Annotated in this window: 83 protein-coding genes, 2 tRNA genes, 2 riboswitches and 1 other annotated feature; of the genes, 34 read left to right on the top strand and 51 right to left on the bottom strand. The window is 37.7% G+C overall.

Going from position 1 to position 101,428, the window contains the following annotated elements; translation table 11 throughout:
- Positions 1-84 precede the first annotated feature (84 nt).
- Positions 85-444, top strand: coding sequence for a Lin0512 family protein (locus D1839_RS10200; protein ID WP_120379800.1), 360 nt, complete (start codon positions 85-87; stop codon positions 442-444).
- Positions 445-963: 519 nt separating this feature from the next.
- Here the strand turns inward: D1839_RS10200 and D1839_RS10195 are convergent.
- Together D1839_RS10195 and D1839_RS10190 are read right to left on the bottom strand one after the other, a co-directional pair.
- The gene (locus D1839_RS10195; RefSeq protein WP_166554448.1) at positions 964-6,972 is read right to left on the bottom strand and encodes a SpaA isopeptide-forming pilin-related protein; all 6,009 of its coding nucleotides are present in this window, start codon (positions 6,970-6,972) and stop codon (positions 964-966) included.
- A gap of 1,287 nt (positions 6,973-8,259) precedes the next feature.
- Positions 8,260-9,129: an SDR family oxidoreductase gene (locus tag D1839_RS10190; RefSeq protein WP_166554447.1), complete on the bottom strand. Its 870-nt coding sequence runs from the start codon at positions 9,127-9,129 to the stop codon at positions 8,260-8,262.
- A 313-nt stretch (positions 9,130-9,442) separates the two neighbouring features.
- On the opposite strand from D1839_RS10190, the gene D1839_RS10185 reads away from it, so the two are divergent.
- Positions 9,443-10,033 (top strand): histidine phosphatase family protein, encoded by a 591-nt coding sequence (locus D1839_RS10185; RefSeq protein ID WP_207710041.1) that lies wholly within the window; start codon positions 9,443-9,445, stop codon positions 10,031-10,033.
- 154 nt (positions 10,034-10,187) lie between these two features.
- The gene (locus tag D1839_RS10180) at positions 10,188-10,535 is read left to right on the top strand and encodes a VOC family protein (RefSeq protein WP_158589639.1); all 348 of its coding nucleotides are present in this window, start codon (positions 10,188-10,190) and stop codon (positions 10,533-10,535) included.
- A 244-nt stretch (positions 10,536-10,779) separates the two neighbouring features.
- Here D1839_RS10180 and cysC read toward each other — a convergent pair whose 3' ends face one another.
- The 12 genes from cysC to D1839_RS10120 all read right to left on the bottom strand — a co-directional run bounded on the left by cysC (position 10,780) and on the right by D1839_RS10120 (position 22,993).
- Complete coding sequence (gene cysC / locus D1839_RS10175; RefSeq protein WP_120379789.1) at positions 10,780-11,385, bottom strand: adenylyl-sulfate kinase; 606 nt, start codon at positions 11,383-11,385, stop codon at positions 10,780-10,782.
- 12 nt (positions 11,386-11,397) lie between these two features.
- Positions 11,398-13,176, bottom strand: a complete 1,779-nt coding sequence (locus tag D1839_RS10170; RefSeq protein ID WP_120379788.1) for an SLC13 family permease — start codon at positions 13,174-13,176, stop codon at positions 11,398-11,400.
- Positions 13,177-13,194: 18 nt separating this feature from the next.
- Positions 13,195-14,364, bottom strand: coding sequence for a sulfate adenylyltransferase (gene sat / locus D1839_RS10165; RefSeq protein ID WP_286164774.1), 1,170 nt, complete (start codon positions 14,362-14,364; stop codon positions 13,195-13,197).
- Positions 14,365-14,469: 105 nt separating this feature from the next.
- A complete protein-coding gene (locus D1839_RS10160; protein WP_120379787.1) occupies positions 14,470-15,114 on the bottom strand; it encodes an NAD(P)-binding protein in 645 nt (214 codons plus the stop codon).
- Between the two features lie 30 nt (positions 15,115-15,144).
- Entirely contained in the window at positions 15,145-15,876 is a 732-nt protein-coding gene (locus D1839_RS10155) for a sirohydrochlorin chelatase (protein ID WP_120379786.1), read from the bottom strand.
- Positions 15,877-15,895: 19 nt separating this feature from the next.
- On the bottom strand, positions 15,896-16,693 hold the full coding sequence (gene cobA, locus D1839_RS10150; RefSeq protein WP_199690060.1) for a uroporphyrinogen-III C-methyltransferase: 798 nt from the start codon (positions 16,691-16,693) through the stop codon (positions 15,896-15,898).
- A 15-nt stretch (positions 16,694-16,708) separates the two neighbouring features.
- Positions 16,709-18,418, bottom strand: a complete 1,710-nt coding sequence (gene cysI, locus D1839_RS10145; protein WP_120379785.1) for an assimilatory sulfite reductase (NADPH) hemoprotein subunit — start codon at positions 18,416-18,418, stop codon at positions 16,709-16,711.
- A 63-nt stretch (positions 18,419-18,481) separates the two neighbouring features.
- A complete protein-coding gene (locus D1839_RS10140; RefSeq protein ID WP_120379784.1) occupies positions 18,482-20,320 on the bottom strand; it encodes an assimilatory sulfite reductase (NADPH) flavoprotein subunit in 1,839 nt (612 codons plus the stop codon).
- A 103-nt stretch (positions 20,321-20,423) separates the two neighbouring features.
- On the bottom strand, positions 20,424-21,161 hold the full coding sequence (locus D1839_RS10135; RefSeq protein WP_120379783.1) for a phosphoadenylyl-sulfate reductase: 738 nt from the start codon (positions 21,159-21,161) through the stop codon (positions 20,424-20,426).
- Between the two features lie 398 nt (positions 21,162-21,559).
- Positions 21,560-21,874: a DMT family transporter gene (locus tag D1839_RS10130; RefSeq protein WP_120379782.1), complete on the bottom strand. Its 315-nt coding sequence runs from the start codon at positions 21,872-21,874 to the stop codon at positions 21,560-21,562.
- Complete coding sequence (locus tag D1839_RS10125; RefSeq protein ID WP_120379781.1) at positions 21,874-22,221, bottom strand: DMT family transporter; 348 nt, start codon at positions 22,219-22,221, stop codon at positions 21,874-21,876. The genes D1839_RS10130 and D1839_RS10125 overlap by 1 nt, the downstream gene beginning before the upstream one ends.
- A 199-nt stretch (positions 22,222-22,420) precedes the next feature.
- Complete coding sequence (locus D1839_RS10120; protein WP_120379780.1) at positions 22,421-22,993, bottom strand: TetR family transcriptional regulator; 573 nt, start codon at positions 22,991-22,993, stop codon at positions 22,421-22,423.
- Between the two features lie 150 nt (positions 22,994-23,143).
- Between D1839_RS10120 and D1839_RS10115 the strand changes: the two genes are divergently transcribed.
- The gene (locus tag D1839_RS10115; protein WP_120379779.1) at positions 23,144-23,353 is read left to right on the top strand and encodes a helix-turn-helix transcriptional regulator; all 210 of its coding nucleotides are present in this window, start codon (positions 23,144-23,146) and stop codon (positions 23,351-23,353) included.
- A 5-nt stretch (positions 23,354-23,358) separates the two neighbouring features.
- Complete coding sequence (locus D1839_RS10110; RefSeq protein WP_120379778.1) at positions 23,359-23,688, top strand: hypothetical protein; 330 nt, start codon at positions 23,359-23,361, stop codon at positions 23,686-23,688.
- 168 nt (positions 23,689-23,856) lie between these two features.
- Here D1839_RS10110 and D1839_RS10105 read toward each other — a convergent pair whose 3' ends face one another.
- The 3 genes from D1839_RS10105 to D1839_RS10095 form a co-directional block, all read right to left on the bottom strand.
- A complete protein-coding gene (locus D1839_RS10105) occupies positions 23,857-25,263 on the bottom strand; it encodes an MBL fold metallo-hydrolase (protein ID WP_120379777.1) in 1,407 nt (468 codons plus the stop codon).
- A gap of 82 nt (positions 25,264-25,345) precedes the next feature.
- A complete protein-coding gene (locus D1839_RS10100; protein WP_120379776.1) occupies positions 25,346-26,008 on the bottom strand; it encodes a peroxiredoxin in 663 nt (220 codons plus the stop codon).
- A 566-nt stretch (positions 26,009-26,574) separates the two neighbouring features.
- Positions 26,575-28,290, bottom strand: coding sequence for an ABC transporter ATP-binding protein (locus tag D1839_RS10095; RefSeq protein WP_120379775.1), 1,716 nt, complete (start codon positions 28,288-28,290; stop codon positions 26,575-26,577).
- Positions 28,291-28,507: 217 nt separating this feature from the next.
- Between D1839_RS10095 and D1839_RS10090 the strand changes: the two genes are divergently transcribed.
- Entirely contained in the window at positions 28,508-28,882 is a 375-nt protein-coding gene (locus D1839_RS10090) for a DoxX family protein (RefSeq protein ID WP_120379774.1), read from the top strand.
- An 820-nt stretch (positions 28,883-29,702) separates the two neighbouring features.
- Here the strand turns inward: D1839_RS10090 and D1839_RS10085 are convergent.
- The 6 genes from D1839_RS10085 to yycF all read right to left on the bottom strand — a co-directional run bounded on the left by D1839_RS10085 (position 29,703) and on the right by yycF (position 36,649).
- The gene (locus D1839_RS10085; RefSeq protein ID WP_120379773.1) at positions 29,703-30,914 is read right to left on the bottom strand and encodes a S1C family serine protease; all 1,212 of its coding nucleotides are present in this window, start codon (positions 30,912-30,914) and stop codon (positions 29,703-29,705) included.
- A 109-nt stretch (positions 30,915-31,023) separates the two neighbouring features.
- Positions 31,024-31,809 carry an MBL fold metallo-hydrolase gene (locus tag D1839_RS10080; RefSeq protein WP_120379772.1) on the bottom strand — a complete coding sequence of 262 codons (786 nt, stop codon included), beginning with the start codon at positions 31,807-31,809 and terminating at the stop codon, positions 31,024-31,026.
- The gene (locus D1839_RS10075) at positions 31,806-32,750 is read right to left on the bottom strand and encodes a two-component system regulatory protein YycI (protein WP_120379771.1); all 945 of its coding nucleotides are present in this window, start codon (positions 32,748-32,750) and stop codon (positions 31,806-31,808) included. The genes D1839_RS10080 and D1839_RS10075 overlap by 4 nt, the downstream gene beginning before the upstream one ends.
- A 3-nt stretch (positions 32,751-32,753) precedes the next feature.
- Positions 32,754-34,097, bottom strand: a complete 1,344-nt coding sequence (locus D1839_RS10070) for a YycH family regulatory protein (RefSeq protein WP_120379770.1) — start codon at positions 34,095-34,097, stop codon at positions 32,754-32,756.
- Positions 34,098-34,102: 5 nt separating this feature from the next.
- A complete protein-coding gene (walK, locus tag D1839_RS10065; RefSeq protein WP_120379769.1) occupies positions 34,103-35,935 on the bottom strand; it encodes a cell wall metabolism sensor histidine kinase WalK in 1,833 nt (610 codons plus the stop codon).
- 9 nt (positions 35,936-35,944) lie between these two features.
- The gene (gene yycF / locus D1839_RS10060; RefSeq protein WP_120379768.1) at positions 35,945-36,649 is read right to left on the bottom strand and encodes a response regulator YycF; all 705 of its coding nucleotides are present in this window, start codon (positions 36,647-36,649) and stop codon (positions 35,945-35,947) included.
- A 512-nt stretch (positions 36,650-37,161) separates the two neighbouring features.
- Between yycF and D1839_RS10055 the strand changes: the two genes are divergently transcribed.
- Both D1839_RS10055 and D1839_RS10050 read left to right on the top strand, forming a co-directional pair.
- A complete protein-coding gene (locus tag D1839_RS10055; protein ID WP_199690059.1) occupies positions 37,162-37,461 on the top strand; it encodes a hypothetical protein in 300 nt (99 codons plus the stop codon).
- 312 nt (positions 37,462-37,773) lie between these two features.
- The gene (locus D1839_RS10050; protein WP_120379767.1) at positions 37,774-37,986 is read left to right on the top strand and encodes a spore germination protein; all 213 of its coding nucleotides are present in this window, start codon (positions 37,774-37,776) and stop codon (positions 37,984-37,986) included.
- 170 nt (positions 37,987-38,156) lie between these two features.
- Here D1839_RS10050 and D1839_RS10045 read toward each other — a convergent pair whose 3' ends face one another.
- From D1839_RS10045 to D1839_RS10020, 6 genes are all read right to left on the bottom strand, one after another.
- Entirely contained in the window at positions 38,157-39,989 is a 1,833-nt protein-coding gene (locus D1839_RS10045) for a pyruvate kinase (protein WP_158589638.1), read from the bottom strand.
- A gap of 266 nt (positions 39,990-40,255) precedes the next feature.
- The gene (locus tag D1839_RS10040) at positions 40,256-41,542 is read right to left on the bottom strand and encodes an adenylosuccinate synthase (RefSeq protein ID WP_120379765.1); all 1,287 of its coding nucleotides are present in this window, start codon (positions 41,540-41,542) and stop codon (positions 40,256-40,258) included.
- Positions 41,543-42,039: 497 nt separating this feature from the next.
- Positions 42,040-43,398, bottom strand: coding sequence for a replicative DNA helicase (gene dnaB, locus D1839_RS10035; RefSeq protein WP_120379764.1), 1,359 nt, complete (start codon positions 43,396-43,398; stop codon positions 42,040-42,042).
- Between the two features lie 113 nt (positions 43,399-43,511).
- Positions 43,512-43,958 carry a 50S ribosomal protein L9 gene (rplI, locus tag D1839_RS10030; protein ID WP_120379763.1) on the bottom strand — a complete coding sequence of 149 codons (447 nt, stop codon included), beginning with the start codon at positions 43,956-43,958 and terminating at the stop codon, positions 43,512-43,514.
- A complete protein-coding gene (locus D1839_RS10025) occupies positions 43,955-45,925 on the bottom strand; it encodes a DHH family phosphoesterase (protein WP_120379762.1) in 1,971 nt (656 codons plus the stop codon). Before D1839_RS10025 ends, rplI begins: the two co-directional genes overlap by 4 nt.
- A gap of 108 nt (positions 45,926-46,033) precedes the next feature.
- Positions 46,034-46,975 (bottom strand): YybS family protein, encoded by a 942-nt coding sequence (locus tag D1839_RS10020; protein ID WP_120379761.1) that lies wholly within the window; start codon positions 46,973-46,975, stop codon positions 46,034-46,036.
- A 433-nt stretch (positions 46,976-47,408) separates the two neighbouring features.
- Here D1839_RS10020 and D1839_RS10015 point away from each other — a divergent pair, with 433 nt between their 5' ends.
- Both D1839_RS10015 and modA read left to right on the top strand, forming a co-directional pair.
- Entirely contained in the window at positions 47,409-47,894 is a 486-nt protein-coding gene (locus D1839_RS10015; RefSeq protein ID WP_120379760.1) for a DUF1189 family protein, read from the top strand.
- 75 nt (positions 47,895-47,969) lie between these two features.
- Entirely contained in the window at positions 47,970-48,758 is a 789-nt protein-coding gene (gene modA, locus D1839_RS10010; RefSeq protein ID WP_158589637.1) for a molybdate ABC transporter substrate-binding protein, read from the top strand.
- A 1,350-nt stretch (positions 48,759-50,108) separates the two neighbouring features.
- On the opposite strand, the gene rpsR is transcribed toward modA, so the two are convergent.
- The 7 genes from rpsR to D1839_RS09975 form a co-directional block, all read right to left on the bottom strand.
- Positions 50,109-50,339, bottom strand: coding sequence for a 30S ribosomal protein S18 (rpsR, locus tag D1839_RS10005; protein ID WP_050350602.1), 231 nt, complete (start codon positions 50,337-50,339; stop codon positions 50,109-50,111).
- A 19-nt stretch (positions 50,340-50,358) separates the two neighbouring features.
- On the bottom strand, positions 50,359-50,847 hold the full coding sequence (ssb, locus tag D1839_RS10000; protein ID WP_050350601.1) for a single-stranded DNA-binding protein: 489 nt from the start codon (positions 50,845-50,847) through the stop codon (positions 50,359-50,361).
- A gap of 15 nt (positions 50,848-50,862) precedes the next feature.
- Complete coding sequence (gene rpsF, locus D1839_RS09995) at positions 50,863-51,153, bottom strand: 30S ribosomal protein S6 (RefSeq protein ID WP_120379758.1); 291 nt, start codon at positions 51,151-51,153, stop codon at positions 50,863-50,865.
- 169 nt (positions 51,154-51,322) lie between these two features.
- Positions 51,323-52,423: a redox-regulated ATPase YchF gene (ychF, locus tag D1839_RS09990; protein WP_120379757.1), complete on the bottom strand. Its 1,101-nt coding sequence runs from the start codon at positions 52,421-52,423 to the stop codon at positions 51,323-51,325.
- 244 nt (positions 52,424-52,667) lie between these two features.
- Positions 52,668-52,865, bottom strand: a complete 198-nt coding sequence (locus D1839_RS09985) for a DUF951 domain-containing protein (protein WP_120379756.1) — start codon at positions 52,863-52,865, stop codon at positions 52,668-52,670.
- Positions 52,866-53,025: 160 nt separating this feature from the next.
- A complete protein-coding gene (locus tag D1839_RS09980) occupies positions 53,026-54,045 on the bottom strand; it encodes a mechanosensitive ion channel family protein (RefSeq protein WP_120379755.1) in 1,020 nt (339 codons plus the stop codon).
- A gap of 27 nt (positions 54,046-54,072) precedes the next feature.
- Positions 54,073-55,098 carry a YkvI family membrane protein gene (locus D1839_RS09975; protein WP_120379754.1) on the bottom strand — a complete coding sequence of 342 codons (1,026 nt, stop codon included), beginning with the start codon at positions 55,096-55,098 and terminating at the stop codon, positions 54,073-54,075.
- A gap of 88 nt (positions 55,099-55,186) precedes the next feature.
- Between D1839_RS09975 and yyaC the strand changes: the two genes are divergently transcribed.
- Positions 55,187-55,807, top strand: a complete 621-nt coding sequence (yyaC, locus tag D1839_RS09970) for a spore protease YyaC (protein ID WP_120379753.1) — start codon at positions 55,187-55,189, stop codon at positions 55,805-55,807.
- 416 nt (positions 55,808-56,223) lie between these two features.
- On the opposite strand, the gene D1839_RS09965 is transcribed toward yyaC, so the two are convergent.
- The 11 genes from D1839_RS09965 to rpmH form a co-directional block, all read right to left on the bottom strand.
- Complete coding sequence (locus D1839_RS09965; protein ID WP_286164776.1) at positions 56,224-56,910, bottom strand: DUF554 domain-containing protein; 687 nt, start codon at positions 56,908-56,910, stop codon at positions 56,224-56,226.
- Between the two features lie 706 nt (positions 56,911-57,616).
- The gene (locus tag D1839_RS09960) at positions 57,617-58,453 is read right to left on the bottom strand and encodes a ParB/RepB/Spo0J family partition protein (RefSeq protein ID WP_120379751.1); all 837 of its coding nucleotides are present in this window, start codon (positions 58,451-58,453) and stop codon (positions 57,617-57,619) included.
- Positions 58,434-59,207, bottom strand: a complete 774-nt coding sequence (locus tag D1839_RS09955) for a ParA family protein (protein ID WP_050350593.1) — start codon at positions 59,205-59,207, stop codon at positions 58,434-58,436. The genes D1839_RS09960 and D1839_RS09955 overlap by 20 nt, the downstream gene beginning before the upstream one ends.
- A gap of 237 nt (positions 59,208-59,444) precedes the next feature.
- Positions 59,445-60,329, bottom strand: a complete 885-nt coding sequence (gene noc / locus D1839_RS09950; RefSeq protein WP_120379750.1) for a nucleoid occlusion protein — start codon at positions 60,327-60,329, stop codon at positions 59,445-59,447.
- Positions 60,330-61,342: 1,013 nt separating this feature from the next.
- The gene (gene rsmG / locus D1839_RS09945; RefSeq protein ID WP_120379749.1) at positions 61,343-62,059 is read right to left on the bottom strand and encodes a 16S rRNA (guanine(527)-N(7))-methyltransferase RsmG; all 717 of its coding nucleotides are present in this window, start codon (positions 62,057-62,059) and stop codon (positions 61,343-61,345) included.
- A gap of 63 nt (positions 62,060-62,122) precedes the next feature.
- Entirely contained in the window at positions 62,123-64,009 is a 1,887-nt protein-coding gene (mnmG, locus tag D1839_RS09940; RefSeq protein ID WP_120379748.1) for a tRNA uridine-5-carboxymethylaminomethyl(34) synthesis enzyme MnmG, read from the bottom strand.
- Between the two features lie 30 nt (positions 64,010-64,039).
- The gene (gene mnmE / locus D1839_RS09935) at positions 64,040-65,416 is read right to left on the bottom strand and encodes a tRNA uridine-5-carboxymethylaminomethyl(34) synthesis GTPase MnmE (RefSeq protein ID WP_120379747.1); all 1,377 of its coding nucleotides are present in this window, start codon (positions 65,414-65,416) and stop codon (positions 64,040-64,042) included.
- A 1,098-nt stretch (positions 65,417-66,514) separates the two neighbouring features.
- Positions 66,515-67,129 (bottom strand): RNA-binding cell elongation regulator Jag/EloR, encoded by a 615-nt coding sequence (jag, locus tag D1839_RS09930; protein WP_120379746.1) that lies wholly within the window; start codon positions 67,127-67,129, stop codon positions 66,515-66,517.
- A complete protein-coding gene (gene spoIIIJ / locus D1839_RS09925) occupies positions 67,126-67,893 on the bottom strand; it encodes a YidC family membrane integrase SpoIIIJ (protein ID WP_183030224.1) in 768 nt (255 codons plus the stop codon). The genes jag and spoIIIJ overlap by 4 nt, the downstream gene beginning before the upstream one ends.
- Positions 67,894-67,981: 88 nt before the next feature.
- On the bottom strand, positions 67,982-68,326 hold the full coding sequence (gene rnpA / locus D1839_RS09920; RefSeq protein ID WP_120379744.1) for a ribonuclease P protein component: 345 nt from the start codon (positions 68,324-68,326) through the stop codon (positions 67,982-67,984).
- A gap of 523 nt (positions 68,327-68,849) precedes the next feature.
- The gene (gene rpmH / locus D1839_RS09915) at positions 68,850-68,984 is read right to left on the bottom strand and encodes a 50S ribosomal protein L34 (protein WP_050350585.1); all 135 of its coding nucleotides are present in this window, start codon (positions 68,982-68,984) and stop codon (positions 68,850-68,852) included.
- 1,109 nt (positions 68,985-70,093) lie between these two features.
- On the opposite strand from rpmH, the gene dnaA reads away from it, so the two are divergent.
- The 8 genes from dnaA (at position 70,094) to D1839_RS09875 (ending at position 81,764) form a co-directional block, all read left to right on the top strand.
- The gene (gene dnaA, locus D1839_RS09910; protein WP_120379743.1) at positions 70,094-71,425 is read left to right on the top strand and encodes a chromosomal replication initiator protein DnaA; all 1,332 of its coding nucleotides are present in this window, start codon (positions 70,094-70,096) and stop codon (positions 71,423-71,425) included.
- Between the two features lie 308 nt (positions 71,426-71,733).
- Positions 71,734-72,870, top strand: a complete 1,137-nt coding sequence (gene dnaN, locus D1839_RS09905) for a DNA polymerase III subunit beta (protein WP_120379742.1) — start codon at positions 71,734-71,736, stop codon at positions 72,868-72,870.
- Positions 72,871-73,950: 1,080 nt separating this feature from the next.
- A complete protein-coding gene (gene yaaA / locus D1839_RS09900; RefSeq protein ID WP_120379741.1) occupies positions 73,951-74,178 on the top strand; it encodes a S4 domain-containing protein YaaA in 228 nt (75 codons plus the stop codon).
- Between the two features lie 187 nt (positions 74,179-74,365).
- On the top strand, positions 74,366-75,478 hold the full coding sequence (gene recF / locus D1839_RS09895; RefSeq protein ID WP_120379740.1) for a DNA replication/repair protein RecF: 1,113 nt from the start codon (positions 74,366-74,368) through the stop codon (positions 75,476-75,478).
- 16 nt (positions 75,479-75,494) lie between these two features.
- Positions 75,495-75,794 carry an extracellular matrix regulator RemB gene (gene remB / locus D1839_RS09890; protein WP_120379739.1) on the top strand — a complete coding sequence of 100 codons (300 nt, stop codon included), beginning with the start codon at positions 75,495-75,497 and terminating at the stop codon, positions 75,792-75,794.
- A 37-nt stretch (positions 75,795-75,831) separates the two neighbouring features.
- Positions 75,832-77,736 carry a DNA topoisomerase (ATP-hydrolyzing) subunit B gene (gene gyrB, locus D1839_RS09885; RefSeq protein WP_207667422.1) on the top strand — a complete coding sequence of 635 codons (1,905 nt, stop codon included), beginning with the start codon at positions 75,832-75,834 and terminating at the stop codon, positions 77,734-77,736.
- A 123-nt stretch (positions 77,737-77,859) separates the two neighbouring features.
- Positions 77,860-80,364, top strand: a complete 2,505-nt coding sequence (gene gyrA, locus D1839_RS09880; protein ID WP_120379737.1) for a DNA gyrase subunit A — start codon at positions 77,860-77,862, stop codon at positions 80,362-80,364.
- A gap of 332 nt (positions 80,365-80,696) precedes the next feature.
- Entirely contained in the window at positions 80,697-81,764 is a 1,068-nt protein-coding gene (locus D1839_RS09875; RefSeq protein WP_120379736.1) for an HD-GYP domain-containing protein, read from the top strand.
- A 542-nt stretch (positions 81,765-82,306) separates the two neighbouring features.
- On the opposite strand, the gene D1839_RS09870 is transcribed toward D1839_RS09875, so the two are convergent.
- Positions 82,307-83,260, bottom strand: a complete 954-nt coding sequence (locus D1839_RS09870) for a YaaC family protein (protein WP_120379735.1) — start codon at positions 83,258-83,260, stop codon at positions 82,307-82,309.
- A 221-nt stretch (positions 83,261-83,481) separates the two neighbouring features.
- On the opposite strand from D1839_RS09870, the gene guaB reads away from it, so the two are divergent.
- From guaB to serS, 5 genes are all read left to right on the top strand, one after another.
- Complete coding sequence (guaB, locus tag D1839_RS09865) at positions 83,482-84,951, top strand: IMP dehydrogenase (protein ID WP_120379734.1); 1,470 nt, start codon at positions 83,482-83,484, stop codon at positions 84,949-84,951.
- Between the two features lie 955 nt (positions 84,952-85,906).
- Positions 85,907-87,238, top strand: coding sequence for a serine hydrolase (locus D1839_RS09860; protein ID WP_199690058.1), 1,332 nt, complete (start codon positions 85,907-85,909; stop codon positions 87,236-87,238).
- 37 nt (positions 87,239-87,275) lie between these two features.
- Entirely contained in the window at positions 87,276-88,160 is an 885-nt protein-coding gene (gene pdxS, locus D1839_RS09855) for a pyridoxal 5'-phosphate synthase lyase subunit PdxS (RefSeq protein WP_072741520.1), read from the top strand.
- Between the two features lie 18 nt (positions 88,161-88,178).
- Entirely contained in the window at positions 88,179-88,757 is a 579-nt protein-coding gene (gene pdxT, locus D1839_RS09850) for a pyridoxal 5'-phosphate synthase glutaminase subunit PdxT (RefSeq protein ID WP_120379733.1), read from the top strand.
- A gap of 63 nt (positions 88,758-88,820) precedes the next feature.
- Positions 88,821-89,045: a binding site (T-box leader), on the top strand.
- 102 nt (positions 89,046-89,147) lie between these two features.
- Positions 89,148-90,422, top strand: a complete 1,275-nt coding sequence (gene serS, locus D1839_RS09845) for a serine--tRNA ligase (RefSeq protein ID WP_120379732.1) — start codon at positions 89,148-89,150, stop codon at positions 90,420-90,422.
- A gap of 231 nt (positions 90,423-90,653) precedes the next feature.
- Here serS and D1839_RS09840 read toward each other — a convergent pair whose 3' ends face one another.
- On the bottom strand, positions 90,654-90,923 hold the full coding sequence (locus D1839_RS09840) for an amphi-Trp domain-containing protein (protein WP_120379731.1): 270 nt from the start codon (positions 90,921-90,923) through the stop codon (positions 90,654-90,656).
- 385 nt (positions 90,924-91,308) lie between these two features.
- On the opposite strand from D1839_RS09840, the gene D1839_RS09835 reads away from it, so the two are divergent.
- The 9 genes from D1839_RS09835 (at position 91,309) to proC (ending at position 99,093) form a co-directional block, all read left to right on the top strand.
- A complete protein-coding gene (locus tag D1839_RS09835) occupies positions 91,309-91,659 on the top strand; it encodes a DMT family transporter (protein ID WP_120379730.1) in 351 nt (116 codons plus the stop codon).
- A 10-nt stretch (positions 91,660-91,669) separates the two neighbouring features.
- Positions 91,670-91,975 carry a DMT family transporter gene (locus D1839_RS09830; RefSeq protein WP_286164775.1) on the top strand — a complete coding sequence of 102 codons (306 nt, stop codon included), beginning with the start codon at positions 91,670-91,672 and terminating at the stop codon, positions 91,973-91,975.
- 224 nt (positions 91,976-92,199) lie between these two features.
- Positions 92,200-92,305: riboswitch (SAM riboswitch) on the top strand.
- A gap of 353 nt (positions 92,306-92,658) precedes the next feature.
- A riboswitch (SAM riboswitch) is annotated at positions 92,659-92,763 on the top strand.
- Positions 92,764-92,939: 176 nt separating this feature from the next.
- Complete coding sequence (locus tag D1839_RS09825) at positions 92,940-93,971, top strand: methionine ABC transporter ATP-binding protein (protein WP_120379728.1); 1,032 nt, start codon at positions 92,940-92,942, stop codon at positions 93,969-93,971.
- A complete protein-coding gene (locus tag D1839_RS09820; protein ID WP_050350567.1) occupies positions 93,961-94,611 on the top strand; it encodes a methionine ABC transporter permease in 651 nt (216 codons plus the stop codon). The genes D1839_RS09825 and D1839_RS09820 overlap by 11 nt, the downstream gene beginning before the upstream one ends.
- A gap of 19 nt (positions 94,612-94,630) precedes the next feature.
- Complete coding sequence (locus tag D1839_RS09815; RefSeq protein WP_120379727.1) at positions 94,631-95,449, top strand: MetQ/NlpA family ABC transporter substrate-binding protein; 819 nt, start codon at positions 94,631-94,633, stop codon at positions 95,447-95,449.
- 19 nt (positions 95,450-95,468) lie between these two features.
- A complete protein-coding gene (locus D1839_RS09810) occupies positions 95,469-96,674 on the top strand; it encodes a M20 family metallopeptidase (RefSeq protein WP_120379726.1) in 1,206 nt (401 codons plus the stop codon).
- A gap of 440 nt (positions 96,675-97,114) precedes the next feature.
- Complete coding sequence (locus D1839_RS09805) at positions 97,115-97,504, top strand: RDD family protein (protein ID WP_120379725.1); 390 nt, start codon at positions 97,115-97,117, stop codon at positions 97,502-97,504.
- A 168-nt stretch (positions 97,505-97,672) separates the two neighbouring features.
- Positions 97,673-97,765: transfer RNA gene (locus D1839_RS09800), tRNA-Ser, on the top strand.
- A 518-nt stretch (positions 97,766-98,283) separates the two neighbouring features.
- A complete protein-coding gene (proC, locus tag D1839_RS09795) occupies positions 98,284-99,093 on the top strand; it encodes a pyrroline-5-carboxylate reductase (protein WP_120379724.1) in 810 nt (269 codons plus the stop codon).
- A 306-nt stretch (positions 99,094-99,399) separates the two neighbouring features.
- On the opposite strand, the gene D1839_RS09790 is transcribed toward proC, so the two are convergent.
- Together D1839_RS09790 and D1839_RS09785 are read right to left on the bottom strand one after the other, a co-directional pair.
- Positions 99,400-100,080, bottom strand: a complete 681-nt coding sequence (locus D1839_RS09790; protein WP_120379723.1) for a deoxynucleoside kinase — start codon at positions 100,078-100,080, stop codon at positions 99,400-99,402.
- Between the two features lie 27 nt (positions 100,081-100,107).
- Positions 100,108-100,746, bottom strand: a complete 639-nt coding sequence (locus D1839_RS09785; protein ID WP_120379722.1) for a deoxynucleoside kinase — start codon at positions 100,744-100,746, stop codon at positions 100,108-100,110.
- Positions 100,747-100,950: 204 nt separating this feature from the next.
- Between D1839_RS09785 and D1839_RS09780 the strand changes: the two genes are divergently transcribed.
- Positions 100,951-101,023, top strand: a tRNA-Arg gene (locus tag D1839_RS09780).
- The last annotated feature ends 405 nt before the right edge of the window (positions 101,024-101,428 follow it).

Raw genomic sequence — 101,428 nt, 5'->3', positions numbered from 1 at the left:
GAAATTGACATATTTACAAGCAAATTAGTAAGGAATAATAGGCGGAAAAATAATGCCTAAACATAATATACGAGGAGTTTTATCATGAAGCAAATTCTATTTATTCAAGCTGGTACAGGCATTGATGTTCATGGACAAGATATTACAAAAGCAGCTGTTCGGGCAGTGGAAAACGCCATCTGGTTTAACTCCATGCCTGGAATTGAGCAGAGCCTTCCTGACCAAAAACTAGAAAATATGAAAGTAAACGTTAAATTAGCTGTTCCTTTAGACCGTAAATTGCTTGATACGGAAAAAGTAAAAGATGCTGTTCCTTATGGATCGGTTACTGTTGATGTGACAGACGGTGGCATGGCAACTTCAAGTGGGGTTATTTTAGAAGATAAAGATGATGAAAATGACTTAATGTATATGGTAAATGCTGCTGTTGAAGTGGGCTATTAATAATAAAAAGTGAAGCGGCTGGAGAAAGTTATTTTAGCCAAGAACAAGCGCCAACACCCGATTAGTATTGTAGCGACTGAAACGAAGCAACCGATATAAAGGAATCATGCGACTAAAACCGGGCATGCCGACGCCTGAGCGGCATGCCCGGTTTTAGTCGGCGTTCCTTTTAGGTACGAACCAATGATGCTTATCGGAGGGCATTCGGGAAGTCGCCTCGTTGCTGGGTGCATGCGCCTGAATTAGCTAGTCAATTGGTTCCTTAGACACAAGCACCTCATTTTATACTTTCGTATGAAAAAACCACCTTCAAGAGCTTTTCATAATAGATAGTGGCTAAAAATGCGAAACCCGAACTTAATTTAGAATGCTTCCAATAAAATTCTAATTAGTTCGGATGTTTCCTATTTATATGTTTGTACAGAGCTTAAGCGTTGTTTTAAAGTTACATTTGATTATGTACAAGCACTTTTTATCTATAAATGCATAACCCCGATGTGATATCATCGGGGTTAATTGTTAATTCGCTTTTCTGCGTCTGGAAATCAGTAATAATCCACCTAGGATAAATAATGAAATTCCTAAGATCATCATGTAACGCAGCCATTCTTCACCAGTTTGAGGAAGTTTTTCTCCTGCTTGCTGTCCAGTTTGATCTGACTGCTCTTTACTATTTTCAGGATCTTTTTGAGTCGGTTGACTATCATCATTTCCAGAATCAGTTACTGGAGCCTTTTGAATGATACTATTTCCAACTATCAATTCGAGAGTTTTCTCTTGGCTAAAGTCAATCATAAACGGTTTTGGCGTTTCGTTTAGTTGATAACCCTTTGGTGCTTGCGTTTCTACAAATTGATACTTGCCTGGCTTCAAGTCTTCTACAACAATTTTCCCGTCTTTATTTGTTGTCAAGCCTTCTTGTAGCGTTTTGCCTGCTTCATCTTGCAGTTCAAATACCGCTCCTGCTAGTGTCTTATCCTGGTTGTCTTCGTCAACTTTTACTAATTCAACTGCTCCACGGATAAGCTCATTCGTTGCCTGAACTGAAACTACTTCCACATCCGCTTCTGTTTTGCTTTTATCAATTGTAAACGGTATTGGCGTTTCATCTAGTTGATAACCCTTTGGTGCTTGCGTTTCTACAAATTGATACTTGCCTGGCTTCAAGTTTTCTACAACAATTTTCCCGTCTTTATTCGTTGTTAAGCCTTTTTGAAGCATTTTTCCGGTTTCGTCTTGTAACATAAACTCAGCTTCTGCCAATGGTGCATTGTCATTATCTTTATCAACCTTCGTAAGTTCCACTTTGCCAGTAAGTAATTTATTTGTTGCGGTCACACTTCCTATTTCTTTCTGGCTCTTTTCAATCTCAAATGTGATTGGCTTATTATCTGTTTGATAATATGCGGGTGCCTGCGTTTCTACAAACTGATACTTGCCTGGTCGTAAGTCTTCTACGACGATTTTGCCTTCTGTATTCGTTGTTAGACCTTCTTGTAGGACTTTACCATCTGCGTCTTGGAGTTCAAATACCGCCCCTGCTAGTTTCTTATCCTGGTTGTCTTCGTCGACTTTTTCTAGCTCCACTGATCCTGGGATAAGCTTATTCATTGCTTGAACGGATACTACTTCGACATCTGCTTCTGTTTTACTTTTATCGATCGTAAACGGAATTGGCGTTTCATCTAATTGGTAGTGCGCTGGTGCTTTTGTCTCTACAAACTGATACTTACCTGGCTTCAAGTCTTCTACAACAATTTTCCCGTCTTTATTCGTTGTCAAGCCTTTTTGAAGCATTTTTCCTGCTTCGTTTTGCAATTCAAATACTGCTCCTTCAAGAAATTGCTTCTTGTTATCTTTATCAATCTTCGTAAGTTCCACTTTGCCAGTAAGTAATTTATTTGTTGCGGTCACACTTCCTATTTCTTTCTGGCTCTTTTCAATCTCGAATATGATTGGCTCCGTACCTAGTTTGTAATAATCTGGTGCCTGCGTTTCTACAAACTGATACTTGCCTGGTCGTAAGTCTTCTACGACGATTTTGCCTTCTGTATTCGTTGTTAGACCTTCTTGTAGGACTTTGCCATCTGCATCTTGCAGTTCAAATACCGCCCCTGCTAGTTTCTTATCCTGGTTATCTTCGTCGACTTTTTCTAGCTCCACGGATCCTGGGATAAGCTTATTCGTTGCTTGAACGGATATTACTTCGACATCTGCTTCTGTTTTACTTTTATCGATCGTAAACGAAATTGGCGTTTCATCTAATTGGTAGTGCGCTGGTGCTTTTGTTTCAACAAACTGATACTTACCTGGCTTCAAGTCTTCTACAACAATTTTCCCGTCTTTATTCGTTGTTAAGTCTTCTTGCAAGATGTTTCCTGCTTCATCCTGCAATTCAAATTTAGCACCTTCTAGCTTTAGCGCTTTGTTATCCTTATCTACTTTTGTCAGCTCGGCTTTGCCGAGAATTAGTTCATTTATTGCTGTTACCATTACTGTACTTGAATCGCCATATTGTACAGTAAATGGAATTGGTTCCTCGTTAAGCTGATAGTACGCGGGTGCTTTTGTTTCGATAAATTGGTATTTGCCTGGTTCCAAGTTAGGAACTAAAATCTTGCCACTTTCATCTGTTCGTAGCAATGGATAAACAACCGTTCCATCTTCTCGTTCTAATCGAAACTCCGCATCTTTTAAGACCTGATTCTCACCTTCTTTGGCAAGCTTTGTTAATTCCGCAGAACCCAGCTTTATATTTTCTGCTGTTAATGTAAGAATTTCTGTTTGCTTTTCGCTGATCGTAAATGGAATTGGTTCTGTATTAAGCTGATAACCATTCGGTGACTTTGTTTCCACAAATCGATATTTGCCAGGTTCTAAATTAGCTTTATAAATCATTCCAGCTACATCTGTTGTTAGGTAATCCACCACTTTATAGGAATCACCAGCTTTTTTCTCTAGTACAAACGTTGCTCCAGCTAAAATATCTCCAGTTTCTTGGTCCATCTTCTGCAATTGGACGTCTCGAATGATTTTAGAGTTGGTTACAGTGACCTGATTTCCTATTTTCTCTTCACTATTTTCTTCATACGGTTTATCGATAGTAATGTCATACTGTTTCTTATCAATGAGATAACCGTCTGGTGCGCTATCTTCAATTAATGTATATGTTCCATAAAGCAATCGGTCGAAGACAATCTTACCATCTTCATTTGTTGTTTTTGTACCAATCGTTATACCACTTTCCGGATCTTTAAGGGTAAAAGTAGCTTCCGAAAGCGGGTTACCACTATTGCGATCCGTTTTATAAACGGTGAGTCTACCGATTTCACCTTTTCCTTCGCCCATACCGGCGGTTCTCTTTACTGATACCGAACTTTGAGACTCATTGACTACCTCTTTAATGTTTTCACCACTAAAGGAAATCTCATTATTTACAGTCTCCCCTGGCTTTGCAAGAATTAAGGACTGGTATTCTAAAATGTACGGCTCATTAATTTCTTCTTTAAACTTCAGTGTAAAAGTATCAGGGTTTTGCTTTAAATCTAAGGTGTAATCCTTATTCAGCTCTAATAGTTCTCCTTTAGAAACTTCACCTGCTTCATCGATAGATGTTGCATATAAACGAAAAGAGCCTTCCAATAGTGCTTGGTTATTACTTGGATTGTCAACAATCGTGGCATTACTAACTTGGGATTGAGCAAAGTTTATATGAACCTGCCAATCAATAGCCTTACCATTTTGACTTCCTGACTTTGTTGTATACTTGCCGCCATGCGGAATAGATACAGAAGCATCTAAGTCGGTTTCTTTCTGGTCTCCATTATAGAGTGTCGCTGTATTATTGTAGTTAGCTGCAACTAGATCGAGATTTTCCAGACTCGTTTTATATTCAATTACATACGGTTCATGAATCTCTTTTTCAAAATTGATTTGAAAACCTGGATCGCCTTGTTCATTTTTAATAAATTTTGTGGAGTAATCTTCTCCTGGTATTGCTTCTCTTAACTTTGTGCCATTTTCTTCGCCTGTGAGTTCCATCAAGTATACCGTAATCGAATCACGTATTAGCTGCTGATTGCCTTGAATATAATCTTCCACAGATGCATTTTCTAACTTTTTTAAATTGTAATTAACACCTATATTCCATGTAATCTCTTTTGTTACTGCATTATAGGAACCATGTTTAAACCCATTATGTTGTGTAAACTCATCCGGTGTAAATGTAGCATCAGTTTCTTTTTCCCTATCGTTTCCATCTTCATCTGTCCAAGTCAGATGTGCATGGTTAATAAAATGCTTATCCTTATCTTCGCGTTGATCATAGTCAAATTCTGTCATATAACTTATCGTATGCGGTTCTGTTATTGTTTTTTTAAATTCAATTACAAATTCATCTGCTTCATTTTTAACCAGTTCATAATCTGTTCCTTTTTCCATACCTGAAATTTTAATCGTTTCCGGTAAAAGTGTAAGACCTTTATTGGTGAAGGTGTCTTTCAGGACCACATGATTCATCTTATGTTTATCGTGGTTAAAAGTAATCGTCCATTCCATTGTTTTATCCTTATAGTTTGGTTTCCCATGGTTCTTGAATAAGATCACCTGACCGATATTTTCTTTTCCAGTGGCGCTATGGTCACCAGCATCCACCTTATTCGTAATCTCTTGCTCGTCAAACACTCGTTCCGAAGCCTTCGTTTTATATACAATTTTGTAAGCGGAAGAAATATCTTCGGTAAACTGTAAATGAAAGCCGTTTTGATCGCCTTGTTGTTTAGGGTCAATTGTATAATTAGTAACGACTTCTCCTTCGCCTACTTCATGACCATTTTCATCCAGCGTAATTTTTTTCACGACAAATGAGTCTTCAATCAGATCTTGACTTCTGTTAAAAAAGTCCTTTAATAACGCATCTTCTTTAGCGATGTTTTTCTCATTGTAGTTATAACGGATTTCCCAAGTGATCATTTGGTTTGCGCGATCATAATCAGTAGCCTTTTTCTTCAAAGGCTTACCTCTTCCAACTGTTACAGTAGCTTCAGCAGTTTTATCCTGCGTTCCCTCACCTGTTAACGTTACGTTATTTTTGAATACAGCCTGATCTGCATCTGTAATATCTGTTTCATATACGAGTCGGAAAGCTGAATGGATATCTTCACTAAAATGGACCGTAAAATCTTCCCCGTCCTCCGTCTTACCTACTGTATATGAATTAGGGTCAACTTCCTGACCTTGTGACACTTCACCACTTAATTTTGTCTCCAAATGATACAGCTTAATAGAGCCTTCTTTGAGCGCTTGCCCTTTTTGAATCGGATCGTTTATGGTAGCGTTTCTTATCGTGTCTAACGTTTTATTAAAGTCAACTGTCCATTCAATTTCTTCGGCATTGTAGGAACGATTTGGAATGCCTTGCTTCTCTACAGCCGGTCCCGCTGGATTAAAATCTATCGGAATAGTGATCGAGTCTTTCCCTTCAATTGGGGTTATAATAACTTCCTTCTCTTCGTTAATAATAATTTCTTCGCTTAATTGCGTTAAAATCTCGAAGTTTCCATTGATATTAGAATATCCTTCAATGAACTTGGTAAATTCAATCGTTGCTGTTCCATCTTTGGTTACAGATAAATAGCCGATCGTTTCTCCATTAAACTTCATTTCCAAACGATCAATTTGATTATAAATGTCTAACTCTGGCGGTACCTGAAATGTAAAGGTGTCGCCCTCTTTATAGTTATGCCCGTTCGGTAATTCCCACCAATATTTTATAGCAATTATCGAACCCAAGCCTGGTTTGTCTATGGGTTCTCCTTCGCTATTTTCATAGATAACTTCAGCACGAGTTAAAATATTTTCTTTAATCGCTTTTAACGGATCCATTTCTTCCGTTTTTTGTGCCACTTTTTCAAGCTGTTCTCCCTCAGCAGATTTTAAAGCTTTTTCTTCAGAATTTGCATTTTCAGTATGGTTTACTTCCTCTTTTCGATCTTCGGCAATTTCTTCCGCATCATCCGTTGATCCCACATCTTTTTGCTCTGACGTAGTTTCATTTTGCTCTGGTGTAGTTTCATCAGCTTTCTCTTCTTGCTCCTTTTCTTCTGCACGTGGAACTATTTCTGCTGTAAACGACCCGCTCGCTTCTGGAAATTGGCTTATTCCTTCGTTAAAGCGAATCGTTAGTGTGCTGTCTGTATTTACGATATAAGTACCCACTTCAGCTTCTTCGACCCATAATTTACCTGCCTGTTTCTTATCCATTTTAATATTAGCAGGGAGCTGTTGGGTATAATCCTTATCAGGTTCAACTGTTATCCCTTTAATAGACCAGTCTACCTTTACATGTGTTGCTTTTTGTTTATCTTCTTGTTGAATGGATTCGCCTGATTCATTCAACAGCTCCATATTCTTTACAATTTCATCTTTACTTAAGTCTTGAGCTTTAACCTGCATAGGAAATGCTAGACTGCTAGAAATTGTTTGCATTAGAAGGAAAATAATAAAAAGCACACTTAACTGCTTCTTCAATGTGCTACCCCTTTCCATATAGTTGTTGTATCTTTTAGAGGAATAGTAGAGCCCTTTACATAGAATGTTAAAAAGCATGGAAAACCTTGTGGTTTACATGGTGCTTTCCTCATTTCCTCTTATAACAAGATCATCTTGGTACCAATATCGGGAAAAAGAATCCGATGATATTTCGATTTTTTTATCTGTTCAACAATAGCGAATCTTTCATTAATAAGCCTTTTTCAATTCAATACGATTAAACCTTTCATATGAAATGATGTGTTGTTGTGTGAAACATGATATTTGACAAGCAAAAAAGGAGTGAAATTTTTACAGCTTTTGTACGTGACGAATAATAAACGAGTTCATACACACAAATAGTCCCTTGAAGCTGAACATACAGAAGTCTTAAATCTATTGATCAACTAAGAGATATACGATCTTACATCTACAATTAGCAATTCGCTGCAATGTATATAAACCATCACTACACGTTTATAACATATGCGAATTAGTTAGATTTCCTGTTTTTTTGCTCATCCCCCCTTATTCGATCGTTTTTCTTCATCGTTCATTGAATTTACTGAAGCTCTTTTGGCTATTGTTGTTTTCTATTTCTTATGGATCATCTGCAGAGAGTCTACTTCAGTACGATAAAGTGAAGCTTCAATCAGTGAGTGGTTCCCATCCCACACGAATTGTTAGTACCGCAAGGATATGACCTAAAAGCCTCCATCCGAATTGGTCATTTAGGTGTTCTTATCTCCCACTTAGCCTGTTATGGTATGGTTCTCCAACTCTTCAGTGGGAGTCTTACAGCACCTTATCTTCGGGATAAACACAAACTGCGCACATATTTCCGATAAATAGTCTTGCCGATGCTGGTGACGCCCCTTTTAAAGACAGCAAACATCAAATACGCAGAGTGGGCTTTTCTATCATAACTTTGCGTCTAGATTATACTAAATACAACTTTACAAAAACTATACAAACAGTATGTAGAGAGTTGCCAACATAGCCTCGATATCTTATCTGCATGTGAGGGGAAATTTACCTATTCGGATACATTTAGTTTGAGGAACAAAGAGGCAGGGCGATTTTGCAACGTAATGAATGGAAGAAATCAGATGATGTCTTATCGTAGAGCAATGGGTGAAGTCGCCTAGTTGCTGGGCGATGAAGACGGACGTGGCTATTCTGTTATTCTGTTATCTCCAAGCATCAAATTTTATACTTTCTTGTCTTTGCACATAAAAAGCTCCGCTGTTAACGGAGCTTTTCTTTCCATTGATTAAAACAACACAGTTAAGACGACGTCCACGTTCCACCGTTAATATGAATTGCTTGCCCTGTCATATAAGAAGCTTCGTCTGAAGCTAACATGACATACGGCCATGCGTGTTCAGATGGCTGACCAGGTCGATTCATTAACGTATCTTGCCCAAAGTTTTCTACACCATCTTCATCAAAAGATGCTGGTATGAGTGGTGTCCAAACAGGGCCAGGAGCTACCGAGTTTGCGCGAATACCTTTTTTAGCCAGACTTTGAGCAATACTACGAGTGAATGCAGTAATCGCTCCTTTTGTGGCAGAGTAGTCCATTAAAATCGGATTTCCTCGATAGGCATTAATGGATGATGTATTAATAATCGAATCACCAGCACCCATATGACGAACTGCTGCTTTTGTTAAATAAAATTGGGAGAAGAAGTTAACTCGAAATACATCTTCCATTTGTTCATCGGATATATCTAATACGTCTTCTTGTATAAATTGAATGGCAGCATTGTTAACTAAAATATTAATTTTCCCAAATGCTTCTACCGTTTTTTCCACGAGAGTCTGACAGTGCGCAGCACTCTTAATATCGCCAGGAAGCAGAATACATTTTCCTCCTTCAGCTTCAACGAGTTCTTTTGTTTTTTCAGCATCTGCATGCTCATCAAGATAAGAGATAGCTACTTGAGCTCCTTCTTTTGCATACAGAATAGCTACTGCGCGGCCGATCCCGCTATCTCCTCCTGTTATTAATGCCACCTTATCAGCTAATTTTTCGGAACCTTTATAATCTAGCGGCTGGTGCGGTAATGGATTCATTTCGTATTCAAATCCTGGTTGTCGATTTTGGTGTTGTCGTGGTGTGCTCCCTTTTTGCATATCTTCAGGTTTCATCATCTTATTACCTCCTATTCATAACGCATAGTGTTCGATACCACGACGAACCATTAAACAAACATAATCTAAATCATTTTTCGCCATTAGCGTAATAGCAGTGGACCTTCTACTTTTCCACAAGTTTCTCTTGCAGGAGGAATGTGGAGAACCTACTGTTAAAATACATACGAAGTAAAGCTTATTTTTCTCATCCCTGTTAAAAATATACGTGTACATGTATGTATACATAGCTTGTATTTTCGCTCGAAGGAAGAAGACTTGTATAGGTTTAGAGCGAATTATTTAGTACCATTTGATATAATAAAAATAGATCATGAAAAGGGAGAGAAGAACCATTACAACGATTTGTTTTATTCGTCATGGACAAACGAACTGGAATAAACAAGGCAAGCTACAAGGAAAAACGGATATCCCGCTGAATGATACTGGAAGAGAGCAAGCACATGCATGTGGAAAATATTTAAACGCTGATGATTATGATATCCTTATCTGCAGTCCTTTACTGCGTGCAAAAGAGACTGCCGAAATCATAAATCAGTACTTACAGTTGCCATTAATAGAAATGAATGATTTTAAAGAACGTTCATTTGGAGATGCTGAAGGATTAACAATGGAGGAAAGAAAATGTATGTATCCAAGTGGGCATTTTCCTCACCAAGAAGAACGGATAGATTTTAATCAACGCGTCATGGCTGGCGTTGCGAAGGTAAACCAACACTACCTGCAGCAACGGGTGTTATTAGTTGCTCATGGCGCAGTAATCAACGCTATTTTAGCTGAGGTTTCAAAAGGTGAAATCGGCTCAGGAAAAACATCACTGATGAATGGATGCATTAGTAATATCCACTTGAGAGAGCAAACTTGGCATATCAAAAATTATAACCAAGTCGAGCATTTGCAATAACGCTATTTTTTTAGACAATGAGACAGTTTGACCTATCGACCTTGTATATGGAGATAAGCCGTTGTTTCACCTAAAAAATCTCTACATCCTTATGGTGTGAAAAAGAGGCAACGCATAGGATATATCAATAATTCTAATGTTAAGGAGGTTTTTGATGCTATTTCAACGAATTGATACGGTGTTTGTTTTCGTTCCTAATTTAAGTACAGCTAAAAATTGGTATACCAACACGCTGGAGCTACCAGTGCTATTTGAAGACGTTACAAACAATCTTATCGTTCTAAAGCTAGGAGAGACACCGCTTACTTTATTGAAAGCAGATACAACCTATGAAAGCAATCGTCCGCCGCATTTTAACTTTTTCTCAGAAAACATAGAAACAACGCATAGTCATTTGCGACATAAGGGAGTTAAAGTAGAACCAATCGAAACATATGATAGGATGAGCTCTTTTGTTTTCTATGATCCTTTCGGTAACAAACTGGAAGTATGTTCGTTTTAGCAACTAAAAAACTATGCTTGAGGTGTTAAAACTTGACTGTTAGACCAAAAGTACAATTTCCATACAAGTAACGAAACTGCGTTGATAATGCCCATAAATGTTTTACGAATAGGAATCCTTATACACGAAGCGTTGGAGCTATACCTGGAACCTAGATATAATAACTCTCCAACGCTTTTTTTCATGAGTTTTAGCGTCTCCATAATACTCGCACCTTCCATTTTCTCAATAGAGAAAATGATAGTTATACGGTTAAATATTCATTTTCCAACAAGTAATGAATAACTTGTTGCGTTGCTTCTTCCACAGATAGTTTCTCCGTATCAATCGTTAACTCAGGAGCAGTTGGCGCCTCGTAAGGTGCATCAACGCCAGTAAATCCCGTAATTTCACCAGCACGTGCTTTTTTATACAGCCCCTTTGGATCACGTTCCTCACATGCTTCTAAACTACATTTCACGTAAATTTCAATAAATTCGTTACTTGGTAACAGCGCTCTTACCAAATTTCGATCTTCTTGATACGGCGAAATAAAGGCAGTTAATGTAAGAATCCCTGCATCAATAAATAGCTTCGACACTTCGCCTATTCTGCGTATGTTTTCTGTTCGATCCTCTGGAGAAAATCCGAGATTCTTATTCAACCCATGGCGGATATTATCGCCATCTAACCGATACGTGTAAATACCTAGTAGATAAAGCCTCCTTTCCAACTCTACGGTAAGAGTTGATTTTCCAGATCCGGATAACCCCGTAAACCAAAGTACTGCACTTTTATGCTTGTTTCGCTTTTGTCTAAATTCCTTTGTTACCATAGATTCATGCCAAGAAATATGTTTCGATTTACTCACATTTTCTCCTCCCTAATACCACCAAAAGTATACAATAATTACTGTCATCACCATAACTAGGATACTTAGTGGTGTTCCGATTTTTACATAATCTTTAAATGTGTAGCCCCCAGGACCATAAACAATTAAATTCGTTTGGTAGCCAATGGGGGTGATAAAACTAGCAGACGCTGCAATCGTCGTTGTAACCGCAAAACCCATGGGATCTAAATCTAGTGTAGCTGCCATCTCAAAGGCAATCGGAACCATCAAAATAGCCGCTGCGCTGTTCGTAATGATTTCCGTCAATATATTGGTTACTATATAAATAAGTAACAATAAGATAAATAAGTCCAACGGCTCTCCTACAGCTAATATCCCATCAGCAATCCAAGATGCAAGACCTGACTTCATTGTCGCCATTCCAATACCGAATGAACAAGCAATAAGTAACAGGACATCAAAATGAATATATTTCTTTGCCTCTTCCATCGTAATTACCTTCATTGCTAACATAACCACAACTACGATAGACATCGCCTTAAACATGCTTAGCATTCCGATTGTAATTAGTAGAATCATCGTTAAAAACAAAATGGTCGTTACCCACCCTTTAAAGGCATTGCGATGAAACGTATGCGGTCGATGGAACGGCGTTACGACATAAAAATCCTCAGATTGCTGATATTTTTCAATAAAATCAGCTCCCGCTAGTAATAGTAAGCTATCACCTGGCTTTAACAATATATCACCTATTTTGGATTTAAGGCGTTCGTTATTTCGATGAACTGCAATAACTCCAGCATCATATAAGGATCGAAACTTAGCTTGCTTAATTGATTTGTAAAGTAAAGAAGATTGATGCGACACCACAGCTTCTACCATGGTTGAGTCAGCCTTTTGTAATTCATCAACATCCACAGACTTTCCCATGCTTAATGTTAGCCCTTTCGTTGCTTGCAATCCAGCTAATGCAGTAATTAAACCAGTAAAAATAAGGCGATCTCCTGCTTGAATTCTAGTTGTCGAACGAACCGGGAATACGCGTTCCTTATCACGGATAATTTCTAATAAATAGAGCCCCTTTAACTCTCTTAATCCAGCCTCTTTTACCGTCCGATTTACCCCTGAAAATGAATCCTCTACCATCAATTCTGCAATGTACTCCTTTGAACTCTCTCTTACTTGCTGTTGCAGTCCTTTCTGGTTAGGTAAAAGATGTCTCCCTATAACAAGCAAATAAATGAGCCCAGCAATAGTAATCGGAATGCCGATAACTGCTAACTGAAAGATGGAAAACCCGTCATAACCGTAATCCATTAGCATGCCATGTACAACGAGGTTGGTGGATGTCCCCATTAACGTAATCGTTCCGCCTAAAATGGTTGCATAGGAAAGGGGGATTAAGAATTTGGATGGAGCAATTTGCCGATCCTCACACCAACTTTTAATCATTGGGGTGAACGTAATAACAATCGGCGTATTATTTAAAAAGGCAGAAAGTGCAGATGTTGGTATAAGCACACGGATCATGGAACCGATTAAACTATTACTTTTATTTAGCCAACCTTTCATAATATCTTCAATGATACCGCTTTTTTGAATGGCCCCTGCTATAATAAATAAAAGAGCAATGGTAAGCATCCCTTCATTTGAAAAACCAATAAGTGCTTCCTCTGGTTTTAATATACCTGTTATTAAAAAGATGGTTAACGCGGTAAACACAATGATGACTGGACGAGCAATGTCCATGATAAGCGCACCAATCATGAAACATATTACGATAGAAACAATGATCATTTCATTCGACATGTGAAACCTTCCCTTTAATTAACGTCTTAAGCCTTCTCTTAAAACTTTTGCTACTTCTGGTCGCGAAAATTCCTTTGGCAAATCTTCACCATTACGTAGCTTCTCACGTACTTTCGTGCCGCTTAAATGCACGTGGTACATTGGATCATGCGGGCATGTTTTTTCCGTTCCCATATTTTCACATGCTGTACAGTAAAAGGCATGTTCAAAGGCGAAAATTTGTATTCCTAGCTCTTTTTCGTATTGACAAATTAACTCCTGCGCTTCATAAGTTCCATAAAAATCACCGACACCCGCATGGTCCCGCCCAACGATAAAATGTGTGCAACCATAATTTTTTCGGACAATCGCATGGAGTATTGCTTCTCTTGGGCCGGCATAACGCATCGCTGCGGGATAGATGACTAGTCTTGCTCGATCTTGCGGATAATATTTGTCTAAAATTACCTCATAACTTTTCATTCGAATCTCGGCTGAAATATCATCGGACTTTGTTTCTCCTACTAGAGGATTGAGTAATAGACCGTCAACCGATTCTAAAGCACATTTTTGAATATATTCATGAGCACGATGCACTGGATTTCTCGTTTGGAAGCCAACAATGGTTTTCCAGCCTAAATCTCTGAATAATTGTCTTGTGTCCACAGGATCAAGCTGATAGTTAGCAAATGGATGATAGGTTTTCTTTTGAAGGAGCCGAATAGGTCCAGCTACATATACATCCCCTTTTTCATACACTTTTTTTACTCCTGGATGTGCAGGGTCAAGTGTGCCGTACACCAATTTTGCTTCTTTTTCCTTTTCATAGTGAAACTTTTCGGTAAGCTCTAAGACACCATAAGCTTCATTATCCTCCCCCATAAGTACAATTTGGTCACCTATCTCCAATGTTTCTGCTTGCGTTTGTTCTACATCTAGTGTGATAGGAATGCTCCAAATCGTACCATCCTCCAGCCGCATTTCTTCTATAACCCTCGTATAATCAGACTTACTCATGAAACCAATGAGGGGACTAAACCCACCATTTGCTATCAATTCCAAATCAGATAGATGCCAACTATTTAATGTGATTGTTTTTAAGTTCGTTATGGTCTGTAAATACACATCTCGTTCTTCACGATCAACTTGCCTTTGGATCAATTTGCCTCCATGCGGAATACTTCCTAGCTGTTCCGTAGATGATATCACTTGAACTCCCTCCTATTTGTTTTCATTACGTACCTATTTCTCTCAATATACTGTAAGCTTTCCTTTTCCAGGTAAATTCAACCAAACCTGTGGTTAATGCTAGATTTAGCAGAAACCTTTAGCTTCACTCGCATCCATTCCCGCTAGCTGCCTCAGCGCCTGGAGTGCCTCCAGCTGTTTATCTTTACACAGAAATTCATCAGAAACGAGAGCTTGCAATTGTTTTTTCTGTTGTTGCTTACCCAATGTGGATTGTTTCAGTAGCTGCCTGCATTGATATAAGAATTCCACATAGCCTTCATAGTCCTTGTTATAGATAGATTCGAGTTCTTGCTTAATTTTGGCTGCTAGCGTTGGACTTGCCTCATTGGTTGAGATACTGATAGATAATCTTCCTTGCTTTAAATGAGCAGGAAAATGAACATGACTTTCTTCTGCATCGGAAGCATTATTTACAAGACACCCAGCTGGTGCTGACTGACATACGGATTGGTTCACCAATTGATTGTTAGTAGCTGCAATAACGAGCACAGCCTGTTGAATATCCGTAGCCTCGAATGTCTTTTGTCTCCATGTTAGAAGGCCAGCTTCCCAAGCCCTTCGAATTACTTGATTAATCGTAGGACTAATAACGGTAATTTTTGCACAACTTTCCAGCATTGCACCTATGCGTTTTGCTGCTATTATGCCTCCACCAACAATAGCTACTTGTTTTTCTTTTAATTCAACCATTAATGGAATATGCGCCATTCATGTAACATCCTTTTTATCCTATGACTTTTACGATATTGCCTCGATAACACGATCCTTTAATGCTTCATGCATGACAGAATGCTGCCCTAAATGCTGACAAACAACTATTTCTTTTTCGATACCCCGAAATTCTGTAACCTTTTTATGAATATGTCGCATTAGAAATCCGGTAAACCAGATATACGGGACAAGAACAATTTGGGAATTTTTCTCTGTAATAGTCGCTTGTAGTTTTTTATCAAAAGATGGTTCACATGCTGCTAAATAACAGGCTTCAATATAGTGCAGTGTCGTTATTCGTTTTAGCTTACATACAATCGTTTCTATATCTATAACCGTTTGCAGATTACTACTTCCCCTGCCAATTAGCAGTATCTTCATATCCGGACTTTTTTCTGGAATTGCTTCATCGATGCGCTCCGCTAATATCTGAATAATTCGATCCTGTACGCCAAGAGGCTGACCGTAGGAAAACGAAACAGCCGGATATAATGCTTTTTGTTGCGCAATGACCTGCGGGATATCATGATAGTAATGACCTGCCTGTAATAATAAAACTGGTATGATGGCGATGCTAGTTGCCCCTTGAGCTACCAAATTAGCTATTCCTTGCTTCATAGTAGGAGAAGCTAATTCGAGAAAACAGATTTCTTGAACGGGAACATTTACTTGCTCTTTTACTACTTCAAGAAATGCTGTTGCCTCTGCCGTAGCATCAGCGTAGCGGCTTCCATGACTTACATATAACACTCCTTGCATATCATATCTTCTCCTTTCATCAGCCGCTTACAGCACTCGGCGACTCTGCTTCATAGGCCATCTCTTCAAACCACTGTATCTGATCACGCAATTCAACAACATCGCCAACAATAATCATCGCCGGGTTTTTAATCTGTTTTGCCTTTGTTGCGATCGTTTCTAACGTACCTGTAACCGTTTGTTGGATTTGTGTTGTCCCATAATAGATAGCGGCAATTGGTGTCATTGCATCTCTGCCATATCGAATTAGATACTTACAAATTTCAGGAAGATTTTTTACGCCCATATAGATACATAGAGTATCTGGTCCCTTAGCAAGATGCTCCCAATATGCTTCACTTGCTTCTTCCTTTCTAGACACACCAGATACAAAGGCAACGGAGGAACTAATCTGACGATGGGTTAACGGAATTCCCGCATAAGCTGGCGCAGCTGATCCAGAAGTGACTCCTGGTACAATTTCAAATGGAATTTGATATTTCCGTAAAACTAGAGCCTCCTCTCCTCCTCTGCCAAAGATAAACGGGTCTCCCCCTTTTAATCTCGTAACCACCTTCCCTTGCCTTGCATAATGACAGAGTAACCGGTTGATTTCTTCCTGTTTTAATGCGTGATCGTCTGGGCGTTTCCCACAATAAATTCGTGTTGTCTGCGCGGGTGCATAATCTAATAATTGGTCATTCGTTAAACGATCATATAAAATAACATCTGATTGACTAATGATTTTTACACCTTTTACCGTAATCAAATCGAGATCCCCTGGTCCTGCCCCCACCAAATATACCTTTCCCATAACTCCCTCCACGTCTTTAATCATCACCTAAAACCCCCACTATCTATGAAAATCAAGTCCAGAATATACAGCTTCTACATAATTTGCTCGAATAACAAAGTCTCCGAAATGCTCTCCATCTAACCTTTCCTTCGCATACCGAGTTATCAACGGTCGAAGTGTCGCTAAAATCTCCTGTTCCCCTATATTTTCCCGATAGAGCTTACTTAATCGTTCTCCAGTAAAGCTTCCACCAAGATACAGATTATACTTGCCAGGTCCCTTGCCTATAAAAGCTATTTCCGCTAAAGCTGGTCGTGAACAACCGTTTGGACATCCTGACATACGTATAACAATTTCTTCTTGGTGTAGGCCTGCTTCTTGAAGAATCGCTTCTATTTTTTCGATTAATGAAGGTAGGTATCTTTCTGATTCTGCCATTGCTAAAGCACAAGTCGGTAAAGCTACGCAAGCCATGGAATTACGGCGCAACCCGCTAAGCTGCCCACCATTTGTTAGTTTGTACGTTTGGATAAGTTGCTCAATGCGAGCTTTCCTTTGTTTAGTAACATTGGCAATAACTAGATTTTGATTAGGTGTTAAGCGAAAATCTCCCTCATGAATTTTCGCTATTTCCCTTAGCCCTGTTCTTAATGGATAGTCCTCCGTATCCTTTACACGTCCATTTTCAATAAATAATGTGAAATGCCATTTTCTATTTCCTTCCACCCAACCATAACTGTCCCCATTATTTTTAAATTGAAAATCTTTCGCCTCCTCCAACTCCGAGCCTAAACGTTCATGTAAGGTTTGCTTTAACCAATCTATTCCCCTTGCATCAATAGTGTATTTAAATCTGGCCTGCTTTCGATCCGTTCGATTCCCGTAATCTCGCTGTATTGTAACAATTTGTTCTGCTACAGCAACTACTTGATCAGGAGCACAAAAGCCAATTACCCGCCCCAATTGTGGATACGTATTGATGTTTCCATGCGTCATTCCCATACCACCACCGACAGAAACATTAAAACCTACCAACTCATTCGCTTCTTGAATGGCAATAAAACCGAGGTCTTGCGAGAATACATCAATATCATTTGATGGAGGTACTGCAATGCCAATTTTAAACTTCCTTGGTAAATAAGTTGCGCCATAAATTGGTTCTGTTTCCTCCCGTGAATCCACCACTTTTTCTTTATCTAGCCAAATCTCATGATATGCTCCTGTCCTTGGGGAGAGATGGTCACTCATTTTTTGGGCCCATTTCTGAACTTCTGCATGGACTGCCGATTGATACGAATTGGTATTGCACATTACATTTCGATTTACATCACCACAAGCGGCCAATGTATCCATAAGTGTATGATTAATTTCTCTGATCGTATTTTTCAAATCCCATTTCAAAATGCCATGCAGTTGAAATGCTTGCCTAGTGGTTAAACGAATGGTTCCATTCGCATATTTATCAGCAAGCTCACCCATCACAAGCCATTGCTCTGGTGTAGCAATCCCTCCAGGAACCCTTACGCGGAGCATAAATTGATAAGCCGGCTCTAATTTTTGGCGTCTCCGTTCATCTCGTAGATCACGATCGTCTTGTTGATAACTTCCATGAAACTTCAGCACCTTATTATCATCAGCAGAAATTGCTCCTGTGATCGGATCTGCAAGCCCCTCTGTTATCGTTCCTCGTAGAAAGTTACTTGCTTCTTTTATTCGTTCCATATCATCTAGCGATCCTTGATGAAGTGCATCTTTTTCCTTTGCCATTACGTTGAACTCCCTTCACTAACATACGTTTTAACTAGCACATAGCCCTATTGAATCAGTAAATTAATATACATCCCGTTGATATCGTTTTTCTAGGCGCATTTGCTGCAAGTATAGTTTTGCCTCTTCCTCATTCATGTCTCCATTCTGTTTTAATATAGCCATTATTGTTTGCTGGACATCTCTTGCCATATGCTTCTCATCCCCACATACGTAAACTGCAGCACCTGCTTTTACCCAGTTATAAAAATCGTGGCTTTTTTCAAGCATCTTATGTTGCACATATACTTTTTGATCGGTATCCCTTGAAAAGGCAACATCCATTCTCGAAAGCACACCCGCTTTTAACCACTTTTGCCAATCTACTTGATAGAGAAAATCACATGAAAAATGCTGTTCACCGAAGAAAAGCCATGTTTTTCGTTTGACGGCGGTTTCCTCCAACTCCTCCAGATAGGAACGAAATGGAGCCACTCCCGTACCAGGTCCAATCATAATAACAGGCGTTTGGGGATCATTAGGAAATTGAAAATTAGGATTTTGGTGAATATATACTGGCAACTTGTCACCTATTTCCACTCTTGTTGCAATTTGACTAGAGCAAACGCCAAAGCGCTTACGTCCATGAGCCACATAATTTACCGTTCCAATCGTTAGATGAACCTCGTCAGGGTTAGCTTTGTAGCTGCTGGCTATGGAATAAAGTCGAGCAGGCAGCTTCCGCAATATGCTGACAAAATCCTCAGGCGCTAGCTTTTTCGGTGGAAAATCGGTTACTAAATCGAGAACATCCCTTCCCTTTAAATAAAAGGTTAATTTTTCTTTATTGCTTGCTTCTAAAAGCTCGGTTAATGCTTCATTCGCAAACAATCTTTCTGCCTTTTCTAACATCGGTGTGGTTAAAACGGTTAACTCGAAATGAGAAAGCAAAGCTTCACGTAATGATCTTATTTCCCCCTGCTTATTCACAGATAGATTTTGTTCAGCGTCCCATGCCAACGCTTTGATGAGCTGCTCAACTAATACGGGGTCGTTTTTCGGATAAATTCCTAAACTATCTCCTGGTTTAAAAGTAAAGCCGGCTCCATCGAGAGACAGTTCTAGATGATGTGTTTGTTTGTTAGAACCTCGTCCGCTTAGGTTTACCTTCTCCATCACCTCAGCCATAAATGGATTTGTTCTGGAAAAAACAGGTTGTTCTGAAATGTTCATACCTACCGTTTGCTGACTTGACAGCGTGTTCTGGTCAGCGGCATCCGTTTCCTTCTTTAAAATACCTAAAATACCGTTCATCCACGCAGCCGCTTGTTCGTCAAAATCTAAATCACAATCTACTCGGCCATATATCCTCTCTCCACCTAATTCTTCTAGGCGCTTATCAAAGTCCTTTCCAGTCTGACAAAAAAATTCATATGACTCATCGCCAAGTGACAATACGGAAAAACGCAAATGTTCCAATTTAGGTGCTTTTCTACTATGAAGAAATTCATAAAAAGATATTGCATTATCTGGTGGATCACCTTCCCCATGTGTTGCTGTTATAATCAATAAATCCTCTGTCTTTTTTAATTTACTTGGCTTGAAATCATCAAGAGCCGAGAAGGTTACCGTAAAATTAGCTTCATCTAATTTCTTAGTCATCATTTCTGCTAGTGAACGGGCTGTTCCTGTTTCTGATCCGTATAATACCGTTACTGCTCTTGGGGATGTACCACCACCGCTCATCAGCTGACTATCCATTTGCGGGACTTGATTACTAGGTTGCTGGATTTTTTTAGATATAACAGCTAAAAGGTAGCCACTCAGCCAAACCTTTTGATTATTCGTTAAGGTTGGTAACAGACGACTTAATTGTTCTATTTGCTCTTGATTAAATGGGCTATTTGTTACGTCCAGCGTCAACGCTCTCACCTCACTACTTATTTTTATATGCAATCCAAAAACTTAGTATACCAATTAAATTACTAGGAATTAAGTGAAATAAAAAAGATGCGTTCTCCGACCATCACGAATCATGTTTATTATCTGCTGTATGCAGACCACATTCTGTTTTCGTTTGCCCCGTCCATCTTCCTGCACGCAAGTCATCTGTTTCCATCACTTGCGAAGTACAAGGGATACACCCAATACTTGGATAATTATTGTCGTGGAGTTTATTATATGGTAATTGGTATTTACGAATATAATTCCAGACATCATCCCAAGTCCAATGTATCAATGGACATATTTTTATGCTTTTAAATCGCTCATCTTTATTCACAAAATCCGTTTTACTACGACTTAATGACTGCTCTCTGCGCAGTCCAGAAATCCAAGCAGGCACAGCGTCAAGTACCTCTTCCAGTGGTTTTATCTTACGGATAAAACAACATTGGTCTGGTTGTCGCTTCCATAAGGCTGAGCCATGCTTGGCAGCCTGTTCTTCGACGGTTAAATCAGGTCGCTTTAAATGTATCCGCAAATCAGGATACCTTTTCTTTACATCATCAATAAGGTCGTACGTTTCTTGAAAATGTAATCCTGTATCTAGAAAGACAATCTTCGCATCTGGCTTCACATGAGATAGTAAATCAATTAGCACTATACTTTCTGCACCAAAGCTGCATGCATATATAATGGAATCTCCATATAGATCATATGCCCAACTTAAAATAGTGGCGGCGCCCTTTGTAGCATCATTAGGGCAGAAATCTTGAAATGGATCGCCAGTAAAATTTTGATAAGAAAGTATTTGACGTGTCAAATATTTCCCCTCCTCCGTTAGATCATTTGTTGTGCTGCAAATAGAAAGTGAAGGCAATAGGAGCTACACTCCTTATTTCAAATGATAAGAAGAGCAAATATTCCATTTATCTTATGCTCTTATTACTTATCAGATGACTCATTAGGCAATGCAGCACAACAATAGAAAAAACTGTTTCCAATTATAGAGTTACCAATTCTCTCTAAAAAAGAATCTAGGCATATATTGTTTGATATATTAAATGTTTTTCCAAGAAAAGTCAATGCCTTTTTTCAAAAACATGAGAATTATTTGATATTATTTTTATATTCAAAAAAACAAATTAGTGTGACCGTAAATCTAATCGGGAACAGAAAAAAATATAACGATTTGCCGCTTTACTTGTACCTCTCCGCTTATTAAGATAATGCCTTAAGTCCGACGACACCGATAATAATCAATACTAAACTAAAAACGCGTAGCCTATTCGTCGATTCGCCGAAGAAAATCATATTCATTAATACAGCACCAGCTGTCCCGACTCCCATAAACACAGAATAGGCAACACTTACAAGTAAATGTGAGAAGGAAGCATAAAGAAAAGCAAAGGATGCACCTAAACCCCCAAGATACAATAACCCATTTGCAACCGTCTTATTTTGGCTATATAATCGCAAGCCTAAAACACCTAAGATTTCAAATACGGACGCACACGCTACTAAAATCCAGCCCATTATGAATGTACCTCCTGCTCTGCTGATTGATTTGGCGTATCAAATAGTTTCAAGCCGATTACGCCTATGACGAGAAGAAACATAAAGAAAACTTTCCCCATACTTAAACTGCCATCAAATATATATACATCCATCAAAGCTGTTCCTACTGTTCCTGCTGCTGCAAAGATAGCATATACGGTTCCAGTAGGAATTCCTTCACATGCTTTGGATAAAAAATGTAGATCTAATAAGATAGCACTAATAATGAACACCCAATGCCACCAGGTGGAAGCTGTGTTAAAGCCATAAATCCAAATTAATTCAAATACACTTGTTAAAATAACGTATATCCATGATTTATTCATTTTTTATAACATTCCTTCCGCTTTGCTCAAGGTATAAAACTGCATGGATAATCAATGTTCTGAGCAATTTTCCTTTATTTTAGACTTATTTTCCCTACTTTTTATGACTGACTATCAGTCATTTTTGTGGGAAAGAAAAACTTGGTTTAAGCCAAGTCGTTTACGTACAGGTTTGTTTACTCTTCTTCACTTCCCCAAACTATTTACATAATGCATGTTTAGCAAATTCCAATACTTCTTTCTTTTTCCCATTCGCTTTTTCTTCATCTTGTTTATCAAACAAATAGGATTGCTCAGCCGCTGCTTCAATCAACCCTATTAATAATTTTGCTGTTGCCTCTATATCCAGCGATTCTCGCAACATAGCAGTAGCTTTCGGTTGGGTTAGGAATTCCTGCATCCAGGCATAATATGGTTCATAAATTTTCTCCCACTCACTTAAATATTGGCTGGAAGCTAACCCAGCGAACATAAGCGCGTAAATTTCTCGATAATCGTTCGTTATTTGGAAGGCAACGTGAACTACCTGTTCTAATTGTTTGATAAATGCTTCATCGTCATTAACTTTATCTTCCATTGCTTCAACGATTTTTCTCACCATTACTTCAGCAATAGACGGCATCACTGCTAGCTTGGACGGGAAGTATAGATAAAACGTTCCTTGAGCCACACCTGCACCTCTCACAATATCGGATACCTTCGTTTTTTCAATTCCCTTTTCTCGAAAAATCTGAATGGCAGACTGTACAATCTTTTGTTTCTTATTATCCATCTCCTCACCTCAATAAATAACCTTGACTGACTATCAGTCATTTTACAGGTTGCTCATTATTTTGTCAACCTAAACTCTTTACTTATGTAACATATACATTGAATGATGTAATGTATATGTTACAATAAAGTGAAGGAGGCGTGAAACCACGTGAAAAATAAAGTGAAAATTGCTCGCGTGCAAGCAGAATTAACTCAACAGCAATTAGCTAAAAAAACAGGGGTCACACGCCAAACGATCAGTTTAATTGAAAAGGGAAAATACAATCCAACGTTAAATTTATGCCTAGAAATCTGCTATGCGACCAATCAATCATTAGACGAAATATTTTGGATTCCAAAGGGGGAGAAGGATGTTTAAAAAAAATGAATGATGAAAGATTGAGACTTAAAAACCTGAAACATATTTCCATTGTATTTTTCATACAAACAGTAGGTATATTAGCTACTATTATTTATGACGGGGTTACAAAAGGGATTGACGCGGCTACATCAAGTCCTGTTTGGTTTGTATTTATAATTTCAATGATTGTGCTAAGCCTTCTTAACTTGAGCATTTCTATTGATACGTACGAAGTTTTCATGAAAAAACCTAAGCCTTACCACCTCATTTTGCTACTGGCTACAGTTATTGAATTACTATTTGGGTTAGCGGGAAAGTTTCTACCTGGTGGTGGTAATAGCGGTGGATGGTAGGCAGTGTTGTGTTTGTTTGTTTTCTTGCTGTATTTTCTTACGGCTATTATTTAAGAAAAAAGCGATATAATAATCATAAGGAGTAAATGACTAAGTTTTTTTGCTTATGCCATAATTCTTTTCCCTATAGGGCAAAAGAGGGTGGTTAAACCCTCTTTCCTGTCTATCTTATGTCGCCTCCAGATTTTCTTGTTGCCAGTTTATAAATCCGCCTTCTACGTTAATAACGTGAAATCCATGATTTATTAAAATGCTCGACGCAATTGCTGAACGCTTTCCTGAGCGACAATGGACAGCGACAGGTTTATCCCGAGTTAATTCATCCGTTCGTTCTGCTAATTCTGGGAGCGGAATATGCTTCGCATTTGGGATATGCGCTTCATTCCACTCATCAGCATATCTTACATCTAACACTTGTATATCGTCATGTTTTCGTTTTTTATCCACTTCGGATGGTGATTGCGTTTCATACGTTAATAGTTTCGTTGCGCTATCAATAACAGATGTGGCAAAAAACCCTTGTAAATTATCCATTCCCATACGAAGCATGATGTTACGTAAATGAGCAAATTGATGTGGCTCAGCAATAAGGTATAACGTTTTTTTATAATTAGCTAAACGACCGAGCCACTCAACAAACATATCAGGATAAGGAAGATTAATCGTTTTAGGGATGCTCCCTGTAGCAAATGATTGAATGCTTCGTGTATCAATTACCATCGTCTGGTTATCTTGTGCTAATTCAGCAACCTTATCGCCAACTAGCTGCATTTCTACCGGGTAAGGCACTTGCGAAACTGGTGTCATTCCTGTTTTGTTTACTTCCTTCATCTTTGCAAAGTAAGCAGGAGGTTCTGGCTGTCCATCCAATAAAAAGTCAATAAAATCTGTTTCCTCTGTTAGCTGAAATGCTGGATTAAACAATCGCTCGTAACCAACTGAGCTTGTCGGGACTGCCCCTAGTGCCTTGCCACAAGCACTTCCTGACCCGTGACCAGGCCAAATTTGCACATAATCCGCATACTTTTTAAACCGCTGTATAGAGCTAAACATCTGTCTTGCGCCCTCTTCGGCAGATCCCGCTACGCCTACCGCTTTCTCTAGCAGGTCAGGGCGCCCGACATCACCAACAAATACAAAATCACCAGTAAATACACCCATTGGTCGATCTGCAACAGCTTCATCGGTTAATTCATACGACATATGTTCAGGAGTATGTCCAGGGGTGTGGACTGCTCGCAACTTTACTTTCCCTAATTGGATGGTATCTTGATCACGTAATCCTTTTACAGGTAAGTCGCTATTCCATTCATAGCCCCCATTATCTACTCCTTCTAGGGAATGGTAAATGGTGGCCCCTGTTCTTCGTCCAAGTTCTGCAACTCCTGATACAAAGTCAGCATGAATATGTGTTTCGACTGCTGCCACAATTTGAAAACCTTTTTCTCTAGCTACTTCTAAATACTCCTCTATATTTCTAGCTGGATCAATAACAGCTGCTTCACCAGTAGCTTGGCACGCTACCATATAAGAGGCTTGCGCTAAAGAAGCATCATAAAAATAGTTTAAAAACACGAAATAAACCCCTTTCATTCGTAAACTTCAATAGAATATTTGGGTTATTCACCCTAGAAATAATAGGGATATCATAATTTGTTTAGTTAATTTCTTTCTTACAATAATACCAGTCTACACAATCATAATCCTGATTATTCATACGCTCATTTGCTTCTGCTTTTGTTTGTGGCGGTTTAACGATCCCCTTATCACCAGGTTGCCAATTGGCTGGGGTTGAAACCCCATGTTCATCAGTGGTTCGCAATGCTTTCACAAGACGAACAATCTCTTCCATGTTACGTCCTGTAGATAGGGGGTAATAGATTAACGCACGAATCATTTGGTTATCATCAATGACAAATACAGCTCGTGATGTCTCTGTACCATCAGATTCAGGCATAATCATTCCATATTTCATAGCAACTTTTTGGTTCAAATCAGCAATAATTGGAAACTCAATCGTTGTATTAAAATTCTCTTCTATATTTCTGATCCAAGCAATATGAGAGCTAACACTATCAATACTTAAGCCAATTAATTCTGTGTTCATATCACGTAGGCGATCATAGACTTCTTGAAAAGCTACAAACTCAGAGGTACACACGGGTGTAAAATCAGCTGGATGCGAAAACAATACCACCCATTTCCCTTTATAATCCTGTAAAGAAATTTCCCCATGGGTGGTTTTTGCAGTAAAATTAGGTGCTTTTTCCCCTATTCGTGGCAAACTGTACCCTTGTTCCTCTTGTTCCAAATGCTCCATCGTAATTCCCCTCTCTGTTTTTATCATTTATTAAGTGCTGTACCACTATCCTATTTGAATGAAACATAACTTACCCTAAAAATAAAAATTGTCATAAATTATTAACAATTATAACAAGACAGAAACAAATAATCCCTGACGGCTTATACATATTTCTCAGTAGTATATTCAAATACGATTCACATAAGAAAAATTCAGCCAAATAAGGATTCATCCTTATTTGCTGAATGAGAGGGCGTATGATTAATGTTTTACGTTTATTTTGCTTCATTTGAAAGCAGGTCTTTCCCAGAACAAAGGCGCAGAGCGCCCGTTTAGCAACGTAGCGACTGGAGCGAATCGACTAAAGTTTTAGGAATCATGCTCCTGCAACAGGGGTATGCCGACGTAGGGCGGCAAGCCCGTTGTTAGTCGGCCTTCCTCTTAACAACGAACCGATGATGACTTATCGTAGGGCAATGGAGGGAAGTCGCCTAGTTGCTGGGCGCTTAAGCCGGACGTGGCTATCCCGTTATATCGGTACTCATAAGCCAAAATTTTTATATTTTCATGAAATACCAAATATGCTAATGCATTTGCACCCGATGCAAATGCGCAAAAATACCATCACGCTCCAGTAACTGCTCATGACTGCCTTCTTCTTCAATTCCATCTTTCGTAACCACCATAATTCGATCCGCATTTTTAATAGTGGCTAACCGATGGGCAATAACCAGTGTCGTACGATCTTTAGCAAGTTCTGTTAATGCCTTTTGGATGATCATCTCCGTTTCCGTATCCAAAGCAGAAGTCGCCTCGTCTAGAATTAAAATTGGTGGATTTTTTAAAAACATACGTGCGATTGCTATGCGTTGCTTTTGCCCACCCGACAACTTTAAACCTCGTTCACCAACCTGGGTTTCAAACCCAAGAGGCAAGTCCTTAATAAATTCTTCCATATGAGCCCGACGTGCTGCTAATTCAATTTCCTCATTTGTCGCATTCAGCTTGCCATAAGCAATATTTTCACGTAACGTCCCAGTGAATAAAAATACATCCTGCTGAACAATCCCGATTTGCCGACGCAAGCTTTCCTTTGTCATATCCCGAATATCCGTGCCATCAATAGTAATTTTTCCGTCATTGACATCATAAAACCTAGGAATTAATGAGCAAATAGTCGTTTTTCCAGCTCCAGAAGGTCCAACGAAAGCAATTGTTTCTCCAGCTTGAATGTGAAAGCTTACATCATTTAAAACCGGCTTTTGCGTTTTTTCATATGTAAAGATGACATTATGAAAGGATATATTTCCATGTAAGTACGCTACCGGCTGAGCATCGGCTTTATTTTGCACATCTGGCTCGACATCCAACAAATCGATAAATCGTTTAAATCCGGCCATTCCCTTTGGGTATAACTCCAGTAAAGCGGTAATTTTTTGAATTGGCGTAAACAGCACATTAACAAATAAAACAAAACTGACAAGTTCACCAATTAACAACTCTTCATGATATGTTAACCATGCACCAACTACTAATACTAATAGTGTAATGACACGCATAAGCATATAAATATTTGAATGAACCATTGCCATTACTTTATAAGCTCTGATCTTTGCCTTACGAAAGCTGTTATTATCTTTGGTAAACCGTTTCATTTCATATGCTTCATTCGTAAATGATTGGACAACACGTACTCCTGATACAGCATCCTCTATCCGAGCATTAACACCAGCAATATCTTCATACATCTTTTTCCACGCTTTATTCATTTGAATATTGCTGTAAGTAATTAGAAAAACCAGTATCGGTACAGCAAATAAAATTATGATTGCCAGCTTCATATTAATGGTAAACATAATCATAAATGCCCCAACGAAGGTCATCAAGGAAATGAAAAAATCTTCCGGACCATGGTGTGCCAGTTCACCAATATCAAATAGATCATTGGTAATTCGACTCATAATCTGCCCCGTTTTTGTATTATCAAAAAATCGAAATGATTGCCGTTGTACATGATGAAACAATTCCCGACGCATATCTGTTTCAATATTTATCCCTAACTTATGTCCAAAATAGGTGACAACATATTGCAATACGGTACTAAGTAGATAAACAAGTAAGAGCAGCACACTAACAAGTACAATTAAATCCCAATCGTTTCCTGGTAACAAATCATCGATAAAATACTGTACCGCGACTGGGAATGCCAACTCTAAAATTGCGACAATAACTGCTGATGTAAAATCAACGATAAATAAGCGCTTATGAGGCTTATAGTACGAAAAAAAACGTCGTAACATAGTTCCCGTATACCTCCCTTTCTCGACCTACAGGAATTATACGGTTAAACAAACAGCTTGGCAAGTTTGTCTCATTGCATGCATACCTTTAAAGTAAAGGACCTGTTTGGTGTAATGAACAGTGTAACCCTTTTGGGAAAGCATAGACCTCCAACATTCGTTAGAGTGTGAAGATGGATAAAGCATCTATTTTTGTTTGAAAAGAAAGGAGGATACAATGAAAAAGCAATTAAGCAAATCACTGTATTCCTGGGTATGTTATTCCATTGCATTTGTTTTTTTAACGTCGGGAATCATGAAACTCGTTGTAAGTGATTTTAAAGTCTCTTTTGCCCAATTAGGTTTACCTTTTCCAGAGTTAACTCTATTTATCGTTGCAATTCTCGAAATTGCTTGTGGAATGTTTGTAGCTGGGAGGTCTTTTCTTCATCTAGCCGTTCCACCCTTAATTTTAATTATGCTTGTAGCTTTATATTTAACAAAGCTACCTATTTTATTAAACCAAGGCTTACTAGCTTTTTTATTTGAGGCACGGTTAGATATTGTGATGCTTATTTTATTATTCATCATCTGGGATAAGCAGGAGAAATGACTCTAGCAACAGTTTGTATCGTGCGAATCCAAACAAAAATCGTAAGAGACTGATTTCATACAGTTTGTTTCACTATTTCCCTCCCATTTCCTTTTTAACTTGAGAGCAGAATATAAGTTATCCTTTCTTCCTGTTGATAACTAGTGTATAAATACGGGTGTGCCTGTTGAAAAGCTGTTGTCATCCACAAAGTTATCCACATATGCACAGGTGTTCGCAGCTATTTTGTTTTGTCTTTTATTTCACACACAATATATTGATTTTTCATCAAAAAATTATTAACAATTTGTGCATAACTATTGTTTTTCTGTGGACAACTCTTCGTTTTCAACATCACATCTTATTTAAAAGGTTGACTGATAGACATATGAAGCCACCTCAAGATAATTCCTTATCCAGTTGGGTCCCCTTTAGCGATGTAACGATTGAAACGGAGCAACAAAACATAAAAGGAATCATACCCCTGTTTAGTTGGTCTTTCTCTGAGTCATGAACTGATGAGGTCTTATCGTACGTAAGGAATATTTCTAAAGTCGTATTGTTACTAGGCTCATGCGTCAGACCGTGAACTTCGGGTTATTTCATTATCGACAAGCACATCAACAGATGAGTTGCGCTTGTCGACATTATTCCCTTTTCACACCAATGTCTCTCGGCTTCACTGGAAAATGAAATACCCTTTTCGCATGATATAAATAACGCAAAAATTTCTTAAAGTCATATTAAGAAACTACTCTTAAAAGTTATCCACTATAGGAAAGCTGGATTTGTGTATAAAATTAAGAAGCTAGGTTATCCACATTGTGGGCAACCTAGCTTCTTATTTCTGAGTTCCTAATTGAATGGTTGTCTTTTGCTTCTTACCATCTCGATAGTATGTTACAGATATATCGTCACCGACATCTTTTTCCTGATAAAGAATTTTACGAAGATCAATCATATTCATTACTTGTTTACCGTCTAATTCTGTGATCACATCCAACCGCTTTAAGCCAGCTTTATCGGCAGGAGATAGCGGTTCTACGCTCCAAACATAGACTCCTCCTTTAATATTTTTTGGAAGATCTAATGTATTAGACCACTCTGTTTGCGGGACTTCATCTAATGAATAAATTTCTACTCCTAAATATGGTCTAGTTATTTTTCCTTCTGTTTCTAACTCTTCCATAATTGGTAGAGCAGAATCAATTGGAATGGCAAAACCTAATCCTTCTACTGCTGTTTGATTGATTTTCATGGAATTAATCCCGATCAATTGACCACGTATATTAATTAATGCCCCACCACTATTACCAGGATTAATAGCTGCATCAGTTTGAATCACTTCTGCTTGCCAATCGGCTCGACCATCTTGATCAAAATCTTGTGGAATGGTTCGCTCTGTTCCACTAATTACTCCTTGGGTCACCGATCCAGAAAACATGAGTCCAAGCGGATTTCCAATCGCAATAGCAGGCTCGCCTGTTTTTACATTTGCAGATGAACCGATTTCGATCACTTGGTCCACTTGAGATCCATCCATTTTTAACACCGCTAAATCAGAAAAAAGGTCAGATCCAACTAATTCTGCCTCAATATGTGTATCATCAGATAATACAACCTCAACCGTATCAGCATCTGCTACCACATGATGGTTGGTTACTACAAACGCTGTTCCATCTACCTTCTTATAAATAACCCCTGAACCTTCACCAGCCTGGTTGTTTCCCTCTGGTTGTTGCCAAAAATCAATTTGGTTCTGAATATTAATTACTCCAACTACTGCAGGAGCTACTTGATCAATAACTTCTGTAATCTGCGTTGATACGTCTACATTCACCACTTCTGTTGATCCGCTATTTCCACGTGAGTTATCTATTCCACGTTGATTATTTTGTCGCTGTGAATTTGACAAAACCCCAGTATCTACAAGTGCAGGAAGTGCTACCGTTACAAGTAAAACACCAAGAATTGCACCAAGCAGCAATGGTACCAGCCAGCTTCTCTTTTTCTTTTTCGGATTCGGTGGATAGTGCTGATCATAATATCCCATATACCTACTCCTTTAAATTTATCCATTACGAAAAAAAATTAACTTCTGCTTAATTGACAAATGATTGCTCTTAGTATTTCCCGATTGCGTTTAAAAATAACCAAATTTATCAACTTACCTCAAAAAGTGGCGTAGGCTTATCATGATACGTATCTAATAAATCCATGGCTATCCCACGTTCTTGTAAAACTTGATCCACAGACATTCTAGCCAGATCACGCATGTTATTATCTAAACTTAAATGCGCTAAATAGATACGCTGTGTATTATTATCAATAATATCCGCTAAGGCAAGTCCACAATCTTCATTAGAAATATGCCCGGAATCCCCGAGTATTCTCCGTTTGACATTCCATGGATATTTCCCCATTCGCAGCATACCTACATCATGATTTGCTTCAAATATATACGCATCTGCTCCTTCAACTGTTTTCTTAATTCTATCCGAGACATAACCTAAATCAGTTACTAGCGCTACTTTCTTCCCTTGATGATGAAATGTATAAAACATTGGCTCTACCGCATCATGTGATACACCAAAGGATGCAACTTCCATATCACCAAATGTCTTTACTTCATCCATATGGAAATGAAATTTTTGATCAATGGATATTTTTCCAATCGATTTTTCCATCGCTTTCCATGTTTTTTCATTGGCGTAAATGGGCAATTGATATTTACGAGCAAGAATGCCCAACCCTTTTATATGATCACTATGTTCATGGGTTACTAAAATACCTGAAAGCTGCCGCGGATCAATGTCAATCGCTGCAAATAACTGGTCCATCTGCTTTCCACTTAACCCAGCATCAACGAGTAATTTTTCCCGCTCTGTTTCAATATAAAATGCATTACCTGTACTACCTGAAGCTAATACACTAAAACGTAAAGTCATTCAAATTCACTCCGATTATCCTCTATACTATCTTCCACAACGAATCGATCCATAACTTTTAACAAATCCTGCTTCCATTCTACATCATTATTTAATTGTTGGACTAAACTCCTATAGCTTTTTATGGTATCGGAAATAAATTTCGCATCATCACCAGTACTCACAGAGCCTTCCACCGCATTTACAAAATAGTTCCGTTCTTTATTTACCGTTATTTTATACGTTGGCGCAAACACTTGCGATGATCCTGTATCAGAAGCAATACGTGTATAGTATCCATATTCTACAGAAGTGACATTATCTTCTGGGTACAATTCATTTTGGTTAAATAAAGTACCAATAGCACTAATTGGTTCATAAAGTGCGCTAGGTTCACCCTGTTTTTGCTCTTTTCCTAACATGGTTTGTGTATAAAATATCATCTCATTATCATCATTTAGAAATACGAGCATCAAGCCGTAACGATTATAATAAATGGGTCGATCTTTTTTTTTCTGAAAGAATAACAACACGTTTAAATCCTTGTCCCACCCATAATACTTATAATCATCAGGAAAAGCAGTATGGTTCTTGACAAGTTGACTAATATTCGCATTATCTGGGTCACTTGGTAAAGGAATTGCCTTCTTAAAAACAGATACAAGCAGCGTTTTATTAATGACTTCCGTTTCCTGTTGCTTTAATGCAGCTATTTTTTGATAATCTGCTTCCGTAAATTCTTTCGGAGCAATATTTATATACGTATCCTTCGTCACATCTACGTGCTTATCAGTAACCTTGATATTTTCCTGCTTCAACTTTTCTTCCACAGTGGGATCATCTGGGTTTGTGCGGTCGTAAGACTCAACACTATCTTGTTTATCCATAAACTCAACAAATAAATAAATGTTGAGGATTAAGAAGCATAAAATAAATAAGGTTTTAATTTGACTCCACTGCATCTCTTAATCCCCCCTCTGTTGCGAAGCAGAAGTATCTTCTTCTGGAAACAGTCGTTTCCATTCCCCATTAATTTGTATAAACCATGTTGGTTCTAAAATGACGGAGTTGTCCGTCTGATATTGAAAATCATAGCCTAATTGGATATTTTCAATCTGCTCCATTTTCCATGTGTCCGATAACTCATTGGTTACATATTGGATTACTTTTTCTCCTGAAGGAACATCGACTTCTTCGGTGTTTACTTCATTACTTAACTTCAATAACGAGCGGTTATATTGATAAATGTCTTGCCCTTCATATTGAATTTCAATAAAAGAAAGTCCATTGCGGCTATGAACAGGATATCCATTATAACGCATTTGATAAATTACACGATTAGAAGGAGCATCTAGATCATATAAACTATAGTCCCCAAACCAGCCATCGTGTGAATCCACCCTTGAAATACTACGATCAATTAATTCAACCGGATTGACACTACCAGAGGGATTACCAACCGCGTTTGGATTATAAAATTCTAGTTTCGTTTCATGATGCTGTATCCGCATCTCCCGCTCACTATCTGCAAAATAAAACTCTCCAATACCTCTATCCCCTTTATCAGAGCGACTCACCCTTGTAAGGTTAGGAAATAACGCCCTTACAAATAAGTCTGGAGGAATTTTGTTAACAATAAGCGAACGCTTTTGTAGACCGTCTGTATTACTAGGGATGAAAATTCTCCGACTGTCTTTTTCTTTTTCATCTTCATTAACTAATATATATTCGGTGAGGCCTTCACGAGATGCAAATAGTTTCTCAAGCTTATTATAGTTCACGGAATCATTTAAGGAAGCCTTCGCTTGTCGTCTTCCATCTATTGATGGAAACTGCACAGAAATCGTAGCTGTATCCTTGTCCAGATATAAATAAATGCGGTCAAAAGACCAAGTTGCTTCAATTTCTTCCGTATCTGGAAAATGAAACAGATTGGCGGCAATTTGAATCGGAAGTGCATCTGGAAAAATAATTTCTGCATCATAACCTTTTGGAGGTCGCCTTTGGTTTGACTCTCTTACACTAAAATCTGTAAATATCCATGTTTGCATATCTAGAAAAAATTGCTTATTTTTTTGCGGATTTTTATAACCTAAATGCTGTTCACCAGCGTGGAAAATAATAGAACTTGGTTCAATTACATTGCTTTTTGTTTCCATCTGTTTGCCACCAACGCTTGTTTCACTCACATTTTCCAAGTCCTCTAGTTCTTCAAATTCGGATTGATAATTCCATAAGCCAAATGTCAATAACAGACTAAGACCGATTAATAAGACTAATATAATGGATTTAAACGTTTCTAACTTCATTATGATTATGCACCTCTCCGCTTCTGATTCATAAGCGGAAGCGTAAAGTAAACCACTGTTCCTTTACCTTCTTTGCTTGTCGCCCAAATTTGACCATGGTGTGCTTCCACAAGTTCTTTAGCAATGGCTAATCCAAGTCCTGTTCCACCAAGTTTTCTGGTTCGTGCTTTATCTGCACGATAAAAGCGTTCAAATATCTTTTCCAATTTATCATAAGCAATACCCATTCCCTGATCTTGGATACTGATTAAAAGATGGTGGCGTCTATATTCTGCTTTTAACTTAATGGTACCACCTTCAGGAGAATATTTGATCGCATTGGTAATGATATTATCGAGTACCTGCGTCATCTTATCCTTATCCATCCACACATAATAGCTACCATTTGGCAACTCTCGCTGCAAATGAATCCCCTTTGGTATTTGCATTTCAAATCGGTCAATAATTTGATGATAATAACTTACAAATTCAACGCGTTCCTTAAGCAGTGGATATTCTTTCGCATCCATCTTAGAAAGCTGTAGCAAATCATTGACCATGCGGATCATTCGCTCGGTCTCATTATGAACTACATTCAGAAATTTAGGTGCAATTTCTTTATCTTCCCAAGCCCCATCATTTAAAGCTTCGACATAGCTTTTCATTGTTGTAAGCGGCGTCCTAAGCTCATGCGATACATTCGATACAAATTCTCTCCGCTCTGCTTCCACCTTTTCCTGTTCGGTTACATCACTGATAACTGTAATAAATCCGGTAATTTCCCCTTCCTCATCTAGTACAGTAGAAAAATTGGCTCGGATAATGAAGTCCTCTTCATCATCCCCAAAGTCAATAATCATGGAACCACTATTGTGTATTTCGGAGATATCAACAACTTTTTCTTCTAAATGTAATACATCTAATAAAAACAAGCCGATCACATCATCTGGATTATGACCAATTAATCGCCCTGCCGCCTCATTCATTAACGTAATGGCTCCAGAGCTATCTGTTGCAACAACACCATCCGACATATTGGATAAAACAGAACTCAGCTTCCTCCGTTCTTCTTCGATCGTTGCATAGGAGTGTTTTAATTGACTATTTAAATCGTTAAATGTTTCAGCTAGATGACCGATTTCATCCCATCCGTATACGTTAACCTTTTGAGTAAAATCACCTCTAGCCATTTTCTGAGCTTGACGGCGCATTTCAATTATCGGTTTCGTAATTGTTCTTGCGACTAGGATACCGATAAAAGCAGATACCGTAATGGCTAATACGGATCCTTGAAAAAAGATCTCGTTAATGCTCATTAATTGATCATACACTGGTTCTAAAGATGCTTCTAAATAAATAACTCCTAAAACAATATCCCTGTTTTTTTCATCGACAATGGGATGAGCAAGCACATAAAACCGATCATTTCCTTTTACATTTTTATTTTCTTCTGTTGAATTGGTTGTCAGGGTTCGCTGAATAATCCCTCGCGTTGTTTTTTTCCCAACTTCATCGCGAGAATTGTAGTCATTTGTTGCCACTACTTTACTTTGATTATTGACAACCTGCAGGCTCGTAATATCCTGTGCATCTATTTCTGCTACAATGCTTTGAATTTCTTCTTCCAATGTTGGTTCATTTGGGTTATTTTCATCACGTTCCCGATTAAATGCTTTCTCCAAATTGTAGCTAAGTAATTCCACCCGTGACCCAATTGAGCCTTCAAAGCTGTTCACTAAATTCTTTTCCAGTTCAGTCGTAAAAAAGGAGCCGATAACCTGAATAGCTACCAGCAATAACAAAATATAAATAATAATAAACTTTAGCTGAATAGAACGGAAAAAACCGACTTTTTTCATGTAATAAACCTACTCCTGATCAGGATTTCGCAAATAATAACCTACCCCACGACGTGTAACGATCCACATGGGGTTACTTGGAGTTTCTTCAATTTTCTCACGTAGCCTTCGTACCGTAACATCCACTGTACGGACATCACCAAAGTAGTCATATCCCCATACGGTTTCCAACAAATGCTCACGTGTCATAACTTGTCCCATATGACGAGCAAGATAATGCAACAATTCAAATTCACGATGTGTTAGTTCAATCTGTTCACCATTACGAGAGACAACATAAGCATCCGGATGAATAACTAATGAGCCAATCTCAATATCCTTAGAAGCCTTCGTTGTATCCTCAGGTACAACCTGCTGCCTGCGCAAATTTGCTTTTACACGGGCAATTAATTCCCGATTGCTAAATGGCTTCGTTACATAGTCGTCTGCTCCAAGTTCCAGTCCAAGTACTTTGTCAATCTCCGAATCTTTCGCAGTCAGCATAATAATTGGCATTGTTTGTGTTTTTCGTATTTCTCGGCAAACTTCATTGCCATCTTTATTTGGTAACATAATATCTAATAGAACTAAATCAGGGTTTTCCTCTGTCGCTAACTTAATGGCCTCATCTCCATCGTAAGCTACAACAACTTCATACCCTTCTTTTTCCAAATTGAATTTCAATATATCTGCAATTGGCTGTTCATCGTCCACAACTAATATTTTTTGACCCATCTTTGCCACATCCTTCTTTTATTCCAATATATCTATCTTATCGTACTACGTCATAAATGTCTTTTTACTAGCTAAAGTGGAAAGTAAAGTTACTACATAAATTTAGCGGAAAATAATTGCTGCAGTTAAATATGGAGTTTCTCGTTGACTATTACTTGGACTGTTATCTAACACTTCAATTTTATACTAGAAAAAGAACGGATTCAAGAGACGTCCTTGTTATACAACTTAGAATAAATTCCCATAAATAAAGTCTTCTGCTTTATACTATAGGCTATTACTTGTCATACTGAAAGGAATAAACTGTGCCTTAAGTGTGCTAACATCGATTCTTTATCACCACTTTTATCGAATCCTAGAGTTTGAAAGCAGCATTTAAGTAATCGTAGATTGTAAAAGCTGCCGTTATGTTTTTTTAAAAGCAATTGTAAAATAAGCAATTTAGGTATAAAGCCCAATCACTTTCCGTATAGGTGCATATCCATATCGTATAAAGAAGAGGAGGTAAAGTGATGGATTATCCACAATATCAAGATGTAAATTATCATGAAATGAATCATAACGACGAGGCATACCATAATCAATTGGCAACAAATGAAATGGTAGCTGATGAGAGATTAATCCGACCGTGGGGGTTTGGGTTTGGTAGACCGTTTTTCGGGTTTGGTAGACCGTTTTTTGGTGCTCCATTTTTAGGCGGAATAGCAGGAGGGCTGTTAGGTGCCTCTCTCATTAGACCACCATTTTATGGATATTACGGATATGGACCTGGATATTATGGTTATGGACCTGGTTACTACGGTCCTTGGTAATTAACAATCCGTCAATATAAAGCATGCGTTTTGCTTTCGGCTAGTGATGAATAAAACTTCTACCTACATGGTATGATACAGAATAACTTGATGGTATCTGTCTGTCTCAGCTCTACTTTGTCTCTTCAGCAATAAGTGGAGACTAACAAGTTTCCTACCAAGGAAATTATTATATACCAACTTATCAAATTGATTCTGTTACAAATTTAGTGTTAACTTAATTTTAGCGGAATAACCGTTAAAGAGAATGGTAATAAGAGGTTTTCGTATTATAAAGAAATAAACTTAAAAGTTACTTTAGGAGGAAGTAATATGCCATCTATCGTTGGCGCAGTTAAAGTAGTTAGGGTTGGAGCAGATACAATTGTAAATGTAGGAGATGTATATCAATTATCCCCAACAGACATGAGTAAAACAAGCGCTGGAGATGGATCATTGAATACAGGGGATTTTTTAAGGATCATGAGCCGAACTAATTCTACGAATAATTACGACCCTGATGTGATTGACCAAGTAAATTTTTGAAGGATAAATTTAAATTTCATAGAACATGATTAGAGTATAATTACTTCTAATCTCATATTTAGCCGTAGGTGTAAGTTTTTGCCTTTGCGTAGGCGTCTAGCTTTAACTTACACCACGAGTTTTTTAGTTTATTTTGTCCAAACAGTAAGCTCCATATGATATTTAGCAAATTATTGGTTTACGTTCTGCTTACGCACGATCATTTGATTATACTGGTGTTTTTTTACAATAAAGCGAAGCGTTTCATTTAAAAAATCTACTGCTTCGGCTACATATGAGCCTTTATTAAGCATGATGCAATCGAATGAACTTCCTAATATAATATCAGCTAATTCAGCACGAGAATGAAATCCTTTCTTTGCAAGTGAATCAAGAACTTGAGTAGCTAAAATAATTGGAACGTGAGCGGCTTGACACATAGATAACATTTCCTGTTGAATGAGTGAAAGCTTTTCAAACCCTACTTCTATTGCTAAATCACCTCTTGCTAACATGACTGCAAATTTAGGGAAGTGAAGTCCTTCTAATAAAATATTTGAAAAATGATTTACTGCTGCTTTTGTTTCTATTTTTGCGACAATGGTTAAGGACGCTTTTTTCTCCTCAGGGATAAGCAAACGTAATTTTTTCAAATCTTCTGGGTAATGAACAAAAGAAAGTCCAACCATATCGGCATGGCTTTGAACAAACTCCAAGTCTTGGAGATCCTTAGGGGTTAAGGATGGTAAACGTATCGTTGCATCAGGAAGGTTTACTCCTTTATTTTCATTAATTTTCCTGCTTTCCTTGGGAGCGAGGACATCCATAATAATATAAGTTTCGTAAATTTCGGTTACAATACCATGAATTTTCCCATCATCGATATAAATATTATCTCCATACGTAACATTTGAAAAAACAGTTGGATGGGAAATAGCTATTTCTGCTTGTTGATTAGTTGAAGCTGGAATACCTTGGCTACCTGGTAATAAATTTATTTTTAATTGATCCCCTTTTTTTACATAAATATCTGCTACACTTTTCTCTAATTCGCCTACAAAACATTTCTTCTTAGAAGGTGAATGAGTAATTTTACTTCCTTCTAAAACATAACTTGTTTCTTCAATTATTACAACATAACCGTACTTTTTAATCCCAACAATTTTAAACGAGCGCTTTTTCTGTTGCGCATCCAAAAATTGCAACGGCTCCCCAATGCGACATGGTAATTCACCTTTATCTACATGAATTGGAAGAATAAAATCATAGGATTCTGTCCGTTCATCATCGGGAATCTTGCTATGCTGAAGCAATCCTTTTTTAACATGTAGTGGTCTTCCAAAACGATCTTTTTTAATTTTTATTTTAAACGGATACGTTATTTTTTGAATCGGACCAACCCTAATTTTAGGTCCAGCTAAATCCATATAGATTTTACATTTGGGCAAATTTATCCCACTACATGCCAAGTCCCTCTCGACTTGGCGTACAGTTTTTATTAAATTTAGCCAGTCATTCTGATCACCATATGCGCAATTAATTCTAGCAATTGTCATGCCATTTAATAAAAACTCCCTAATTACTGTTGGAGCGCTAATTAAAGAAATGTCCAATGTTACCATAATTTCTGGTGATAGGTTTTGGTTGGTATGAAAGGTTGAATGCTTTCTTCTTATTGCTTGTGTATATAATTCAGTGGAGGGAGTAGATAGCGTTAATCGTCCGTTGTTTAAATTCTGACAAGTGTTAAATAATCCTTTAATAATGTAATCAATATAAGCCAAATGGAGACCCTTTTCTTTTAAATAATGCATCATCGCCTGCTTTATATTGTTTTTCAGCTCCATAAAAGCAAGTAAGTTTTCTGCACTAAACTGCTGATGTAAGGTGGGATAAATCTTAGGAAAAGAATCCTGTATCGTAATAATTTTATTATAAAGATTGATTATTTCTTTAGAATAAAGCGATCTCTTTCCCTCCTTTTCGCACCGATTAGTAAATAAAAAAGCTATCAATCTGTACATAATATGCTGTTTTCTGTTTAATATGCTTCTACTATTTTGGTGAGAAACTTTCCACATAAGTTGGAGGAAATATTAGAAACTACTTTGCGTTCAAACCTATTTGGTTTTTATTTAAATACGACTGAAAATGAGCAAGAGGATTTTACAGATTTCATATGAGAAAGTGTGGGCATGAGGCGAAAATCTGTTCATGCTAAACAAGCACAGAAGTTAGTGATTAAATTTCTGTGCTTGTTTAGATACTTTATCCGCCTTTATTATATACATTAACTATATACGCTTCGCACTACATTTGTTTGGGAACGATCTGGACCAACAGAAAATATGGAAAGAGGAATTCCAGTTAATTGAGAGATACGCTCCAGATAATGCCTTGCATTTGCAGGTAATTCATGCAAACTTTTCACGCCTGTAATATCTTCCGTCCAACCAGGCATTTCTTCATACACTGGTTCACATTCCGCTAATACCGTTAAACTTGCCGGAAAATCATATATAGTTTCGCCTTTATAGCGATAAGCAACACCAATTTTTAATGTTTTAATTCCAGTTAGCACATCGATGGAGTTTAAGGATAGGTCGGTAATCCCACTAACGCGACGGGCATGACGAACAACTACACTATCAAACCAACCAACACGGCGGGCACGTCCTGTTGTTGTACCATACTCTCGTCCTATTTCCCGAATTTGATCCCCTATCTCATCATGCAGTTCTGTTGGAAAAGGCCCATCCCCAACTCGGGTTGTGTATGCTTTGGAAACACCAACTACGTGATTAATTTTCGTCGGCCCAACTCCTGACCCTATTGTTACTCCACCAGCAATCGGATTAGAAGAGGTGACAAATGGGTACGTTCCTTGATCAATATCAAGCATCACGCCTTGTGCACCTTCAAATAAGACACGTCGTCCATCATCTAATGCATTATTAAGTACAACGGATGTATCACACACATACGGTGCCATTTGCTGTCCATAGGCATAATACTCGTCTAGTATATCCTCTACTTGCATGGGAACAACTTCATAAACCTTTTCAAACAGGCGGTTCTTCTCTTGTAAGTTCTGTTTCAGCTTTTTGCGAAAGATATCTTTATTCATTAAATCAGCAATGCGAATACCGCAACGTGCAGCTTTGTCCATATAAGCAGGTCCAATACCTTTTTTCGTAGTCCCAATCTTATTGTCGCCTTTTTCTTCTTCTTGTAAAATATCCAGCTTTAAATGATAAGGAAGAATGACATGGGCCCGATTACTGATTCGTAAGTTATCTGTCGCCACATTTCGTTCATGTAAATAGGCTACTTCCTCCACAAATGCCTTTGGATCAATAACCATTCCATTTCCTAATACGCATGTTTTTTCTTTGAAAAATATGCCAGATGGAATTAAATGTAGTTTATACGTAATCTCATCAAATTTAATGGTATGACCAGCATTGTTTCCGCCTTGATAACGAGCAACAACTTCTGCATTTTGCGATAAAAAATCAGTAATCTTTCCTTTCCCTTCATCGCCCCATTGCGTTCCAACTACTACTACCGAGGACATAGCGCACCTCCACTGAGTTTAATCTGTGATTATTTGCCTTTGTTTTATCACAAGACATATTTTATCAATAATTTACGAGCCAGTCAACGCAAAACACGAACGTTATTTTAAAAAACAGTTTTATCATTCGTTTTAAAAATAAATCTTTACATATAGTTTATCAAATATTAGCCATTCTATCCCGCATAGCACTGGGTGGAGAAATCCTAGCTTCCAGTAGGATAAATATATACCACTGCAAGCGGAATACCTATTTCTGTTTATATGTAACGAACAAAGGCGCAGGGCGCGCATTTAGCAACGTAGCAACTAAAGTTTTAGGAATCATGGTAATTGATACGCCCAATGATGACTTATCGGAAGGCGATTTCGTGAAGTCGCCTAGTTGCTGGGCGCTTAAGCCGGGCGTGGCTATTCCGTTAAGTCTGTATCCCCAAAGCAACAATTTTTATATTTTCTTATCTTATAAAAAACAGCCTTATATAAAGGCTGCTCTACTATGCTGGAGGAATATCGCTATCTGAATAACGATGATCCAAATCAACGAATTTATTATACTCTTTCACAAACGCTAAATCGACTGTACCTACAGGACCGTTACGTTGTTTGGAAATAATAATCTCAATTATATTTTGTTTTTCGGATTCCGAATCATAATAGTCATCACGATATAAAAATCCGACAATATCCGCATCCTGTTCAATACTTCCGGATTCACGCAAGTCAGACATCATTGGACGTTTGTCCTGTCTTGACTCTACTCCACGAGAAAGCTGTGATAAAGCAATCAATGGAACATTTAATTCCCTTGCTAGACCTTTTAAGGAACGAGATATTTCTGATACCTCTTGTTGCCTGTTTTCTTTGGAATTTATGCTCCCTTGAATAAGTTGTAAATAATCGATTAATATCATTCCTAAACCATGCTCCTGCTTTAGCCTTCGACATTTGGATCGAATATCGGCAACCCGTATACCCGGCGTATCATCAATATAAATTCCCGCATTGGATAAACTCCCCATTGCCATCGTCAGTTTACTCCAGTCATCCGCTTGTAATTGTCCGTTACGAAGACGTTGTGCGTCAATATTTCCTTCAGCACAAAGCATCCGTTGTACAAGCTGATCTGCTCCCATCTCTAAACTAAAAATAGCTACATTCTCATCTGTGTTTACGGCTACATTCTGAGCTACATTCAATGCAAAGGCTGTTTTTCCTACAGAAGGACGTGCAGCAATAATGATTAAGTCATTACGCTGAAAGCCAGAAGTAATTCGATCTAAATCGCGGAACCCTGTAGGAATTCCTGTTACATCACCGCTTTGATGGTGCAACTGTTCAATCTTATCGTATACTTCAATTAAAACATCTTTAATATTTTTAAATGCACCGGAATTTTTTTTACCAGAGACATCAAGTATTGTTTTTTCAGCTTCGTTTAATACATCCTCTACTTCATCCTGCCGTTCAAAACTTGACGTTACAATATCTGTAGCCGAACGAATTAATCTCCGCAGTAATGCCTTTTCTTCTACAATACGGCAATAATAACCAATATTTGCTGAGGTCGGCACACTCTCTGCTACTTGCGATAGATATTGAACCCCGCCTACCTCATCTAATTGATTGGCATTGTGTAAATAAGCCGTCACGGTTACAACGTCTATAGGCTCGCCTCGATCAGATAATGCCATCATACTGGAAAAAATACGTTGATGCCCGGCTTTATAGAAATCATCTGGAAGTAGTATTTCAGAAGCTGTAGTAAATGCTTCTGGATCAATAAATATGGCTCCAATAATGGATTGTTCCGCTTCCAGATTATGTGGCGGGGTGCGATCTATCTGGTTAGTCATGCGTAGTCCCCCCTTTAGTACAGATAGCAATAGAGAAGCACAAATGAGGGCATTTGTGCTTCCTTATTAAGGGATTTTCAATAAGTTGGCAATGTTGTTGCAAGCTAAAGTGATTATTTTTCAGTAACATGTACTTTTATCGAACCAGATACTTCAGGGTGCAGCTTTACTGGTACATTCGTATAGCCTAAAGACCTGATTGGTGATTCTAACTCAATTTTTCGTTTGTCAATCTTATAGCCATAATTTTTTTCTAATGCCTCCGAGATCTGTTTGCTTGTAATCGAACCAAACAAACGACCACCGTCACCTGATTTAGCAGTTAATTCTACAGTTAAATCAGCCAGTTTGTCTTTTAATTGGATCGCTTCTTCTTTTTCTTCCTGTTCTAATTGCTTCTGTTTTTTCTTCTTTGCTTCTAAAGCTTTTAAATTTGCAGGTGTCGCTTCCTGAGCTAAGTTATTTTTCAACAAATAATTACGTGCATAACCATCGGAAACATTTTTCACATCGCCTTTTTTCCCTTTTCCTTTTACATCTTTAAGAAATATCACTTTCATTCTGTTTCGCTCCCCTCATAATATTCATCTAATATCTCTTTTAATAACTGTTCCGCTTCATCAATCGTTGTATCTTCCATTTGTGTTGCGGCATTGGTTAAATGACCGCCACCATTCATTTTTTCCATAATAACTTGAACATTAATATCTCCTAATGAACGCGCGCTAATCCCTATTCTGCCATCCTTACGCTCCGAAATAACGAAAGAGGCAGCTATCCCACTCATGGTTAATAAAATGTCGGCTGTCTGAGCAATGAGTACAGGACCATGCACTTGCCCTTCCTTTGCCTTCGCTATCGCAATTTGGTTACGATACAATTCTGCTCGTTCAATTAATTTACTTCGCTCCACGTATACATCGATATCCTCTTTCAACAGTTCTTGAACAAGTACGGTATCTGCTCCCTTCGCACGTAAATAAGATGCAGCATCAAATGTTCTTGAACCTGTTCGTAATGTAAAGCTTTTCGTATCAACAATAATCCCAGCTAATAAAGCCGTCGCTTCCAGCATACGCAATTTTAGCTTTTTCGGTTGATACTCCAGTAGCTCCGTCACTAATTCAGCAGTAGAAGAAGCATATGGTTCCATATAGACTAAAGTCGGATTATCAATAAAATCTTCGCCACGACGGTGGTGGTCAATTACTACTTTATAGTCCGTTTTTTGCAGCAGAGCTTCACTCGCAACCATAGATGGACGGTGTGTATCGACAACAACTACTAAACTACGGTTATTTACAATCGACTGCGCCTCATCCGGTTCAACAAAATACTGCCAAATTTCCTCATCTTCCTTAATTTTATCGACTAAACGATATACCCCTGTATCAATATCGTTTGGATCAAAAACAATATACCCTTCTACATCATTTGCAAGCGCAATGTTTAAGATCCCAATGGCAGCACCTATCGAATCCATATCTGGGGATTTATGTCCCATTATTATCACATTATCACTTGCTCGGATTAACTCTTTTAAAGCATGGGAGATCACTCTTGCTCTCACTCTCGTTCTCTTTTCCATTGGGTTTGTTTTCCCACCATAAAAACGAACTTTTCCAGATTCGTCTTTAATAGCTACTTGATCGCCACCTCGCCCTAATGCAAGGTCAAGGCTGGATTGCGCTAATTCACCAAGGGTGGGTAGATCAACGTCACCAGCGCCAATCCCTATACTTAGTGTGACAGGAGTGTTGCGTTCTCCACTTAATCCACGTACTTCATCTAAAATTTCAAATTTTGCTTTCTCTAAATTTGCCAATATTTGCTTTGTCCCAACCGCCAAAAAGCGCTCCTGGGAAGTTCGTTTTAAATAAAGTCCATGATGCTTGGACCACTGATTTAATACCGAAGTAACCTGCGAATTCAGCTTGCTTTTATTTGTATCATCCATGTTTTGGGTAATTTCTTCATAATTGTCAAGAAAAATAAACCCAAGTATAGTTTGTTCATTACGATATTGCGCTTGTAATTCTGATTGTTCCGTGCGATCAAATAAATAAAGCAGACGTTCTTCCTTTTTGACGACGGTCTCAAACACAAAACCTTGTAATTCAAACCAAATTTTTTCTTTGTTTTCTTTAATCATTGGAATTAAATCCTCTGATAATTTATGCAGCGAATCGCCGACTAAACTGCCATCATCAAAACGGTGCATGTATGGGTTTGCCCATTCAATTTTAAAATCATCATTATATAAGATAATTCCAAATGGCATTTCCAATAATGCTTCTTCGCCGACCTTTTTAACTCGATATGATAATGTTGTGATATACTTTTCTGCCTGATCCTGCAAAGCTTGCTCAGAACGAATGCTGTAATATAACGACATAGCTAATAATACAGTCATAATCATTCCCAGCACCCATTGAAAATACCAAATAAACACCAACAAAATGATGGATAATGCATAAATAAACCATACATGATTTCGTAGTGTCAGCTTTTTCTGCTTATCGGGCATCACATTCAGCTCCTACTGTGCAACACTTATTTTTATATTTCTTCATATATCCTTTCACAATAACGGTTTGCCACTAAAAGGAACTTATTCACTTTTGTTGTAATATCGTTATTTCTTTCCCAGCCGTTCCCTTAAATTCATTCCGATATCAAGAATACCAATAAATCGAATGATAAACATAAATGTTGGCATTAGAAATACAATGACGACACATATAATCGGAAATGCTTTTGACATTTTTTTATAATGGGTATAGAAAAATAAAAAGGAAAATCCTTGAATCGTCAAAACCATTTGTGCAATGACTAGCAAATTTTGAATAGCCATTACTAATGTTCCACTATCTGTGTCTGTAATCATAAAAGCTGCTAGGAGAACAAAAAGATAAATGAACAAGGTGCTGGAAGGAAAACGTAATGATCTAAAGGGTGGAAAGCGTAGTTCCCTTTTTTCTATCCGATTCATCACTTTATAAGAAATCCATTGGCTAATTAATGCTTGGAAAACCGACGCTATTAGAAGATAAAACGGAAGTAAGTTAGTCAGTCCTTCTAAAACTTGCTCCATCGTTTCCTTAACTGCATCTGCTTGTTCTGGATTACCAAACTGCTCCATAATGCTTGTTGACATCGCTAAGGATTCGTCCATCACTTGTTGAAACTCTTCGACTATATTTACTTGTAGAATAAGCTGAACAAACACAAAAGCAAATAATAGTCCAATGATATACCCGAATGTTCCTCTTGCCCAAGTTTCATAAGCAGATATGTTCTTATGAATTGCTTCACCAATCATTATACCACCAATTACTGCAGGAACAGCAAGCGGCAATGTAACAATCGTTCCCAGCAGTGTTGACAAAATAATAGCTGCAACAGCCATTATTAAAGCTGGCTTCCAACCATGTCTTGCTGTATACATAACGAATGGAAGTGGTAGCATAAAGATAGTGATGGGGGTTAAATAGGGAATAAAGATTCCCGTTAATAATATAATAATGAATAGAGCGGTTAACATAGCCCCGTCTACTTGTTTTTTTGATTGATTCATTTTGCACCTCATCTACCTTAGGTTGTTACTATTCCATTCTAATATGATAACATGTTTTCGACTTGAATAGTTGTCGAAAAGCATAGAAAAAATATTTCCCGGGTAATAATATATCATAGGAACTTTCATAAGATTGCTTATTTTAATAAAGACCCCTTGATCAGAAACAAAATTAGATCTTTTTTGCAAGCCTCATGTTAAAGAGCATCGGCATCGAAGAAGTGATTGAAAATTGGATGGTATCTTATTGTATACATCATCCATTTATTGAGAGATAATCTTTATAAATATAGAAATTCATCTTTATTTTGAGTAAAGAACGTAACAAACACGTCTATTTATTAAGATATTATTTCTTTTCAATCCGATAACTAGGCAATTATTCTTTATTTCTACTATAATAGATGTAGAAATAAGGATAAGGATGACGGTAATGGTATTTTTTCACGCATTTGCTCATAGTATTAAATTGCCTAAAAAGAACGCAATATTCCAGCTTAATCGTATTGGGATGGATATCGCGATCATCTACATGTTGTTTCTCAACTTACTTGTATCCATTCCTTCCTTTATGCAGTATGTACGGACTGGTGGTGGAGTGGCTGAACAATTAAACCTTTTCTTTAAGATTATTTACTATTTTATCTTTCATTATTTACCTTTAACTATCATGGTATTTGTACTGTTATCTATTATTGCTGGAATTGGAACACTTCTGGCAAAAGGTATGGACCGAAAATTAAAATTTGCTATTCTATGGAAAATGACTGTTTTTACAACAACGATACCTTTTCTATTATATGCACTTATCGGAATCTTTTTTTCCATCCAAGACCGTTTTTTGTTTCTGTTCTGTGCTTATTCATTGCTGTTTCTTTTTTTCATTATTTCTGTATATCCAAAGCGCCGTAAAAAATAAAGCACAACCCAAGCGCAGGAGAGTTAATTAGAGTAGTTACGAAATAAGATGAATAAGAGCGCTAGGAGGACTTACATGAAGCATATTTTTACCCTTTGCATCAGCATAGTTTTATTATCAGGGTGCTCTATGTCTGATGATGAACAACTTTTCGAAAAGCCTGCTGAACAAAATAAAATACTCGTAGCAGCTGATTCTAGCTTAACAGATGTCCTGCCAGAACTAATTTCTCGTTTTGAAGAACTCCAGCCTACAATTTCCGTTGATATCATATTTGCAAGCTCTGGACAACTAGCAGGTAATATTCAACAAGGTGCGCCTGTTGACTTGTTCTTATCTGCAAATAAAGAGTGGAACGATACACTGGAAAAAGAGGGGTTACTCGTTAAAAAATCACAAGAAAGCTTTGCGCATAATCGACTTGTTCTGATTTCGCATCCGACAAATAAACTACAGCTATCAAATTTAAAAGACATACAACAGAAATCTTTTGAAAAATTGGTTTTAGGTGACCCAGTGAATGTAACTGCTGGTGATTATGCTGAAAAAGCTTTTCAATCTAACGAAATTAATTTATGGGATAAAATAAAAAATAAAACGATCTATGTCAAAGATATAGCGGATATCATCAATCATGTAAATGAACATAAGCAAGCGCTTGGCGTTGTCTATGCCTCTGATGCCTATGAAAATGAACAGGTGAATATCGTCTATGAGATAGACAAAACGCTTCATCCACCCATTATTTATCAAACAGGGATTACTTCATATAGTACGAATCATCATGATGCAAAAGTATTAACGGATTTTCTATCATCCAAACAGGCTGCAAAAACTTTGGAAGAGTATGGATTTGTGGAATAGCCATAGTTCTAATTCGACTTTATTTACATTTGTTAATTATAATGTTTATGGGTGTTTAGAGACTTTCTATATGTTCTCTTTCAATTGTGGTAAGCTCATAACAGTATCTCTGTATATGTGTTGGTATTTTGTTACTTCCATTTTACACGTAGCTGGTATGGGCTATTTTATGCTGTTGCGCTTACTATTACAATGTACCATAAAAAATAGCCACTGCTATAAAAAATATAGGACATAGGCTATTTTTGCAAACAAGTTTCAATCATAAAATCTCCAAATAGATCCTGTGGGTAAACTGCAAACATAAGTTTCTTTATTAGCTGAACTAAACCGACAAGTAGGGAAATTTAATCCTTGTACCATTGAGGGTGAATCTGTAATCTTTACTCTTAAATGGATTGGATCCGGTATATGGAGAAACAAAAATTTTATGATGTTATTTAGCTTGGAATTAAATTATTTACAACTTCAATACCTTATTTAATTCTATACTTCAATACCTTATTTAATTCTATACTTGGACAGTCAAGCAAGTGACATCAGTGGTACTCAAAGTATGTTTATTATACCTCAGCTACTCATTCGACTTTTTGGGGGAATATGAGTAGATCTACTACCTAAGAAATCTCTCATTTGAATTATTAATGTTATGAGAGTAACTGCCTTATACTCATTACTTACCTCATTTGAAGTGAAAATATCTTAATTTGGCATATATATGCTTACTTTTTTAGGAGTGTTAAACACTTTATATCGTCCAACACTAAAAGCCATTGCCTAAAAGAGTACCTAATTAAAGCTAATTCCTACAGATCCATGGCACAGCAAATTATGGAGATGGTAGGACCGATCTTAGTAGCTTAATTAGTTACAACTTTCAGTATATTTATCACATTTAGAATAAATGGTTTATCATTTTTACTTGTTGCCTTTGCATTTGCGTTTATCTTTATAGAAAAAAGTCAAAAAATAGATACCAAAAAAACTCGATTCACCAATTTAAAGAAGGATTCCAAGTTTTATTTAATCATAAATGATTAGGGTTAAGTATTCTGATTGGATCTATTGGATATAGGTATTGACTCATTTGACGTTATCATCCTACCTATTTATACAACATGCGATTATTTTAAAGGAATTGAAAGTTTTGGTTGGTTGTTGAGTAGTATGGCTTTAGGGGCTTGTTTATGGATAATTAGTAGACAAACACAAGTTTCTAAGAGCTTTAAAAAATATTATTTATGTTTCGTGTTGGACTATGCGTATTGTGCTTATCATTTTCTAATCTTTTTCTTATATCTTTCTAAAAAGCCATCATCAGCTTTCTATAAGCTGATGATGGCTTTTTTATTACTCAGCAACATATGGCAATAATGCCATTGTACGAGCACGTTTAATTGCTTTAGTTAGTTTACGTTGATATTTTGCAGAAGTTCCAGTTACACGACGAGGAAGAATTTTTCCACGCTCAGAAATGAAACGTCTTAGCAAATCAACATCTTTATAGTCAATGTGTGTAATTCCGTTCGCTGTAAAATAACACACCTTACGACGCTTTGCACGACCGCGACGAGCTGCCATTATTATGACCTCCTTTTAATTAAAATGGTAAATCATCATCTGATATTTCAATAGGCTCTCCATTATTTTGGAATGGATTGTCCTGGTTATTTTGGTTTTGTTCATATGGATTGGATTGTGGTTCGAATTGGCTTTGGTTTCTATTTGGTTGAAATCCTGATGCACCTTGCCCCCCGCCTTGCGAAGAACCTTTTGTTTCCAAAAATTGAACACTTTCTGCCACCACTTCCGTGACAAATACGGTTTTTCCGTCTTGACCTTCAAATCGGCGTGTTTGCACACGTCCGTCCACACCAACCATACTGCCTTTATTCATATAATTTGCCAGGTTCTCCGCTGCTCTACGCCAAACGACACAGTTAATAAAATCCGCTTCTCGGTTTCCCTGCTGATTGGAAAATGGACGGTTAACCGCAAGCGTAAAATTAGCTACGGCTACTCCACTTGGGGTATAACGTAAATCAGGATCCTTCGTTAACCTGCCGACAAGTACGACACGATTTAACATCCGAACCACTCCTTATTATTGATCATCTTCTCGAACGATAATATGACGAATAATATCATCAGAAAACTTTGCAAGACGGTCAAACTCGTTGATAGCCTGATCATCACTCTTAAAGTTAATGATTATATAATATCCATCACGATAGTCATTGATTTCATAAGCAAGACGTTTCTTACCTTTTTCGTCAACTTTTTCAATTTCCGCACCATTGTCAGTAAGAATTCCATTGAAACGCTCAATTAAAGCTGTTTGCGCTTCTTCTTCCATGTCTGGGCGGATGATGTACATGATTTCGTATTTTCTCATCCGTAGCACCTCCTTTTGGACTTAGCGGCTCTCCACTATTCGACCGAAAATATTCTGTCGTCATGAGAGCAAGGAGTAATTCATAAAATTTAATTACTCACGATAGTGTATTATACCAAATCATTTAACAAATGACAAGTCTTTCGAGAGATCCTATTTTACGTATTCATTAAACATTAAAGCGGAAATGAATCACATCGCCATCCTGTACGATATAATCTTTTCCTTCTAATCGTACTTTTCCATTTTCCCTCGCCTTAACCATGGATCCAGCTGCCACTAAATCGTCATAGGAAACCGTTTCTGCACGAATAAATCCGCGTTCAAAATCCGTATGAATAATTCCTGCTGCTTGTGGTGCTTTCGTTCCTTTGCGAAATGTCCAAGCGCGAACTTCTTGTTCTCCTGCTGTAAAGTACGTAGCCAAGCCTAATAAATGATAAGAAGCTTTAATCAGCTTGTCCAATCCAGACTCTGTAATCCCTAAATCGTCCAAAAACATCGTCTTTTCTTCTGGATCTAATTCAGAGATCTCTTCTTCTATTTTCGCACAGACTACAATTACTTCTGCATTTTCCTTAGCTGCATATGCTTTCACTTTCTGGACGTTCTCATTGGCATCGGCATCCGCAACTTCATCTTCACTTACATTTGCCACATAAAGTGTCGGCTTACTTGTAAGCAAATGCAAACCTTTTACTAGCTTCCACTGCTCCTCATTAAATTCCAATGCTCGTACTGGCAGTTCCTCTTCCAAGCCTGTTTTTAATTTTCGAAGCACATCAAATTCAGCGACCGCCGATTTTTCTTTTTGTTTCGCTAATTTTTCTACACGTTGCAAACGTTTATTTACCGTTTCCAAATCTGCCAGGATCAATTCCAAATTAATGATATCCATATCTTCCACTGGGTCTACTTTTCCTGACACATGAGTTATATTTTCATCTTGAAAACAACGGACAACCTGGCAAATAGCATCTACTTGGCGAATATGAGACAGAAATTGATTCCCTAATCCCTCCCCTTTACTTGCACCTTTCACAATACCAGCAATATCTGTAAACTCAAATGTGGTCGGTACTGTCTTTTTCGGTTTTACTAATTCTGTTAATTTATTTAAGCGTTTGTCCGGTACTTCTACGATTCCAATATTTGGGTCTATCGTTGCAAACGGGTAGTTTGCTGCTTCAGCTCCAGCTTGGGTAATAGCATTAAACAACGTTGACTTGCCAACGTTCGGAAGCCCGACAATTCCTGCTGTTAAAGACATGCAAATTTCACTCCTTAAAGACTCCATTCATATGAACGCGTTTGTCCTTTTCATTATAGATACAAGCCATCAAAATGACAAGCTAACAAAAAGCAAAAGTAGACAGAATAGACTGTCTACTTTTGCTTTTTACCCTATTAAATTTGCATTTTTCTTTTTCTCTATTTGCAATTATACCATTTTACTAACGAAATCGCTATTTTCTTAAGCAAAAAAAATTTTCTTTTTCCCTCTGTAATCTTGCTTATTCTTCTGCCTTTTCAAGCACTTTTTTCATTTTTTTCTCAAACTGTTTACGTGGAATCATAACACTATGATCACAGCCTAAGCACTTGATACGTATATCCATTCCCATTCGAATAATCCGCCAACGATTTTCTCCACATGGGTGTGGCTTTTTCATTTGTACGACATCATGTAGTGCAAATTGTTTTCCTTCCATGGCCCTTTTCTCCTTCATTTATTCATGATTCTAAAAAGCTATCTAGCTTCAGTTTCCGCTTTACTACTTATATTCTTATACTGAGTAGAGGCTTTCAGCGGTTGTTGCATCCAACGGATGAGAAAGCCCCCTTCCTTCGAGTCTTTTTTAAAGAACGTGTTTAATCATTTTCTGAAGACTGTTCACCATGCGATTCAACATCTGGGTATCCTTTTCGGTTGCCCTGGTTTTTCTCAAATCGCTGCTTTTGACTATAATCCAATAAACTTTCTTTTTGTTCACGAGAATACATAACAATTCTTGGAGAAGGAATTTCAATTCCTGACCGATATAGGTGATCTTGCATATCTCGGCGAATATTTCTCTCCGCTGCCCATTGAAATCCAGGCAATGTTTCTGCAATAACACGAATAACAAAGTAGGAAGCCTCCAAAGTTTGCACTCCGATAATTTCCGGAGTACCAACTACAAATTCATATTTATCAGGAAGTGTAACTGCTACTTCATTAATTAAACGTTCCGCATCATCGACACTGTTCTCATAAGGAACGTTAATATCAACGATAGCTAATCCATTATGAACAGAATAATTGATGACTTGTGTAACATTCCCATTTGGTAAAATATGCATTTCGCCTGTCCAACTTAATACTTTTGTTGTTCTTAAACCTATCTCTTCTACGGTTCCTTCAATGCCTGCTACGCCAACATAATCTCCTACTGAAAATTGATCTTCAAAAATAATGAAGAAGCCAGAAATAATATCTCGTACTAAATTTTGGGCGCCAAAACCAATTGCTAAACCTGCAACACCAGCACCAGCTATTAATGCGCCTACTTCTAAACCAAATACCCCATCCAAAATCATAATTAGCGAAATAAAATAAACGACATAAGCGACGACGCTTTTGATTAATTTCTTTAATGTATTCTCCCGACGCTCGGTTATACGAATCGGCCCTTTGTCCCGCTTTTTAAACAATCGATCGATAACCTTACGAGAAATGCGAACTACAAGGTAAGATAAAACGAGAATAAGAATGATTTGCAATATACCTTTACCAATTGTAAACCATAAATCTGCTCCTGTTACATACTCCCAAGCATCATTCATTAATTTAGTGAATTTATCTACTTCTTTTTCTACATTTTCTTCTACTGTACTTTGCGAAAACTTCATCCAAATCCTCCCATACCTAATTAGACTCTATGTTTTTGTATTTTCTAACTTATTCCAAAAAGGAAGAAATAATAGTCGAGTTAATACGTATAAATTTAATATACCATAGATGGGATATAAGTATTGAATCAGCGTTGAAAAACCGAGAGCTGTTAATGGAATCATTGTAACCAACGTAATGCAAACAATCAACCATAATGGCTGTTTTACATAATCTTGTATACGTGTAACGATTCCAAGTATTCCTGATGCAGCTGTTGTAAAAATGGCAAACCATAATAATACACTCATGAAAACGAGCATTTGCAACGGATAATGCTTCATTATAGCAAATAAAGGAATCTCATAAACTAGTATTTCATCAGCAATCTGAATTAAGCTGTTATTATAAATAAACGTGATAACTCCTAGCGTAAGCCCGCTTCCAATAGAAGCAATCCATATTTCCTGTTTTGTCTGTACTTTATGCCCAATCGCCCCTAAAACGGCAATTAGAGGTAGAATATTTAATGCTGTAAATGGAAAGGCTGCCATCCAATTTCGTTGTTCATGCCAATGAGAAAAAAGATCCAATTCTTGATCGATCGTAAACCATAAAAGAACAAATATAAGTCCTATTAATAACAACGGTAAGATAAATTGATTGATAGAAAGTAGACCATTCACTCCTTTTAAAAACAGCAAAATAAGCGCAATAATTATTATAATTATCCCCCACGAATAAGGATAATTAAACGCTTGAGATGTTGCCCCACTTCCAGCAATCATAATAACAGTTGTTGTGAATAGGTAAATAAATATCATCACATCGTACACTTTTGTTAATTTCACCCCAACAATATCCTGAAGTACTGGTAAATAGTGGGTAGACTTTCGAGTGTAGCTAATATTCATAATACCTATACAGCAAATGGTAAAAAAACAAGTAAATAGCACGATGGCTAGTCCACTTTCATGCCCAAAAAATTGCCATAACTCCCTTCCAGAAGCATAGCCTGCCCCTATCGTTGTGCCGATAATTAAAAACATCCATTGCATTCCCGCACGTATCATCTCATTTCCTCCATTATTTTTATTCATTCATGTATAGATTTTGAAAAATACCCGTATACTATACCAATATGTCTTTGGAGGAAAAGCTATGAATTTAAAAAACAAACTAAAGGATAGAAGCAGTGATTATCGTATGCTTCATACAGAGCCTAATTTTCATACTATTATGCTGGAAAAGTTTCTATCTTTGTTGCCTCAATCACCCCACGAGTATATAGTTGTCTCAATTGGGACAGATCGTTCTACAGGGGATGCTTTAGGACCACTTGCAGGGAGTTTACTTTCAGAAAGAAAACCAAGGCATATGTCTATTTATGGTACACTGGATAACCCTGTTCATGCTGTCAATTTGACCGAATACATCCATCATATTGAAGCAACCTATCGTCATCCATTTATTATCGCTATTGACGCCTGTTTAGGAAAGCAGCGCTCTGTAGGAAAAATTATTGCTGGCACAGGAGCTATAAAGCCAGGGGCAGCATTAAACAAAGCTCTCCCTGCTATAGGGGATGTTCACTTAACTGGAGTTGTTAATGTGAGTGGATTTATGGAGTATTCCGTTTTACAAAATACGAGATTACAAATAGTGATGGCGATGGCAAAATCGATTGCTAATCTTTTAGATGCTGTCGATCAACGTTTAACATACAGAAAAAGAATGCCTGCTGCTCTAATTACCAAACATATTCAATCTCATTTGATGTAAAATACTTCGGATATTCGTTTAACTCTTTGTTTGTCCTATGAAGAGGGTGAAATAAATAAAAGAGGTCTATTTTGGAGTGTTTTTGAAAAGGCTAGTGATATATCTGACATAATTGAATATCCTCCTTAAATATGTACCAATGTTAGTTACTTTCGTTTTTTCCTCTATGTTACTTCATCTTGGCAGTAAAAAATGAGGATGGAATGTAGTTCACTGCTCGTTGGATGTTTTCGCATTTAATCCTAGTTTCATTTGTGTATAAAGTATCAGTTTAATAAAAAACAGTCGCTCTCTTGTTGTGTTTGAATCAGAGAGGACTGTTTTTTTCTATGCCTAGTTTCCTTAGGTATTTCAAGCAATTTCGATCATTCCTATTCAACTCCTTGTCTTATTGATAGAGACTACGGTGCCTCTTGTTACAAAAATAATTGGTATACATAGTAAATGACACCTACCATTATAATAGCCGGTAATAGATTACCTATTCTTATAGAAGTGATATTTAATAAATTCAGCCCGATTGCTACAATAATTAAACCACCTACTCCTGTTAATTCAGTAATGAAACCGTTTAAAATACTCTCCGGTAAGATCCCTTCGATTTGTGTAGCAAGCAGTGCAATAGAACCTTGATATAAAAGTACCGGAAAAACGGATAAAATAACACCAAAGCCAAGTGTTGTTGTCAATACTAAAGCGACAAATCCATCTAGTATTCCTTTTGTTATTAAAACCTCATGATCCCCTCGCAACCCACTATCTAATGCTCCAATGATAGACATTGCTCCGATGACAAAGATTAAGGAAGCAGTAACAAATCCCTGTGACACACGAGTGTCATTTTCTTTAGAACCCAGCTTATTGCCGACCCATTTCCCTAATCGATACAAACCACTTTCTAACTGGAGCCATTCTCCTACTATAGCACCTGTTAATATACTTAGTAATCCAATAATAATATGCTCCATTACAAATGCCATTTGTAAGCCAATTAGTATTACAGCTAGTCCAATTCCTTGCATGACTGTTTCTTTATATCTTTCGGGAATTTTAGTGAATACTAACCCTAATAAGCTTCCAATTATTATTAAGGCTCCGTTGATAAGTGTACCGTATAGCTCTATTTTTTCCGCCCCCTATATGCCTTCTATAAAGTGAATCTTCATTCATCCCCACGCTTGTTAGTACCATATTGGTATGACCTAAGGCCTCTTACGAAATAGGGCATTTAGGTGCTGTTATCTCCCACTTAGGATTGTTACAGTACAGATTATCCAACTCCTGAAGTCAGAGTATTTCAGCACTTCATATGCGGGATAAATGTTTCACGTGGAACATTTTCTTATAATTTTTACAAACTTAGAAACTTAATTAATCTATGTAGAACAAAGACTCGAGGCGCCCGGTTAGCAACGTAGTGACTGGATCGAGGCAACTGAGATAAAGGAATCTGCCACTAAAACAGGAGTATACCGACGCGGGCGGTAAGCCCGTTTTAAGTCGGCCTTCCTCTTAACCACGAACCGATGATGACTTATCGTAGGACAATGGGGGGAAGTCGCCTGGTTGCTGGGCTCATGCACCGGACGTGACTAGTCGGTTATTTCGTTATCCTCAAGCACCTCATTTTACACTTTTTTATCTTAAAATGAAAGACTGACAATATTGTCAGCCCTCTCTATTGTATAGTTCATATTTAATTTTTAAGTGATGGTTCACAATTGGATACTAAAATAAAAAGTCATGACTTCGTTCCCTGTACTCTATTTATATTCCATATAGGATTTTTCGGTTGTTAGCTATTTGACTTTAATTTTCTAATGTATCAATGATACGCTGTAAATCATTATCATTATAAAACTCAATTTCTATTTTACCTTTTCGCTTCCCGCGTTGAATAGTCACAGCAGTACCAAATCTTTCTCTAAGGAAGCTTTCTCTTTCTTGAAGAAAGATATCTTTTTGAGGTTTTTCTTTTTTCTTTACCGGTTTTTCATTGAGTTGAACGATCAGCTTTTCTACCTGTCTTACGTTTAATTTCTCTTTTCTGATCTTCTTTATCAATGGTTGCAGCTTTGTTTTATCCTTAAGTCCCAATATTGCACGGCCGTGTCCCATTGAAAGCTCTCCATTATTAATATAAGCAATGACAGATTCGGGCAAAGAAAGTAGTCGCACCATATTAGCAATATGTGATCGGCTTTTCCCTAAGCGTTTTGATAATTCTTCCTGGGTAATTTTTAGTTCGTTCATTAAGTTGGCATAAGCGTGCGCCTCTTCGATTGGAGTTAGGTCTTCGCGTTGTAAGTTCTCCAATAGTGCCAGTTCCATCATTTTGTTATCAGATAAATCCTTAATAATAACGGGAATCTTTTCTAACCCTGCCTCTTTAGCAGCACGGTACCTTCTTTCTCCTACGACAATTTCATAACCTTTAATGCTCCTCCGAACAATCAAAGGCTGTATAATGCCGTATTCTAAAATCGATTCTTTTAACTCTTCAATCGCATCTGCATGAAATGTCTTTCTTGGTTGGTATGGATTTGGTCGACATTCAGCAATTGCAATCTCTTCAATTATATCATCTTGACTTTCCTCAACCTCTGGAAAAAAAGCGTTAATCCCTTTACCTAACCCTTTCGCCATTGGCCATCACTTCCTTCGCTAACTCAAGATATACTTCAGCACCCTTTGACTTGGCATCATACGAAATTATCGGCAAACCATGACTTGGAGCTTCGCCCAATCTTACATTTCTTGGAATAATAGTTTGATAGACTTTATCTTGAAAGTATTTCTTTACTTCTTCTATGACTTGGATTCCCAGATTGGTTCGAGCATCTAGCATGGTTAATAACACTCCTTCAATCATGAGTGTTTTGTTAAGATGCTTTTGAACAAGTCTGATTGTATTCAATAATTGGCTTAGCCCTTCTAACGCATAATACTCGCATTGAACTGGAATAATTACAGTATCTGAAGCTGTCAATGCATTTAGCGTTAATAATCCCAACGAAGGTGGGCAATCAATAATTATATAATCATAGATCGATTTAAGATTTTCCAACGCTTTTTTAAGTCGTATTTCTCTGGAAATCGTTGGCACCAGTTCAATTTCTGCTCCGGCTAATTGTATAGTAGCAGGTATAATATCTAAGTTGTCGATAGTTGTTGGAATACAAACTTCTTCAGCAGGTAGATCTTCTACAAGAACATTGTAAATACAATGTTTGACATCTGCTTTATTAACCCCTGTTCCGCTTGTTGCATTCCCCTGTGGATCAACATCTACAAGAAGAACTTTATTACCTAAATGTGCTAAACAAGCACTCAAATTAACCGATGAAGTTGTTTTTCCTACGCCACCTTTTTGGTTTGCGACGGACATTACTTTTCCCATGTTGACACCTACCTAAAACGATATACTATCTATTCTATCATTTTTTCTTCTAAATGGTGGATTTATTTCATTTTTGTTAGCAATTCGTAATTTGTCATTTACGTTAGATCATTTATTATCGAGCAAAATACCCATCTTTCAACACGAAGATGGGTACACAGACACGGGAGTGTAGCATCCTAATTTAGCTTGTACACTTTTTTCAAACAAATTTATAAAGCTTATGAGAGCAATAAATTATTTCTTTTTTGGAATTTTAATTGTAATTTGGTAGTAATCTTCTAGATCCTGTTCATCAGACTCTACTTTTACTCCTGTATCGGAAACCATATTTAATGATTGGCGTATCGTATTCATAGCAATCCGAATATCTTTATTAAATCCCTTTCGTTTAACTGCTTTCTTTTTTGGTTTTTTTTGTTGTTTTTCACTTATTTTAGCAATCTTATCTTCTGTTTGCTTTACATTTAATTCATTTTCAATGATCTCCTGTAATAGCTTTACTTGTTGCTCTTCATCATTTAATTTAATGAGGGCACGCGCGTGTCTTTCTGTAATATACTTTCCTAACAAAGCTTCTTGAACTGCCTGGGGTAACTTTAGCAAGCGAAGCTTATTCGCTATGGTTGATTGGTTTTTTCCTAATCGTTGTGCCAGAGCTTCTTGCGTTAAGGAATGAAGTTCAAGCAATTGTGCATACGCTGTTGCTTCTTCAATAACAGTCAATTCTTCACGCTGCAAGTTCTCAATCAGTGCTACCGAAGCTGTTTCTGTATCGGTCATCTCTTTAACAATCGCTGAAATATTTTCCCAGCCTAATGAATCAACTGCACGCCATCTCCGTTCTCCAGCGATAATCTCATACTTTTGCTCCCCTTGCTCAGTTTCTTCTAGATGCCGAACAATGATAGGCTGTATCATTCCATGGGTTTGAATTGTTTGAGCAAGTTCCTTTATTTTTTCTTCACTAAAAATGGACCTGGGCTGATATCGATTAGGTTCTATATTTTTAACAGGGATCTGTATTACTTCATTGGAATGAATATCAATTTCTGAACCAGAATCAACTTCCTGTTCAGATTTATCGCCTATTCCAAAAAAACGGTTAAAGGGCTTCACCATAATCCCACACCACCTCTAATATACTTTTATAATCTTATCTATGTATAAAATATAAAATGTTTCACGTGGAACATTTTATATGGAATAACTATGAATATTATAGCATAGGAAAGGCTCATATAAATCAATAATGATTTACCCGTACGAGGTGATGAACGATGCCTGTTATTGGGTAAGCAACATTCATAGAAGGTATTCATTCAAATAATCCATTTCACTATTCCTTTTGAGTCTTTATCTATTATAAATAACGTGAATCTTCAATCAGTCGGGGTTTTCATTCCCCTCACTGATTAGATGAACGAATCGAGCATTTAGGTGCTGTTATCTCCCACTCAGACTTATTGCAGTACAGATTATAAAACTTCTGAAGTGCGAGTTTTGCAACACCTTATATACGGGATAGACGGGTAACTAATTATTTTTATATTTGCGTCCTGGAATGATTCATTCTTTAATGACTCCTTGCTGTTTAGTGTTGGTAGTATAGCTAAAAGTTAGAATTATAGTCGGTTTGGGCTTGATTGACGAGCCAAGACACCAATATGAAAGGGATATTGGCTCACGCCAAAAATACTATCATGCCCGCCACTCCACGTAAAATCTCCTAAACTACCTTCTGCTACCATACTAAATAGCGAAGAAGCTCTTTAATTTATTTAAAAGGAGCTAAAATCCAAGTTTTTTACTGCACACAAACTATATGGCGCTTCAACATAACAGAACGTACAACAATGTGTCAATCAAATAAAGAATTCATATAGTAATGATTTTTAAAGAAAAACAGCATCTTTGCTTTTATCTTCCATTTAGAATTTACGTATATCTAAATGGATCGCTATTCACAGCCATATTTCTACTATAAGAAAAAACGCAGCAGCAATCTGCTAGCGTAATGTTCAAATAATATTCCGTCGAGGCATACGTTGTCTTCATTTTATCATATTTTTTGCGGAAAGAATATGCCTATTTCTTGTCTATTAACTAAATAAAAACGTCATTACATGTTTAATCTACTCTATTGGTTCCTTATTCGGTAGACCTGCTTTTCTTGGATACTTTTTAGGCGTTTTTCGGGCTTTATAAATTTCAATAATGGAACGCTCACTATCTTCGTGAGGCAACGTAAACGTATGCATTTGTTTTAACTCTCCACCAAGCACTTCAATTGCTGGTTTAGCTAACTCTATCTCCTCCCCTGCTTTTGCACCTTTCATTGCTAAAAAAGTTCCCTGTTTTTTTGCAAGCGGTAAACAAAGTTCGCTTAATACAGACATATGGGCAACCGCTCTAGCAGTAACCAAATCAAAAGACTCGCGAAAAGATGCATTTTTACCCATGTTTTCTGCACGGTCATGATAAAAAGCAACATTTTCTAAAGATAAGGCCACTGATAATTGATTCAAAAAACCAATTCGCTTTTTTAATGAATCCACAATGGTTACTTGCAAGTGCGGATAGCAAATTTTCAGTGGAATACTTGGAAAACCTGCACCAGCTCCAACATCACAGACAGATTGAATCTTCGTAAAATCAAAGTAAAAAGCTGCGCTGAGTGAATCATAAAAATGCTTTAAATAAACATCAGCTTCAGCAGTTAATCCAGTTAAGTTAATTTTTTTGTTCCATTCAATTAATGTGGTAAAATATATGGAAAATTGTTCCTTTTGATGCACATTTAATTGAATTCCTTTTTCTTGCAGAGATTGAAAAAACTGTTCCGGGTTCATGTTCATACTCCTTATGTAGATACAAGCAGACTTAGCTACAAACTAAATCTGCTTGTTATCATTTTAATTAGCTAACCGAGATATATTTCCCTGTTCAATATAAACAACTAAGATCGAAATATCAGCTGGGTTTACACCTGAAATACGGGAAGCTTGACCAATAGATAGCGGACGAACTGTTTTCAGCTTTTCTTTTGCTTCAGTAGCAATGCCACTAATCGCATCATAATCAATATCTTCAGGGATTTTCTTTTCTTCCATCTTCAACATGCGGGCTACTTGATCGTTCGCTTTTTTAATATATCCTTCATATTTAATTTGAATACCTACTTGCTCGGTAACTTCATGTGAAAGCGATGGATCAGCATCAATGATAGGTGCTAATAAATCATATGAAAGCTCTGGACGTTTTAATAGATCATACGCTTTGACTGCCTCTTTCATTGGCGAAGCGCCTGCTGTTTCTAAAAATGCATTTACTTCCGTTGAAGGCTTAATCACTAATTTTTGCAGCCTTTTCTTCTCTTCTTCTACTAAACGGTATTTCTCTGTAAATGCGGCATAGCGCTCTTCCGATATTAAACCAAGCTTATATCCCAATTCGGTCATGCGTAAGTCTGCATTATCGTGTCTAAGCAACAAACGATACTCTGCACGTGACGTTAACAATCGATACGGCTCATTTGTCCCTTTCGTCACCAAATCATCAATCAGCACGCCGATATAAGCTTGTGAGCGGTCTAGAATAACTGGGTCTTTTCCAAGCACCTTTGCAGCCGCGTTAATACCAGCCATAATTCCTTGTGCAGCAGCCTCCTCATAGCCTGAGGTGCCATTAATTTGCCCTGCTGTAAATAATCCAGGTATTTTCTTAGTTTCTAATGTTGGCCATAGCTGTGTCGGTACAATAGCATCATATTCAATGGCATAGCCTGCTCGCATAATTTCTGCATTTTCCAACCCCTCCACACTTCTTACTATGCTATGCTGGATGGATTCAGGTAGAGAAGTAGACAATCCTTGTACATACACTTCTTCCGTATCTCTTCCTTCTGGCTCTAGAAATATTTGGTGACGAGGCTTATCATTGAAGCGAACAATTTTATCCTCAATGGATGGACAGTATCTGGGGCCTGTTCCCCTTTTCATTCCTGAATACATAGCGGAAAGAGACAGATTTTCATTTATGATTTGATGGGTAAATTCATTCGTATACGTTAACCAGCAAGGGATTTGATCCGTAATATATTCTGTTGTTTCATACGAAAAGCTGCGCGGATCCTCATCGCCTGGTTGTATTTCTGTTTTTGAATAATCTATCGTATGACTATTTACTCGTGGAGGTGTACCTGTTTTAAATCGAGTTATTTCAAATCCCAGTTCCTCCAGGTTTTCGGATAATTTAATCGTTGGTCGTTGATTATTTGGCCCACTTTCATATTCCAAGTCACCCATAAGGACTTTTCCGCGCATGAACGTTCCAGTTGTTATAATGACTGTCTTTGCACTGTACGCAGCATTTGTTTCCGTAATAACCCCTTTGCAAACACCATCTTCAACAATTAATCGATCCACCATTCCTTGGCGCAGCGTAATATTCTTCTCATTTTCAATGATCTTTTTCATTTCTTTAATATATAAAGGTTTATCTGCTTGCGCCCGAAGCGCTTGCACAGCAGGTCCTTTTCCTGTATTCAATAAGCGCATTTGAATATGCGTTTTATCTATTACTTTACCCATGACACCACCTAGAGCATCAATTTCACGCACGACAATCCCTTTGGCAGGTCCGCCAATGGAAGGATTGCATGGCATAAACGCAATCATATCCAAATTTAACGTGAGCATTAATGTTTTTGCTCCCATTTTGGCAGCTGCAAGTCCAGCCTCCACACCTGCATGTCCTGCACCGACCACGACTACATCATAATGTCCTGCATCATAAGTCATTGGTCTCATCCTTTCTAATATTAGATTAAATTATTTTCCTAAACAAAATTGTGAGAATAGCTGATCAATAAGGCTGTCACTTGCTGTATCGCCGATGATTTCACCTAATAATTCCCACGTTCTGGTCACATCTATTTGCACAATATCTAATGGCAACCCAAGTTCTAAGCCCTCCATTGCATCTTCTAACGCTTGTTTTGCCTGTCTGAGTAGTTGGATATGCCGGACATTCGACACATAAGTGAGATCACCAGTATCTATATCTCCAGCAAAAAAGATTTTCGCAATGGCCTCTTCCAGCTCATTAATACCTTCTTCTTTAATTAAGGAGGTGGTGACAATTGGCTTTCCCGCAGCCAGTTCTTCAACGCGAGCTAGATTCAGTTTCTGTTCTAAATCCGTTTTATTAATAATAACAATATAATCCAAGTCTTGAATTGCTTGAAATAACTTATCATCTTCGTCTGATAGTACTTCATTATAATTAAGCACAAATAAGATTAAATCCGACTCTTTTAACACTTGGCGGGAACGCTCTACACCAATTTTTTCAACAATATCCTCTGTCTCACGAATACCAGCTGTATCAACTAAGCGTAACGGAACACCTCTTACACTAACATACTCCTCAATAATATCGCGAGTCGTACCGGGAATTTCTGTAACGATTGCTTTATTTTCTTGGACAAGCGTATTCATAAGCGACGATTTGCCAACATTTGGTCTGCCAATAATTGCTGTAGCCAGACCTTCTCGTAAAATTTTCCCTTGCTTCGCCACTTGCAGCAGTTCCACAATTTCCTGATGCACTTCTTTCGTCTTTGTACGCATCATATCATGTGACATTTCTTCGACATCATCATATTCTGGGTAATCGATGTTTACCTCAACATGTGCCACGGTTTCGAGTAAATCCTGACGTAAACGTCGAATGAGGGCGGATAATCGTCCATCCATCTGCTTTAATGCAACTGACATCGCTTTATCTGTTTTAGCGCGAATTAAATCCATCACTGCTTCTGCTTGCGATAAATCAATTCTACCATGCAGAAAAGCACGTTTCGTAAATTCGCCTGGCTCAGCCAATCGGGCTCCTTTACTTAAAATAATTTCCAGTACACGGTTAACCGCAACCATTCCACCATGACAATTAATTTCAACAACATCTTCACGTGTAAATGTTTTCGGTGCGCGCATGACAGAAATCATTACTTCTTCCGCAATTTCATTTGTCTCGGGATCCATAATTTTTCCATAATGGATTGTATGCGAAGGCACATCAAATAAATTTTTCCCCTTAAAAACATTAGCTGTGATGGAAATAGCCTCAGGACCGCTTAATCGAACAATTGCTATTGCCCCCTCACCAATCGGTGTAGAGATAGCAGTAATTGTATCTGTTTCCATTTACGAATCACCTACCAACCTGTTAATATGATATCTATTTTAAGTGCGTTTTTTTATCGTCACTAACTTAACAGAATATCACAAAACAAAGTTATCCACAACCTATTTTTCTTTCCCATTCATTTAATAGTTATTCACATGTGGATATCGTATATCAATATTTTTTCCACAACCACGTAGTAACCGGGCACCCAATGCGTGTACGATTTATTTTCGTCTAAAATGCTGATTTAAAGTATTTTTTGATAACGGGAATATTTCAATTAGATAGCGTTAGAGAGAGGTTTTTTCATTTTGGATTAGTACCGCTTCGGGTATGACCTGACACTTTTTAGAAAAACTTGGCTTGTCACCAAATTTTATGGTGATAGCCTTTGTTTTTTTATACTATAAACCAAAAATCTTATCCTTTCCTTAGTGGAACAAAAGCGCGGGGTGCCCGTTTAGCAACGTAGCTAAATGGAACGAATCAACGAATAATAAAGTAAACCTTCCATCAAGGTATGACCTAAAGGCCTTTGAACGAATCGGGGATTTAATTGCTGTTGCCTCCCGCTTCGACTTATTCCGGTTACATTTTCCAACCTTAGACCGTGGGAGTCTACAACGCCTTTTTAAGGGGTAAAGGAATCATGCCACTAAAACAGAGTTATGCCGACGTTTGGGCGGCAAGCCCGTTTTTAGTCGCCTTCCTCTTTGTGACGAACCGATGAGGACTTATCGTAGGCGCATTTCTAAAGGCGCATCGTTGCTGGGCTCATGCGCCGGACGTGGCTATGTTATTTCGTTATCTACAAGCACCTGATTTTATATTTTCTTATTTTATAAAAAATAGGACATTTGACTTGCAGTTGGTCTCTACAATTGCCTTCGCTACGTTCACCTTTTAGGATGGAAATGGCTTTCTTACTGCTAGTTTCAACATGCGAACTAAGCTAGCAAAATAAAGGGAATCTTTAATCAGTGAAGGGATCCAGTTATCCTGCACGGCTTATTATAGTACAATTATCCAGCTCCTGGGAATCTTACAGCACCCTATATACGGGATAAAAAATCCTACCTAGCATGCTACACTAAATAGGATTTACGAATGTTATATTATGGTTGTATAACGATATGTCGATGTGGTTCATGACCATCGGAATACGTGGTTATTGCTTCATTTTCTTGCAATACATTATGAATGATTTTTCTCTCAAAAGCAGGCATTGGCTCTAAAGCCACTTTTCTATTTAAACGAACTGCTTTATCAGCCATTTTTTTTGCCAATGCTTCTAACGTTTCTTTACGGCGACTGCGATACCCTTCCGCATCTAAAGTAACTGTGTAAAATTCAGTGCCATTTTTATTCATCGCTAAATGCAATAAATATTGCAATGCATTTAACGTCTGACCTCGTTTTCCGATTAATACAGCAATATCGTCGCCAGTCACTTCATATGTTACATGATTATCTACGACAGTCGTACAAACCGTTGCGGAAACGTTCATCTGTTTCATGATTTGCAGCAAATACTTTTCTGTTTTTTCAATTTGGTTTTCCACAATTCTTACTTTAACGTAAGCACGTTTGGTACCAAATACACCAAACAATCCTTTTTTCCCTTCATCAATGACATTAACTTCAACATGGTCCCTGGTTGTTTTTAACTGCTCTAATGCTGCCTGGACCGCTTCATCAACTGTTTGTCCACTAGCAGTTATTTCTCTCACTTTTTGTCTCCTCCATTATTTGCAGCCATCATCGGCTTACGGATAAATAACGTCTGAGCAACCATAAAGATATTTCCTACTACCCAGTATAACGCTAATGCAGATGGGAAGAAAATAGCAAAGACCCCGATCATGATTGGCATTACATAAAGCATGACCATCATTTGCGGATTTTGCGCCGCTGGACTTCCAGCCATCATCAGTTTTTGCTGCAAGAATGTAGCCCCACCAGCAATTAATGGTAAAATAAAGAATGGGTCAGGTTGCCCTAATTCAAACCATAAAAAGCTATGTGTTTTAATCGTTTCCGTACGCATAATCGCATGGTACATTCCGATTAAAATCGGCATTTGGACAAAGATCGGCAAACAACCAGCAAGTGGATTTACGCCGTGCTTCTGAAATAAAGCCATCGTTTCCTGCTGCAGCTTTTGCTGGGTATTCGCATCCTTAGAACTATATTTCTGCTGTAGTTCCTTTAGCTTAGGCTGAATATCTTGCATCGCCTTGGAACTTTTTAGCTGCTTTACATTTAACGGTAACAATAGTAAACGAACCATGATCGTTACAATCACAATTGCCAATCCATAATTTTCATTAAATAATTCAGCAAAATAGGTGATAAGCCAAGAAATTGGATAAACGAAGTAAGAATTCCAAATTCCCTCACTTTCCTTCGTAATTGGTTCATTTACTTCTGTACAACCAGATAAAATTGCCAGTAAACCTATAAGACCTACTAGCAACCAAAACTTTTTACGCAACACATTTCCTCCTAACTCCATACAAGACAAGTTCTTCTCTTACCTACCGTTATTTTAACTTAAATAAAAGGAAGATTCTATATCAATTTTATTGATTTTTTAACAATTGTTCCTTATATAATAAATGCGTTAAACTTTTTTTAATTTCCGAATAGGTCATTTGCTTCGCTGGTTGTCTAGCAATAATGACGATATCATACGGATAAGCAATATCATGTTGTAATTCAAAAAAAGCTTGTCGTAAATATCGCTTAATGCGATTTCTAGTCACCGCATTGCCAATTTTTTTACCAACGGAAAGCCCAATCCGAAAATGCGTCTGCCCTTCTCTCTTCACATAATAAATGACGAGCTGGCGGTTTGCAAAGGATTTTCCAGCTTTAAACGCATATTGAAAATCATTATTTTTTTTAATTCGAAATTCTTTCCTCAACGTGATCACCTTTACTACAATAAACACTTCATCTGCTTGACTACAGCTAACTCATATATGTAAGGCGCAATCTATCCCAATATTTTTATCTTACACAAAAGTATGCTTTTTCATATGTTGTTCAAAAATTAAATGTAAACGGATTTTCTTTATTGTGAACAAAGGCGCAGAGCGCCCGGTTACCAACGTAGCGACTGGAACGAATCAACTAAAGATAAAGGAATCATGGTGAGGCACGAACCAAGATGACTTATCGGAAGGCGATTTCGTGAAGTCGCCTAGTTGCTGGGAGATGGAGCCGGACGTGGCTTATTCGGTTATTTCTTTATCTCCAAGCACCTCATTTTATACTTTCTTATCTTTGTAAAGAAAACTTGGCTAGCACCAAGCTTTCGGTAACAGTAAATCTCCACACTGCATTGTTATTATTCAAACATACATATCTTACTCATCAAACAAATAGACTTCATTGTATAAAATTTTTTCCTGTTACATGGAAAAAAGACCACTGATTTTCAGTGGCCTATGCTGACAAGACTTTTCTACCCTTACGACGACGACGAGCAATTACTTTACGTCCATTTTTCGTGCTCATGCGTGTACGGAAGCCATGTACTTTTTTACGTTTACGATTATTTGGTTGAAACGTTCTTTTCATTTATCTTGCACCTCCCTAAGGGATGAATTCTTTCCATTTCTTAAGCCATCATCAGACAGTCTTTGTAATTATACGTAAAAATAAGTGTATCTGTCAACTTGTTGTTAAAATCGTTTGTGTTAAATATTTACGAAGCTACTCCAATTTCTCTCTAAAATATTAGGCTTAATTTAAGTAAAGTACGTTTAGATGATTGCTTCTCAACATCTTGGAGTAGATATACACTGTTTTTCGAGGCAAGACCTGGGTTTCTCGCAAGCAAAAAACTACTTCCAACGAATTTACAGCTCCTCGTTTCCCGCTCAACGAAACATCGCAAAAGAAAATATGTATTTCATTACGAGAGTTTTCACGTATATCTACAGTTTTTTGGAGTTTTTCAACTTTACATAGTTTTGATTATTAATAGGACGCACACGAATAAAGATATCCACATCCCTTGTTAGTGATTTTTCTTTTATTTTTTTCTATCCACAACAATTATCGACAAATCATTCACAAAATATAGTGGTGTGGATAAAAATTGTCTACAAGCTATGGACTTTGTGGATAAGTGTCGAAAAGCCATTGCACTTCTTACTTTTTTCTGGTATTATATTTGTGTTTAACCTGTGAAAACAAAAAATAAAAATCACACTTATTCACAGTTTGTGGATAAGATGTGGATACTTATAAACAGTACCGTTCATAAGGTTATCAACAAGTATGTGGATATCGTTTATAAACACACTTAATCCCATTGTTTACTGTTCGCAATTATCCACATGCTTGCAGGTTGCTATATTGGATTTTGATATGCCTTTCCATCTTATAGAGATTTGTTCTAAAGCGTATTAAAAGGAACTATGATTACACTTCGTTATTCAGTTGCTCGGAGACTGGCATACCCTCCGTAAGAACTGATAATGGGCTGCGCTTTCCTTTTTTCTGCTTTTTTGAACATGCACTTATAGATTGAGAGAGGCTTTTTCTGTCATGTGTATGCTGTGTACGATGACATCAGTAATATCTACTATTTTATTAGACTAATCGCAGAGCTAAAAATCTATCTGTATATCCCTCATCAATGCACGAACCACATTCTTAATTAGAAAGGAGTGAACTCCTGTTTGGAAAATATACAAGAAATATGGACAGCAGCACTTGAAAAAATAGAAGAAAAAATTAGTAAGCCTAGCTTTGATACATGGTTAAAAAACACAAAAGCAGAAGCTTTAGACAAAAATACGCTCATTGTTTCAGCTCCAAATGAATTTGCAAGAGATTGGTTAGAAAACCAATACACTAGACTTATTTCGGAGATTTTAACAGAAATTACTGGATCTGATATTGAAGCAAAATTTATCATTCCGAATACTGGTACAGAAACAGAAGCTAAGGAAACAGAAAAGGAAAACAAAGCAAATGACCATCCAAAATCGATGTTAAACGCCAAATATACATTTGATACGTTTGTTATTGGTGCGGGAAATCGATTTGCCCATGCTGCCTCCTTAGCTGTAGCTGAAGCACCAGCAAAGGCTTATAACCCGTTATTTATTTACGGTGGCGTTGGATTAGGAAAAACGCATTTGATGCACGCAATTGGGCATTATGTCCAAGATCACAATCCAGACGCAAAAGTTGTCTATCTATCGTCAGAAAAATTTACAAATGAATTTATTAACGCAATTATGGATAATAAAACCGTTAATTTTCGCAATAAATACCGCAATGTCGATATTTTGTTAATTGATGATATTCAGTTTATTGCTGGAAAAGAATCAACGCAGGAAGAATTTTTCCATACATTTAATGCATTGCATGATGATAACAAACAAATTATTATCTCTAGTGACCGTCCGCCGAAAGAAATTCCCACACTGGAAGATCGATTGCGCTCAAGATTTGAATGGGGGCTCATTACAGATATTACACCACCAGATTTAGAAACCAGAATTGCCATTTTAACAAAAAAAGCTAAAGCAGAAGGATTAGACATTCCCAACGAAGTGATGTTGTACATTGCCAATCAAATTGATACGAATATCCGGGAATTGGAAGGTGCCTTAATCCGCATCGTTGCCTATTCCTCTCTCGTTAACCAAGATATTGATGCTTCCCTAGCTGCAGATGCTTTAAAAGATATTATTCCTAGTAATAAACCAAAAGTCATTACCATTGCCAGTATCCAAGAAACGGTAGGCGCAAGATACAGCGTTCGATTAGAAGATTTCCTAGCCAAAAAACGGACGAAATCCATTGCCTTCCCGAGGCAAATAGCAATGTATCTATCACGAGAAATGACGGATGCATCCTTACCTAAAATTGGTGAAGAATTTGGAGGAAGAGATCATACAACAGTTATACATGCTCACGAAAAAATATCAAAACTGATGGAAAATGATACACAATTAGCTAAAGAAATTGAAGAAATTAAAGAACAAATAAAGTCACTTTAAATGATTCAACCACCTAGATCAGAGTAGCTTTCATGCAAAATTTCCAAACTGCAGAATAAGCATACCTTTATTTGTTGTCCCAATTTAGCTTGTGCACACTGTGGACAAGTGTTGCTTGCTTATGTACACATTATCCACATGTGAATAACTTGCCTTAATTACTTATTTAGTAGTTATCCACATATCAACAAGCCTTATTACTATTATTACTGTTTTTATTAAAAATAATTAAATATATGCATGGATACAGAAAAAAGTTAAACCTATTAACAAATGCATAGTAAACTTCCATTAGGAGGATCAAGTATATGAAATTTATTATTCAGCGAGATCAATTGATGGCAGCTGTTCAAAACGTGATGAAGGCTATTTCGTCTCGTACGGTTGTTCCTATTTTAACGGGTATTAAATTGGAAGCAAGAGTGGATGGGATCACGCTTACTGGTAGTGACTCTGATATTTCCATAGAATCTTATATTCCAGCAGAAGAAGATGGAATCGTTCATGTAGATCATATTGAAGAGGGAAATATCGTTTTACAGTCCAAATATTTTCCAGATATCGTTCGCAAACTACCAGAACAAACGGTTGAAATTGAAGTAGATGAAAATTTAAAAGTAACGATTAAATCTGGCAAAGCAAAATTTAACTTAAATGGACAAGATGCTGAAGAATACCCACAACTCCCTAAATTGCAAACGGATGATAGTTTCGAAATACCAATTGATCTTTTAAAAAGCCTCATTAAGCAAACTGTTTTTGCTGTTTCAAGCATGGAAACAAGACCTATTTTAACTGGAGTGAATATGAGATTGACCGATCAAACGCTCACTTTTTCTGCTACTGACAGTCATCGGTTAGCTTCACGGACAGTTCCAGTAACAGAAACGACCAATGAATTCTCTAATGTTGTAGTTCCAGGTAAAAGCCTAAATGAATTAAACAAAATAATTGATGATAGCGAAGAAAAAATTCAAATCAGCGTAACGAGTAACCAAATTTTATTCCGGACAAAGCATTTACAATTTTTATCCAGATTGCTAGATGGAAATTACCCAGAAACATCACGTTTAATTCCAGAACAAAGTAAAACCGTTTTAAATGTAAGGACAAAGGATTTATTGCATACGATTGATCGAGCCTCTTTATTAGCAAAAGAGGAGCGTAATAACGTTGTTCGCTTAACAACAAAAGAAAACAACCGGGTGGAAATAACGAGTAACCATCCGGAGATTGGAAATGTAACAGAAGAAGTGTCTATGTCCTCGATGGAAGGCGAGGATCTAAAAATTTCGTTTAGTTCAAAATATATGATTGACGCATTAAAAGTAATCGATTATGAAGAAGTAAAAATTGCCTTTACTGGCGCAATGCGTCCATTTATTATCCAGCCTGTAGAAGATGATTCCATTTTGCAGCTTATTTTACCAGTACGGACGTATTAAATATTTAGCCATTTCATTAAAAAAATGCTGTTATATCACTAGAACGACTGATAAAAAACGAACAATAGCATCACCAATTGCGTATACGCAAGTTTTTATTGGTTGGCAAATAATATAGAATCCTATAGAAAACAGCGGAAGATACCTCAAAAAATAATTTTGCTGCCTGAGACTGTACATGCGGAAAGCAAAATATTTTGACTTAGCGATGATGAGAATTTTTTATGATGCTATCCCCCCTTAAGGTGACAGATTAAAAAATAAAAAATCTGTTTTAACTAAGGGGGGAGTTTTTATATCCCATTCTCATTATTCATATTTATAAAAAAATTATTGAAGAAATGCTGGTAGTGGAGTGACAACAGACTGATGGTTATAGAAGAAACTTTTTGAACAAAGGCGCAAGCGCCCGGTTAGCAACGTAGTGACTGGAGCGAATCAACTAAAGTTTTAGGAATCATGCCACTAAAACAGGGGTATGCCGACGCCTGAGCGGCAAGCCCGTATTTAGTCGGCCTTCCTCTTAGCTACAACTAATGATGACTTATCGTAGGGAGATTCGTGAAGTCGCTGGACGTGGCTTATTCGGTTATTTCTTTATCTCCAAGCACTTCGATTTACACTTTCTTATCTTAATTAAAAACATCCCTACGAAAGGATACGCAAAAACAGCTTCTTAAAACGTATTTAAGGCTCGATACAGTGTTTCTTTCAAAAAAGAAGTAGGATGCCTTTCCTTATAGGCAAATCTTTAGTAAAATAGGAATATGAGTGATTGAACGTCATTGCATTTAATTAAATTAGATGGAACGAATCAACTAAAGTTTTACGAATCATGCCACTAAAACAGGGGTATGCCGACGTCTCGACGACAAGCCCATTTTTAGTCGGCCTTCCTCTTAGAGGTGAACCGGTGATGATTTAGCGGAGGGCGCATTTCTCAAGTTGCATCGTTGCTGGAATCATGCGCCGGACGTGGCTATTCGGTTATTTCGTTATTCCCAAGCACCTCATTTTATAGTTTCCTAACTTATAACAAAATGGAAACCCCTTTTAAAAAAATGAAAACGAGTGATATAGATGTGTGAAAAAATAAAGATCCAAACAGAATATATCCAATTGGGTCAATTTATAAAACTAATTAATATTTTAGAGTCCGGCGGTATGGTGAAAGCCTATTTACAAGATGTTGGTGTACTCGTAAATGGAGAGCGTGAACATCGCCGCGGAAGGAAATTATATAATGGCGACATGGTGGAAATTGGTGAAGTTGGTTGTTTTCAAGTCGAACAAGCAAAAGAAGGATAAAAGTATAAAAATCAGCCTTTTTCTCGCTAACATGCCAATGCTAAAAATAGAAGCTGGCTTCTCTCCAAAATTGGTACACACAAGCTTTTGAACCTTTCATGAAAATAACGAGAGTTAGTTCTTAATCATGTGAGACTTTGAAATACCCGCTAGATGAATTATTCCCTGTATTAAAAGAGGATGAAACATGCATATACAACAACTCCAATTAAAAAATTATCGGAATTATGAAAGTCTAGATATTACGTTTGATCACACTATCAATGTGATCATAGGCGAAAATGCACAAGGAAAAACAAACTTAATGGAGGCGATCTACCTGTTAGCATTTACAAAATCCCACCGCACACCTAGGGAAAAGGAACTAGTTAAATGGGAAGAAGAATATGCTAAAATAGAAGGTAGTGTCTCCAAACGAAAGCAATCCTTTCCGCTGGAAATTGTTATTTCAGCAAAGGGAAAAAAAGCAAAATTAAACCGAATAGAGCAAAAAAGGTTAAGTGATTATATAGGAGCGTTTAATGTAGTAATGTTTGCTCCAGAGGATCTGACCCTTGTCAAAGGAGCACCACAAATTCGCCGTCGATTTATGGATATGGAGCTAGGTCAAATTCAACCACGTTATATTTATCACTTAGGACAATATCAAAAGATCCTTAAACAGCGAAACCATCTATTAAAACAGTTACAGCGACAATCTAATCAGGATCGAACGATGTTGCACGTTTTAACCGATCAACTTATTGAACATGCCGCAACTTTATTAGAAAGGCGGTTTGTTTTTTTGAATTTACTAAGAAAATGGGCTCAGCCAATTCACTATGGCATAAGTCGTAATTTGGAAACCTTAGATATTGCCTATTCTCCAACAATAGAAGTATCAGAAACAGCAAAGAAGGGAAAAATAGCAGATATATATAGTCAGAAATTTATTGATATGGAAGAGAAAGAGATTGATCGTGGAACTACGCTAATTGGTCCCCACCGTGATGATCTGCTATTTTATGTGAATGGTAAAGATGTACAAATATATGGTTCACAAGGTCAACAGCGCACAACTGCCTTATCTGTTAAATTAGCAGAAATAGAATTGATTTATAACGAAGTTGGAGAATATCCGGTTTTACTGCTTGATGATGTATTAAGTGAATTAGATGATTATCGTCAATCGCATTTATTACAAACGATTCATGGAAAGGTGCAAACCTTCGTATCAACAACAAGTGTTGATGGTATCCACCATGAAACATTGAATCAAGCTACTATTTTTCGTGTGAAAGATGGAAAAGTAGAAACATAAATACGGGGGTATCGTCATGTTTATTCATATTGGAAATGATTATGTTATACATTCCAATGATGTTATTGCCATTATTGATTATCATTTAATTTCATCATCGACGATTATGGAGGAATTCATGTCAGCAGCTTATACAAATCATAAAATAAAAGGTCCACAAGAAGAAGCAAAGTCCATCATGATAACGAAAGATCAAATTTATTATAGCTCTTTGTCTGTATCCACGTTGAAGAAAAGAGCGAGTATGATTTCAACGATCAGTAAGCTTGATGATTTTTCAGACGATATAAAGGAATTGGAATCGGAAGAAGTATAGAAATGGAAGTGAAAACATGTCAATGGAAGATAAAGTCATGAAGGAACAGGCGTACGATGCAGACCAAATACAAGTTTTAGAGGGTTTGGAAGCTGTACGAAAACGACCTGGAATGTACATTGGTTCTACAAGTGAAAAGGGGTTGCACCATCTTGTATGGGAGATCGTGGATAATAGTATTGATGAAGCTTTAGCCGGTTATTGTGATCATATTGAAGTGACTATCGAAAAAGACAATAGCATTACGGTTAAAGATAATGGACGTGGCATCCCTGTTGATATTCAGAAAAAAACAGGTAGACCAGCTTTAGAAGTCATTATGACTGTACTTCACGCTGGAGGGAAATTTGGCGGTGGTGGTTATAAGGTTTCTGGAGGACTTCATGGTGTTGGTGCTTCTGTTGTAAATGCGCTTTCCTCAAGCTTAGAAGTCTCTGTTCATCGCGACAATAAAATTCATTTCTTAAGGTTTGAGAAAGGTGTTCCACAAGGGGAAATTAAAGTCATTGGTGAAACAGACATTACTGGTACGGTAGTGCATTTCACACCAGATCCATCTATTTTTGATGAAACAACAGAGTATAATTTTGATACATTAGCACAGCGGTTACGTGAGCTAGCATTTCTAAATAAAGGACTTACCATTACCATTGCAGACAACCGTAACGAAACAGAACCCGTCAGCTATTGTTATGAGGGTGGTATTTGTTCTTATGTAGAATTTATCAATCAAACAAAAGAAGTATTACATGAACCTTTCTACGCAGAAGGTGAAGAGCAAGGAATCTCTGTAGAAGTAGCGATCCAGTATAACGACGGCTTTATGAGCAATTTATATTCATTTGCCAATAATATTCATACGTACGAAGGTGGTACGCATGAATCTGGGTTTAAAACAGGATTAACACGTGTGATAAATGATTACGCGAGAAAAAATAATTTATTTAAAGAAACTGATCCGAATCTGTCTGGTGAGGATGTCCGTGAAGGATTGACAGCGATCGTTTCGATAAAACACCCGAATCCTCAGTTTGAAGGTCAAACGAAAACAAAGTTAGGTAATAGTGAAGTTCGAACTGTAACTGACTCTATTTTTAGTGAGTTATTTTCAAAGTTTCTCTTTGAAAATCCAACCGTAGCTAAAATAATCGTAGAAAAAGGGCTAATGGCATCAAGAGCCCGTGATGCAGCTAAAAAAGCTCGTGAATTAACACGCAGAAAAGGTGCTTTAGAGGTCTCCAACTTACCTGGTAAATTAGCAGATTGTTCATCTAAGGATGCATCTATTAGTGAATTGTACATCGTTGAGGGTGACTCCGCTGGTGGTTCAGCGAAGCAAGGGCGAGATCGCCATTTTCAGGCTATTTTACCATTAAGGGGAAAAATTTTGAATGTGGAGAAAGCCCGTTTAGATAGAATTCTATCCAACAATGAAGTACGCTCGATTATTACAGCGCTAGGGACAGGCATTGGCGAAGACTTTGACATCACCAAGGCACGTTATCATAAAATTGTCTTGATGACAGATGCTGACGTGGATGGAGCTCATATTCGCACATTACTACTCACCTTCTTCTATCGTTATATGCGACCGTTAATTGAGCATGGTTATATATACATTGCACAGCCGCCGCTTTATAAAATTCAACAAGGAAAAACTGTTCGTTATGCATACAACGACAAAGAAATGGAGCAAACATTAGCGGAATTGCCAAAGACTCCTAAGCCTGGATTACAGCGTTATAAAGGGCTTGGGGAAATGAACGCAACGCAGCTTTGGGAAACAACAATGAGCCCCGATACACGCACATTACTGCAAGTTGAATTATCTGATGCTATTGATGCTGATCAAATATTTGATGTGCTAATGGGAGATAAAGTAGAGCCGAGACGAAACTTTATTCAGGAAAATGCACAGTATGTGAAAAATCTGGATATATAGGCTAGCAATTTATAAACCAAATTTACTTTTTATAGGCCAATGATAGGCTTGATGAAATGGCTCGGAACTCAATGGTAAATGAAATTCTGTTTGGATAGATGAGTAAATGGAGGTAGTCGTAAAATGGCGGATCAACAACGTCCAAAAGTACAGGAAATTAATCTCGGACAAGAGATGCGTACATCGTTTCTGGATTATGCAATGAGTGTTATTGTTTCTCGTGCATTGCCTGACGTCCGTGATGGATTAAAGCCTGTACATCGAAGAATATTATATGCAATGAATGATTTAGGCATGCATGCAGATAAAGCGTATAAAAAATCGGCACGTATTGTCGGAGAGGTAATTGGTAAATATCATCCACATGGTGACTCGGCTGTTTACGAAGCAATGGTGCGGATGGCACAGGATTTTAGCTATCGGAATATGCTAGTAGATGGACACGGGAATTTTGGTTCAGTTGATGGTGATTCAGCAGCAGCCATGCGTTATACAGAAGCAAGAATGTCAAAAATCTCCATGGAATTAATACGAGATATTAATAAAGACACAATTGATTATACCGATAACTATGACGGCTCGGAAAAAGAACCAGTTGTTTTCCCTGCTCGCTTTCCTAATTTATTAGTCAACGGTGCTTCTGGTATTGCTGTAGGTATGGCAACGAATATCCCACCGCATAATTTAGGAGAAACGATTGATGCTGTACTTGCCTTAAGTAAAGAACCTGATATAACTATTGAAGAACTGATGGAGGACTATATTCATGGTCCTGACTTCCCAACAGCGGGACAGATTCTTGGCCGTAGTGGTATTCGCAAAGCGTATGAAACAGGTAAAGGCTCGATTACCATTCGTGCAAAAGTTACAATTGAGGAAACAGCAAATGGTAAACCAAGAATTATTGCTACAGAATTACCATATCAAGTAAACAAAGCGAAATTGATCGAAAAAATTGCCGAGCTTGTTCGAGATAAACGGATTGATGGAATTACGGATTTGCGTGATGAATCAGACCGTGAAGGATTAAGAGTAGTTATCGAGCTTAGGCGTGATGCCAATGCGAATGTTGTATTAAATAATTTATACAAGCATACAGCATTGCAAACAACGTTTGGCATTAATATGTTAGCACTTGTAGGTGGACGTCCAAAGGTGTTAACCATAAAACAATGTCTTGAACATTATTTAGAACATCAAAAAGTGATTATTAAACGCAGAACAGCATTTGAATTACGTAAAGCAGAAGCTCGTGCACATATTTTGGAAGGATTGCGTATTGCGTTAGATCATTTAGACGAAGTTATAACGCTTATTCGTAACTCCAAGACAACAGATGTAGCTCGTAACGGATTAATGGAGCGGTTTGATTTATCTGAGAAGCAGGCGCAAGCTATTTTGGATATGCGTTTACAACGTTTAACTGGTTTGGAACGGGAAAAAATTGAAGATGAATATAAGGAATTAAAGAAACTAATTGAAGAATTAAAAGCGATTCTTGCAGATGAAGAAAAAGTATTAGAAATCATCCGTGAGGAGCTTACCGAAATTAAAGAACGTTTTAATGACGATCGACGTAGTGAAATAATCATTGGTGGTAGTGATTTCTTTGAGGATGAGGATTTAATCCCAGAAGAAAATATTGTCATTACGTTAACCCATCAAGGTTATATTAAACGTCTTCCTTCCTCCACGTATCGTACGCAAAAACGCGGTGGCCGCGGGATACAAGGAATGGGAACGAATGAGAATGATTTTGTTGAACACCTCGTTTCCACTTCTACCCATGATACGATTTTATTCTTTACCAATAAAGGAAAAGTATACAAAGCGAAAGGGTACGAGATTCCTGAATTTAGTCGAACGGCGAAAGGGATACCAATTATTAATCTTTTGCAAGTTGAAAAAGGGGAATGGGTCAATGCAGTAATTTCTGTTAATGACTATCGGAATGACCAGTTTCTATTCTTTACAACGAAGCATGGTATTTCGAAACGTACGTCCTTAGCACAATTTGCAAACATCCGCAAAGGCGGGTTAATAGCGGTAGGTCTTCGTGAAGAAGATGAGCTTATATCGGTTCGTTTAACGGACGGAACAAAGGATATTATGATTGCGACGAAAAATGGCTACCTTATTCGTTTTCCTGAGAAGCAAGTCCGTCCTATGGGAAGAAATGCAGCCGGTGTAAAAGGAATTTCGCTACGAGAAGATGATGAAGTTGTTTCTATGGAAATCCTACAAGAGGATGCAAAAATTCTCCATGTAACCAATAAAGGTTTTGGTAAGCAGACACCAGAATCAGAATATCGGATTACGAATCGTGGCGGAAAAGGAATTTTTACTTGTAATTTAACCCAAAAAACGGGACATGTCGTAGCAGTGAAGGCAGTGTCTGGAGAAGAAGATTTGATGTTAATTACGGTTGCAGGTGTGCTCATTCGTATTCCTGTAGAAAGTATATCGATAACAGGTAGAAATACGATGGGGGTTCGGTTAATTCGTTTGCATGATGAGGAAGAAGTAGCAACGGTTGCTCGGATTGATCCAGATGAGGACGAAGAGGAACAAGAAATTATAGATCATGAAAAAGAAGCATCAGAAGAGCCAGAAAGTAGTAATGAATAAAATGCTGATGCGGTGGCTAACGAACCATTTATGATGTGTAAATAAAATTGCAAATGGAGGGCTTCGGATGCCCTCCGTTCATGCATGTACCCTTCATTTAAATTATTGTAAAAGCGATTACATATAACAATTAGTTTGGCTTTTTTCATCCTAGGAATTGTTATTATCGAGAGGACCCTTAAAGGTTTCTGGACATACCGTTAGATCACACGATTTTCCATCAGGGGTACAACATTACAGAATAGAAAGGCAGGTCTTGCTGCCAGTTATATATGCGTTACATGTATTATAAAGATACATGAACTTTACTCATTTGGGAGGGGGAGTTCCACATGCGGGTGAAATCCAATGAATTGTCGCCAGGCTGCGTCTTGCTTCGGGATGTAAAAGGAAAATCACAACGTCCATTAATTCTTAAAAATACAGTGATTACGGAGGAACATATTACGGTCCTGCATAAATTTTTAATTGAAACAGTAGATGTTTCTCCGAAAAAGGCTAGTGGTGAAACATGGCGTAATGATAATGAGAAAACAGAACAATCCATACAACCTGCCACTTCTTTTGAAAGGCATTATCATTATATTGTGCACCAATATAAAAAAATGTTTGCTACATGGCAGAACGGTGCCGGGGTTAATATTACAGAGGTACGGGCTTTATTTTTACCAATATTAGATAAAATGGAAGAAGTTAATAAGTTTGTATTTAAGTTACATCAATATGCTAAAAAAGAAGATTATTTATATCATCACCATATAGCGATGGCTATTTTAGCAGCGTATGTAGCATATAAATCAGGCTACCCAAAAGGAGAATGGCTGCAAATAGGCTTAGGAGCTTTGTTAAGTGATTGTGGAATGGCTCGTATTTCTCCAGAAATAGTTCAAAAAAAGTCAACGCTAAGTGAAGTAGAAATCGAAGAAGTAAAAAAGCATCCAACGTACTCCTATCGATTAACAAAAAAACTACCTATTTTGAAATCAGAAATAAAACAGGCTATTTTACAGCACCATGAACGCCTGGATGGTAGTGGTTATCCATCAGGATTAACAGAAGGAAAAATTAACCGTTATGCACGTATTATTGCTGTTTGCGACACGTATCATGCAATGACAAGCGAACGATGGTACCAGCAAAAGCAGTCCCCATTTCAAGTGATAGAAGTACTGCAAAAAGAACAATTCAGCAAACTTGATCCAGAAACCATTCAATCATTTATCCAAATCATGACTCATTTTTCCATTGGGACAAAGGTAAGGCTATCCAATCAAAAATTAGCAGAAATCGTATTTACCGATCGCCATAAACCGACGCGTCCCATGGTTCGCTTAGATGAAAATAAGCAAATTATTGCTTTAGAAAATCATCCACAGCTATTTATTGAAGAATTATTGTAATTGAATAAGGAGCGTTCTTCATCCCCTACCAATTGGTTAGCCTGATAACGGTATGACCTTAAAGGTCTTTAAACAAAGTTGGATAGTTCACTTACAACTGGAGCTCACGCTTTCCACTAAGGTTCCCACGTAGTAGAAAGAAAACGGAGACAAAAGCATATTTATTAAAGTAAAATCGATGAATGATACTTTAACTCGCTCCGGAAATATATAATTGGAAGCTGACACGGTTTCAGTATGTGCGATGACTTCTGCTCGGCGCTGTGAAAAGGATTCATAACAATTCACGGATTGCCTTAGCTATTTCAGGAACGCTTTTATCCTCCATCCATGGCGATCGCGATGACATTTCGAATTAAATCTTTTGTCGTCGTTCCGCCGAGCGGCTTTTGAGCCTCATCACGCTAACGGACGGCCGTCGTCTCACCGATGCCTTTCCTCCCGTAGGAGTCTATATCTATTTCCGGAACAAAAAAAATGACTACGCCATTCGCTTTTGAAATGAAGCATCATTATCTTCTGACTGCAGTTACATGCATGAACTAACTAAAATCACGCTTTTGCTTATATAATTCAGCGGTCAATAAATAAGGTATTTTATAAGCCGTTACTTGTAGGAATTGCATAATATATGGAAAATCGGTATCAGGTTTATTGACAAAGAGATCGCCCCACCATTCTGTTTCATAACGACCAAGCATACTTAAATTGTAAAGTATCAAATAGTGAACCATCACTTCATGAATCGGTAAATAGTCTTCCCGATGGATTGGAAAAAATAATTGTTTTGATTGCTGATGCATAAAAAAAGGGCCGTGCGGTTTCGTAATAGGATGTTCTACCTCCATACGAATCATTTGCTGATCTGAGTCTATATATTTAATCGGCGGCAAATAAGTCCGAATGCGCTGAATAAAAGCAGTTTCCGTTAGATGGTAGTTATCCAACAGACTAATTGGGAATTCAAACAGCGGCGATGAAAGTCTTCCTACCGCAACTAAATGTGGGTGGTGATCCAATTGAAAAAGAGCTTGCATTTCTGGAATAAGAGCCAGCAACCCTTGCATGCTGCGTTTTTCAAAAGGAATACGTTGCTGATATAAGTGCTCTGAAAAATATGGGAATAGTCCATTATGCTGTATTTTTACTTCATCATACAGAAAACGGTAATTTTTTTTCTTCTTTTTCCTTGCTGTCACGCCGTGAGCTAGCAGGTTGGTAGATTCTGGGTATTCAGGTCGCCTTGTCAACAAGCAAGCCTTAATTAGATGAACCATTCCATAAAAATACAGAATTGGTTGCATGAATGGTTCAGATTTCCCCCCTTGCGTATAAAAACGTTTCCCGTGATCCAAGTAATAGAGAAAGGCGTTACAATTTTCATAACTCTTCATTTCCGCATCTGCCACATTGTGTTGCACATAGCAATGATGCAAATAGGATTGGACGGTCTGCTGTGATTGTAAATATCTTAAAAAAACATTCTCTATACTCATATGAAACAACCTCATAACTGTGCAAAAATTTTGAATCCATTTACTTTTTATTTCCATTAAAATTGGGTTGAAAAAGCCGCTCTATTGGCGTATCGTATATAAAAATAGCTTTACTATTAGTTTGTCTAAGTACGGATATACCATACATGTGATTTTTCATCACATATGGTTATGCACAGGAAACAGGTTACAATTTTAAATCTAAAAAAGGAGGATAACGGATGCGTGAAGATAAGTTTGCTAAAGAAGGTATAACATTTGATGATGTGTTATTGGTGCCGGCCAAGTCCGAAGTATTACCAAAGGATGTGGATGTAAGCACAAAACTAACGGATAAAATCAAATTGCATACACCACTAATGAGCGCAGGAATGGATACAGTGACAGAGGCAAGCTTAGCCATCGCGATGGCTCGTCAAGGCGGTATCGGGATCATTCATAAAAATATGTCCATTGAAGAACAGGCGGAACAGGTGGATCGCGTGAAACGTTCTGAAAGCGGCGTTATTACAAATCCATTCTTTTTGACCCCGGAGCACCAAGTATATGATGCAGAACATCTGATGGGGAAATTTCGCATCTCTGGAGTACCAATTGTAAATAATGTTGAAGAACAGAAGCTGGTAGGTATTTTAACGAATCGTGATCTCCGTTTTATCCAAGATTATTCGATAGCTATTTCCGATGTTATGACAAGTGAACAGCTTGTGACTGCTCCAGTTGGTACCACTTTAGAGGAAGCGGAAAAAATTCTGCAACAATATAAGATTGAAAAGCTTCCACTAGTAGATGGAAACGGAATATTAAAAGGACTTATTACTATTAAAGATATTGAAAAGGTAATTGAATTTCCTAATGCTGCAAAGGATGCACAAGGTAGGTTATTAGCTGGAGCTGCAGTAGGTGTTACTGGAGACGCTATGAAACGGATTGAAAAGCTTGTTGAAGCAGGTGTAGATGTAATTGTGATTGACACCGCCCATGGACACTCTAGTGGGGTAATTGAACAAGTAAAAGCAGTGAGAAGGATGTATCCAGATTTGGATATTATTGCTGGAAATGTGGCAACAGCGGAAGCAACAGAAGCCTTAATTGAAGCTGGAGCCTCCATTATTAAAGTAGGAATTGGTCCTGGGTCGATTTGTACGACAAGAGTTGTAGCCGGTGTCGGTGTTCCACAAATTACTGCCGTTTATGATTGTGCAAAAGCTGCAGCAGCATATGGTGTACCTGTTATTGCAGATGGGGGCATTAAATACTCAGGTGACATTGTAAAAGCTTTAGCAGCAGGAGCACATGCTGTTATGCTTGGAAGTATGTTTGCAGGGGTTACCGAAAGCCCTGGAGAAACAGAAATTTTTCAAGGCAGACAATATAAGGTCTATCGAGGAATGGGATCTGTAGGGGCAATGAAGGCAGGCTCTAAGGATCGTTATTTCCAAGAGGATTCAGAAGTTAAAAAGCTTGTCCCTGAGGGGATTGAAGGTCGAGTAGCTTATAAAGGACCGCTAGCAGACACCATCCATCAATTAGTCGGTGGTCTTCGTTCTGGTATGGGGTATTGCGGTACGCCGACGATTGAAAAATTACGTCAGGATGCACAATTTGTACGAATTACAAATGCCGGTTTAAGGGAAAGTCATCCACATGATGTGCAAATTACCAAAGAAGCACCAAACTATATTGTATAAGTACGTAAACAAAAACGAGGTAAAAAGGATCAAGTTCAGCTAAAGACTCGAGCGTCCATAAAAAGAAAAACACTTTTTAGTGTGCAATGTAGTGCTGACGGAGTTTTTCTTGACAGATAAGAAAGTATAAAATGAGGTGCTTGTAGATAACGAAATAACCGAATAGCCACGGGCAACGCATGAGCCAGCCACGAAGCGACTTCACGAAAACAGCCCTACGAGAAGGTCTCATCGGTTCGTCTCTAAGATGAAGAACGACTAAAAACGGGCTTGCCGCTCGGGCGTCGGCATCCCCTGTTTTAGTGGCATGTTTCCTAAAACTTTAGTTGATTCGTTCCATTCGCTACGTTGCTAAAAGGGTAACCCCGCGCCTTTGTTCTCCTGTTCAGGTGTCTATACTACCCGTCTGTCTTTGTGATATTGGGTTAGCGGTGAAACTTTGAGTATCGCGCTTGTCCAATGATGTATTGATTTCTATGATTGCTCACAAGACGTGGGCGATTTTAGTAGAAGATCTTATATGTCATACAGATACATGATCATTATAAGTATAGGTATCCTTGAAAACCCATTTTTACGCAGGAAAAGGGATAATCTATTTCCAAAGAACGCAAAAATGGGTAAATAGAAACGTCGATGCGTCATTATTCATACATTTTTTTGAACAGTCTGTTATGAAGATAGAAACAAAAAAATAGATGTGGGATACATCCCCATCTATTTTTTTATCTTTTAATATGGTAAAATATCTAAGTGCACGAATAAATGTGTACGCTATTTTTTATGTGTATGTTCAAAAAAGAAAGACCGATATGATGGGTAAGGGATCTAGCAAGGTTACTGTTGATAGTAGAATCGCTGTACATAATTAATACTGTCAACCATATCGGCAGCAAACTTTTTGGACATCCACTTATAGAGAAAAAGGTTAAACTACAGTTGGGGGTACAAGAAAGTGAAACATGTTATTCAAAAAAGTTTCTTCATTTTTCTAGCAGCTGTTGTAATGGTGTTTTTCATAGCAGTACAGCCATTATCAATTCAAGCTGCAGAAGTAGATCTTGAAGCAGAATCTGCTATCTTGGTAGATGCAAATACAGGGAAAATTCTATTTGCTAAAAATGCAGATAAATTGTTTCCTCCAGCTAGTATGACCAAAATGATGACAGAGTATTTAGTATGGGAAGCTGTTGAAAAAGGTCAAATCAGCTGGGATACAACAACACAAATTAGCGACTACCCATACAGCATTTCAGCAGATTCAACTTTCTCCGGAATTGGATTGAAGCAAGCGAAGGAGTATAAGGTAAAAGATCTCTATCATGCTATGGCGATTTACTCGGATAATGCGGCTTCCATTGCTCTTGCTGAGCTTATTGCAGGTTCAGAAGGAGAATTCGTCAAATTAATGAATAAAAAAGGCGAAGAGATGGGACTCAAGGATTTTGAATTTGTCAATTCAACTGGGATTGAAAATGAATCGTTAGGAGACAATCATCCAAAAGGGACAGACCCAAATGGAGTAAATTACCTTTCTGCAAAATCTGCTGCTTTACTAGCCTACCATCTTATTCAAGATTATCCAAAGGCGTTGGAAATTTCAAGCAAGCCGACTGTGAATTTTGATGGTCAGGAGCTTCGAAATATAAATTGGATGCTGCCGCATGAGACGTCTAATTTAAAACAGTTCTATTATGAAGGCGTAGATGGTTTAAAGACAGGTTATACAGATTTAGCAGGGTATACTTTTACTGGAACTGCCAAAAAGGGAGATCGTCGCTTAATATCTGTTGTGATGAAAACAGAAAGTGAACCAAAGCGCTTTGAACAAACTGCTAGATTATTAGATTATGGTTTTCAAAAATTTGAAGGCACGGAAATTTTCCCTGCTGGATATCAACTGGAAGATAAAGCCACTCTTCCAGTAGCAAAAGGAAAAAAAGATGATGTGCGTATATCGATCGCAGAATCTGTAACTTTACCGATTAAACCAGATGAGAAAGATTTATATGAAATAGAATATACGATTGATAAAGACAAATTGAATAAAGATGGTGAATTAACCGCCCCTGTTAAAAAAGGTGAAAAAATCGGCACAGCGCAAATTACTTATAAAGGTGAAAATGACTATGGATACATCACCAAAGATAGTAATAGCACAGTAGATATCGTAACCGATAGCGCTGTCGAGAAATCCAATTGGTTTATGTTAACAATGAGTGCAATAGGTGATTTCTTTGCTGATCTATTCCATACAGTGGTAGACTGGATTAAAGGTTTATTCTAAGAACATGTGATGAGAATAAGATTAGGGGGAGATAGCTTTGTCAAATATAGGAACAGACCGTGTAAAACGCGGCATGGCAGAAATGCAAAAAGGCGGCGTCATTATGGATGTTGTCAACGCAGAGCAGGCGAAAATTGCTGAGGAAGCAGGAGCAGTAGCCGTTATGGCACTGGAACGTGTGCCCTCCGATATTCGGGCAGCCGGTGGGGTCGCTCGAATGGCAGATCCGACTATTACAGAGGAAGTACTTGGAGCAGTATCCATTCCAGTAATGGCAAAGGCACGGATTGGGCACATTACGGAAGCTCGCGTGCTAGAAGCAATGGGTGTGGACTATATTGATGAAAGTGAAGTCTTAACCCCTGCTGATGATATTTATCATATTAATAAATCAGATTTTACAGTTCCGTTTGTTTGTGGATGCCGAAATCTTGGCGAAGCTGCCCGTCGTATTGGAGAGGGCGCTTCTATGCTGCGAACGAAGGGAGAACCTGGTACAGGGAACATTGTAGAAGCTGTACGCCATATGCGTCAGGTGCAGTCAGAAATTCGTATGTTAACAGCAATGTCTCGTGATGAGGTCATGACATATGCAAAGGAAATCGGTGCGCCATTTGAATTATTACTCGAGATTCGTGAAGAAGGTCGACTACCTGTTGTTAACTTTGCAGCAGGAGGTATTGCTACTCCAAGTGATGCAGCACTTATGATGGAATTAGGAGCTGATGGTGTATTCGTAGGCTCTGGTATATTTAAATCAGCAAATCCAGCTAAATTTGCAAAAGCCATTGTTGAAGCAACAACACATTATCAGGATTATAAATTAATCGCAGAATTATCCAAAGATCTTGGAGAGGCGATGAAGGGTCTTGATATGGGAACGATTGAGGCTCATGATCGGATGCAAGATCGCAGCGAGTAAGGAAGAAGGCATTTTCTTATGACAACGATTGGTGTACTGGCATTGCAAGGAGCAGTTCGTGAGCATATTCGATGTATTCAAGCATGTGATGCTCAGGCAATAGAGATAAAAAGAAAAGAACAGTTAGCGGAAATAGATGGTTTAATTTTGCCAGGTGGTGAAAGCACGACTATTGGACGGTTAATGGATAGCTATGGACTTTTCACGGCCATTCAAGATTTTGCACGTCAAGGTAAACCAATTTTTGGCACATGTGCTGGAATGATTATCATGGCTAAATCGATTCAGGGACAAGCAAAAGCGCATCTAGGTCTCATTGATATGACAGTTGCCCGGAATGCATTTGGTCGTCAAGTGGCAAGTTTTGAGGCAGAAATCAACGTGCCTGCTATCGCGAACGACTTTCGTGCAGTGTTTATTCGTGCGCCATATGTAGTGGAGGTAGGAGACGATGTGGAAATTCTTGCTACGTATGAAGAACATATTGTCGCTGTTCGTCAAGGACCATTTATAGCTACAGCCTTTCATCCAGAACTAACGGATGACCAGCGGTTAATTTCCTATTTTATGGATATGGTAGCTCAAGCCAAACAATAATTTATTTATGCCAGTTGCATATGTATAAAAAATCGGCTATGATAGAAGATAATAAGAAGACATCCAACAGTATTGACAGGAAATAGTAGTAGTTTGTTTTTCAGTAGAGAGTCGGTGGTTGGTGGAAATCGATGTAAAACAGCTATGAATCCATCCTTGAACTGGTTTATCGAACACTTTGATAGAGTAAATAAACCCGGTTCGTGCCGTTATCACGATAAGCTGGAAGAGCATAAATATGTGTTCTTCAATCAGGGTGGCAACGCGGGTAAAACTCTCGTCCCTAATCTAAAGGGACGGGAGTTTTTTGTGTTGGTAAGCTATGTATCATGTTGATAAAAGTAATACAACGAAAAATTCATTTTTAATTCATATAAGGAGGCAGTAAATATGCTGGATATGAAATATTTACGTCATCATTTTCAAGAAGTAAAACAGAAGTTACAACATCGTGGTGAGGATTTATCAGAACTAGATCACTTTGGTGAATTGGATGAAAAACGTCGTCAACTCATCTCTGAAACAGAACAATTAAAAGCGAAGCGAAATGAAGTATCCAAACAAATCTCCGTATTAAAGCGAGAAAAGCAAGATGCTGAGCCTGCCATTAATGAAATGCGTGAGGTAGGCGACAAAATTGCTGTTTTAGATAGTGAATTAAAACAAGTTAATGCACAGCTGGAGCAAATCATGCTATCCATCCCTAATATTCCTCATGAAAGTGTACCAATTGGTGAAGATGAAGAAGATAATGTCGCGGTACGGAGTTGGGGCGAAAAAACGAGATTTTCCTATGAACCAAAGCCTCACTGGGATGTAGCCACAGACTTAGGAATCGTTGACTTTGAACGAGCTGGCAAAGTGACTGGAAGTAGGTTTGTTTTTTATAAAGGACTTGGCGCAAGATTAGAGCGTGCTTTATGGAATATGATGTTAGATTTCCATGTGGATGAACATGGTTATGAAGAAATGTTACCACCACAAATTGTGAACCGCGCTAGTATGACTGGAACTGGTCAGTTGCCAAAATTTGCTGAGGATGCTTTTAAATTAGAAGAATGGGATTATTATTTAGCCCCGACTGCGGAAGTTCCAGTGACGAACTATTATCGTGATGATATTTTAACACTGGATGACTTACCGAAAAAATATGCCGCATTCAGCAGTTGTTTTCGTTCTGAAGCAGGGTCTGCGGGCAGAGATACAAGAGGGTTGATTCGCCAACATCAATTTAATAAAGTGGAGCTTGTTCATTTTGTAAAACCTGAAGATTCGTATGAAACATTAGAAACGTTAACGAATCATGCAGAGAAGATATTACAACTATTAGAGCTTCCTTATCGTGTGATGAGTATGTGTACAGGAGATTTAGGATTTACAGCAGCTAAGAAGTACGATATAGAAGTGTGGATTCCAAGTCAGTATACGTATCGGGAAATTTCTTCTTGCTCTAATTTTGAAGACTTTCAGGCAAGACGAGCTAATATCCGTTTCCGTAGAGAACCAAAAGCAAAACCAGAATTTGTGCATACATTAAACGGTTCTGGGTTGGCAATTGGGCGAACTGTTGCAGCAATTTTAGAAAATTATCAGCAAGAGAATGGCACTGTTGTAATTCCTACCGCATTACGTCCTTATATGGGAGGAAAAGAAGTCATTCAATAACGAAGTCAACCAAACCGTTTGTAGAGGCAAATGATGAAGAAAAGAGAAAGGTTGCGTCTCATTTTATTTTATTAGCGAATACCGTTATAAGAGCAGTTAATGTGCTTATTTCAATAAAGGAAACAAATAACTTGTAAGATAACAGGAAATAACCGCGGATGCAAAAAGTTGAGGTTATTTAGCGTTTCATCCGCGGATAAAGTTATTTTGATTGTATAACGACCACTTGCATTATTCTATTTTCAATGGGGCTTTTTCTGCTCCTTCATGCCATTCCAGTTCAAATTCAAATTCGTATTTTCCATTTCTTTCTTCGAGTTCGATTTCCACTGTGACGGTTTCTGCTGGCTGTATGATTTGTGAGTGTTCACCTTGATGAAGCGTAAAAGAACCTTCTTCTTTTAATTTTGTCGCAATGGTTTGGAGCATCGCTGCTGCCTGGTTTCTTCCCATTTTTTCCTTATACTTTACCAGTACATTCGTACTGTTTCTGTTAGCCATGATAACCCCTCCTTTTTGCTTTTATATATAGTATTCTTCTACAAAAAAGCGCAAAACCCTCTTTAATTAGAGTTTTTAAAGAAATTGTTCAAAAAGTATACTAAAATAGTACATTACTGCGTCTTTTCTCAGTATCCTGTTGAAAACTTAACGTATCGCCAAGCCTTAATTTCGGTGAAAGTTATAGCTTTATTTCTAGTAAAATGGTGACTTTTATCTGTGTGGAATGCGTTTTGGGACAGCCCTTAGTTTTGTGTCCATAGTAGTCATTCTGCGATAATAATACCTTCTTTTTTAAACATTGGATTAAGTAAACCGTCCTTATAGGGATGTTTTTCTTCCTATGGTAAAATATATATACGTGAAGGAGGGTGAAAAGAATCGAATGGCATGGTTATATGTTCTCTTCGCTGCTATTGTTGAAGTGTTTTGGGTGATCGGTTTAAGATATTCGCAAACATTTTGGGAATGGGTTGGTACGATCATAATGATTATTTTCAGCTTCTACTTTGTAATCAAAGCATGTGAAAAATTACCTTCTGGTACTGTCTATGCTGTGTTTACAGGTTCCGGAGCTGCTGCTATTGTATTGATTGACTTTATCGTTTTTGGAGCAGATTTTTCGATTACAAAACTAATTTTTATCGGCTTAATTATTACTGGAGTAGTAGGAATTAAAATAACGACTGACGAGAAACAAGAAAAGTTTAAAACCCCTTCAGATGGAGGAGATTAATTTGGCGTGGGTGTATCTTATTATTGCAAGTCTTGGAGAGATTTTTGGCGTCATGAGTATAAACTTTTATAATCAAAAAAAGAGCTTTGGGCGACTATTTGCTGTTGTTATCACTTTTGGACTCGGATTTTATTTTTTAGCATTAGCAATGAAGGAAATACCTCTAGGAACGGCATATGCCATTTGGACAGGATTGGGGGCAGCTGGTGCTGTTCTAATGGGCATTCTCTTTTTTAAAGAGTCGGCAGGGTGGAAACGTATGTTATTTCTAAGTTTTATCATTGCGGGGGCGGTAGGTTTAAAAGCGATTGAATAAGTGAAGCAAAGAAAATTGTGTATAAGTAAAGCTGTTTTGATTGTAAATTCGTACAGCTAGATATGAAGAATTGTAACTACTGGAAAGAATCTAAAGTGGAAATTTTTGGGGTTATAACAGTGTCGTGAAAAATCTGACACATGCCTATTTAAAAACTATTTGACAGGTAAAGGAAACCGTAGTATGATATAACACAATATCCTGAAAAGTAAATATAATATTACTTCTTATTCAGAGAGGTGGAGGGAATTGGCCCTTAGAAGCCTCGGCAGCGGACTATTGATAGTACTGTGCCAAATCCAACAAGCGGGTAAGCTTGAAAAATAAGAAGAGGATCCATAGATTGGAAATCCCTTCTTATTCACATAAGGAGGGATTTCTTTTTTTACACTATAGGAAAGCATAAGATTTTCTTGGTTTATAGTATAAGAAAGCATAAAATGAGGTGCTTGTAGATAACAAAATAACCGAATAAGCCACGTCCGGCGCATAAGCCCAGCAACTAGGCGACTTCACTCCATTGCCCTACAATAAGTCATCATTGGTTCGTGGTTAAGAGGGAGGCCGACTAAAAACGTGCTTGCCGCTCAGGCGTCGGCATACTCCTGTTGCAGGAGCATGATTCCTAAAACTTTAGTTGAGTTGCTCCAGTCACTACGTTGCTAAACGGGCGCTCTGCGCCTTTGTTCTCCAGAAAGGTGACGGGACTGGCCCTTAGGAGCCTCGGCAGCGGACTAATATATAGTACTGTGCCAAATCCAGCACACATGTTGTTTGAAAGATAAGAAGAGGATACTCATATAATAAAACTTCTTCTTTCGAAAGGGGTATTTTTTATGGCGATAAAATGAAATGTATGAGTAGATTCGACCTAATCTAGGTGGAGTAAGGTTCTAAAGCATTGTTTCACATGGAACAAATTTTAAAAAAACAATTCTAAAAATTAGTATGGGGGAATTGCTTGATGATTACATTTGATCATGTAACAAAAGTGTATGAAGGAAAAGATCTGCCAGTCAAGGCGCTAGATGACGTAGATTTACAGGTGGAAGAAGGAGAAATCTACGGCGTTATCGGATTTAGTGGTGCAGGAAAAAGCTCCCTTATTCGTTGTGTGAATCTATTAGAGCGACCTACTTCTGGTAAAGTGATGGTTGATGGAAACGACTTATTAAGTCTTTCTGCTAAAGAATTGCGCGATGCTAAGCGAGATATTGGGATGATTTTTCAGCATTTTAATCTTTTAAATTCTAAAACGGTGTATACAAATGTTGCGATGCCCCTATTGGTAGCAAAAGGGGCGAAAGAGGAAGTAAAGAAACGTGTCATGGATTTACTCACCTTTGTTGGTTTAGAAGATAAAGCAAATAGTTATCCAGAGCAACTGTCGGGAGGACAAAAACAACGGGTTGGTATTGCGCGTGCCTTAGCAACGAAGCCAAAAGTACTTTTATGCGATGAGGCGACATCAGCACTTGATCCAGAAACAACAAAAGCTATTTTACAGTTGTTGAAGCAAGTGAATCAAGAATATGGAGTAACGATTTTGATGATTACCCATGAAATGAATGCGATTCGAGAGATTTGTGATAAAGTTGCTGTCTTAGACAAAGGAAAAATCGTGGAAGCAGGAAGTGTGTTTGATGTGTTTTCTAAACCGAAAACAGCAGTAACTGCTAAGTTTGTCCGTTCGGTAATGCATGATACGATACCTGATTCAGTCTATTCATTGCTTAACAATCAGACAGCATGCAGACATATCTATCGGATTGTATTTGTCGGAAATAGCGCTGGGAAACCTTTATTATCGCAAATCGCTAAAACGTATGCAGTGAACGTCAATATTTTATTTGGCAATATAACAGAATTACAAGGTGTTCCTTTAGGTAATTTAATTGTTCAATTTTCAGGGGATGAGAAAGAAATAAAGCGGGCTATGATGTATATTCACCAACAAAAGATTACGGTAAAGGAAGTGTTGGCAAATGTTAGTTGACCAGCAACAAATAGTGCAGGCGCTTTGGGAAACAATTGTCATGGTCGGTGTGTCATTGCTATTTTCATTTCTTATCGGGCTTGTATTAGGTGTCTTATTAGTAGTAACGAGAAAAGGACATTTATGGGAAAACAAAGTTGTTTTCACCATCTTGAATGCAGGGATTAATATCTTTCGTTCCATTCCATTTATTATTTTGATGGTTGCTGTCATCCCATTTACAAGACTTGTTGTCGGAACATCCATTGGGACAGCAGCAGCAATTGTACCAATGATTCTATTTGCTGGTCCTTATATTGCGCGATTAATTGAAAATTCATTGCTTGAAGTTGATCCGGGAGTTATGGAAGCAGCACAGGCAATGGGAGCTACACCATGGCAGATTATGATACGTTTTCTTCTTCCAGAAGCATTAAGTTCTTTGCTACTAGGAATTACGATAGCCACCATTGGTTTAGTAGGCGCATCGGCAATGGCTGGAGCAGTCGGTGGTGGAGGTCTCGGCGATTTAGCGATTACATATGGCTACCAGCGATTTGACACGGTTGTTATGTTCCTTACTGTAGGCATTCTTATCATAATGGTGCAAGGATTACAATCAATCGGAAATTATCTTTCCAAACGAGTGAGAAGAAGATAAACAAAAGGAGTTGTTTAAAATGAAAAAAGTAACGTACATATTTTTCCTATTAATTACATCGGTCATTATCAGTGCATGTTCCAGTAGTGAAGCTAGTTCAATGGTGAAGGTGGGAATTAGCGGTTCTGATACGTCAATCTGGGATTATGTAGCAGAAAAAGCGAAAAAAGAAGGAATTAACGTCGAAATTGTCCGCTTTTCCGATTATGTTCAACCTAATTTGGCTTTAGCAGAAGGAGAAATTGATGCAAATGCATTCCAAACAGTTTCTTATTTCGATGCCTTTATTAAAGAGCATGATTTAGATTTAACGCCTATAGCGACAACGGTAATTGCCCCAATGGGGTTATATTCAGAAAAGCATGATAAACCAGAGGACATTCCTAAAGGCGGAACAATTGCCTTAGCTAAAGAAGCTACGAATATGGGCAGAGGCTTATTATTGCTACAGGATGCTGGTTTGATAAAACTGGCTGACGATTTTGATGGCAATGGTTCGTTAGATAAAATCGTTGAAAATCCAAAAAATCTTCAATTTGAATTACTTGTAGCTGGGCAGACACCAAGAGTGCTCCCAGATGTGGATGCTTCGATTATAAATAATGGCATTGCAGTCGACGCAGGCTTAAGCCCATTGGCTGATTCGATTTTCCATGAGGATGAAACGGCAACTCCGTATATAAACATTATTGCCGTTCAGGAAAAAGATAAAAACGACAAAGTACTAAAAAAGCTTGCTGACATTTATCAGACGAACGATGTGGCAAAATTTATTGAAAAGGAACGTGATGGGAATTCCATTCCAACGTTTGTACCGTTAAGTGAGATTGGATATTAATTTAAAATGAGGTGAACTAATGGGAATTACTACGGAACCTACAACTATTTGGAAACAAGAAATTGCAGCTAATATGGAGGAAAATAAGTCAAGGTATATTATGATTAGTCATGATATTCATGCACACCCTGAGATTGGAAATCAGGAAACATACGCTGCCAAAACATTGACAGATATACTAGTGGAAAACGGATTTGAAGTGGAATTGGATGTGGCGGGTCACCCAACCGCCTTTATTGCTAAAAAGAAAAGTCCAATAAAAGGAAGAACGATTGCCTTTTTAGCTGAATATGACGCATTACCAGAGATTGGGCATGCTTGTGGTCATAATCTGATTGGTACAATGAGTGTTGGCGCTGCTATAGGTTTAAGTCAAGTGATAAATGAAGTGGGAGGTGAAGTAATCGTCTTTGGAACACCTGCTGAAGAAGGTGGACCAAATGGAAGTGCGAAGGGAAGCTTTGTCAAAGCTGGATTAGCTGAAACGATTGATGCAGCGATTATGATTCATCCTGGTGCAGAAACGAAGCTAACCGGCCCTACCCTTGCTGTCGATCCGCTGGATTTCGAGTTTTTTGGCAAAACTGCCCATGCCTCTGCTCACCCAGAGAAAGGAATTAATGCGTTAGATGGCGTAATCCAACTCTTTAATGGCATTAACGCATTACGTCAGCATGTTGCAAATGATGTGCGCATACATGGTATTATTACGGATGGAGGCGATGCTCCTAACGTCGTACCGAATTACGCAAAGGCTAGGTTCTTCATTCGGGCGACCACAAGAGAAACATTAAATGAGGTAACGGAGCGAGTAAAAGCAATTGCGGAGGGTGCAGCTATGACGACGGGTGCAAAAGTTAAGATATCCGCATTTCAAAATGAGGTGGACAATTTTATTCTGAATGAAAGTATGGATGCCATTTTTAAAACAGAAATAGAGCAATTAGGAGAGACGGTTCATAAAAGACAGTCAAAAGCTTTAGGCTCCACAGATGCAGGGAATATTAGCCAAGTAGTCCCAACCATTCATCCACATATTAAAATTGGCCCGAGTGATTTGATTGGCCATACGACTCTTTTTCGAGAAGCTGCAAAATCAAAGCAAGCTGATAAAGCACTAATTGTGGGGGCAAAAGCAGCAGCGTTCACAGCATTAAAGCTGTTAACAGATGATGCAGCTTATGAGCGAGTGCATAAGGAGTTTATCAGTAAAAAAACAAGGTAAGATATGCTTGGTTTAACAAATGTATCTTGACTGACAATTGGTTTAGCAATAAATCCAATTTAAAGCTATTCCATCCCCACTATTAGAATTTATTAGAAATTTTCAATGACTCCTAGTGGGAACATCGGTTAACGGGCTTCTTTTTAAAAAAGATAAGAAAGTATAAAAAATTTGGCTTTGGGATAACGATATAACGGAATAGCCACGTCCGGTGGATGAGCCCAGCAACTAGGCAACTTCACGAATCGCCCTCCGATACATCATTGTTCGTGCCTCACCATGATTCCTAAAACTTTAGTTGCTTCGTTCCAGTTGCTACGTTGCTAAACGGGCGCTCTGCGCCTTTGTTCTTAAATGATAAATAAGTTCTATTGGTTTTAAAGGGAACTTATTTGTAGACTGTACGTATAAGGACTAAACGAGTGAAGGGGAAGCTTGAAGTGAAATCGTTAACGAAAAAACGGATGAAAGCTTTTTTTATTGATGGGGCAATTTCTGCTGCTGTCACAGCTGGTGTAGAATATGTTTTACGTAAAAAAGTAAAGAATGAGGTTGTGCATGCTATCGTTACGCCAACAGTTGTCATGTGGTCACTCGAGTACATACAATTGCGACAACGCGGGCAAACAGTTGGTTACAACCAAATGGGGTTGGAATTGCAGAGTGAAACAGGCTTTGAATTAACACCGATACAAATTTTTAAACGGATGGCTTATCGTGATACTTTAAGTAACTTGCAATACATCATTAATCGCAAATCTTTTGAAGAGAAAGACGGTGCCGTATTTCCGCATGATCGCTACTCTAGTACGATAGTAAAAGAAGTGTAACAAACGCGTATAGCACAGCTGTTATCTTACAATCTTACAACCTTCTGATTGCAGCTGTGCTATTTTTTCTTAGAAATGTAGATATTATTATTACTAAAAAATTTTCAAAATGTCTATTAGGAATTGACAAGCCAATAAAAAACATGGTATATTATATCTTGTCGCCACGGAGGTATACCCAAGTCTGGTTGAAGGGATCGGTCTTGAAAACCGACAGGGGTGTAACAGCCCGCGGGGGTTCGAATCCCTCTACCTCCTCCATTTGAAATTAGCGCATAAAATTTTGGAGATATAAAAAATCGTTACACTGTAGCGATTTTTTTAATATATGTTGGCTAGATTAGTATTATTTTACCTTTATTACTTGACAATTTTTACATTTACACATATAGTACATTACTAACCAAATAAAAATGTAAAAGCTATGATGAGGCCAGTAGTATCATGTACGAACGACAGAGAGCGGGATTCACCGGCTGAAAGATCCCAAAACGTAGACGACAGATACGAACCTACCTGTGAGCTGTTAGAATAAACCTGACCGCAGATCAAATCTGTGTTGACAATATAAGCTGGGCATAGTAAAAACTATGTCAAATTAGGTGGTACCGCGGAAAACTCTTTTTCGTCCTTATTCTTAGGATGAAAGGAGTTTTTTATGTTCAGAAGGAGAATGTTTTAAAATCGTTAACGGTATGGTTAGAAAATAAACATGTAGAGGATAGAAATGATAATAAATAGCCAATTTTTCGTGATATAAAAAAGGAGGTCGATATACAATGGATAAAAAAATTGCATTTATTGGTGCAGGTTCCATGGCAGAAGCAATTATTTCCGGCTTGATTCAATCGCAAATTATTGATAAGCAACAAATCATCGTTACGAATCGGAACAATCGTGAACGAATATCCTACTTAGAAGAAAAGTATCAAATAATTAGTACGCAGAATAAACAACAACTAATGGAACAAGCAGATATTATTCTATTAGCTACAAAGCCATGTGATATGGAGCAGGCCATTGCATCCGTTCAACCATATATAAGGGATAATCACTTCATTCTCTCTGTTACAGCAGGAATGTCTACAAAGAGGATTGAACGATGGATTGGATTAAAGATTCCAGTTATTCGTGCAATGCCCAATACATCTGCTTCTATTGGCTATTCAGCAACGGCTTTATGTATAGGCGCTTACGCAACAACGGAGCATTTACAAGTAGCGGAGCAATTATTCAATACAATTGGAACGACCGTTCAAGTGAACGAATCGGAAATGCATATGGTAACAGGGATTTCTGGAAGTGGTCCAGCATATATTTATTATCTCATCGAGGCAATGGAGCAGGTAGCTTTAGAAGCCGGCATGAGTTCATCTAAAGCAAAACTGCTGATTCATCAAACGCTGCTTGGAGCTGGAAAAATGTTGAACCAAACGAATGAATCTGCAACAGAATTGCGGAAAAAAATAACAAGCCCAGCCGGAACGACAGAAGCAGGCATTCAAACATTAGAACACAATCATTTTCAACAAATGATAAAGAATTGTATCTATGCAGCAAGAGATCGGTCTATAGAATTAGGGGAATAAAGTACGTGTAGGTAGCTCTATTGGAGGTTTTAGTAAAATCACCGAAGTTCACAATTTCAGGAAGTGTTAATGAACAAGAAGCAGGTTAGAACTTGCTTTTGGCGGTCAATTAAAACTAAGCTGTGGAAGGAAATAGCAAGGAAGCATATTTCTTTCACAGCTTGGTTTATATTAGTTAGCTTTTTGTTTAGTTTCATCATTAAAGCTGTAAGCTCAAAGATTGATGAAGTAAATTCGTGTAGGTTAATCAACTGAACGCTAATTCTTTTCTAAGATGATGGATTTCCCCATATGATCCAACCAACTTTATACACGATCACGTGATTTCCAACGGCGAGATTGTTGGATAAAATGTCCGATACGCTCTAAAATGGGTTCAATCGATGTTTCTTCTTTCATCAAGTCATAATCCGAAATATTAATGCGAAGAATAGGACAAGCATTAAAATTATTTATCCAATTTTGGTAGCGTTTATATAGTTCTTGCCAATAGGAAATGGGGGTGTTTTTTTCCATTTCGCGGCCGCGTTCGTGAATACGAGCAATAATAGCATCAAAGGAGCCCTCTAAATAAATGAGCAGGTCAGGGTGTGGAAAATATGGTGTCAGAACCATTGCTTCAAATAAATTTGTATAGGTTTCATAATCAGTTTTTGACATGGTGCCTTTATCGTAATGCATTTTTGCAAATATACCGGTATCTTCGTAAATAGAGCGATCCTGAATAAAGCCGCCACCATATTCAAAAATTTTCTTTTGTTCCTTAAAACGTTCTGCTAGGAAATATATTTGTAAGTGAAAACTCCACCGTTCAAAGTCGGCATAAAACTTCTCTAAATATGGGTTTGTGTCTACTTTTTCATAAGAAGTCTTAAAGGCAAGAGCTTTTGCTAATGCATTTGTCATAGTTGATTTTCCCACCCCGACAGTACCAGCAATGGTAATAATGCTATCATGTGGGATTTGAAATTTTTCTCTTGGATTCATCGTTGCTTGTTCCCCTTCTCTACTGTTCTAATCACTTGTTAGCTGTTTTAAGTTCATGGATACTAGCTCAATAATTTGCTCCAAATGGTCTTGATAACAAACAAAGTCTAATTGATCACCATCAATTCGTATAACCGGAATAGTTGGGTGCAGGTTTTCAAATCGATTCATATAATCTTCATAATCCTGTGCAAGCTGTGCAAGGTAGGATGCTTGAATCTTTTGCTCAATTTGTCGACTGCGTTTTTGGATCCTCTCTAAAATAGTATCCAAACTGGCATTTAAATAAATCATCATATTGGGTACAGGCATATCCTCTGTTAAAATCCAGTAGATTTGCTCGTATTTTTGAAACTTATCTTTGGATAATGTACGTTTAGCAAATATCATGTTTTTTGATATATGATAATCAGCAATGACGGGCTGGTCATTACGTAAGTATTGTTTATCTATGTCTTCTAATTGCTTAATTCGATTACATAAGAAGAACATTTCTGTTTGGAAACTCCACTCTTCAATGTTTTCATAAAATTTTCCTAGAAATGGATTTTCCTCCACAATTTCTTTTAAAAGCTGAAATTGAAAATGAGCGGACAATTTTTCGGCAAGGGATGTTTTACCGATGCCAATCGGACCCTCAATAGCAATAAATGGTACTCCTGTCATCACTTCTTCCTCCAATCTAAAAACAGAACAGGTGTAAACTATTTTATCATAATCAAAGTGTGTAAACTATGTAAACTGTGTGACGTTGCATAGTACTTTTCAAGCAGGAAGGAATTTTGTATAATAGATAGTGCTTGATTAAAAACAGGCGGGATATGTAAGCTTTAGCCTTGTAGCCTGAAGTCTATAGCTATATATTTCAATGCCCCCGTAGCTCAGGGGATAGAGCATCGGTTTCCTAAACCGTGTGTCGCAGGTTCGAATCCTGCCGGGGGCGTAGGTTTATCGGCTGTCATTTTTTAAATTGGTCACGGATCGGTCACTTTTAGTATATTAAAACGAATGTTCGTTCTGTTTTTCGCTTGTTTTTCCTCTTGTTCTTTAAAGCTTGCAGTTGGATTAGCATTACATAACGATCTAATTATTGAATTGGAGTATTTTAAAAATCATGATTACTGAAAGATAAAAGAAAAATTGCTTTTTAATGGATCTTCTAAATAATTTTGTGAAGATTGAAGAGACATGGTTACCACTAGATAGCAGTAGAATCATGGATCGACTAAAGCCCAATAAGCGGATATTTTATTTTCTAAGACAACTTTTACGGTTCTCTGTCAAATGTGGTGGTGGAAAATAACCGCCACCATCTCGTTTGATTAGAGTAATTTCTTAACCTCTTGTT

Origin of the sequence: Roseburia sp. 1XD42-34 (assembly GCF_009917385.1) — a bacterium.
GTDB lineage: Bacteria > Bacillota > Bacilli > Bacillales > Amphibacillaceae > Virgibacillus.
The sequence above is the reverse complement of the archived record's forward strand: the minus strand, read 5'-3'. Positions and strand labels throughout refer to the sequence as shown.

What these genes read in the sequence shown, in the direction of transcription:
- D1839_RS10200 (WP_120379800.1), top strand. Translation starts at nt 85, where the DNA reads ATGAAGCAAATTCTATTTATTCAAGCTGGTACAGGCATTGATGTTCAT.
- D1839_RS10190 (WP_166554447.1), bottom strand. Translation starts at nt 9,129, where the DNA reads ATGATGAAACCTGAAGATATGCAAAAAGGGAGCACACCACGACAACAC.
- D1839_RS10185 (WP_207710041.1), top strand. Translation starts at nt 9,443, where the DNA reads ATGAAAAGGGAGAGAAGAACCATTACAACGATTTGTTTTATTCGTCAT.
- D1839_RS10180 (WP_158589639.1), top strand. Translation starts at nt 10,188, where the DNA reads ATGCTATTTCAACGAATTGATACGGTGTTTGTTTTCGTTCCTAATTTA.
- D1839_RS10170 (WP_120379788.1), bottom strand. Translation starts at nt 13,176, where the DNA reads ATGTCGAATGAAATGATCATTGTTTCTATCGTAATATGTTTCATGATT.
- D1839_RS10160 (WP_120379787.1), bottom strand. Translation starts at nt 15,114, where the DNA reads ATGGCGCATATTCCATTAATGGTTGAATTAAAAGAAAAACAAGTAGCT.
- D1839_RS10155 (WP_120379786.1), bottom strand. Translation starts at nt 15,876, where the DNA reads ATGCAAGGAGTGTTATATGTAAGTCATGGAAGCCGCTACGCTGATGCT.
- cobA (WP_199690060.1), bottom strand. Translation starts at nt 16,693, where the DNA reads ATGATTAAAGACGTGGAGGGAGTTATGGGAAAGGTATATTTGGTGGGG.
- cysI (WP_120379785.1), bottom strand. Translation starts at nt 18,418, where the DNA reads ATGGCAAAGGAAAAAGATGCACTTCATCAAGGATCGCTAGATGATATG.
- D1839_RS10130 (WP_120379782.1), bottom strand. Translation starts at nt 21,874, where the DNA reads ATGGGCTGGATTTTAGTAGCGTGTGCGTCCGTATTTGAAATCTTAGGT.
- D1839_RS10125 (WP_120379781.1), bottom strand. Translation starts at nt 22,221, where the DNA reads ATGAATAAATCATGGATATACGTTATTTTAACAAGTGTATTTGAATTA.
- D1839_RS10120 (WP_120379780.1), bottom strand. Translation starts at nt 22,993, where the DNA reads ATGGATAATAAGAAACAAAAGATTGTACAGTCTGCCATTCAGATTTTT.
- D1839_RS10110 (WP_120379778.1), top strand. Translation starts at nt 23,359, where the DNA reads ATGAATGATGAAAGATTGAGACTTAAAAACCTGAAACATATTTCCATT.
- D1839_RS10100 (WP_120379776.1), bottom strand. Translation starts at nt 26,008, where the DNA reads ATGGAGCATTTGGAACAAGAGGAACAAGGGTACAGTTTGCCACGAATA.
- D1839_RS10095 (WP_120379775.1), bottom strand. Translation starts at nt 28,290, where the DNA reads ATGTTACGACGTTTTTTTTCGTACTATAAGCCTCATAAGCGCTTATTT.
- D1839_RS10090 (WP_120379774.1), top strand. Translation starts at nt 28,508, where the DNA reads ATGAAAAAGCAATTAAGCAAATCACTGTATTCCTGGGTATGTTATTCC.
- D1839_RS10085 (WP_120379773.1), bottom strand. Translation starts at nt 30,914, where the DNA reads ATGGGATATTATGATCAGCACTATCCACCGAATCCGAAAAAGAAAAAG.
- D1839_RS10080 (WP_120379772.1), bottom strand. Translation starts at nt 31,809, where the DNA reads ATGACTTTACGTTTTAGTGTATTAGCTTCAGGTAGTACAGGTAATGCA.
- D1839_RS10075 (WP_120379771.1), bottom strand. Translation starts at nt 32,750, where the DNA reads ATGCAGTGGAGTCAAATTAAAACCTTATTTATTTTATGCTTCTTAATC.
- D1839_RS10070 (WP_120379770.1), bottom strand. Translation starts at nt 34,097, where the DNA reads ATGAAGTTAGAAACGTTTAAATCCATTATATTAGTCTTATTAATCGGT.
- walK (WP_120379769.1), bottom strand. Translation starts at nt 35,935, where the DNA reads ATGAAAAAAGTCGGTTTTTTCCGTTCTATTCAGCTAAAGTTTATTATT.
- yycF (WP_120379768.1), bottom strand. Translation starts at nt 36,649, where the DNA reads ATGGGTCAAAAAATATTAGTTGTGGACGATGAACAGCCAATTGCAGAT.
- D1839_RS10055 (WP_199690059.1), top strand. Translation starts at nt 37,162, where the DNA reads ATGGATTATCCACAATATCAAGATGTAAATTATCATGAAATGAATCAT.
- D1839_RS10050 (WP_120379767.1), top strand. Translation starts at nt 37,774, where the DNA reads ATGCCATCTATCGTTGGCGCAGTTAAAGTAGTTAGGGTTGGAGCAGAT.
- D1839_RS10045 (WP_158589638.1), bottom strand. Translation starts at nt 39,989, where the DNA reads ATGTACAGATTGATAGCTTTTTTATTTACTAATCGGTGCGAAAAGGAG.
- D1839_RS10040 (WP_120379765.1), bottom strand. Translation starts at nt 41,542, where the DNA reads ATGTCCTCGGTAGTAGTAGTTGGAACGCAATGGGGCGATGAAGGGAAA.
- dnaB (WP_120379764.1), bottom strand. Translation starts at nt 43,398, where the DNA reads ATGACTAACCAGATAGATCGCACCCCGCCACATAATCTGGAAGCGGAA.
- rplI (WP_120379763.1), bottom strand. Translation starts at nt 43,958, where the DNA reads ATGAAAGTGATATTTCTTAAAGATGTAAAAGGAAAAGGGAAAAAAGGC.
- D1839_RS10025 (WP_120379762.1), bottom strand. Translation starts at nt 45,925, where the DNA reads ATGCCCGATAAGCAGAAAAAGCTGACACTACGAAATCATGTATGGTTT.
- D1839_RS10020 (WP_120379761.1), bottom strand. Translation starts at nt 46,975, where the DNA reads ATGAATCAATCAAAAAAACAAGTAGACGGGGCTATGTTAACCGCTCTA.
- D1839_RS10015 (WP_120379760.1), top strand. Translation starts at nt 47,409, where the DNA reads ATGGTATTTTTTCACGCATTTGCTCATAGTATTAAATTGCCTAAAAAG.
- modA (WP_158589637.1), top strand. Translation starts at nt 47,970, where the DNA reads ATGAAGCATATTTTTACCCTTTGCATCAGCATAGTTTTATTATCAGGG.
- rpsR (WP_050350602.1), bottom strand. Translation starts at nt 50,339, where the DNA reads ATGGCAGCTCGTCGCGGTCGTGCAAAGCGTCGTAAGGTGTGTTATTTT.
- ssb (WP_050350601.1), bottom strand. Translation starts at nt 50,847, where the DNA reads ATGTTAAATCGTGTCGTACTTGTCGGCAGGTTAACGAAGGATCCTGAT.
- rpsF (WP_120379758.1), bottom strand. Translation starts at nt 51,153, where the DNA reads ATGAGAAAATACGAAATCATGTACATCATCCGCCCAGACATGGAAGAA.
- ychF (WP_120379757.1), bottom strand. Translation starts at nt 52,423, where the DNA reads ATGTCTTTAACAGCAGGAATTGTCGGGCTTCCGAACGTTGGCAAGTCA.
- D1839_RS09985 (WP_120379756.1), bottom strand. Translation starts at nt 52,865, where the DNA reads ATGGAAGGAAAACAATTTGCACTACATGATGTCGTACAAATGAAAAAG.
- D1839_RS09980 (WP_120379755.1), bottom strand. Translation starts at nt 54,045, where the DNA reads ATGAAGTTTTCGCAAAGTACAGTAGAAGAAAATGTAGAAAAAGAAGTA.
- D1839_RS09975 (WP_120379754.1), bottom strand. Translation starts at nt 55,098, where the DNA reads ATGATACGTGCGGGAATGCAATGGATGTTTTTAATTATCGGCACAACG.
- yyaC (WP_120379753.1), top strand. Translation starts at nt 55,187, where the DNA reads ATGAATTTAAAAAACAAACTAAAGGATAGAAGCAGTGATTATCGTATG.
- D1839_RS09960 (WP_120379751.1), bottom strand. Translation starts at nt 58,453, where the DNA reads ATGGCGAAAGGGTTAGGTAAAGGGATTAACGCTTTTTTTCCAGAGGTT.
- D1839_RS09955 (WP_050350593.1), bottom strand. Translation starts at nt 59,207, where the DNA reads ATGGGAAAAGTAATGTCCGTCGCAAACCAAAAAGGTGGCGTAGGAAAA.
- noc (WP_120379750.1), bottom strand. Translation starts at nt 60,329, where the DNA reads ATGGTGAAGCCCTTTAACCGTTTTTTTGGAATAGGCGATAAATCTGAA.
- rsmG (WP_120379749.1), bottom strand. Translation starts at nt 62,059, where the DNA reads ATGAACCCGGAACAGTTTTTTCAATCTCTGCAAGAAAAAGGAATTCAA.
- mnmG (WP_120379748.1), bottom strand. Translation starts at nt 64,009, where the DNA reads ATGACTTATGATGCAGGACATTATGATGTAGTCGTGGTCGGTGCAGGA.
- mnmE (WP_120379747.1), bottom strand. Translation starts at nt 65,416, where the DNA reads ATGGAAACAGATACAATTACTGCTATCTCTACACCGATTGGTGAGGGG.
- rpmH (WP_050350585.1), bottom strand. Translation starts at nt 68,984, where the DNA reads ATGAAAAGAACGTTTCAACCAAATAATCGTAAACGTAAAAAAGTACAT.
- dnaN (WP_120379742.1), top strand. Translation starts at nt 71,734, where the DNA reads ATGAAATTTATTATTCAGCGAGATCAATTGATGGCAGCTGTTCAAAAC.
- yaaA (WP_120379741.1), top strand. Translation starts at nt 73,951, where the DNA reads ATGTGTGAAAAAATAAAGATCCAAACAGAATATATCCAATTGGGTCAA.
- recF (WP_120379740.1), top strand. Translation starts at nt 74,366, where the DNA reads ATGCATATACAACAACTCCAATTAAAAAATTATCGGAATTATGAAAGT.
- remB (WP_120379739.1), top strand. Translation starts at nt 75,495, where the DNA reads ATGTTTATTCATATTGGAAATGATTATGTTATACATTCCAATGATGTT.
- gyrB (WP_207667422.1), top strand. Translation starts at nt 75,832, where the DNA reads ATGAAGGAACAGGCGTACGATGCAGACCAAATACAAGTTTTAGAGGGT.
- gyrA (WP_120379737.1), top strand. Translation starts at nt 77,860, where the DNA reads ATGGCGGATCAACAACGTCCAAAAGTACAGGAAATTAATCTCGGACAA.
- D1839_RS09875 (WP_120379736.1), top strand. Translation starts at nt 80,697, where the DNA reads ATGCGGGTGAAATCCAATGAATTGTCGCCAGGCTGCGTCTTGCTTCGG.
- D1839_RS09870 (WP_120379735.1), bottom strand. Translation starts at nt 83,260, where the DNA reads ATGAGTATAGAGAATGTTTTTTTAAGATATTTACAATCACAGCAGACC.
- guaB (WP_120379734.1), top strand. Translation starts at nt 83,482, where the DNA reads ATGCGTGAAGATAAGTTTGCTAAAGAAGGTATAACATTTGATGATGTG.
- pdxT (WP_120379733.1), top strand. Translation starts at nt 88,179, where the DNA reads ATGACAACGATTGGTGTACTGGCATTGCAAGGAGCAGTTCGTGAGCAT.
- serS (WP_120379732.1), top strand. Translation starts at nt 89,148, where the DNA reads ATGCTGGATATGAAATATTTACGTCATCATTTTCAAGAAGTAAAACAG.
- D1839_RS09840 (WP_120379731.1), bottom strand. Translation starts at nt 90,923, where the DNA reads ATGGCTAACAGAAACAGTACGAATGTACTGGTAAAGTATAAGGAAAAA.
- D1839_RS09835 (WP_120379730.1), top strand. Translation starts at nt 91,309, where the DNA reads ATGGCATGGTTATATGTTCTCTTCGCTGCTATTGTTGAAGTGTTTTGG.
- D1839_RS09825 (WP_120379728.1), top strand. Translation starts at nt 92,940, where the DNA reads ATGATTACATTTGATCATGTAACAAAAGTGTATGAAGGAAAAGATCTG.
- D1839_RS09820 (WP_050350567.1), top strand. Translation starts at nt 93,961, where the DNA reads ATGTTAGTTGACCAGCAACAAATAGTGCAGGCGCTTTGGGAAACAATT.
- D1839_RS09815 (WP_120379727.1), top strand. Translation starts at nt 94,631, where the DNA reads ATGAAAAAAGTAACGTACATATTTTTCCTATTAATTACATCGGTCATT.
- D1839_RS09810 (WP_120379726.1), top strand. Translation starts at nt 95,469, where the DNA reads ATGGGAATTACTACGGAACCTACAACTATTTGGAAACAAGAAATTGCA.
- proC (WP_120379724.1), top strand. Translation starts at nt 98,284, where the DNA reads ATGGATAAAAAAATTGCATTTATTGGTGCAGGTTCCATGGCAGAAGCA.
- D1839_RS09790 (WP_120379723.1), bottom strand. Translation starts at nt 100,080, where the DNA reads ATGAATCCAAGAGAAAAATTTCAAATCCCACATGATAGCATTATTACC.
- D1839_RS09785 (WP_120379722.1), bottom strand. Translation starts at nt 100,746, where the DNA reads ATGACAGGAGTACCATTTATTGCTATTGAGGGTCCGATTGGCATCGGT.